The organism is Pseudomonas sp. P1_A1, assembly GCF_056406935.1.
In genome coordinates this window covers 1-112,182 of sequence record NZ_JBFTZE010000020.1, presented here as the reverse complement: position 1 = coordinate 112,182, position 112,182 = coordinate 1, and the positions used below count along the sequence as shown (strand labels likewise).

Annotated in this window: 109 protein-coding genes, 2 tRNA genes and 2 pseudogenes (1 of these 113 only partly in view); 54 read left to right on the top strand and 59 right to left on the bottom strand. The window is 58.7% G+C overall.

What is annotated here, in order from left to right; all coding sequences use genetic code 11:
* On the bottom strand, positions 1 to 198 hold the 5' portion of the coding sequence (locus tag AC1D2Q_RS24620) for a hypothetical protein (RefSeq protein ID WP_477814846.1). The gene continues 147 nt to the left of window position 1, outside the view; only the first 198 of its 345 coding nucleotides appear in the window; the start codon lies at positions 196 to 198; the stop codon falls past the left edge of the window.
* 258 nt (positions 199 to 456) lie between these two features.
* Here AC1D2Q_RS24620 and AC1D2Q_RS24615 point away from each other — a divergent pair, with 258 nt between their 5' ends.
* The 7 genes from AC1D2Q_RS24615 to AC1D2Q_RS24585 all read left to right on the top strand — a co-directional run bounded on the left by AC1D2Q_RS24615 (position 457) and on the right by AC1D2Q_RS24585 (position 4,403).
* Entirely contained in the window at positions 457 to 867 is a 411-nt protein-coding gene (locus AC1D2Q_RS24615; RefSeq protein WP_477814845.1) for an MbcA/ParS/Xre antitoxin family protein, read from the top strand.
* Positions 867 to 1,544, top strand: coding sequence for an RES family NAD+ phosphorylase (locus AC1D2Q_RS24610; protein WP_305410810.1), 678 nt, complete (start codon positions 867 to 869; stop codon positions 1,542 to 1,544). Before AC1D2Q_RS24615 ends, AC1D2Q_RS24610 begins: the two co-directional genes overlap by 1 nt.
* A 208-nt stretch (positions 1,545 to 1,752) precedes the next feature.
* Positions 1,753 to 1,974 (top strand): tautomerase family protein, encoded by a 222-nt coding sequence (locus AC1D2Q_RS24605; RefSeq protein WP_007939483.1) that lies wholly within the window; start codon positions 1,753 to 1,755, stop codon positions 1,972 to 1,974.
* Positions 1,971 to 2,627: a DsbA family oxidoreductase gene (locus tag AC1D2Q_RS24600; protein ID WP_477814844.1), complete on the top strand. Its 657-nt coding sequence runs from the start codon at positions 1,971 to 1,973 to the stop codon at positions 2,625 to 2,627. Before AC1D2Q_RS24605 ends, AC1D2Q_RS24600 begins: the two co-directional genes overlap by 4 nt.
* 43 nt (positions 2,628 to 2,670) lie before the next feature.
* Positions 2,671 to 3,381 carry an SDR family NAD(P)-dependent oxidoreductase gene (locus AC1D2Q_RS24595; protein WP_477814843.1) on the top strand — a complete coding sequence of 237 codons (711 nt, stop codon included), beginning with the start codon at positions 2,671 to 2,673 and terminating at the stop codon, positions 3,379 to 3,381.
* Between the two features lie 313 nt (positions 3,382 to 3,694).
* Entirely contained in the window at positions 3,695 to 4,093 is a 399-nt protein-coding gene (locus AC1D2Q_RS24590) for a carboxymuconolactone decarboxylase family protein (protein WP_007939479.1), read from the top strand.
* Complete coding sequence (locus AC1D2Q_RS24585; RefSeq protein ID WP_477814842.1) at positions 4,059 to 4,403, top strand: hypothetical protein; 345 nt, start codon at positions 4,059 to 4,061, stop codon at positions 4,401 to 4,403. The genes AC1D2Q_RS24590 and AC1D2Q_RS24585 overlap by 35 nt, the downstream gene beginning before the upstream one ends.
* A 444-nt stretch (positions 4,404 to 4,847) precedes the next feature.
* Here the strand turns inward: AC1D2Q_RS24585 and AC1D2Q_RS24580 are convergent, their stop codons facing one another.
* The 13 genes from AC1D2Q_RS24580 to AC1D2Q_RS24520 all read right to left on the bottom strand — a co-directional run bounded on the left by AC1D2Q_RS24580 (position 4,848) and on the right by AC1D2Q_RS24520 (position 17,349).
* Entirely contained in the window at positions 4,848 to 5,372 is a 525-nt protein-coding gene (locus AC1D2Q_RS24580; protein ID WP_477814841.1) for a hypothetical protein, read from the bottom strand.
* 21 nt (positions 5,373 to 5,393) lie between these two features.
* Positions 5,394 to 6,365: a caspase family protein gene (locus AC1D2Q_RS24575; protein ID WP_477814840.1), complete on the bottom strand. Its 972-nt coding sequence runs from the start codon at positions 6,363 to 6,365 to the stop codon at positions 5,394 to 5,396.
* The gene (locus AC1D2Q_RS24570; RefSeq protein WP_477814839.1) at positions 6,362 to 6,784 is read right to left on the bottom strand and encodes a TIR domain-containing protein; all 423 of its coding nucleotides are present in this window, start codon (positions 6,782 to 6,784) and stop codon (positions 6,362 to 6,364) included. Before AC1D2Q_RS24570 ends, AC1D2Q_RS24575 begins: the two co-directional genes overlap by 4 nt.
* 454 nt (positions 6,785 to 7,238) lie before the next feature.
* Entirely contained in the window at positions 7,239 to 8,675 is a 1,437-nt protein-coding gene (locus AC1D2Q_RS24565; RefSeq protein WP_477814838.1) for a hypothetical protein, read from the bottom strand.
* Between the two features lie 246 nt (positions 8,676 to 8,921).
* Positions 8,922 to 9,197, bottom strand: coding sequence for a hypothetical protein (locus AC1D2Q_RS24560; RefSeq protein WP_477814837.1), 276 nt, complete (start codon positions 9,195 to 9,197; stop codon positions 8,922 to 8,924).
* Positions 9,194 to 10,174, bottom strand: a complete 981-nt coding sequence (locus tag AC1D2Q_RS24555) for an integrase domain-containing protein (protein WP_477814836.1) — start codon at positions 10,172 to 10,174, stop codon at positions 9,194 to 9,196. Before AC1D2Q_RS24555 ends, AC1D2Q_RS24560 begins: the two co-directional genes overlap by 4 nt.
* A gap of 906 nt (positions 10,175 to 11,080) precedes the next feature.
* On the bottom strand, positions 11,081 to 12,409 hold the full coding sequence (locus AC1D2Q_RS24550; RefSeq protein WP_477814835.1) for a tyrosine-type recombinase/integrase: 1,329 nt from the start codon (positions 12,407 to 12,409) through the stop codon (positions 11,081 to 11,083).
* 163 nt (positions 12,410 to 12,572) lie between these two features.
* Positions 12,573 to 12,648, bottom strand: a tRNA-Thr gene (locus AC1D2Q_RS24545).
* Between the two features lie 497 nt (positions 12,649 to 13,145).
* Entirely contained in the window at positions 13,146 to 14,375 is a 1,230-nt protein-coding gene (locus AC1D2Q_RS24540; RefSeq protein WP_477814834.1) for a methyltransferase, read from the bottom strand.
* Positions 14,356 to 15,045 carry an ABC transporter permease gene (locus AC1D2Q_RS24535; RefSeq protein ID WP_305410816.1) on the bottom strand — a complete coding sequence of 230 codons (690 nt, stop codon included), beginning with the start codon at positions 15,043 to 15,045 and terminating at the stop codon, positions 14,356 to 14,358. Before AC1D2Q_RS24535 ends, AC1D2Q_RS24540 begins: the two co-directional genes overlap by 20 nt.
* Entirely contained in the window at positions 15,042 to 15,737 is a 696-nt protein-coding gene (locus AC1D2Q_RS24530; protein WP_018929228.1) for an ABC transporter permease, read from the bottom strand. The genes AC1D2Q_RS24535 and AC1D2Q_RS24530 overlap by 4 nt, the downstream gene beginning before the upstream one ends.
* A 78-nt stretch (positions 15,738 to 15,815) precedes the next feature.
* Positions 15,816 to 16,562 carry an ABC transporter substrate-binding protein gene (locus AC1D2Q_RS24525; protein WP_477814833.1) on the bottom strand — a complete coding sequence of 249 codons (747 nt, stop codon included), beginning with the start codon at positions 16,560 to 16,562 and terminating at the stop codon, positions 15,816 to 15,818.
* A gap of 13 nt (positions 16,563 to 16,575) precedes the next feature.
* On the bottom strand, positions 16,576 to 17,349 hold the full coding sequence (locus AC1D2Q_RS24520; protein WP_018929226.1) for an ABC transporter ATP-binding protein: 774 nt from the start codon (positions 17,347 to 17,349) through the stop codon (positions 16,576 to 16,578).
* 116 nt (positions 17,350 to 17,465) lie between these two features.
* Between AC1D2Q_RS24520 and AC1D2Q_RS24515 the strand changes: the two genes are divergently transcribed.
* Together AC1D2Q_RS24515 and gabP are read left to right on the top strand one after the other, a co-directional pair.
* On the top strand, positions 17,466 to 17,687 hold the full coding sequence (locus AC1D2Q_RS24515; protein WP_156043987.1) for a hypothetical protein: 222 nt from the start codon (positions 17,466 to 17,468) through the stop codon (positions 17,685 to 17,687).
* 215 nt (positions 17,688 to 17,902) lie between these two features.
* Positions 17,903 to 19,294: a GABA permease gene (gene gabP, locus AC1D2Q_RS24510; RefSeq protein WP_018929225.1), complete on the top strand. Its 1,392-nt coding sequence runs from the start codon at positions 17,903 to 17,905 to the stop codon at positions 19,292 to 19,294.
* 76 nt (positions 19,295 to 19,370) lie between these two features.
* Here gabP and vapC read toward each other — a convergent pair whose 3' ends face one another.
* The 6 genes from vapC to AC1D2Q_RS24480 all read right to left on the bottom strand — a co-directional run bounded on the left by vapC (position 19,371) and on the right by AC1D2Q_RS24480 (position 23,199).
* Positions 19,371 to 19,778 (bottom strand): type II toxin-antitoxin system tRNA(fMet)-specific endonuclease VapC, encoded by a 408-nt coding sequence (gene vapC, locus AC1D2Q_RS24505; RefSeq protein ID WP_477814832.1) that lies wholly within the window; start codon positions 19,776 to 19,778, stop codon positions 19,371 to 19,373.
* Complete coding sequence (vapB, locus tag AC1D2Q_RS24500; RefSeq protein ID WP_305410820.1) at positions 19,778 to 20,008, bottom strand: type II toxin-antitoxin system VapB family antitoxin; 231 nt, start codon at positions 20,006 to 20,008, stop codon at positions 19,778 to 19,780. The genes vapC and vapB overlap by 1 nt, the downstream gene beginning before the upstream one ends.
* A 177-nt stretch (positions 20,009 to 20,185) precedes the next feature.
* Complete coding sequence (locus tag AC1D2Q_RS24495) at positions 20,186 to 20,638, bottom strand: hypothetical protein (RefSeq protein ID WP_305410821.1); 453 nt, start codon at positions 20,636 to 20,638, stop codon at positions 20,186 to 20,188.
* A gap of 6 nt (positions 20,639 to 20,644) precedes the next feature.
* Complete coding sequence (locus tag AC1D2Q_RS24490) at positions 20,645 to 21,061, bottom strand: hypothetical protein (protein WP_477814831.1); 417 nt, start codon at positions 21,059 to 21,061, stop codon at positions 20,645 to 20,647.
* A gap of 38 nt (positions 21,062 to 21,099) precedes the next feature.
* The gene (locus AC1D2Q_RS24485) at positions 21,100 to 22,074 is read right to left on the bottom strand and encodes an alpha/beta hydrolase family protein (RefSeq protein WP_477814830.1); all 975 of its coding nucleotides are present in this window, start codon (positions 22,072 to 22,074) and stop codon (positions 21,100 to 21,102) included.
* Between the two features lie 69 nt (positions 22,075 to 22,143).
* Positions 22,144 to 23,199 carry a PDDEXK nuclease domain-containing protein gene (locus tag AC1D2Q_RS24480; protein WP_477814829.1) on the bottom strand — a complete coding sequence of 352 codons (1,056 nt, stop codon included), beginning with the start codon at positions 23,197 to 23,199 and terminating at the stop codon, positions 22,144 to 22,146.
* 262 nt (positions 23,200 to 23,461) lie between these two features.
* Here AC1D2Q_RS24480 and AC1D2Q_RS24475 point away from each other — a divergent pair, with 262 nt between their 5' ends.
* Positions 23,462 to 23,911: a carboxypeptidase regulatory-like domain-containing protein gene (locus AC1D2Q_RS24475; RefSeq protein WP_428632602.1), complete on the top strand. Its 450-nt coding sequence runs from the start codon at positions 23,462 to 23,464 to the stop codon at positions 23,909 to 23,911.
* A gap of 84 nt (positions 23,912 to 23,995) precedes the next feature.
* Here the strand turns inward: AC1D2Q_RS24475 and AC1D2Q_RS24470 are convergent.
* The 5 genes from AC1D2Q_RS24470 to AC1D2Q_RS24450 form a co-directional block, all read right to left on the bottom strand.
* A tRNA-Phe gene (locus AC1D2Q_RS24470) sits at positions 23,996 to 24,071 on the bottom strand.
* Between the two features lie 103 nt (positions 24,072 to 24,174).
* Positions 24,175 to 24,447, bottom strand: a complete 273-nt coding sequence (locus AC1D2Q_RS24465) for an oxidative damage protection protein (protein ID WP_428632600.1) — start codon at positions 24,445 to 24,447, stop codon at positions 24,175 to 24,177.
* Positions 24,444 to 25,511 carry an A/G-specific adenine glycosylase gene (mutY, locus tag AC1D2Q_RS24460; protein ID WP_477814828.1) on the bottom strand — a complete coding sequence of 356 codons (1,068 nt, stop codon included), beginning with the start codon at positions 25,509 to 25,511 and terminating at the stop codon, positions 24,444 to 24,446. Before mutY ends, AC1D2Q_RS24465 begins: the two co-directional genes overlap by 4 nt.
* Positions 25,508 to 27,742 carry an AsmA family protein gene (locus AC1D2Q_RS24455; protein WP_477814827.1) on the bottom strand — a complete coding sequence of 745 codons (2,235 nt, stop codon included), beginning with the start codon at positions 27,740 to 27,742 and terminating at the stop codon, positions 25,508 to 25,510. Before AC1D2Q_RS24455 ends, mutY begins: the two co-directional genes overlap by 4 nt.
* A 78-nt stretch (positions 27,743 to 27,820) precedes the next feature.
* Positions 27,821 to 28,225, bottom strand: coding sequence for an acetyl-CoA sensor PanZ family protein (locus AC1D2Q_RS24450; RefSeq protein ID WP_477814826.1), 405 nt, complete (start codon positions 28,223 to 28,225; stop codon positions 27,821 to 27,823).
* Between the two features lie 264 nt (positions 28,226 to 28,489).
* On the opposite strand from AC1D2Q_RS24450, the gene AC1D2Q_RS24445 reads away from it, so the two are divergent.
* The 6 genes from AC1D2Q_RS24445 (at position 28,490) to hisF (ending at position 33,482) form a co-directional block, all read left to right on the top strand.
* On the top strand, positions 28,490 to 30,151 hold the full coding sequence (locus AC1D2Q_RS24445; protein WP_477814825.1) for an OFA family MFS transporter: 1,662 nt from the start codon (positions 28,490 to 28,492) through the stop codon (positions 30,149 to 30,151).
* Positions 30,152 to 30,432: 281 nt separating this feature from the next.
* Positions 30,433 to 31,026: an imidazoleglycerol-phosphate dehydratase HisB gene (hisB, locus tag AC1D2Q_RS24440; protein ID WP_007939452.1), complete on the top strand. Its 594-nt coding sequence runs from the start codon at positions 30,433 to 30,435 to the stop codon at positions 31,024 to 31,026.
* On the top strand, positions 31,026 to 31,664 hold the full coding sequence (hisH, locus tag AC1D2Q_RS24435; protein ID WP_018929214.1) for an imidazole glycerol phosphate synthase subunit HisH: 639 nt from the start codon (positions 31,026 to 31,028) through the stop codon (positions 31,662 to 31,664). Before hisB ends, hisH begins: the two co-directional genes overlap by 1 nt.
* Complete coding sequence (locus AC1D2Q_RS24430) at positions 31,665 to 31,922, top strand: DUF2164 domain-containing protein (protein ID WP_050682512.1); 258 nt, start codon at positions 31,665 to 31,667, stop codon at positions 31,920 to 31,922. It abuts the gene before it with no gap.
* Between the two features lie 42 nt (positions 31,923 to 31,964).
* The gene (gene hisA, locus AC1D2Q_RS24425) at positions 31,965 to 32,702 is read left to right on the top strand and encodes a 1-(5-phosphoribosyl)-5-[(5-phosphoribosylamino)methylideneamino]imidazole-4-carboxamide isomerase (RefSeq protein ID WP_305410829.1); all 738 of its coding nucleotides are present in this window, start codon (positions 31,965 to 31,967) and stop codon (positions 32,700 to 32,702) included.
* A gap of 9 nt (positions 32,703 to 32,711) precedes the next feature.
* Complete coding sequence (gene hisF, locus AC1D2Q_RS24420) at positions 32,712 to 33,482, top strand: imidazole glycerol phosphate synthase subunit HisF (protein WP_018929212.1); 771 nt, start codon at positions 32,712 to 32,714, stop codon at positions 33,480 to 33,482.
* A 29-nt stretch (positions 33,483 to 33,511) separates the two neighbouring features.
* Here the strand turns inward: hisF and AC1D2Q_RS24415 are convergent, their stop codons facing one another.
* A complete protein-coding gene (locus tag AC1D2Q_RS24415; RefSeq protein WP_477814824.1) occupies positions 33,512 to 35,038 on the bottom strand; it encodes a trypsin-like serine peptidase in 1,527 nt (508 codons plus the stop codon).
* A 217-nt stretch (positions 35,039 to 35,255) separates the two neighbouring features.
* Between AC1D2Q_RS24415 and AC1D2Q_RS24410 the strand changes: the two genes are divergently transcribed.
* Positions 35,256 to 36,011, top strand: a complete 756-nt coding sequence (locus AC1D2Q_RS24410) for a substrate-binding periplasmic protein (RefSeq protein ID WP_477814823.1) — start codon at positions 35,256 to 35,258, stop codon at positions 36,009 to 36,011.
* Here the strand turns inward: AC1D2Q_RS24410 and AC1D2Q_RS24405 are convergent.
* From AC1D2Q_RS24405 to gpmI, 5 genes are all read right to left on the bottom strand, one after another.
* Positions 36,002 to 37,252: a trypsin-like serine peptidase gene (locus tag AC1D2Q_RS24405; protein ID WP_477814822.1), complete on the bottom strand. Its 1,251-nt coding sequence runs from the start codon at positions 37,250 to 37,252 to the stop codon at positions 36,002 to 36,004. The genes AC1D2Q_RS24410 and AC1D2Q_RS24405 overlap by 10 nt on opposite strands.
* Before the next feature lie 104 nt (positions 37,253 to 37,356).
* Entirely contained in the window at positions 37,357 to 38,154 is a 798-nt protein-coding gene (locus AC1D2Q_RS24400) for a divergent polysaccharide deacetylase family protein (protein WP_477814821.1), read from the bottom strand.
* 1 nt (position 38,155) lies between these two features.
* Complete coding sequence (locus AC1D2Q_RS24395) at positions 38,156 to 39,475, bottom strand: S41 family peptidase (RefSeq protein ID WP_477814820.1); 1,320 nt, start codon at positions 39,473 to 39,475, stop codon at positions 38,156 to 38,158.
* 34 nt (positions 39,476 to 39,509) lie between these two features.
* Positions 39,510 to 40,802, bottom strand: a complete 1,293-nt coding sequence (locus AC1D2Q_RS24390) for a murein hydrolase activator EnvC family protein (RefSeq protein ID WP_477814819.1) — start codon at positions 40,800 to 40,802, stop codon at positions 39,510 to 39,512.
* A 169-nt stretch (positions 40,803 to 40,971) separates the two neighbouring features.
* Positions 40,972 to 42,501 carry a 2,3-bisphosphoglycerate-independent phosphoglycerate mutase gene (gpmI, locus tag AC1D2Q_RS24385; protein ID WP_477814818.1) on the bottom strand — a complete coding sequence of 510 codons (1,530 nt, stop codon included), beginning with the start codon at positions 42,499 to 42,501 and terminating at the stop codon, positions 40,972 to 40,974.
* A gap of 153 nt (positions 42,502 to 42,654) precedes the next feature.
* On the opposite strand from gpmI, the gene AC1D2Q_RS24380 reads away from it, so the two are divergent.
* From AC1D2Q_RS24380 to secB, 3 genes are read left to right on the top strand one after another with little or no spacing between them, the layout of a single operon-like run.
* Positions 42,655 to 43,068, top strand: coding sequence for a rhodanese-like domain-containing protein (locus AC1D2Q_RS24380; protein ID WP_477814817.1), 414 nt, complete (start codon positions 42,655 to 42,657; stop codon positions 43,066 to 43,068).
* A 1-nt stretch (position 43,069) separates the two neighbouring features.
* Entirely contained in the window at positions 43,070 to 43,324 is a 255-nt protein-coding gene (gene grxC, locus AC1D2Q_RS24375; RefSeq protein ID WP_007939440.1) for a glutaredoxin 3, read from the top strand.
* A 54-nt stretch (positions 43,325 to 43,378) separates the two neighbouring features.
* Positions 43,379 to 43,864, top strand: coding sequence for a protein-export chaperone SecB (gene secB, locus AC1D2Q_RS24370; RefSeq protein ID WP_305410835.1), 486 nt, complete (start codon positions 43,379 to 43,381; stop codon positions 43,862 to 43,864).
* Between the two features lie 137 nt (positions 43,865 to 44,001).
* On the opposite strand, the gene trmL is transcribed toward secB, so the two are convergent.
* Positions 44,002 to 44,457 (bottom strand): tRNA (uridine(34)/cytosine(34)/5-carboxymethylaminomethyluridine(34)-2'-O)-methyltransferase TrmL, encoded by a 456-nt coding sequence (gene trmL, locus AC1D2Q_RS24365; RefSeq protein WP_007939438.1) that lies wholly within the window; start codon positions 44,455 to 44,457, stop codon positions 44,002 to 44,004.
* Here trmL and AC1D2Q_RS24360 point away from each other — a divergent pair.
* Positions 44,456 to 44,896: a hypothetical protein gene (locus AC1D2Q_RS24360; protein WP_477814816.1), complete on the top strand. Its 441-nt coding sequence runs from the start codon at positions 44,456 to 44,458 to the stop codon at positions 44,894 to 44,896. The genes trmL and AC1D2Q_RS24360 overlap by 2 nt on opposite strands.
* Positions 44,897 to 45,428: 532 nt before the next feature.
* Here the strand turns inward: AC1D2Q_RS24360 and ntrC are convergent.
* The 6 genes from ntrC to glnA form a co-directional block, all read right to left on the bottom strand.
* Entirely contained in the window at positions 45,429 to 46,865 is a 1,437-nt protein-coding gene (gene ntrC, locus AC1D2Q_RS24355) for a nitrogen regulation protein NR(I) (protein ID WP_477814815.1), read from the bottom strand.
* A complete protein-coding gene (glnL, locus tag AC1D2Q_RS24350; RefSeq protein WP_018929201.1) occupies positions 46,862 to 47,947 on the bottom strand; it encodes a nitrogen regulation protein NR(II) in 1,086 nt (361 codons plus the stop codon). The genes ntrC and glnL overlap by 4 nt, the downstream gene beginning before the upstream one ends.
* Before the next feature lie 230 nt (positions 47,948 to 48,177).
* Complete coding sequence (locus AC1D2Q_RS24345) at positions 48,178 to 48,798, bottom strand: DUF4124 domain-containing protein (RefSeq protein WP_477814814.1); 621 nt, start codon at positions 48,796 to 48,798, stop codon at positions 48,178 to 48,180.
* Complete coding sequence (locus AC1D2Q_RS24340) at positions 48,795 to 49,310, bottom strand: DUF4124 domain-containing protein (RefSeq protein ID WP_477814813.1); 516 nt, start codon at positions 49,308 to 49,310, stop codon at positions 48,795 to 48,797. The genes AC1D2Q_RS24345 and AC1D2Q_RS24340 overlap by 4 nt, the downstream gene beginning before the upstream one ends.
* Positions 49,311 to 49,411: 101 nt before the next feature.
* A complete protein-coding gene (locus AC1D2Q_RS24335; protein ID WP_477814812.1) occupies positions 49,412 to 49,960 on the bottom strand; it encodes a chorismate mutase in 549 nt (182 codons plus the stop codon).
* A 134-nt stretch (positions 49,961 to 50,094) separates the two neighbouring features.
* Positions 50,095 to 51,501, bottom strand: coding sequence for a glutamate--ammonia ligase (glnA, locus tag AC1D2Q_RS24330; protein WP_310659496.1), 1,407 nt, complete (start codon positions 51,499 to 51,501; stop codon positions 50,095 to 50,097).
* A gap of 329 nt (positions 51,502 to 51,830) precedes the next feature.
* Between glnA and thiI the strand changes: the two genes are divergently transcribed.
* Together thiI and typA are read left to right on the top strand one after the other, a co-directional pair.
* The gene (gene thiI, locus AC1D2Q_RS24325) at positions 51,831 to 53,285 is read left to right on the top strand and encodes a tRNA uracil 4-sulfurtransferase ThiI (protein ID WP_477814811.1); all 1,455 of its coding nucleotides are present in this window, start codon (positions 51,831 to 51,833) and stop codon (positions 53,283 to 53,285) included.
* Positions 53,286 to 53,424: 139 nt separating this feature from the next.
* A complete protein-coding gene (gene typA / locus AC1D2Q_RS24320) occupies positions 53,425 to 55,245 on the top strand; it encodes a translational GTPase TypA (protein WP_476216246.1) in 1,821 nt (606 codons plus the stop codon).
* 151 nt (positions 55,246 to 55,396) lie between these two features.
* On the opposite strand, the gene AC1D2Q_RS24315 is transcribed toward typA, so the two are convergent.
* On the bottom strand, positions 55,397 to 55,834 hold the full coding sequence (locus AC1D2Q_RS24315) for a YkgJ family cysteine cluster protein (protein WP_138866653.1): 438 nt from the start codon (positions 55,832 to 55,834) through the stop codon (positions 55,397 to 55,399).
* A 256-nt stretch (positions 55,835 to 56,090) separates the two neighbouring features.
* Here AC1D2Q_RS24315 and AC1D2Q_RS24310 point away from each other — a divergent pair, with 256 nt between their 5' ends.
* From AC1D2Q_RS24310 to AC1D2Q_RS24290, 5 genes are all read left to right on the top strand, one after another.
* A complete protein-coding gene (locus AC1D2Q_RS24310; RefSeq protein ID WP_477814810.1) occupies positions 56,091 to 58,541 on the top strand; it encodes a glycogen/starch/alpha-glucan phosphorylase in 2,451 nt (816 codons plus the stop codon).
* A 193-nt stretch (positions 58,542 to 58,734) separates the two neighbouring features.
* Positions 58,735 to 62,322 (top strand): DUF2339 domain-containing protein, encoded by a 3,588-nt coding sequence (locus tag AC1D2Q_RS24305; RefSeq protein ID WP_477814809.1) that lies wholly within the window; start codon positions 58,735 to 58,737, stop codon positions 62,320 to 62,322.
* Positions 62,319 to 63,686: a DUF3999 domain-containing protein gene (locus AC1D2Q_RS24300; RefSeq protein WP_477814808.1), complete on the top strand. Its 1,368-nt coding sequence runs from the start codon at positions 62,319 to 62,321 to the stop codon at positions 63,684 to 63,686. The genes AC1D2Q_RS24305 and AC1D2Q_RS24300 overlap by 4 nt, the downstream gene beginning before the upstream one ends.
* A gap of 247 nt (positions 63,687 to 63,933) precedes the next feature.
* Positions 63,934 to 64,944 carry a class 1 fructose-bisphosphatase gene (locus AC1D2Q_RS24295; protein WP_105340627.1) on the top strand — a complete coding sequence of 337 codons (1,011 nt, stop codon included), beginning with the start codon at positions 63,934 to 63,936 and terminating at the stop codon, positions 64,942 to 64,944.
* Positions 64,945 to 64,947: 3 nt separating this feature from the next.
* A complete protein-coding gene (locus AC1D2Q_RS24290) occupies positions 64,948 to 65,550 on the top strand; it encodes a DUF924 family protein (protein WP_477814807.1) in 603 nt (200 codons plus the stop codon).
* A 1-nt stretch (position 65,551) separates the two neighbouring features.
* Here the strand turns inward: AC1D2Q_RS24290 and AC1D2Q_RS24285 are convergent, their stop codons facing one another.
* From AC1D2Q_RS24285 to AC1D2Q_RS24270, 4 genes and pseudogenes are all read right to left on the bottom strand, one after another.
* Positions 65,552 to 65,884 carry a type II toxin-antitoxin system RelE/ParE family toxin gene (locus tag AC1D2Q_RS24285; RefSeq protein ID WP_477814806.1) on the bottom strand — a complete coding sequence of 111 codons (333 nt, stop codon included), beginning with the start codon at positions 65,882 to 65,884 and terminating at the stop codon, positions 65,552 to 65,554.
* Entirely contained in the window at positions 65,881 to 66,153 is a 273-nt protein-coding gene (locus AC1D2Q_RS24280) for a type II toxin-antitoxin system Phd/YefM family antitoxin (RefSeq protein ID WP_477814805.1), read from the bottom strand. The genes AC1D2Q_RS24285 and AC1D2Q_RS24280 overlap by 4 nt, the downstream gene beginning before the upstream one ends.
* Before the next feature lie 226 nt (positions 66,154 to 66,379).
* On the bottom strand, positions 66,380 to 67,144 hold the full coding sequence (locus tag AC1D2Q_RS24275; protein ID WP_477814881.1) for a methyl-accepting chemotaxis protein: 765 nt from the start codon (positions 67,142 to 67,144) through the stop codon (positions 66,380 to 66,382).
* A 93-nt stretch (positions 67,145 to 67,237) separates the two neighbouring features.
* A pseudogene (locus tag AC1D2Q_RS24270) lies at positions 67,238 to 68,260 on the bottom strand (HAMP domain-containing protein); the annotation flags it as partial.
* 296 nt (positions 68,261 to 68,556) lie between these two features.
* On the opposite strand from AC1D2Q_RS24270, the gene AC1D2Q_RS24265 reads away from it, so the two are divergent.
* Positions 68,557 to 68,811, top strand: coding sequence for a hypothetical protein (locus AC1D2Q_RS24265; RefSeq protein ID WP_019581819.1), 255 nt, complete (start codon positions 68,557 to 68,559; stop codon positions 68,809 to 68,811).
* 33 nt (positions 68,812 to 68,844) lie between these two features.
* Complete coding sequence (locus AC1D2Q_RS24260) at positions 68,845 to 69,414, top strand: lipocalin family protein (RefSeq protein WP_019650810.1); 570 nt, start codon at positions 68,845 to 68,847, stop codon at positions 69,412 to 69,414.
* A gap of 60 nt (positions 69,415 to 69,474) precedes the next feature.
* On the opposite strand, the gene AC1D2Q_RS24255 is transcribed toward AC1D2Q_RS24260, so the two are convergent.
* A complete protein-coding gene (locus tag AC1D2Q_RS24255; protein WP_477814804.1) occupies positions 69,475 to 70,839 on the bottom strand; it encodes a formimidoylglutamate deiminase in 1,365 nt (454 codons plus the stop codon).
* Between the two features lie 146 nt (positions 70,840 to 70,985).
* On the opposite strand from AC1D2Q_RS24255, the gene hutC reads away from it, so the two are divergent.
* The 21 genes and pseudogenes from hutC to AC1D2Q_RS24150 all read left to right on the top strand — a co-directional run bounded on the left by hutC (position 70,986) and on the right by AC1D2Q_RS24150 (position 96,085).
* Positions 70,986 to 71,696, top strand: a complete 711-nt coding sequence (gene hutC / locus AC1D2Q_RS24250) for a histidine utilization repressor (RefSeq protein WP_162135916.1) — start codon at positions 70,986 to 70,988, stop codon at positions 71,694 to 71,696.
* 12 nt (positions 71,697 to 71,708) lie between these two features.
* Positions 71,709 to 72,278: a HutD/Ves family protein gene (locus tag AC1D2Q_RS24245; RefSeq protein ID WP_477814803.1), complete on the top strand. Its 570-nt coding sequence runs from the start codon at positions 71,709 to 71,711 to the stop codon at positions 72,276 to 72,278.
* Positions 72,279 to 72,745: 467 nt separating this feature from the next.
* Positions 72,746 to 74,443 (top strand): urocanate hydratase, encoded by a 1,698-nt coding sequence (hutU, locus tag AC1D2Q_RS24240; protein WP_477814802.1) that lies wholly within the window; start codon positions 72,746 to 72,748, stop codon positions 74,441 to 74,443.
* Between the two features lie 170 nt (positions 74,444 to 74,613).
* Complete coding sequence (locus AC1D2Q_RS24235; protein ID WP_477814801.1) at positions 74,614 to 75,582, top strand: ABC transporter substrate-binding protein; 969 nt, start codon at positions 74,614 to 74,616, stop codon at positions 75,580 to 75,582.
* A 70-nt stretch (positions 75,583 to 75,652) separates the two neighbouring features.
* Positions 75,653 to 76,504 carry an ABC transporter permease gene (locus AC1D2Q_RS24230; protein WP_018929182.1) on the top strand — a complete coding sequence of 284 codons (852 nt, stop codon included), beginning with the start codon at positions 75,653 to 75,655 and terminating at the stop codon, positions 76,502 to 76,504.
* On the top strand, positions 76,501 to 77,331 hold the full coding sequence (locus AC1D2Q_RS24225) for a quaternary amine ABC transporter ATP-binding protein (protein WP_096481383.1): 831 nt from the start codon (positions 76,501 to 76,503) through the stop codon (positions 77,329 to 77,331). Before AC1D2Q_RS24230 ends, AC1D2Q_RS24225 begins: the two co-directional genes overlap by 4 nt.
* Positions 77,332 to 77,439: 108 nt before the next feature.
* Entirely contained in the window at positions 77,440 to 78,978 is a 1,539-nt protein-coding gene (gene hutH / locus AC1D2Q_RS24220; protein ID WP_477814800.1) for a histidine ammonia-lyase, read from the top strand.
* A 113-nt stretch (positions 78,979 to 79,091) separates the two neighbouring features.
* The gene (gene hutH, locus AC1D2Q_RS24215; protein WP_305410852.1) at positions 79,092 to 80,630 is read left to right on the top strand and encodes a histidine ammonia-lyase; all 1,539 of its coding nucleotides are present in this window, start codon (positions 79,092 to 79,094) and stop codon (positions 80,628 to 80,630) included.
* A gap of 83 nt (positions 80,631 to 80,713) precedes the next feature.
* Complete coding sequence (locus AC1D2Q_RS24210; RefSeq protein WP_477814799.1) at positions 80,714 to 82,123, top strand: amino acid permease; 1,410 nt, start codon at positions 80,714 to 80,716, stop codon at positions 82,121 to 82,123.
* 17 nt (positions 82,124 to 82,140) lie between these two features.
* Positions 82,141 to 83,346, top strand: a complete 1,206-nt coding sequence (hutI, locus tag AC1D2Q_RS24205; protein WP_477814798.1) for an imidazolonepropionase — start codon at positions 82,141 to 82,143, stop codon at positions 83,344 to 83,346.
* A 10-nt stretch (positions 83,347 to 83,356) separates the two neighbouring features.
* Positions 83,357 to 84,160, top strand: a complete 804-nt coding sequence (gene hutG, locus AC1D2Q_RS24200) for an N-formylglutamate deformylase (protein ID WP_477814797.1) — start codon at positions 83,357 to 83,359, stop codon at positions 84,158 to 84,160.
* 585 nt (positions 84,161 to 84,745) lie between these two features.
* Positions 84,746 to 84,906, top strand: a pseudogene (locus AC1D2Q_RS24195) (N-formylglutamate deformylase); the annotation flags it as partial.
* A gap of 236 nt (positions 84,907 to 85,142) precedes the next feature.
* Positions 85,143 to 86,090, top strand: coding sequence for a choline ABC transporter substrate-binding protein (locus tag AC1D2Q_RS24190; protein WP_477814796.1), 948 nt, complete (start codon positions 85,143 to 85,145; stop codon positions 86,088 to 86,090).
* On the top strand, positions 86,090 to 87,010 hold the full coding sequence (locus AC1D2Q_RS24185) for an alpha/beta hydrolase (protein ID WP_477814795.1): 921 nt from the start codon (positions 86,090 to 86,092) through the stop codon (positions 87,008 to 87,010). The genes AC1D2Q_RS24190 and AC1D2Q_RS24185 overlap by 1 nt, the downstream gene beginning before the upstream one ends.
* 115 nt (positions 87,011 to 87,125) lie before the next feature.
* The gene (gene pip, locus AC1D2Q_RS24180; protein ID WP_018929173.1) at positions 87,126 to 88,097 is read left to right on the top strand and encodes a prolyl aminopeptidase; all 972 of its coding nucleotides are present in this window, start codon (positions 87,126 to 87,128) and stop codon (positions 88,095 to 88,097) included.
* The gene (gene dtd, locus AC1D2Q_RS24175; RefSeq protein ID WP_477814794.1) at positions 88,094 to 88,531 is read left to right on the top strand and encodes a D-aminoacyl-tRNA deacylase; all 438 of its coding nucleotides are present in this window, start codon (positions 88,094 to 88,096) and stop codon (positions 88,529 to 88,531) included. The genes pip and dtd overlap by 4 nt, the downstream gene beginning before the upstream one ends.
* Before the next feature lie 321 nt (positions 88,532 to 88,852).
* A complete protein-coding gene (locus tag AC1D2Q_RS24170) occupies positions 88,853 to 90,667 on the top strand; it encodes a glucan biosynthesis protein G (RefSeq protein WP_305410860.1) in 1,815 nt (604 codons plus the stop codon).
* Positions 90,660 to 93,230 carry a glucans biosynthesis glucosyltransferase MdoH gene (gene mdoH, locus AC1D2Q_RS24165; protein WP_477814793.1) on the top strand — a complete coding sequence of 857 codons (2,571 nt, stop codon included), beginning with the start codon at positions 90,660 to 90,662 and terminating at the stop codon, positions 93,228 to 93,230. Before AC1D2Q_RS24170 ends, mdoH begins: the two co-directional genes overlap by 8 nt.
* Positions 93,231 to 93,460: 230 nt before the next feature.
* A complete protein-coding gene (locus tag AC1D2Q_RS24160; protein WP_477759675.1) occupies positions 93,461 to 94,258 on the top strand; it encodes a transporter substrate-binding domain-containing protein in 798 nt (265 codons plus the stop codon).
* A gap of 140 nt (positions 94,259 to 94,398) precedes the next feature.
* Positions 94,399 to 95,358, top strand: a complete 960-nt coding sequence (locus AC1D2Q_RS24155; protein ID WP_477814792.1) for an amino acid ABC transporter permease — start codon at positions 94,399 to 94,401, stop codon at positions 95,356 to 95,358.
* Complete coding sequence (locus AC1D2Q_RS24150; RefSeq protein ID WP_007936789.1) at positions 95,351 to 96,085, top strand: amino acid ABC transporter ATP-binding protein; 735 nt, start codon at positions 95,351 to 95,353, stop codon at positions 96,083 to 96,085. Before AC1D2Q_RS24155 ends, AC1D2Q_RS24150 begins: the two co-directional genes overlap by 8 nt.
* Positions 96,086 to 96,166: 81 nt before the next feature.
* Here the strand turns inward: AC1D2Q_RS24150 and AC1D2Q_RS24145 are convergent, their stop codons facing one another.
* From AC1D2Q_RS24145 to ubiE, 10 genes are all read right to left on the bottom strand, one after another.
* Complete coding sequence (locus AC1D2Q_RS24145; protein WP_477814791.1) at positions 96,167 to 98,083, bottom strand: methyl-accepting chemotaxis protein; 1,917 nt, start codon at positions 98,081 to 98,083, stop codon at positions 96,167 to 96,169.
* A gap of 190 nt (positions 98,084 to 98,273) precedes the next feature.
* Entirely contained in the window at positions 98,274 to 98,981 is a 708-nt protein-coding gene (locus AC1D2Q_RS24140; RefSeq protein WP_477814790.1) for a 16S rRNA (uracil(1498)-N(3))-methyltransferase, read from the bottom strand.
* Positions 98,978 to 99,772 carry a twin-arginine translocase subunit TatC gene (gene tatC, locus AC1D2Q_RS24135; RefSeq protein WP_301293323.1) on the bottom strand — a complete coding sequence of 265 codons (795 nt, stop codon included), beginning with the start codon at positions 99,770 to 99,772 and terminating at the stop codon, positions 98,978 to 98,980. Before tatC ends, AC1D2Q_RS24140 begins: the two co-directional genes overlap by 4 nt.
* On the bottom strand, positions 99,769 to 100,200 hold the full coding sequence (gene tatB / locus AC1D2Q_RS24130) for a Sec-independent protein translocase protein TatB (protein WP_477814789.1): 432 nt from the start codon (positions 100,198 to 100,200) through the stop codon (positions 99,769 to 99,771). The genes tatC and tatB overlap by 4 nt, the downstream gene beginning before the upstream one ends.
* Positions 100,201 to 100,210: 10 nt before the next feature.
* Positions 100,211 to 100,489: a twin-arginine translocase TatA/TatE family subunit gene (locus tag AC1D2Q_RS24125; RefSeq protein WP_018929163.1), complete on the bottom strand. Its 279-nt coding sequence runs from the start codon at positions 100,487 to 100,489 to the stop codon at positions 100,211 to 100,213.
* A 22-nt stretch (positions 100,490 to 100,511) separates the two neighbouring features.
* The gene (locus AC1D2Q_RS24120; protein ID WP_007899279.1) at positions 100,512 to 100,844 is read right to left on the bottom strand and encodes a phosphoribosyl-ATP diphosphatase; all 333 of its coding nucleotides are present in this window, start codon (positions 100,842 to 100,844) and stop codon (positions 100,512 to 100,514) included.
* Positions 100,837 to 101,238, bottom strand: a complete 402-nt coding sequence (hisI, locus tag AC1D2Q_RS24115; protein ID WP_371051742.1) for a phosphoribosyl-AMP cyclohydrolase — start codon at positions 101,236 to 101,238, stop codon at positions 100,837 to 100,839. The genes AC1D2Q_RS24120 and hisI overlap by 8 nt, the downstream gene beginning before the upstream one ends.
* 91 nt (positions 101,239 to 101,329) lie before the next feature.
* Entirely contained in the window at positions 101,330 to 102,934 is a 1,605-nt protein-coding gene (gene ubiB, locus AC1D2Q_RS24110) for a ubiquinone biosynthesis regulatory protein kinase UbiB (RefSeq protein WP_477814788.1), read from the bottom strand.
* Entirely contained in the window at positions 102,931 to 103,554 is a 624-nt protein-coding gene (locus AC1D2Q_RS24105) for a ubiquinone biosynthesis accessory factor UbiJ (protein ID WP_477814787.1), read from the bottom strand. Before AC1D2Q_RS24105 ends, ubiB begins: the two co-directional genes overlap by 4 nt.
* A complete protein-coding gene (ubiE, locus tag AC1D2Q_RS24100) occupies positions 103,554 to 104,324 on the bottom strand; it encodes a bifunctional demethylmenaquinone methyltransferase/2-methoxy-6-polyprenyl-1,4-benzoquinol methylase UbiE (protein ID WP_007936800.1) in 771 nt (256 codons plus the stop codon). Before ubiE ends, AC1D2Q_RS24105 begins: the two co-directional genes overlap by 1 nt.
* A 154-nt stretch (positions 104,325 to 104,478) precedes the next feature.
* Here ubiE and AC1D2Q_RS24095 point away from each other — a divergent pair, with 154 nt between their 5' ends.
* The 3 genes from AC1D2Q_RS24095 to AC1D2Q_RS24085 all read left to right on the top strand — a co-directional run bounded on the left by AC1D2Q_RS24095 (position 104,479) and on the right by AC1D2Q_RS24085 (position 106,202).
* Positions 104,479 to 104,754: a polyhydroxyalkanoic acid system family protein gene (locus tag AC1D2Q_RS24095; protein WP_477814786.1), complete on the top strand. Its 276-nt coding sequence runs from the start codon at positions 104,479 to 104,481 to the stop codon at positions 104,752 to 104,754.
* 205 nt (positions 104,755 to 104,959) lie between these two features.
* Positions 104,960 to 105,382: a phasin family protein gene (locus tag AC1D2Q_RS24090; protein ID WP_477814785.1), complete on the top strand. Its 423-nt coding sequence runs from the start codon at positions 104,960 to 104,962 to the stop codon at positions 105,380 to 105,382.
* Positions 105,383 to 105,392: 10 nt separating this feature from the next.
* Positions 105,393 to 106,202, top strand: coding sequence for a phasin family protein (locus AC1D2Q_RS24085; protein ID WP_477814784.1), 810 nt, complete (start codon positions 105,393 to 105,395; stop codon positions 106,200 to 106,202).
* A gap of 114 nt (positions 106,203 to 106,316) precedes the next feature.
* Here AC1D2Q_RS24085 and AC1D2Q_RS24080 read toward each other — a convergent pair whose 3' ends face one another.
* From AC1D2Q_RS24080 to AC1D2Q_RS24060, 5 genes are all read right to left on the bottom strand, one after another.
* Complete coding sequence (locus tag AC1D2Q_RS24080; RefSeq protein WP_007936804.1) at positions 106,317 to 106,934, bottom strand: TetR/AcrR family transcriptional regulator; 618 nt, start codon at positions 106,932 to 106,934, stop codon at positions 106,317 to 106,319.
* A 59-nt stretch (positions 106,935 to 106,993) separates the two neighbouring features.
* The gene (gene phaC, locus AC1D2Q_RS24075; protein WP_477814783.1) at positions 106,994 to 108,676 is read right to left on the bottom strand and encodes a class II poly(R)-hydroxyalkanoic acid synthase; all 1,683 of its coding nucleotides are present in this window, start codon (positions 108,674 to 108,676) and stop codon (positions 106,994 to 106,996) included.
* A 129-nt stretch (positions 108,677 to 108,805) separates the two neighbouring features.
* Positions 108,806 to 109,660 (bottom strand): poly(3-hydroxyalkanoate) depolymerase, encoded by an 855-nt coding sequence (gene phaZ, locus AC1D2Q_RS24070; protein WP_477814782.1) that lies wholly within the window; start codon positions 109,658 to 109,660, stop codon positions 108,806 to 108,808.
* A 134-nt stretch (positions 109,661 to 109,794) separates the two neighbouring features.
* Positions 109,795 to 111,474 carry a class II poly(R)-hydroxyalkanoic acid synthase gene (phaC, locus tag AC1D2Q_RS24065; RefSeq protein ID WP_477814781.1) on the bottom strand — a complete coding sequence of 560 codons (1,680 nt, stop codon included), beginning with the start codon at positions 111,472 to 111,474 and terminating at the stop codon, positions 109,795 to 109,797.
* A 253-nt stretch (positions 111,475 to 111,727) separates the two neighbouring features.
* Positions 111,728 to 112,105, bottom strand: coding sequence for a gamma-butyrobetaine hydroxylase family protein (locus tag AC1D2Q_RS24060; RefSeq protein ID WP_019581848.1), 378 nt, complete (start codon positions 112,103 to 112,105; stop codon positions 111,728 to 111,730).
* Positions 112,106 to 112,182 lie beyond the last annotated feature (77 nt).

The window sequence follows — 112,182 nt, the reverse complement described above, 5'->3', positions numbered from 1 at the left end:
GGGGAGGTGATCGGGGTCAAGAAAGTGGCCCGGATGGGGAGGTGTGGGCGTTTTTTGGCTGCTTGTTTTATCAACGAAACCTTTTCCCAAGGCAAAAAAAAGCAGCCTGATCAGGCTGCTTTCATGAAAAGGTGCTTGATATTGTGCTCCCTCAAGCAGGGGAGAAGAGGTCTCACCAGGCGTCGATTTCCAAGTCATCAACGAGGTTCCTACGCCGACTATTACCACTTGGAGGTAGTCGGTTTCGCGCTCTCGATTTAATTCTCTGCCCCTATAGTGTGGGTGTCAACGTGTGTGTCGGACCGTATGTCGGCGTCTTTTCAGGCTGCGGAAAAGCGGGTGTGAATGCTCTTTCCGAAGGGGAATAGATCAATACATTTGCGAATTAAAAATTCATTTTTGTTCGTATCTGTACTAGCCTGAAATCAAGACATCATACCCAAGGAGGCTATTCCCATGCCTGCCTCATCCACTGTCCTCAGCCCACAGCAACAACTCGACTCCCCCGAAGCCGGTCGAGTCGCGCTGAAATTTTTCTTCAACCTCATGGAACGCTGGGGCTGTAGCGCCGAGCAACAACGCACACTCCTGGGCAAAGTCGGTAATACGACTTTCTACAAATACAAACACCTGCCACCCAACGTGCGCCTGCCCCACGACACCCTGGAGCGCATCTCGTATTTGATGGGTATCCACAAAGCGCTGAGCATCATCTTCAGCAACAGTCGCGAACGTGCCTATACATGGGTCAGCAGCCCCAACACCGCCGCACCGTTCAATGGCCAATCGGCATTGAGCTACATGCTGGCCGGTCGCGTGGTCGACATCGCTGATGTGCGCCGCTACCTCGACGGGGTGCGCGGTTGATGGCGCCGGAACTGGCCGACCCGCAGTGGCCGCGGGCCTATCGGATCGTCAACAGTTGCTTCCCGCCGATCTCGTTGTTCGAAGACGTCCTCGACCCCGAAGACCTGCCCACTGCCTACGCGTTGGAAGCCTTGACCAACGATCGGTTGATGGAGGAAGCCGGCGTGCTCACCCGCGTGCGCCCCGAAGACCGCATCTCCGGCCCCGGCTCCACACCGGTGATGGCCGCGTTCACCCACATCGGCAAAACCAGCCGCTTCACCGACGGCACCTTCGGCGTCTACTACGCCGCCAGCAGCCAGGCAGCGGCCATTGCCGAGACGAGCTATCACCAGGAACGCTTCCTCGCCGCGACCAACGAACCGGATCTTGAGTTGACCATGCGTACCTACGTCAACCGGGTGGTCAAACCTCTGCACGACATCCGCGCCGACTACCCACACCTGCACGACCCAGATCCCAACGCCTACGGGCCGGCCCAGGCCTTTGCCCGGCAACTGCGCGAAACGTTGTCCTGGGGATTGCTCTACAACAGCGTTCGATTGCCTGGGCATGAATGTGTGGCTGCGTTTCGACCTCCGGCTGTTTCTATTCCCAAGCAAGGGAAGCACATTCGGTATGTGTGGAGTGCGAGCAGTCGCAGGATTTCGTTTGTGTTTGAAGTCAGTGAGATGTGAAGCACGGCGAAACGCAAAAAGCCTCGATTGATTCGGGGCTTTTTTATGCGCGATATTTCAGAAAATAGCGATACGTTCCACCTGAACTCATTACACCATGTCACTAATGATGTTCCCGCCCCCACCTTTATCCCCCCAAGCCAACCTCCTAAATTGAGCTCCACCCACCTACCCCTCATCCCGAAGGGCAGGTCACTGGAGACTCATCATGCCTTTTGTCAGCGTACGCATTACCCGCGATGGCGTTACCTCAGAGCAGAAAGCTCAGGTGATCGCCGAAATCACTGAAACCCTGGAACGCGTCCTCAACAAACGCCCGGACCTGACCCACATCGTGATCGAGGAAGTCGACACCGATAACTGGGGCTATGCCGGTATCACCACCACCCAGTACCGCAAGCAGCTGGCTGAGGCGGAGGGGCAGTCATGACCGCCTCCGTCACCATCGATTTCATTTCCGATGTGGTGTGCCCGTGGTGCGCCTTGGGTGCGACGGCGCTGGAGCAAGCGATCGAGAACGTGGCGGGTGAGGTCTCGGTCGATCTGACTTTCAAGCCTTTCGAGCTGAATCCGGACATGCCGGCGGAAGGCGAGAACGCAGTTGCGCACTTGATGCGTAAGTACGGACGCAGCGCCGAGGACGTCGCCGCCGGTAAAGCGATGCAGATCGCTCGTGGTGAAGCCATCGGGTTCAAGTTCGATCTGGAGAAGCGCACCCACTTCTACAACACGTTTGATGCTCATCGGCTGTTGCTCTGGGCATTGCAGGAAGGGCGGCAGGTCGCATTCAAGAAAACCTTGCTGCGCGCTTATTTCACCGACGGCCAGAACCCGAACGATCGCGAGACGCTGGTTCGACTGGCGGCGCAAGTGGGATTGAATGCGGCGAGCGCGCGTGAGGTGTTGGTGTCCGGAGCGTTTGCCCCGGAAGTGCGTGAGCTTGAGGCGTTTTACCGCGAGCGCGGCATCAATTCGGTACCGGCCATGATTCTCAACGGTCGTCACCTGGTGTCCGGTTCGCAATCGGTCGAGTACTACGAACAGATGTTGAGACAAATGGCACAGGCGCCTGTTGAAGCCTGATTAATCACCTTTTCAAACCATCATTTATCAGTTGAGGTTCATCATGAGCAATTCTAAAAAAGTCATCGTTATTACTGGCGCATCCCAAGGGCTCGGCGCAGGCATGGTCAAGGCTTTCCGTGATCTTGATTACAAGGTTGTCGCCACCTCGCGTTCGATCAAACCGTCCACCGACCCGGACATCCTCACCGTGGCGGGCGACATCGGCGACCCGGCGGTTGCTCGGCAAGTCATTCGTGAAGCGATCACACGTTTTGGCCGCATCGACACCCTGGTCAACAACGCCGGGATCTTCGTTGCCAAGCCGTTCACTGCCTACACCCCTGAAGACTATGCCGCGGTGCTGTCGGTGAACCTGAATGGTTTCTTCTACATCACCCAACTCGCGATCGCAGAGATGGAAAAACAGGGTAAAGGCCACGTTGTTAACATCACCACCAGCCTGGTGGACCACGCCATTGACGGTGTGCCATCGGTACTGGCTTCGTTGACCAAAGGTGGCTTGAACGCGGCGACCAAGTCCCTGGCAATCGAGTACGCCAAGCGCGGGATTCGGGTAAACGCGGTTAGCCCCGGCATCATCAAAACGCCGATGCATGGTGAGGAAACTCATGCAGCGCTGGGGAATTTGCACCCGGTTGGGCATATGGGCGAGATCAGTGATATTGCTCAGGCTGTTGTGTATCTGGACAGCGCCAACTTTGTCACCGGGGAAATTCTGCATGTTGACGGCGGGCAGAGTGCGGGTCACTAAGACCTGTTTTCTAAACATCAGAAGCAACAAAGCCCTCGCGTTTTTGCGAGGGCTTTGTTTTGTATGGCGCCCGTATTACCAGCACTTGCATCATCCGGAGATCGTCTCTTAGCCAGCCCGCCAAATCTGATAACTCCAGGTACTGAGCGGTACGTCATTGCGCCCGAAAAGTCTAAATCCATCCTGTTGTTTCTACGATGTTTAAGAATTCATTGCTGGAGTCGTGCTGCTGCCGGCTCTGGCATGGCCACCAGCGAACTAAACTATTTGTATCTCTGTAGAAGATCTCTCTACAGAGGCAAGGAGGTGTCAAATGGCCATTCGTGATACCTATCAGGAAATTGAACAGACCCTGGGTCTGGTACCGGAGTGGATCAAGCAGATGCCGGAAGGCGGAGCGATAGGATTCTGGGGCGTAGCCCGGGATTTTTGGCTGGCAGATACCAAGATTCCTAATAAGTACAAGGAGTTGATAGGTCTGGCGGTGTCCGGGGCGACCCGTTGCAAGTATTGCGCCCTGTTCCATACCGAAGCCGCGCGCTTGTTTGGCGCGAGCGACGAGGAAATTTCCGAAGCCAGCTTTATGGGCTCGCTGACCATGATGGGCAGCACCTTTATTAACGCCCAGCAGATCGACTACGAGCAGTTCCGGCAGGAAACGCTGAGTATCGTCCGGTATGTCAAAGATCACTCGCAACCCAAAGCCGCTTAAGCCGTTGCGAGAACCTGCCCTTCGCCAGCTGACGAAGGATAAGTTGATTGCAATCACCAGCGATGGTCCCAGGACCACCGCTCGGTGGCAAGCGGCTGTGCTGCGAGCCATCAGCGAACTCATGCAATACAGCGATACCGCCCGCGAAGAAAACCAAGACCTGCGCATCCCCTTCGCCAAAGCACTCCATGACCTCTATGCGGGACAGAAGTCCGACGCCGAATTGACGGAAATGGTGTTGCTGATGCTGGAAGTGGAAACCGCCCCCTTGCTTGGCAAAGGGGCAGCAAAAAAGACCCGCACGATTTGAGCATGCTGACTACGTCAACCTAGGCTTGGCGGGTGTATTGGCGTGCGTTTCAGGTTGGGGCTATCAAGGTCGGGTGGAAGCGATTCTCCAACCCCGGAAACAACAAAGCCCTCGTATTTCTACGAGGGCTTTGTTTTGTATGGTGCCGGCACCAGACGAACGGTAGTCTTGAACGAGGCTAGGTTTTCTGCGGGTCTGGAATTCGGTGGAAAATTTGGCGTACCTCTACTGATAACTATAAATAAATCAGCTAGTTATGGCTTTCAGTGGAATCGAATTCGGGATTGAAAAACCGGCCAAGGCCGGTTTTTTTCATTTTTGATTAATAGGGCGAGGAGCTGGGCGAGGTGGTGAAGATGGAGATGGGGGGCGAACATCCCCTCTCACATTTCGAGTTGGCGGCGGCGGTGGCGGAGGCGGTTTTTGCGTCATGTTTATGTCTCTTTATAATTTAGGGATTGTTATAACGGCGTACGCTACGACGGCTACCATAGCCGCGCTGATTAGTGCAATATTACAGAAGTATAGGCTGGAGCTTTTTCTGTCATTATTTATAGTGCAGATAGTTGCGCAGTCCATATATTTTTCATAGTAGTATCTTCTAATTTCTTGTGCGACTATAGCTTCGGTGTCATCTTCTTCGCTATAATAATTTAGTAAGTCTAGCCTATATTTTTCAATGATGTTCGGCTCCGGCATGTTTTTGTCTACCTTACCTAATAGGGCATCTATGAAAAAATAAACGCCGATGGCAAGGGACACAACCGATATAGCAAGTATTGTTAGAAACCATATTTTGGCGCCGAGTGTCAATACTGTTCTATCGCCGCTAATAATTATTGAGTAGAAGCCGGCAATCGCAATTATAGTTGCAAGTGGAATGCTCAATCGAGAAAAAATCTGCTCTTTCCTAGCTAGCTCATAGAAGTAGATTTTTTCGTAATATTCAAATAATTTATCGGCTGTCAAATTGCGATCCTTTAATTGTCTTTAGATTCGCTTATTGGTAACTAGATTCCAGTAATGCTCGCCAAGAACTGTAAGTTTGCATGTTTTTGAATTCATTGCGGCGAAATACATATGGTCTTCACCAACTGGTTTAACTAGATTTAAGCGATTTAGTTTTTGTAGTATTGCGAATTTTCGGGTATTTTCAGGGTCGGGTTCCATGCCGTGGTTGGGTGCGGGAGGTTGTGGCTCAAAGCTTGGATCTAGTGCGAACTCGGTATTAGCCGTTTCGAAGAAGTCGGTGAGTTGGCGAAGTTCAGAAAGCTGAATTGGAGGTGACACCTTTCTTAGGGAGGTAAATGCTTTAACATTTGTCTTGAAAACTGGCCGCTGCTCCCAGAGGCTCAACGACTGATCTATGTGCGCGTAAATGCTACCAGGGGTAATGTCCCCAAGCAGGTTGGCAGCTCCTCCATTTAGCGCATCAACGAATAAAGATGTGAAAATGCCAGATCCATCAGCCTCTTCAGCATACTGATCTTTGGTCGATGCCGTGAGAATTGTCATTCCCTCAGTCAGTATTGCTTTGTCTCCCAATGATTTTAACGTGCCAGCTATCCCAGAATGACAGCTGTCTAATACAATTATTTTATTTTTTGCCTTCGAAGAATTTGCCATGTCAAGGATGTCTTGAAGAGGTAGCCCATCATCGCCTTCGAGACACTCTGAAGTCAAAAGATACCCGGCAGAGTCTTCGATGTATCCATGGCCTGCGAAATAAAATAGAGCAATCTGGGAGTCGTCCTCGAAAAGCTTTCTGATGTCTTCTTTTAATTGTTTTCGTGTGACGGCACTTTCTGCATCAACAGCGGTGACATGTTTTACGTCGAAATTTAGCTCTCCGTTCATATGTCGTTCAAGTACTTGATTTACTTTGTATGCATCATTTACGCATCCGTGAAGTTTTTTTATTTTTTCGTAATAATTTATTCCAACCACTAGTGCTTTTTTCATGATGGCTTTACTGCGTTTTTGCCTTCTCCCATCATCTGGGTAACTGCGCTTGCAATGCCATCCCAAGTCCACGTAATTACTCGGTTTCTACTTAGCCCGGTCGGAAGTGTACTGGTGCTATTCGCGCCATCGACATAAACTCCAAAAAAAGGAATATTTTGGGAGCGGGCCATTTCTATTTCTTTTACAACCCCTGTTGCTGTAGCCATATGCCGGCCTACTAGAACTATAAGGAGGTGTGTTTTGTTTATTTTTTCTCGGATTATTGCTTCCCACTGCGACTGAGGCATTGGGCTTTTTGCAGACCAGTCTTCGTGTGCGAATGGCGTTTTAGAGTGCCATGCTTGGCCTGCAAACATTACTTTGTCTGTGCTGTTGTTATCCACGTCAAAACTGATAAAAGCGCGAGGCTCAGCCATTTTAATCCCTTAAAGCAATGAGTGAGCCAAGAGTGTGGATGCATAAAAAAATTTTGCCAACCAAAGAATTTAATTTAAGATTAACTATATGTTTTATAAGGTTAATTTTTTGATGTTCTTTGACTGCTTCCCGTTAGCTTTCTCCGTTAACGCTTCACTGCGCGTTTTGAATAGAGCCGAATTTTCTACTCAGTAATGAGTCTTCAACAGCGACCCATTGACGGTCGGTTTTCGCTAATTTCCGCCAGTCGCGATCAACGGTGATCGGCAGAAACCTTCCAGTGCGGACGTTCATAGCTAGAAAATAAATCTGTCCCCTTCCCCCAGAAGGAGGGCAGCAAAATCAAGTAAACGCTAAATCGTTTTCGCGCATTTCTCCTGAGTTTTGTCGTGGCTGCCGGTCGCAAGGGGAGGAAGTGGGAGCACTGGATTAGGGTTGCTGGGGTTTAAATATTTAACGTCTCCTGAAATGAGGTGCTAGTGGCGGTTGCCAAGCTGTTACTGGGCCAACATGTATATCGAGTCCATAAGCAAATTGATCTTGCTTGTAGGGTGCTCCGCGATAAAGAATCACGCTGGATGTCTTCGCAAGCTCCCGATATATCGTATTCTCGGTCGCACAGCTATAAAGAAGGGCTACGCCAAACTGCTCTTCCTCGCTGCTCGCAACAACAGTCACGTAAAGGGCTTGCTCATCTGGCTCGCTCACATCGACGTTCCATCCTGCATCGCGCAGGGGACGAACCAAATCGTTTATGCACTCCTCAGATAATAGGGCAGCCCTCAGCAGTATGCCGTCATCAGTCGGAAGTTCAGGAACAAGTCGTCCGTTCTCTTGGTATCGCTTCTCTTCAAGTAGTTTCAGAATTGCTTGCGCGCTTGCTTGAAATTTCCCTTGTTCCCAAAGAAGCGTGCTGTTCTCATCCATCTCCGGAAAGAACAGTTTTACGGCGTTTGACTCGTCATGCCATGACTCCACTACACCTAAAGTCGCTAGCGCGATAATTAATCTTGTGAAGTTCGCAGACTGTTGCCACTCGGGCGAAGACCCATGGGCGAAGAGATGGCGATTGAGCCAAGTTGCCCCATCATATTCACCTGTGTTTCTGAAGAATGACCTGTGCAACCAGCGACGGAAAGTCTCAAACACAAAGACACGCTCGTCCTGTGCAAATAGAAACTCTAGGCTTTGGTATTCGCCGGGCACCCACATACGGTCAAAATGCAATCGTGCAGCGGTTTGGATGGCGCGGTTAATTGCACGATCAACTTTGGTGGCTATTGCTAGATCGCCTCCAGAGTCAGAAACTATTCTTGTTAGTGAACCCTCAATAACCGGAATTAATGCGGAGATACTTGATGCTCTGTACCCGCTATAGAAAGCGAGGTAGGCCTCGCGTGCAAGAGGGCAAAATTCTTTTAAGCTATGCGCGCGCGGCATCAACTGCGCAATGCAGACTGCCTGAAAGGCGAGAGTATAAATGGTTGATGTGTGATAACCGAAAAGTTCTACGGCTCTCTCTTTGGTGCAGTGTGCTGCATCTCTAAGCAGTTGCGTCACCTGTATGCGAGATACCCAAAGCGGAGAAAACCACTCCATTTTCTCCCATATAGCAGCCTCCTGCTCTGCTGCTTCTGATGCACGGACCCAAATCGGGTCATCTTTTGGCACTACTTTAGGGAAACAGGCTTTTCCCCCTTCTGCGGTCAAAACAACACACTTTATACCTCTGAAGGCCCCCACATTATGCTCATCAACACCCTCTACCTTGAGACCTCTTTCAGCAGCCCAGCACCTAATTAAGTCTGGCGTAATATTATTCAGTGATTGCTGATTCTGCGCCCGGCGCCAAATAGCTTGAAAATGCATATCAATATTCGAAGTGGTCATATTTTTAAGTGGGCCATTTTGATGGTTTCTGAGTTTTTGAGTTAATGTAAAATATCCCAGAATTTCTAGATGATTCTATAGTGTCAGCTTCAGGTCTGAATTAGATATCGGTACATATTCTTCCTATTATTACTACATAGTCAGTGAGCTCCCTTGACTGATCCCGAAGTCAAAGAGAATAACCGGTCTGCTAGTCCTGTACTTGATAATCACACATCTAGCTTTTGGCTGGTTGTTGACCTGCGGCTAGCGGTTGAACTGCCAGGATTTTTCTAAGCGAAGAGTGAGCAAATGCATGGTCAGCAGATAGTAATAGCGGGTCGATTTCGCGTGCTGGTTCACGCGGTGGTTTAGAAACCATACGAGATGCTTTCGCTGCCAGGTCCATGGATTATCTAGGTGCCAGCGATTAGAGATCGCTGCTTGAATGGCCTTCGCTTGGCGAAGGTGACGCAGGTGCGTGGCATGCGACCCGGTCAGAGCGCTCGCCAGGAACAGTTCCATATCGAATGGCTTGCTCATGCTCGACCACCAATGTAAGCCGATACCACGTCGATACGGCCGTGCCCCAGCTCATAGCTGATTTGGTCTCGGGCCTCCCGATCGAGGCGTTGGTCGAGCTGATAGCAGCGACCACCGTTGATGGGCGCGAGATGATGGGTGATTTGCTCGTAGCGTTCGCACGCATAGGCCGCCCGCAATTCGTGGAAGCCTTTGAGGTTGTGCGTATGGAGTATGTCCCGAGCAGCCCGAACGACGCACTGCCTGAAATCGCGGTAGCTTTCGTGCGGAGCTAACAGGTTGCGGCTACCGTCAGGCGAGACCTGTTCGGCAAACCTCAGAGCGTCACGAATATGCTCATCTACCGTAATCCAGCGAGGTGCCGAGGCACCTGAGCGGCCCCCTTTGGTGCCATCTTGGATGTTGATCTTGCCGTATTGTTCAGCCTCACGTTTTAGACGCGGTAGGTCGGCCAAAATGGCCTCACGCAAGCGCATGCCGGTGGCTCGCGCCAACTGAGCGATGGCCGCGGCGCGCGGCATTTGGTGTTCGCAGAGGACGTCGACGATCCGCTTCACGTGTTCGCGGTCTTGGCCTTGCGGCACCGAGCGACGAACACTGGTGCGCCGCATGCCTAGTGCCTTGCTCGGACTCGGCACTTTCACATACTGATCACCGCGAAGCGCGGCCATGGTCCGGTTCACGCTGGATAACCGGTTTTGCGCGGTGGCGATGCAGATAGCCCCTTGTTCAACTTGCTGCCGCAGATGCCCGGCATAGTCCAACAAGGTCTGCCGATCAATTTTTCGCGAATCGTTAAACCCTGGCCCATCCTCCGACCGACACCAGCGCACAAACGCCTGCCACCGATCACTGTGTGCTTTGACCGTGGCGTAATGCCCACCGCCAAACATATCGCGCAATGCCTGCGGCCCGGCATAGCTCAGCTGCCGACCCCATCCAAAATTTCGCCCGTCGCGTCTACCGACCAATGCCATGATCAAACTCCTCTCAATGCCAAAGCCCTTGAAACTTTCCCCACGTCATCCCGCCATGGATGTTGAGTGCTATCAGGGATCAAGGCCCCTGCGACCTGTGAGGGTTGTCCACTGACGCGGGACAGGCGGCTCCTTACGGCCAAGAGCTTGGGCATCTCATGATCTGGCCTCCTGAGCACTTCCGAGGAAGTGGGCGGGTGGAGGCTGCGCTGGCTAACGAGACCAGCGCCGCGAGATCCTGAGTTGGGTGAAGGCAGTAATGCGATGACCGGGGCATGCCTGACTGTCAGTCAGGTGCAGTCCATTCCGTGGGCTGCGGCACCATCATCTGCATCGCTGTTGCTGGTGATTTTTCGGTGTTTGTCACGCCGATTGTCACGAGGGGGAATGCCGCAAAGCCTTGTACGAGTTGGGCTGCAGCAGCGGTAGGAGCGTTCGTCTCTTCCTGGAAGTAAGAGACGAACGCAGGTTGGCGCAGTGAAATGGCCAAGCGGATAGGTTGCTGCAGGGCAGCCGGGTAGGGTGGGTTTTGCCGCAGTAGGCAAAGTTGAGAAGTAGGCATCCATCACATTGCTGTGACCGTGCGAGCCGCCGGACGCTAATCGCACTTGGGGGTGAACCACCACGTTCGTGGCGTAGCCTCAAAGGTTCTGGCTACCTGGGTTGCTGTCAACGACAGCACTTGCACGATCTTTTTTACGCCTGTGGATAATTTCGGTCAAGGCTCGATTTTTCGGGGATTTTGCGGCTGTGGATGAAATTATCCACCGGTGGAAATCAGTGGTTTTCCACAGACAGTTGCGCAGGCTTTAGATTTTTTAAGTGAGGTCCATCCAAGCAGGGCGGCTTTGCTGCCCTGCTTGGATGGACCCGCGTGGAAGGGCGGACTGCGGTGATCTCACAAGCTTACCCACGATGGAATGTGCCACGACTGTTTGGCAGGGCGGTGATATTGTCGCCGACAGGGTGGGCGAATTCGTGAGGCGTTACATGCCCATGGCGGTTGGCATCGAGGTAGTTGCTCCACCACGCCATGATTAGCCTGCGCTGTTCAAGGAATTCGGCTTTGTGGATATACGCGGCGCGCACGCGGTTGCGTTCCTTGTGGCTCATCTGCCGTTCGATGGCAGCATCTGTCCACAGCCCTGACTCTAGCAAGGCGCTACAGGCCATGGTTCTGAAGCCATGGCCGCACACATCCTTGGCCGTGTCATATCCGACATTGCGCAGCACTTGATTCACGGTGTTTTCGGACATGGGTTTCCAGTATTTGTGATCACCGGGCAGCACCAGCTCTGAAAAGCGGCTCAGGCTGCGCAGCCGCTGCAGAATCTCGATAACTTGTGGTGAAAGCGGGACGATTTGAATGTCGCCGTTCATCTTGGTCCCACGTGTGGAGTTACGTACCCCGTCAATCGGTGCACGCACGTCGGGGATTTCCCACATGGCCCGTTGAAAGTCGAACTCACTCCATCTCGCGAAGCGCAGTTCGCTGGACCGGACGAACACATGGAGCGTTAGCAGGACGGCGAGGCGCGTCATCTCGCGGCCGTTGTAGTTGTCGATGCGGTGTAGCAGTTCGGGCAGGCGATTGAGCGAGAGTGCAGGACGATGGACTGTGCGCGGCGCGTGGATCGAGCCTGCAAGATCCAGCGCGGGGTTCTCGCTGATCTGCCGAGCTCTTTTGGCCCCACGCATGATGGTGGATAAGTAGTTTTGCACCCTGAGCGCCACATCCATGGTGCCGCGCTCCTTGATGCGCTGGGTGATTTCCAGCAGGTCGTGGGTATCGAGCTCGGCGATGGGCCGTTGGCCTATGAGCGGGAATACGTGGGTGCGCAGTCGGCTCATCACCGTTTTTGCATGGCCTTCGGTCCAGCGGCGGGACATGTCGGCGTGCCACTCAAGGGCAACGGTTTCGAAAAGCAGAGCCGCTCGCTGAGCTGCTATCTTGGCCTTTCTCTTCTCTTCCATTGGATCTAGGTTGTCGAGCAGCAGCGCTTTGGCCTCGTCGCGCTTACGCCTTGCGACGGCCAAGGACACGATGGGGTAATTGCCGATGATCAGCGTGGCTTCCTTGCCGCTGGGCTTGAAATACCTCAGGCGCCAGGTCTTGACGCCGTTGGGTTTGACGAAGAGGTACATGCTGCCGCCGTCGAAAAGCTTGTAGGCGCGTTCGCGGGGTTTAGCCGTGCGGCATTGCAGGTCGCTGAGGGGGATCGCTAGACGTGGCATAGGGTACGGTCTCCAGATAACAAAGACGCTGTACCCCAAAGATAGCTGCTGGGAAGGGGGATTTTCTTGGAACCCGACGGAGGGTTCTGGAACGAAAAAACCCGCCAAAGGGCGGGTTTTCGGGGCTTCCAGAGCATTCAGTGGAATGCAATGGAGCCTAAAGTGGTGCCGGCACCAGGAATCGAACCCGGGACCTACTGATTACAAGTCAGTTGCTCTACCATCTGAGCTATACCGGCGTGTCAGGGCGACGATTATAGCGATTGGGTTGGTCCTGTAAACCCCTGAATTCAGACTATTTTTGCGCTGGCTTTCGGTCAGGCGTGGGCCAGTACTCTTTTGAGTTTCTGCAGGGCTCGCCGCAGGCGGATGTCTTCGAAATTCTGTGGGTAAGAAATGAACGTCACGACCGCCTCCAGGCGGTTAGACTTTTCTTGTTCATGGCCGCACTGTCGGCCCCGGCATGCTGGAATAGCAAGGCGCAATTTTCAGCCGTGGGTGTCCGGTATTCAGCGGTTATGTCGTTTTGATGAAATGCTTATGCACAATCGACTAGAGGACCTGCCTTGTTCATTCCGCTTTTGTAGACCCGTTCTCATTTGCCCGCAAATACCTGTTTTACAGGTTTTTTATTTTTGTGAACAAAAAATAACCAACAGTGTTTTAGGCGTGAGACAGCGTGGATATTGGATCCACGAAAATTCCATCAACAGAGTTATCCACAGGCTGCGGCTGTTTAAGGACGTTCTGCCAGGAGCAGGAAATTGCGCGGTGTGAGTGGGGATTCGCAGAAGGTGCCGAGACGAACGACATAACCCTGCTCAATGAGGAAAAGTGCCCGATCGAGTACCAGCCACAGCTCCAGAGGCCGGCGGAAAAGACCTCGCAGCAGCTCCAGGTTGCGCACTTCGGCCAATCGCTTCCAGCCGGCGGCTTCCAGTGCGGCCCAATCTGGCGTGCCGACTGTGGATAAGTCTTTGAGTGCGGCCAGATCGCGGCAGTAATCGGAGAAGGGTTTGTCCAGCCAGGCGCTGGGCAGGGAAGGGGTGGGCAGGTATTCGTCGATACCGCGCAGCTGCCGTTGCAGCAGGTCGAACCCCAGGCGCCGGGCCATGGAGGTGTCGCGCTGGCGTCGGACGCGAGCGCCGGCGGTGACGGTTTCGCTCATCGGCAGCGCAAGATCATCGAGGGAAAGCTGTAGGTCGGAGCGCTCTGCCGCACAGGAAAGTGGCCGATAGGTGTTCAGACTGATCCGGTTGTAGCAGCACGGTGCGATGGCCAGTTGTTTGCACCCGGCGGCGCTGGCGAGCTGGATCAGTCGCACATGCAGATCCCCGCAGGCGTGCAGCGCTACGGGCGTGTGATCGGCATTCAATAAAGAGGCTGCGCCAGGTGCGAGTACATCCTGTTCGACATGTAGCGCATGCATTTGATGGCGCTGGCTGAGTGCCTGGCCGCTGGCGACCAGCGCCGGGTCGTATTCCAGGCAGGTCAATTGTTGACCGATTTGCAGCAGGCGTCGCCCCAAATGGCCCTTGCCCGAACACCAGTCCAGCCAATGCGTCGGTGCGCGGGCAAACTGTAAGCAACCGGCGAATGCTTCAATCTGCTGCCACTTGCGTCCCGGCACATCCACATTCAACCGATGGCCCGCCGCTTCGAGTGCACGAGCGGGCAATTCGCCTATCGCACTCAGCTCAAGAGACATCGCCGCCAATGAAACAAACGGCTCCGGCGCATCGAGCCAGCCAGGCTGGTTATGACTGTTTTCTGCATCTTCCAGCGACCGCCCGCGTAGCCACAACGCCAACTCCGGGTAGGATGCTTCCCAGGGTAGTTGCAGATGGGTAAACGGTCGGGGCTTCCACAGCGCTTGATGCTCGATCAGAAAAGCATCCAGCGCAGCGAAGCGGGCGAGCAGAGTCTCGCCCGTCAGCACGCAGGCATCAACGCCCTTGGCAGGCATCGACGCGCAGCCAGCGCTCCAGCAGCTTGAAGCCGCGCACCAGCACGTAAGCCATCAGCAGATAGAACATGCCCGCGGCGAAGAAGATCTCCACCGGCAGGTAGGTGCGAGCAATGATGGTGCGGGCCATGCCGGTCAGTTCCAGCAGGGTCACGGTACTGGCCAGGGCACTGGCCTTGAGCATCAGGATCACTTCGTTGCTGTACGCCGGCAGGCCGATACGCGCAGCACGTGGCAGCATGATGTAGAACAACGCCTTGGCCCGGGACATGCCCAGCGCCCGCGCCGCTTCGATCTCGCCCGGTGGAATCGCCTGGATCGCGCCGCGCAGGATCTCAGCGATGTAGGCGGCAGTGTGCAAGGTCATGGTCGCGGTGGCGCACCAGAACGGATCGCGCAGGTACGGCCACATCGAGCTGTTACGCACCACGTCGAACTGCGCCAGGCCGTAGTAGACCAGGAACAGTTGAACCAGCAACGGAGTGCCACGGAAAAAGAAGATGTAGCCGTAGGGGAATGCCCGCACATACCAGAGTCGCGATGAGCGAGCGATGCCCAGCGGAATTGCCAGCAGCAACCCGGCAATCACGGCGATGGCCACCAGCTCCAGGGTCAGCGTCGCGCCCTGAGCCAGTTTTGGCAGCCACTTGATGATGACTTCCCAATTCATTGGGTGCTCCTCGCAAAGCCGCGAGCGGCGCGTCGTTCCATTAAGTGCATGCCGGTCATGGCCAGAATGGTCAGGCCCAGGTACATGAAGGCAGCCACCATATAGAAGGTGAACGGTTGCTTGGACACGGTCACGCCGATTTGTGCGTGACGCATGATTTCTTCAAGGCCGATGACCGATACCAGCGCAGTGTCTTTCATCAGAATCATGAACAGATTGCCCAGGCCCGGCAGGGCGATGCGCCACATCTGCGGCATGATCAACTTGGTAAAGATGCGGAATTTCGACAGACCCAAGGCTACACCGGCTTCACGGTGGCCTTTGGGAATCGCCAGAATCGCCCCGCGAAACACTTCCGTGGCATAGGCGCCGAAACACAGCCCCAGCGCAATCACGCCGGCGGCAAAGGCGTTGAGTTCGAGCTCGGGATTGCCGAAGAACTCACCCAGCGCACGCATCAGATTGACCGTGCCGAAGTAGATCAACAGCACCCAGAGCAATTCCGGGATGCCGCGAACCAGCGTTGAATAAGTGCCGCCAAGCCATTGCAGCGGCTTGTACGGGGAAGTCTTGGCCAAGGCGCCGAGCAGACCGAGCACCAGCCCCAGGCACAAGGCCGAGAGTGCCAGTTTTACAGTCATCAGTGCGCCAGCGGCGAGCGCCGGGCCGAATCCGTAGAGGTCGATAATCATGGATTTCTTTTCAAATCGCGGCAGGCAATGCCAAGGACTGGCGCCGTCAGCGAACGGCGCCGGTCAGGCAGGTCAGAATCAATAGATGCTGAACGGGAAGTACTTGTCGTTGATCTTCTTATAGGTGCCGTCAGCGACGATTTCTTTCAGAGCTGCGTTCAGCTTTTCGCGGATCGGGTCGTTCTTGCGAACGGCGATACCGATCTTGTCGCTTTCTTCCACCGGGTCGCCCTTGAATTCGTAAGCACGGCCGGCGTCGCTTTTCAGCCACTCATAATTGACGTACTTGTCGGCCAGGATGCCGTCCAGACGACCGGAAGTCAGGTCCAGGTAGGCGTTTTCCTGGGTGTCGTAGAGTTTGACTTCGACGCCTTCCATATTGTCTTCCAGCCAGGTACCGGCCAGGGTCGCGCGTTGGGCGCCGATCACCTTGCCCTGCAGCGAAGCCTTGTCGGTCTTGAAGTCGACGTCTTTCTTGGCGATGAACTGCAGCTTGTTGGAGTAGTACGGTTCGGTGAAGTCCACCGCTTGCTTGCGCTCGTCGGTGATCGACATCGAGGAGATCAGGAAGTCGAACTTCTTGGCGTTCAGGGCCGGGATGATGCCGTCCCAGTCGGAGGTGACCACGCTGCACTCGACTTTCATCTTGGCGCACAAGGCGTCGCCGATGTCTTTGTCGAAGCCGACGACATTGCCACTGGCATCTTTGTTGTTGAACGGCGGGTAGGCCGCTTCGATGCCCATCTTCAAGGTCTCGGCGACGGCACCGGCGCTGAAGGCCAGGGTGACGGCCGCAGCCAGGAAGATCTTTTTGTAGTTCTGCATGCGGGTAGCTCCGTTAGCGGTTGCTGGACATGAATTGTTTGCAGCGCGCCGAAAGCGGGTTTTCGAATACCTGCTGCGGCGATCCTTGTTCTTCTACCAAGCCTTGGTGGAGGAACACCACTTCGCTGGAAACCTGGCGGGCGAAACCCATTTCATGGGTCACGAGCAGCATGGTACGGCCTTCTTCGGCCAGTGCGCGGATGACATTAAGTACTTCCTGGACCATTTCCGGGTCAAGGGCGGAGGTGGGTTCGTCGAACAGGATCACCTTGGGTTGCATTGCCAAAGTGCGGGCGATGGCTGCACGTTGCTGCTGGCCGCCGGAGAGTTGTGCGGGGTAGGCGTGGCGCTTGTCAGCGATGCCGACCTTGGCCAGCAGGGCTTCGGCGACTTCGATGGCCTCGGCCTTGCTCTGACCGAGTACGCGGCGCGGGGCCTCGATGATGTTGTCGAGCACGGTCATGTGCGGCCAGAGATTAAAGTTTTGAAATACAAAACCGATCTCGCTGCGCAGGCGATTGATCTGTTTGCCGTCGGCAGCGACCAGTTCGCCGTTCTTGGCGGACTTGAGCTTGAGTTCTTCGCCGGCCACCAGGATCTGGCCCTGGTGCGGGTTTTCCAGCAGGTTGATGCAACGCAGGAACGTGGACTTGCCGGAACCGGAGGAGCCCAGGATCGAGATCACGTCGCCGTCGCGGGCGGTCAGCGAGATGCCTTTGAGCACCTCAAGCTGTCCGTAGCGTTTGTGCAAGTTGCGGATTTCAAGCGCGGGCGTGGCCTCAGCCATGTGCGTTCCTCATAGTGTGTTGCGCTCCTGCTGTTGGTCGCCTTCCTGGCGAGGCGGCCAAGCTAGCATAGCGTTCGAATGGCAGCCAACAGCGCTCGGGACGGTAAACGGATGGCATGTGGCAGGTTGTCGCATCGGTACAGCAGACTGTCGCGCTGCTATCAACCGAACAGCCGTTTGAACCCGATGTGGTCCGGCTGTCCCGTAAAAAAAGGCGCGATGTTGCCAGCTTTGGCGGGGTGTTGGAAGCGCTAACCGGCCAAACGTTCCTGATCTGCACTTTTATTGTGCGCGCCTGCCTTTTTGGGTGTGTTTCCGGTGCATGGATTCGTTCCTGAAGTGGGTGGCAAGGTAACGCTCTGGCTAAATGCCATTAATCTCAATGACTTGCGATAAGCGCTCCATCGGCGCACAGGCCGCGTATACCGGGGGCGTGAAACATTTTGGCGCAATTATTGCGTGCAGAATAAGGAACACTCTGTTGGATTCTTTTTACGAGAAGGGATTTTCAGGCGGGGTGGACTGAATCGATTTCCAGGCAAAGGTAGTTTCAATGAGCAGTACGCAAAGCTCCAATGGCCTCGAACAGGGGCTCAAACCGCGTCATGTGACCATGCTGTCGATCGCCGGGGTTATCGGTGCCGGCCTGTTCGTCGGCTCCGGCCACGCCATCGCCGCTGCAGGCCCGGCCGTGCTGTTGGCCTACGCTGCCGCCGGTGCGCTGGTGGTTCTGGTCATGCGCATGCTCGGCGAGATGGCCGTTGCATCGCCAGATACAGGCTCCTTCTCGACGTATGCCGATCGTGCGATCGGTCACTGGGCCGGTTTCACCATCGGCTGGCTCTACTGGTGGTTCTGGGTTTTGGTCATCCCGCTGGAAGCTAACGCTGCGGCGACCATTCTGCATGCCTGGTTCCCGAACGTGGCGATCTGGGCCTTCACCTTGGTCATCACGTTACTGCTGACGGTGACCAACCTGTTCAGCGTGAAGAACTACGGCGAGTTCGAGTTCTGGTTCGCCCTGGTCAAAGTCGTGGCGATCATCGGCTTTATCGGTCTGGGCATTCTGGCGATCTTCGGCCTCCTGCCCACCAGCCAGGTCAGCGGCGTGTCGCACTTGTTTGACACTCAAGGCTTCCTGCCAAACGGCATGGGCGCGGTGCTCGGCGCCATTCTGACCACCATGTTTTCCTTCATGGGCACCGAGATCGTGACCATCGCGGCCGCGGAATCGAAGAACCCTGGCCAGCAGATCTCCAAGGCCACCAACTCGGTCATCTGGCGGATTGGCTTGTTCTACCTCGTCTCCATTTTCATCGTTGTGGCCTTGGTGCCGTGGAACGACCCGATTCTGGCCAGCGTTGGTTCCTACCAGACCGTGCTGGAGCGCATGGGGATCCCGAATGCCAAGCTGATCGTTGATATCGTGGTTCTGGTTGCGGTCACCAGCTGCCTGAACTCCGCGCTCTACACCGCTTCGCGGATGATGTTCTCGTTGGGTAAACGCGGCGACGCGCCGGCCGTTTCCCAGCGCACCAATAGCAGCGGCACACCTTACTGGGCCGTGATGCTGTCGACCGCTGCGGCATTCCTTGCAGTCTTCGCCAACTACGTGGCCCCGGCTGCCGTGTTCGAATTCCTGCTGGCCAGCTCTGGCGCCATCGCGTTGCTGGTGTACCTGGTGATTGCATTTTCGCAATTGCGTATGCGCAAACAGCGCATGGCTCGCGGTGAAAAAATCGCCTTCAGCATGTGGCTGTTCCCGGGTCTGACCTACGCGGTGATCGTATTCATCATCGCCGCCCTGACCATCATGCTGTTCCAGGAAGCGCATCGCGTGGAGATCCTCGCGACGGGTCTGCTGAGCGTGTTGGTGGTGGCTGCCGGTCTGTTTGTGGCGCGTCGTCGCAAGCTGCAGAAACTGGGCGCTGTGGTGCTGAGCTGATCCGTACCGCGTAACGCAAAACGGCCGCTGTCAGTGATGACACGCGGCCGTTTTTGTTTTGTCTGTTGTGCCTGGTTCAATCGGGGTGAACCCAGTCTTCAACCCGTAAACCGGATACACGCTCAAATTCCCGAAGGTTATTCGTCACGATGGTGAATCCTCGTGAGCGTGCGTGGCCGGCAATCATGTGGTCATAAGGGCCTATTGGCGTCCCTGCTTTAGCCAGTTCCGAGCGAATCATTCCGGTGTGCGCGGCTGCTTCATAGTCAAAAGGCAAGATCTCAAGACGGGCAGCAAAACCTTCGATGACAGCGAGGTTTTTTTCCGGTGAGRCAGATTTTTCGGCGCCGTAGATCAGCTCCATCAAGGTGATGGCGCTGATGCACAGCTGGCCGTGATGACGATTGAAGGCTTCGCGAACAGCCAGCGGTTTGTTCTTGATGGTGAAGATGCAAATATTGGTATCAAGCATGTATTTGATCATCAGAACGACTCACGCTCCTGATCGGCTGGCTGTTCACGGTCGGCCATGAAGTCTGCGCTCACGCCTTCACCATCGAACCAGCTGTCCCAGGCTTCTCCTGCCGGGGTGATGAGGCGAGCCCTGCCGATAGCGATCACATCGACTCGTTTCACATCACTGGGCATTGCGACGGCTTTGGGCAGGCGGACGGCCTGGCTTCGATTGCTCATAAAAAGGGTGGTTTGTTCCATGGTGGCCTCCTGCGCTTTGCTGGTGCTTGAAGTCAAAGAATAGAATTTCGGCGGGATATGTCAATGGGATATACGTCGCGACTGACGAAGGGTGGGTAGTCACGACAGATTTATGGTTACAAAAAAACGGCCGCTGTCAGTGATGACTCGCGGCCGTTTTTTTCTTGCGGGGTAGCGTTACTTGGTCTTTTCGACCGGCAGGTCCAGCGACTGACGATAACTGTCCAGCGCATCACCAAAGTCGGTGATGAATTGCGGATCGGTCAGCCAGGCCTGGGCGGTATCGCGGTCCATGCCATCGGCCCACATGCGGTAGTCGATCAGCATGTCGGCGGCCAGGTGCGTGGCGGCCATGGCTTCGTTGTCGGCGTTTTCCATATCCAGCAGTTCTGGATGGTCGCTGATGATGCCGGCAAGGTTCGACAGCAGGGTCAGCAGCATGTCGTTGCGGCTGGTGGCTTCGGCGTCACGCATTTTGCTGAACATCGCCAGGGTGTATTCCGGGATCGGCTCGCCGATCTCACCCAGGTCATCGTTCAGATCGGCAGGCTTTCTGCCGACCATGCGGATCTGTTTGGCTTTGGCCTTTGCGCGTTTGGCGCGTTTCTGTTGCTTATTCAGGGATGCCATGGGAACTCAGTGGGTTTTCTGTTGGGTTTGGGCCGCGATGGCGTCGGACGCCGCCACGTAATCAGCCTGGAAGGCCGGGGATTCGATCCACGCCAGGGCGCCGGCTTCGTCGGTCTCGGTGGACCATTGGCGGTACTCGATCAGCGCCGCAAGGATGAAGTCCGTTGCACCTTCTTCGCCTTCCTGCTCGTACACCAGTTCCAGCAGCGGGTCTTCAAGGAAGGCCGTGCACATCGCTTGCTGGCTGGTTTTTTCGGCGTCGATCATTTTTTTGAACAGTTCGGTCAGGTCCACCGATTCGAAGTCGATGCGATCGTCGTTCGGGTCCAGCTCGACTGGCGCGGCGGCCCGCTGGGTGCGGTTCTGCTTGGCCTTGGCTTTGGCGCGGGAGGCGCGTTTGTTCTGCTTGTTGGCGGAGGCCATGGGCGTCATTCCGTAATTCGTTGAGAGGGTGCATCAAATCAGTTGCGGGGCACTCGCCGCCCGGGTGTATTGGGGGCCAGCTCGCCGGTCTGCAGCCAGGACAATGCAATGGGCCATAGTGTGGCTTGGTATGCGCTGCGAAAAAAGGCGAAATGTCCGACTTCTTCTTCGCCGATGTCCTCAGGCGTGATTCTCAGGTGGGTATTTGTACTGTTGGTGAAGTAGCCGAGCAGGCGCTCGATAGCGGGTGTCGTGCCGTAGGGATCGTCGCTGAGGCTGATGGCCAGTGTTTGTGCGCTGACGTTGGCGAAGGGGAGCTGACCGGTTCTAGCGTGGATGAGGCGACCGCTGGGGCGCTTCTCATATCGGTTGCTGGGCGTGCTCCAGTCGCGAACCACGCCGGTGGGGGTGTCTTCGAGCCAACCCAGGCGTTTGCCGGGGAAGTAGCCGCAAAGCATCGTCATCAACGGCATCACCACGTGCCACTTGACGAGCATCCGCCAACGATGAGCGGGGGCGTAGTCGCGCCAGTAAGCGAATTGCGCGCCCACCGTCACCAGGCGTCGGATCACATGGCCGGAAGCGCCCAGTCCCGCAGCACAGCCGCCGAAGCTGTGGCCGACGACATTGATGGGTTGTCCCGCAAATTCGCGTTGCGCTCTTTGCAGCATCGCCTCGAAATCCAGCGCGCCCCAGTCAGACCATGAGGCCTCAAGCCCTTTCAGCGAAGCGGGGCGCGACTCGCCGATGCCACGGTAGTCATAAGTGATCACGTCAAAGCCGTTGGCGAACAGGTAATCGGCGAAGCGCGAATAGTGTCGGCAACGGACTGAGGTGGCGGCGTTGATGATCACCACCGGGCGAGTTGGGTCTTGATGGGTGTGCCGCCAGGTGAAGCCGCCAAGGAGGAAGCCATCGGCGGCGGGTTCCTTGAAGGATTCGCCAGGTGTGCGGGTGGGCAACGGCAACTCGAATTGAGTCGGGGCCAGTGAGGGCATGTCCTGTAAGTTCATCGGCTTTGAACCTTGGCGGCGAGCTACTCACCATAGTCGTCATGCCGTTTATGAACAATCTGCCCGCGCTTATCGGGGGCGTTTGAGTAACCGTTCCTCAAGCACCGCCCATTCCCGATCCAGTTCTGTGCGAAGTTCCTCCTCACTCGGCAGCACCAGTCTGTAGGTACTTGCGAACAGTTGTTCATTGCCTTGCAGCACTGAATAGCGCACCACCGATTCATCTTTTTGCGCGCAGAGAATGAGGCCAACGGTGGGGCCGTCCTCCGGTCCGCGCTTGAGGTCGTCGTACATGCGTACATACATGTCCATCTGGCCGACATCCTGGTGGGTCAGTACGCCACGCTTGAGGTCGAAGATGACGAAGCACTTGAGCAGGTAGTTGTAGAACACCAGATCGATGTAGAAGTCTTTGCTCTCGGTACTGATGCGTTGCTGGCGAGCGATGAAGGCGAAGCCTTTGCCCAGTTCGAGCAGAAAACCCTGAAGTTGATCGATCAGTGCTTGTTCAAGTTCGCTTTCCTGAACCAGGCCCGCATTGGGCAGGCCGAGAAACTCCAGTAGCACGGGGTCCCGGATGAAATCCCGAGGGCTGGCGTTCATTTGCTGGATGTTGGTGGCGGCTTCCTGCTTGACGGCAACCCGGTCGCGGCTCGCCAGCAGGCGTTCGTAGTAGAGGGTGTTGATCTGGCGCTCAAGGGCGCGACTTGACCAGTTCTGGAGTGCTGATTCGTTCATGTACCAGTGGCGAGCGTTGTCGTTATCGACTCGTAGCAGTCTGCGGTAGTGGGTCCAGCTCAATTCGGAACGCACTGCGTTCCAAATTGGAAAGGTCTGATAAAAGTCCCGCATGTATGGCAGATTGCGTTCGTCAAAACCTTTTCCAAACTCGGAAGTCAGGACTTTGGCCAGCGTCGATAGCAGCTGCTTGCCATAAGCCGCCCGCCGAGCGCCTTCCTGTTCGAATTCCACAATATGCCGGCCGATCTGCCAACAGGTTTGCACCTGAACGGTATCGACCGCTCGCAGCACCTTCTGACGCGCTTCCCGGATCAGTTCGCCAAGACTGCCGAGCAGTGAAGCCATTTGTGGATCTTGAGTGTTATCGGGTTTGAGGTGGCTCATGACATCTTCCGCAGCTGGAGGGAACAGGCGCAAGAGGATGGCAAGAGAGCGATAGTCGGCGATGCCGGGCGCTGCTGGTAAACCGGAAGGAAATACCGGATTCGTCTTGCAGGACGCCACCGACTACAGCTCGTACTTGAGGAGCAAATCGTGTAGTCCGATTCGCAGTAGCCCAATTCCGAATCGATCTAAAACTTGAGTATTCAGCGATAAATCTAAAAGGAGTAACGAATGGGTTCTGTGTAACCCGGGAGTCGCCATCATGAAGTACGTCCATTCATTCATGCTGTCCATCGCCGCTGTCGGCGTACTGCTGTTGCCAGTCGTGCTTAACGCCGCCAGCCTTGAGCCGATCGACAGCTCAGCCGTGCAAGTCCAGCAGCAACAGCAAAACGGGATTACCTACCTGTCCGGGGGGATTGGAGAGGACGAGGCTAAAGCCATTCAACAAACCAAGGGCTACAACCTGCACATGACCTTCTCCACCGGGCCTCAGGACGAATACATTCCAGATGTGGAAGTGGTCATCCAGAAAGCCGCAGGGCAGACCGTGCTGACACTGAGTGGGGCTGGGCCGCTGGTATACGTTCAGCTGCCTGCCGGCAAGTACACCGTTATCGCCACGCATAAAGGTGAGGTGCGGCGTGATACAGCGGATGTAGGCAGTGGTGCCGCTCGCAATCTGGTTTTCCACTGGGGCGGTCAAAACTAGTCAGGAGAGGTGGCTTGCGTGATGTCCGATTAAATCGCAGGCATAAAAAAACCCTGAATCTTGCGATTCAGGGTTTTCGGTATTTGGTGCCCAGAGACGGAATCGAACCGCCGACACGGGGATTTTCAATCCCCTGCTCTACCGACTGAGCTATCTGGGCAACGGGGCGCATTAAACGGGTTTTTCAGGGGGTCGTCAAGCAAGTTTTCAAAAAATATTTAATTATTACCGTCGCTTACGTGCCGACCCCGGATTTTGATCAATTATTGAGCAGGTGGAACGTAGCCTTCAGCCTTGGCGTAATCCTCGCCGGAAAAGAACTTGTCCATCTCACCCTGAAGGTATTTGCGGTCTTCGGCGTTCATCATGTTCAGGCGTTTTTCGTTGATCAGCAGGGTCTGGTGTTTCTGCCAGTCGGCCCAGGCCTTGGCCGAGACGTGGTCAAAAATGTCCTGACCTTTTGCACCCGGGAATGGAGCGCGCTCCAGGGCGGGCAGTTCTTCTTTGTACTTGCGGCACATGATGGTGCGGGTCATGACGACTCTCCTGCGTTCAATACGGCGGCCGCGCGCTCGAGCAAGGTTTTGACCGGGGCAGCAAGGCCCAGGCGCGGCGGGGTGGCGAGGTTATACCAGAGCCAGTCGGCCTCGGCCACGTGATGGCCGGCCTCCTGGACCTGCACCAGCCAGGGTTCGATGGATAATTGAAAGTGGCTGAAGGTGTGCACCAGGCTCGGCAGTGCCTGCTGGCTGCCCAGTTCCAGCGAGTGCTGCGAAGCCAGATGTTGCAGGTCGTCGAGGTCATCGAGTTCCGGCAGGCTCCAGAGACCGCCCCACAGGCCCGTGGAAGGGCGTCGGTAAAGCAGAATCGCGCCGTCGCCGTTGGCGAGCATCGGCATCAGCGTGCGCTTCTGTGGCACGGCTTTGCGTGGCTTGGGGATCGGGTAGCGGGTTTCCAGGCCGAGCATGTGTGCTTCGCAGTCCTTTTTCAGTGGGCAGAGCAGGCAGCTCGGCTTGCTGCGGGTGCAGAGCGTGGCGCCCAGATCCATCATCCCCTGGGTGTAGGCGTTGACCCGATCATGCGGCGTGAAGCGCTCAGCGTTCGCCCACAGCTGTTTGGCGACCTTCGGCTCGCCGGGATAACCCTCTTGCGCGGTAAAGCGCGCCAGCACCCGTTTGACGTTGCCGTCGAGGATCGGCGCGCGGATGCCCATGCTCAGGCTGGCAATCGCCCCGGCGGTGGACAGGCCGATACCTGGCAGCCCGGTGAGTTTTTCCACATCACGGGGAAACTCGCCGTCATATTCGGCGACCACAATCTTCGCGGTCTTTTGCAGGTTGCGCGCGCGGGTGTAGTAACCGAGGCCGGTCCACAGGTGCAGTACTTCGTCTTCCGGTGCTGCGGCCAGGGCTTCGACGGTTGGCAGCGAGGCCATGAACCGGTCGAAGTAGTTCAGCACCGTGCTGACCTGGGTCTGCTGCAACATGATTTCCGAGACCCACACCCGGTAAGGGGTGATGCCCTGTTGCCAAGGCAAATCGTGGCGGCCATGGCGGTCGTACCAATCCAGCACGGCCGTTGAAAACTGCTCGGCTCTCATCGCTTGAACAGCCCCTTGAGCGCGTTTTTCAGTTCCGGGCTGACTTTATCGCCAAGTTTCTCGTCGATTTTTTCGCTGATGCGCTCGCCGGCCAGTTTGCTGGCGACCTGGCCCATGCGTTCATTATCGAGACGGCAAGCCTTGGCGCCCAGCTCCAGCGGGCCACGGCAGCGCAGCGGCCATTCAATGCCGACGAATTTTTCGCCGACCTGACAAGCCGGGTCTGGCATGTCGCTCTTGTCGCCTTCGACGATGATGCCCAGGCGGTAATCCATGCCCAGCACCCGCAGGTCGATGTCGCCGTTACCGTTGACGGTCATGCCCGGGACGCGCACTTTCAGGTCCGGGTTATTGGCCACGCCGTTGCGCAAAGTCAGGTTGCCCTTGAGCTCCTCGAAGGGAGTGTCCTTGCCCCGTGGCTCACCGCTGAGGGTTTTGCGATTCAGGGTGGCGATGCCTTTGCACAGTTGTTGCTCAAGGTTGGCATTGAGCAGCATGCCGTTATTGATGACGAAGCTGGCGTTGCCGTTGAGGCTGTCGATCAGCGCGCTCTCGCTATTGCCACTGCCGGTCAGGGTGCTGTTGAGGGTGACCTGGCCTTTGACCGGTGGATTCTTCCCCTGGCTTTCGAGGATTTTCTCCACCGGCACGTTGTTGATGCGCGTCTGCATGTTCAGTGCCGGCACTTGCTGGCGCACATCCAGGGTGCCCTTGGCTTCGAAGTTACCGTCGTACAGATCGCCGCGCAGGTTCTCCAGGGTCAGCAAGCCGCCCTGGCCGTTAGCCTTGAGCGTCGCGTTCTGAATGGGCAGTTTGTCGAGGATCAGTTGGCCGAAGGTCAGGTCGGCGTCCACGTCGAGTTTGCTCAGGCGCTCCACCGGGAACAGACGGTCGCTGCTCCACGGGCCTTTGGTCGGTGATGGCGGCAGCGGTGTGCTGCCAGGGCCGGCCAGGGCATCGGCCTCGGTGCTGGCCACTTCAGCCTTGCGCACCTGAGTTGCGCTGTTGGCTTCGGCGGATTTCGGCGGCAGGTAACGGTCGACGTTGAAGGTGTCAGCCTTGAGGGTTGCCCGCAGCGATTGCTTGGCGAAGTCTTCGATGGCGATGCGGCCGCTGAAGTTGCTGTCGTCAAGTTTCAGGTTGATGTTATCGAGCAACAGGCTGGTCGGCGTGCCGGCAACCTGGCTGACCAGTTCAACTTTGCTCAGGCTGCCTTCGGCCATCGCCGGGAGTTTCTGGCCGATGCTGTCGACGAATTTCGCCAGATCGAATTGGGCAATCGACAGGCCACCGCTGATTTGCGGGGTCTTGTCGAGGTCGTTGGCTTTCAGTTCACCCAAGGCGCGCAACTGGTTGGCGGAGATCTTGATGCCGGTCCATTCGGCGACGTTGGCGGCCTTGTCCAGCAGCAACTGACCTTGAGCGGCGAAGGTCATGGTCTTGCCTTGCAGCGGATCGCCAGAGACTTCGCCGGAGAGTTTCATGTCTTCGAACTTGTAGCGTTGCAGCGCCCGCTCGAAGCGCAGCTCGCCGGCCAGCTCGGTCCGCACCCGCAGAACCGGTTGGTTGGTACCCAGGAACGCCGTGAGTTTGACCGGGATGTTGGTCGAGTCATGGACCGGGCCGGTACTCAGCTGGATGCTCTCGGCGCTGAACTGCTTGCCGGTTTTCTCATCGCTGTACTCAACGCGGGCGTTGTTGACGGTCAGGCTGTCGATGTCCAGGCGGACCGGCTGAGCCGGTTTTTCGGCCTGGGCGGTGGTCGTTGGCGCGGGTTCGCCGGGGGTGGCGGGCGTTGTGGTCGAGGTCGTCGCAGCAGCAGGTGCTGGCACCTTGCCGATGTCTTCCCAGTTGCCGTGGCCGTCCTTGTCACGGTTCAGGCGCAGGTTCAGGCCTTCGACGCGCACATCGCTCATCTGCACTTCGCGGCGCAGCAGCGGAATTACACGGACCGACAGACCGAGCATCTGCAGATCAGCAAACGGCTCGGTGGGCTTGGCCAGGGTTGCCACACTGGCTTCATGCAATTCCAGGCCCAGCCAGGGGAACAGGCTCCAGCCGATATCGCCATTGAGCGTCAGCTCGATGTGGGCCTTGTCGCGGGCAATCTGGCGAATCTCGTCTTTATAGTCGTTGGGATCGAAGAGGTGGGTCAGGGCAAAGCCCAGCGCCACAATGATCAGCAACAGCCCGAGAAGTACCAGACCCAGGATTTTGCCGAACGCTTTCATGGGCGAGTCCTTGTATTAGTCGAATTCGAAATTTAGCCGGGGAGTATAGCGCTCCGAAGTGGCAGACCGGTCAGACGATCACGTCGGAAGCACATCCAGCGGCACCTTCAGCTTAGCCGCCAGCGCCTGGACTTCGAGGTGCCCGGCAGGCGCCAGCAGGCGCAATGTCGCGCCCGATTGCGCCGCCATTTTCTGCGCTTCGCTCACCAGGCGCTCGGCAACACCACGACGACGGGTGATTTTTCGTACGCACAGATGGGACAAATGCCAGGTGTCATGGTGCCGTTGCAACCGTGCTGCGCCCAGCAATCGATCGTTGAAGCGTCCGGCGATCAGCGAACTGTCCAGCAGGCACGCTTCGATCAGCCCGCTATCCCCTGCAAATGGCGCAAACAGCCAGTTCGGGGCGTCGCGGTAGATCTTCTGTAGATCTTGCTGATCCTGATAAGTGGCCTGGTTCAGCAGCTCGACAATGATCGGCATGGAAATTCCTGTGAAGTTAAACGGAGCCATTCCCCGTGAAAACAATGCTCATCCAGTGGTACGAGATCGGATGACATACAAAAGGTGATATCAGTTTGGTTTTTCTGTCACGTGCAAATGGTAACCTCTGCCCGTTCGTCCGTCCTTCTGCGACGTGATGTCGCACCAAAATGAAGCTTCACCTAAAAACAGTCATGTCTGCGTGCATAAAGGCTGGGGGTGAGGGGCGGCTGGCGAACCCTACTAATAATTGGGGGAAACACCATGACTACGAGCATCACGGCGGACGGCTTTGCCGACCGGCCCGCGTTCCTGTCCAAGGAGCGCATCATCGCCAAGCCCGGTTTTAACCGTTGGCTTGTACCACCGGCCGCTCTGGCCATCCACCTGTGCATCGGCATGGCCTATGGCTTTTCGGTGTTCTGGCTGCCGCTGTCCAAAGCCCTGGGCGTCACCAAAGCCGTGGCTTGTGCGCCGGACATGAGCTTCATCGCTCAGGTCTTTTCGTCGCAATGCGACTGGCCGATCTCGATGCTCGGCTGGATCTACACCCTGTTCTTCATCTTCCTGGGTTGCTCGGCAGCGATCTGGGGCGGTTGGCTCGAACACGCAGGCCCACGCAAGGCAGGTGTTGTATCGGCACTGTGCTGGTGTGGCGGTCTGCTGATTTCGGCGCTGGGGGTCTATACCCACCAGATCTGGCTGATGTGGATCGGCTCCGGGGTCATTGGCGGTATCGGCCTGGGCCTGGGCTACATCTCGCCGGTCTCGACCCTGATCAAGTGGTTCCCGGACAAGCGCGGCATGGCGACCGGCATGGCAATCATGGGGTTCGGTGGCGGCGCGATGGTCGGCGCTCCACTGGCTGCGGCCCTGATGGGCCACTTTGCTTCGCCAACCAGCGTCGGTGTATGGCAGAGCTTCCTGGTGATGGCTGCGATCTACTTCGTGTTCATGATCGGTGGCGCACTGTCCTACCGCGTTCCGCCAACCGGCTGGAAGCCTGAAGGCTGGACGGCTCCGGCGAAAAAAGCTTCGAACGCGATGATCACTCACCGGCACGTCCACGTAAATGTGGCGTGGAAAACCCCACAATTCCGTCTTGTATGGCTGGTGCTGTGCCTGAACGTTTCGGCGGGTATCGGCATCCTCGGCATGGCTTCGCCGCTGTTGCAGGAAGTGTTCGCCGGTAAATTGCTTGGCAACGACCTGACGTTCGGTCAACTGGACGCTACGCAACTGGCCTCGATCGCCGCCATTGCTGCCGGTTTCACCGGTTTGCTGAGCCTGTTCAACATCGGTGGCCGGTTTTTCTGGGCTTCGTTCTCGGACTACCTGGGCCGCAAAAACACCTATTTTGTGTTCTTCGCCCTGGGTTTCGCCCTGTACGCGCTGATCCCGAACCTCGGTCACCTGGGCAGCGTTGCGCTGTTCGTGGCGGCGTTCTGCATCATCCTGTCGATGTACGGCGGTGGTTTTGCGACTGTTCCTGCCTATCTCGCAGACTTGTTCGGTACGCAAATGGTCGGCGCGATCCATGGTCGTCTGCTGACAGCCTGGGCGGCGGCGGGTGTGTTGGGGCCGGTGTTGGTGAACTACCTGCGTGAATATCAGCTGAGCATCGGCGTTGAACGTGCCGCGGCGTACGACATCACCTTGTACATCCTCGCGGGCCTGCTGGTGCTGGGTTTCATCTGCAACCTGCTGGTGCGCCCGGTGGCCGACAAGTACTTCATGACCGACGCCGAACTGGCCGCCGAACAGGCGCTGGGCCACGACAAGGGTGCTGACGCCAGCACTGTGCTGGAGTGGAAAGCGGATGCGGGCACCAAGCCTTTGGCGGTGGCTGCGTGGTTGGTGGTGGGGATTCCGTTGGCGTGGGGTGTTTGGGTGACCCTGCAGAAAACAGCGGTGCTGTTCCATTAAGAGATGCATTGTGCCTGGCATGTGTTGTGTCAGGCACATCGGGTTTATGCCTGAAAAGATCGCAGCCTTCGGCAGCTCCTACAGTCAGCGTTCACATGACATAGTGTGGACTCGGTCAGGAGCTGCCGAAGGCTGCGATCTTTTTGCTTGTACGGACATGTCTATCCCCGACAACACGGGGTTCACTCCGTCAGTGATATCACCTCCCGTGTTTCTGTTTAGCGCCCGCGACCCTATAATGGCTGCCTTTTTCGCCCCAATGATTTTTTGCGGAGCTGGTGATGGCCGAACGTATGGCGTCTGTCGAGCGCGACACTCTGGAAACCCAGATCAAAGCCTCGATCAACCTGGATGGCACCGGAAAGGCCCGATTTGATATCGGTGTGCCTTTTCTTGAGCACATGCTGGACCAGATCGCCCGTCACGGGCTGATCGACCTGGATATTGTCAGCAAGGGCGACCTGCATATCGACGACCACCACACGGTGGAAGACGTCGGTATCACCCTGGGTCAGGCCTTCACCAAAGCCATCGGCGACAAGAAAGGCATCCGTCGCTACGGCCACGCCTACGTGCCGCTCGATGAAGCGCTGTCGCGTGTGGTGATCGACTTCTCCGGCCGTCCTGGCCTGCAGATGCATGTTCCGTATACCCGCGCTACCGTCGGCGGCTTCGACGTTGACCTGTTCCAGGAGTTTTTCCAGGGTTTCGTCAACCACGCCAACGTCACCCTGCACATCGACAATCTGCGTGGGCACAACACCCACCACCAGATCGAGACCGTGTTCAAGGCTTTCGGCCGCGCGCTGCGCATGGCCGTGGAGCTGGATGACCGCATGGCCGGGCAAATGCCTTCGACCAAAGGCGTTCTGTAATGCAGACGGTCGCGGTTATCGATTACGGTATGGGCAACCTGCACTCGGTGGCCAAGGCCCTCGAGCACGTCGGCGCCGGCAAGGTCTTGATCACCAGCGATGCCGACGTGATTCGCGAAGCCGACCGGGTGGTATTCCCCGGCGTTGGCGCGATTCGCGATTGCATGGCGGAGATCCGTCGCCTGGGCTTTGATTCGCTAGTGCGTGAAGTCAGCCAGGACCGTCCGTTCCTTGGCATTTGCGTGGGCATGCAAGCCTTGCTCGACAGCAGCGAAGAGAACGATGGCGTCGACTGCATCGGTCTGTTTCCAGGCCAGGTGAAGTTCTTCGGCAAGGATCTGCACGAAGATGGCGAGCACCTGAAAGTGCCGCACATGGGCTGGAACGAAGTGAAGCAGACGGTGATTCACCCGCTGTGGCACAACATTCCGGACCTGGCGCGCTTCTACTTCGTGCACAGCTACTACATCGCTGCCGGCAATGCGCGGCAGGTGGTCGGTAGCGGCCATTACGGGGTTGATTTCGCCGCCGCGCTGGCCGATGGCTCGCGTTTCGCCGTGCAGTTCCACCCGGAGAAGAGCCATACCCATGGCCTGCAATTGCTGCAGAACTTCGCCGCGTGGGATGGTCGCTGGTAAATGGCCGTCAAGAAGAAGCCGCCGATCCTGACCCTCACTCCTGAACAGGAGAACGAGGCGAACCAGAAGATCAAACGCTTCATGGAAGATCGCTTCGAACTGGACCTGGGTTCGTTCGAAGCGGCTGAAATCCTTGAGCTGTTTACCCGCGAAATTGCTCCGCACTATTACAACAGGGCGATTTTCGATGTGCAGACGCACCTCAAAGAGAGGTTCGAAAGCATCGAAAGCGACCTGTGGGCGCTCGAGAAAAACTGATTTCCGAGCGAAGCTGAACACTCGAATTTGAAGGTTTGCCAGATGCTGATTATTCCCGCTATCGATCTCAAAGACGGTGCCTGTGTTCGTCTGCGCCAGGGCCGCATGGAAGATTCCACAGTGTTCTCCGATGACCCGGTGAGCATGGCTGCCAAGTGGGTGGAGGGCGGTTGCCGTCGTCTGCATCTGGTCGACCTGAACGGCGCGTTCGAAGGCCAGCCGGTCAACGGCGAAGTGGTCACCGCCATCGCCAAGCGCTACCCGAACCTGCCGATTCAGATCGGCGGCGGTATCCGTTCCCTGGAAACCATCGAACACTACGTGAAAGCGGGTGTGAGCTACGTGATCATCGGCACCAAGGCCGTGAAAGATCCGGCTTTCGTTGCTGAAGCCTGCCGCGCGTTCCCGGGTAAAGTGATCGTCGGTCTGGATGCCAAAGACGGTTTTGTCGCCACCGATGGTTGGGCCGAAGTCAGCACCGTGCAGGTCATTGACCTGGCCAAGCGTTTCGAAGCCGACGGCGTGTCCGCGATCGTTTATACCGACATCGCCAAAGACGGCATGATGCAGGGCTGCAACGTCTCTTACACCGCTGCTTTGGCTGCTGCGACGAAGATCCCGGTCATTGCATCCGGCGGTATCCACAATCTGGGTGACATCAAGTCGCTGCTCGACGCCAAGGCGCCAGGCATCATCGGCGCCATCACCGGCCGGGCGATTTACGAAGGCACCCTCGATGTTGCTGAAGCGCAAGCTTTCTGCGATTCGTACAAAGGCTGAGGACTGACCATGGCGCTGGCCAAACGCATCATCCCTTGCCTGGACGTGGATAACGGCCGGGTGGTCAAGGGCGTCAAGTTCGAGAATATTCGCGACGCCGGTGACCCGGTGGAAATCGCCCGTCGCTACGACGAGCAGGGTGCCGACGAGATTACCTTTCTCGACATCACCGCCAGCGTCGACGGCCGCGACACCACGCTGCACACCGTCGAGCGCATGGCCAGCCAGGTGTTCATCCCGCTGACCGTGGGCGGTGGTGTGCGCACCGTGCAGGACATTCGCAACCTGCTCAATGCTGGCGCGGACAAGGTCTCGATCAACACCGCCGCGGTGTTCAATCCGGAATTTGTCGGTGAAGCAGCGCAGCATTTCGGCTCGCAGTGCATCGTTGTCGCCATTGACGCCAAGAAAGTTTCCGGCCCGGGCGAACCCCCGCGCTGGGAAATCTTCACCCACGGTGGTCGCAAGCCAACCGGCCTCGACGCCGTTGAGTGGGCGAAGAAGATGGAAGGCCTCGGTGCCGGCGAAATCCTGCTGACCAGCATGGACCAGGACGGCATGAAAAACGGTTTCGACCTGGGTGTCACCCGCGCCATCAGCGATGCGCTGGGGATTCCGGTGATCGCCTCTGGTGGTGTCGGAAACCTGCAGCACCTGGCAGATGGCATTCTCGAAGGCCACGCGAGTGCGGTGTTGGCGGCGAGTATTTTCCACTTCGGCGAATACACCGTTCAGGAAGCCAAGGCCTACATGGCGCATCGCGGGATCGTGATGCGATAACGCGTCCGGAAAAAACTACCGGGCCGATGTCAGTTGGCAATTTCAGCCTTGGGGGTCGCCGCCTCGTGAGTGTCTGTCGCGAGGCCCAACAAGTCGACCCTCGGTTCTGACGCCTGCCCCGACTTGTCGTAGGCAATAGAGCAGAGCTTGCCCGGAAGCTTGTCGCCTGGAACGAAGAAATCCATCTCCACGTCGTTCCTGTATTTGTCAGGTTGATTGCAGTCTGTCGTTGCGGCGGGACCATATTTTATCGAATAGGTCCTGTGCGGCTCCTCTGCTTTGGCCAGGGTCACAAAAACTTCGGTGATGATCGACAGATCAGGCGGGGTGGTTGGCTTGTTATCCAGTATCTCGACTGGCAGGGACAATGCATTTTTCAGAAGCCCCGATTCGGGTTTTTGCGTCGCAGAATCCAATCCGAGAATGCACAGAAAATAGTGACCGGGTTCACTCCCTATTTCGGAATTGATGAAGGCATTCGCTGAGCCCTCAACATCGCTGTAGTGATGAGGGCTCTCGCACTCCATTGCCTTGCGCACTGTTTTATAGCGATAAAAGTCGGTGCTGATCGAGAATCGATARTTCCAGGTCGGGATGGCAATTGAACCGTCATCCTGCTGTTTGACCCGTCGGTAACTTTCCAGCGTGGTAGCGCCAGTGTCGACGGTGAACGCCGGGAAGAGTTGGCAAGACGACGGCGGGTTTTTAGCAATCCGACCTTGCAAGAAACATCCATTGAGAAATGCCGTGGGGTTGCCATACACATTTCCCGGAATTGCCTGATAAACGTCTCCAACGGGTGTGCAGGGTGCATGAGTGCGACATGGAACAATACTCTCATCAAAATTGCCTGTTCCAATAACACCCACGATTTCATTGGAATAGCGATCCAGTAATGGACTTCCGGAGCTGCCTCCCCGGATATCCTGACAGCGGGTCATAAACGTGTTACGCCACACCCAAGGGTCTTCAACAATGTCCTTGGCAGGTTGCAGCGTACAGCCCGCCATGCGCAATGTCGTTTGGTCAAAGCCTTTTGGCGCCCCCACGATCAATACATCGGTACCGTTCGCTGGTGTTTCGCGCGCCAATTTTAACGGTTGTACGCCGTCCTCGATGAGCTTCTGAAGGCTGACATCAAGTTCGACTATGGCCATATCAACACCTTGCATGCTTCGCCATATCGTCGTCTTTAGTGGATAGGTCTTGAATCCGGAGGCGTCGGTAAAGTAATTGAATGTGATGGTTCCTTTGACTGGCTTGTCGGTCACGATGTTGCCATTGGTCAATTCAATGCAGTGTCCCGCAGTGAGTACGTAAGCGGGGGTGTCAGGCTCGATATCATCGCGCGTGTCCAAAAGGGCTGCGGTACAGGAGCCGCTGTTGATAGCAAGGCGGCCGATACCTTGCCAGTGGTCTCGAGCACCATCGGTATTTTCAAGGACTTTGGAAGGCGCCAGGTTCTGCAGGCCTTCGCCATAATCGTTGCTGTTCGCAAAACACGGTGCGCACATTGAGCACAATGCGCTGGTAAGAAGTACGTGGAACGGGTTCATTGATAGAGCTCTCTGATTCATGTGATTGAAATCCGGGCTGTTACCGGTCATCACTAATTAATCAGTCAGGCAAGAGGAGGAGGTGGTAACTATTTACCTCAATGGCTGCAATGCGCATGATTCTGAAGATATCGGCGCATTGTTATCAAAAGGCCAGTAGACACCATGCCCGGGCTCAGGGCACTCTTTGTCATGCCATGGATTTTGGTAACCCGACATGACCAAACGCTTTCTGCTTGCCCTCGCCAGCGCTTTTCTATTGCTTATCAATGGAGCTCGCGCCGAAGAAAGCCCCGCCACCGACCTGGTGTTGCTGACGGAAAACTTCCCGCCATACAACATGGCCAAGAACGGCAAGAACTTCGCTCAGGACGAGAACATCAACGGTATTGCCGTCGATATCGTCCGCGAGATGTTCAAACGCGCCGACATCACTTACAGCCTGACGCTGCGTTTCCCTTGGGAGCGAATCTACAAGCTCGCCCTGGAAAAACCCGGTTATGGCGTGTTCGTGATGGCGCGCTTGCCGGACCGCGAGAAACTCTTCAAGTGGGTCGGTCCTATCGGCCCGGACGACTGGATCATGCTGGCCAAGGCCGATAGCAAGATCACCCTCGAGTCGCTGGAGCAGGCGCGCAAATACAAGATTGGCGCCTACAAGGGTGATGCGATTGCCGAGACACTGGCCAAGCAAGGATTGAAACCGATTGTTGTGCTGCGGGATCAGGACGACGCCAAAAAACTGATCAATGGCCAGATCGACCTGTGGGCCACCGGTGACCCGGCAGGCCGCTATCTGGCGCGCCAGGAAGGCGTGAACGGGCTCAAGACCGTGCTGCGCTTCAACAGCGCCGAGTTGTACCTGGCGCTGAATAAAGATGTGCCGGATGACGTCGTGGCCAAGCTTCAGGCAGCGCTGGATCAGCTGCGCAAAGAAGGCGTGGTGGACGACATCATGGGGCGCTATCTGTAGCAATTATCTCGATGTGTCTGAAGCGTAGTGTCCGGCGTCGGGCTCAAGTACACGGCACTTGTAAACACGTTATTCAACGTCGCCCTTGTCAACTGCTGTTCCCCAGAGGCGACACCGATAATACAGAGCGCATGTGCGCCGTTTTGTGGCCCGATTTCAGTATTGATGTAAGCATCTTCAGCGCTGGTGGCGGCGCTGTAATTGTCGGGAGCCTTGCAGTCCCTGGCGTTACTGACCGTTTTATAGCGATAGAAGGGCGCCTCGAGGGAGAACCTGAAATCCCACGTAGGCAATACGATCTGACCCTGCGCGTTTTGCGTTTTATGAACGTATGACTTGAGCTTCCAAGGCTCCGAGACAGTCAGCTCGACCGGTTCCAGCGAACAGTCCGCTCCATCGCGGGTGAAGACACCGTCAATAAAACACTTGTGCAGAAAGTTGGCCGAGTAGCTGTAGTTGAAGCGGGCGGCCTTGCAAGACGTCGAGTGCTCACAGTCGGGCGGCGCTGGTGTATTGCGCGAGGCCACGACTTTACTGACGATGCCGGTGATTTCGTTGGTGCGGCGGTTCAGCATCGGGCTGCCGGAGCTGCCAGCATGAAGATCGCAGCTGTTTTTCATGGACAAAGGGAACACCCCGGGGTGATCGATGAATGTTCCGGCGGTTTGTTCGGCGCAGGCACTCAATCGAAGCCCCTGTTCTTTAAAGCCGCTCGGCGCGCCAACGTTAAGCGCATCCTGACTCTCGTAGGTTTGATGGGACGCCAGTTTGAGCGGCTTGACCCCGGCCTGTATCAGCGACGCCAATGTCGCGTCGACCTCGAGTACTGCAAGATCGGTCCCGACCAGACTGCTCCATCGCGCAGTCCGGATGGCGTATTGGCGCTTCCGCTGTGGCACGTCATGAAAGTAGTGGAAGGTGACGCTGGCTTTCAAAGACAGATTGGTCCGCGCCGAACCGTACTCAAAGAACACGCAATGACCGCTGGTGAGCAGGTAAGCTGGGCCTGTGGCTTGGCCTTGTCTGTTTCGCGTATCCAGTAGAACGGCGCTGCAGGTCTCGCCCGATTGGAGACTGAGTCGTCCCACGCCGCTCCAGAGTTCATAAAAGTGCTCACTGTTTTGCAGGGCTCTTGAAGGGGAATCGTTGACGGCGCCTTCGCCCAAATCGCGAGCCTGCACGGCGGAAATAGCCAGCAGGCTAATCAAGCCTGTGAAGTAAAAGAAGCTGATGTATTTCATGTCCATTCCTTGGTGATGAAATTCAGGGTGAGCGCTATCGTGGCACGGGTCGGTGTACCGGCAGGTATAAATAGTTATCGCGAAATGGAGTGGGCTGCGAGTAATTACCGGGCGGTCGGGAGGCGGTACTGGCCATCCTTGCCGTGCGCTGCCGTGGCACGATTGCTGCGCACGCTGATCATCAATTTGATGTCGATCCAGTCAATTCCCTGTGCCTTGAGCTTGGGCAACTCACGCTCCAGCACCGCCAGCGTCTGCGGATACGGATGCCCGATCATCACCGCCGAACCCTGCTTGCGCGCCAGGCTGATCGCCGTCTGTAGTTGAGTAAAGATCGCGGCTTCCGTGCGCTCATCATCCAGAAACACATCCCGCGAAACACTCGCCAACCCGATCTTCTGCGCCTCGGCCGCCGCCACGGTTTGCGCGCTGGTGCGACTGTCGACGAAGAACTTGTGCCGGCGCTGCAAATCCGCCATCAGCCAGGCCATGGCCGGTTGCTGAGCGGTCATGCGGCTGCCCATGTGGTTATTGATGCCGGCGGTATAGGGCACCATGTTGAACGCGGCGTTCAGGCGCTTTTCGAGTTCTTCGATGGGCAACTCGGGATGCCAGGCGAATGGTCCGGTGGCCGGGTCCATGGGCATATGCAGAATGACAGTCTTGCCGGCGCGATGGGCTTCGCGGGCGAATTCGGTGGCGTGGGGTGTATCGGGCATGATTGCCGTGGTGACCGGGCCGGGCAGGGCCAGCACGCGACGATCCCGGGGCAGGTTCTGCCCCAGGTCATCGATGATCAGGCTCAGATAAGCCTTGTGAGGTGTGGTCGCTGTCGTGGCAGGTGCTGCGTGAGCAACTCCCGCCAGACTGCACAGCAGACCGAGTAGTAACCGCAGGCGCATCTCAGTGGCCGCGGGTGATGCTCAGTCCTTTGAGCAGGCTCAGGGCCTGGGCCAACTGGTAATCGTCATCCTGCGGCATGGCCTTGGCTTTGCCGCCCGAACCTGTCGGTTTGTCGGCGCCGCCATTGCCATTGCCCAAGTGACCTTGCAGATCGGCTTCCTTGAAGTACTCGCCGTCCTGCTCGTTGGTGATCTTGGCCTTGCGCACTTCGATGTCCGGGACGATGCCCTGAGCCTGAATCGAGCGGCCGTTCGGCGTGTAGTACAGCGCCGTGGTGATTTTCAGTGCGCGGTCGTTGTTCAGCGGCAACACGGTTTGTACCGAGCCTTTGCCGAAACTGGTGGTGCCCATGACCACCGCACGTTTCTGATCCTGCAGGGCGCCGGCGACAATTTCCGAGGCCGAGGCGCTGCCGCCGTTGATCAGCACGACCATTGGCACGGCTTCGCTTTCGTCCTTGCCGGTGGCGGAGAAGCGCAGTTCAGAGTTGGCGATGCGGCCCTTCGTGTAGACGATCAGGCCCTTGGTGATGAAATGGTCGACTACTTCCACCGCCGATTGCAGCACGCCGCCCGGGTTGTTACGCAGGTCGAGGACGATGCCGCTGAGCTTCTTGCCGTTGTCCTTGCGCAGCTTGGCCAAGGCCTTGGAGACCTCTTCGCCGGTCTTGACCTGGAACTGGGTGATGCGGATGTAGCCGTAGCCGGATTCCAGCAGCTGGCTCTTGACGCTTTTCACCTGGATGGTGGCGCGGACCAGGGTCACGTCGAACGGAGTGCCGCCGTCGCGGACCAGGGTCAGGGTAATCTTCTGGCCGATCTTGCCGCGCATCTTGTCCACGGCTTCGGTCATGCTTTGGCCGCGAGTCGGCTGGCCGTTGATCTTGACGATGAAGTCGCCAGCCTGGATGCCAGCCTTGGAGGCCGGGGTGTCATCGATGGGCGAAACCACTTTGATGAAACCGTCTTCCGCGCCGACTTCGATGCCCAGGCCGCCGAATTCGCCGCTGGTGCTTTCCTGCAATTCAGTGAAGTCTTCCGGGCCCAGGTAGGCGGAGTGCGGGTCAAGGTTGCTGAGCATGCCTTTGATGGCGTTTTCCAGCAGGGTCTTGTCATCCACCGGTTCTACATAGGCTGCCTTGATCCGGTCCATGACTTCGGCAAAGGTGCGCAACTCGTCCAGCGGCAATGGCGCCTTGGTGGTCGCAGCGGTGCCGGCAGGCGCAACCGCCGGGGCCGGTTGAGCGGCGAACGCCAGAGGCGCGCCGATCACCAGGGCGATCGTCAGAGCCAGCGAGGTAAGGCGGGACAAATGCAGCATGTCGAACGAACTCCTAATGTAGGTGACTCAACGCCTATCCTTGCGCGCGGCACCATTGCGCCGGGTCACTCGGGTGACCCTGCTGACGAATAGCGAAATACAGCGCTGGTGTGTCCTGCCCGCCACTGTTACCGACAGTGGAGATGGACTCACCGGCTTTTACCACGTCACCCGCAGACTTGAGCAGCGTCTGGTTGTGACCGTAAAGACTCAAAAAACCGTTGCCGTGGTCGAGAATCACCAGCAGCCCGGCTCCGCGCAGCCAGTCGGCAAACACCACGCGTCCGCCGTGAACGGCATGCACCTGGCTGCCGGCGGAGGCGCTGATCATCACGCCGTCCCACTTGGTGCGGGCGTCGTCGCCACGGGTTTCACCGAAGCGTGCCAGCAGTCGACCATCAACCGGCCATGGAAGTTTGCCGCGAGTCGAGGCAAAAGGACCGCCGAAGGTCTCGCCTGAACTTGAAACCAGGGCACCGGGCGTCGATTTGGCGGGTTTGCGTGGGGCGTCGCTGGCGTCTGCTTCAGCCTGAGCCTCACGTAACCGCTTTTTTTCGGCTTCCTGCTGGGCGATCAGCGCTTTTTGCCGCGCTTCTTCTGCCTCTCGGGCCTGACGGGCCAGGGTTTCTTCAATGGTTTTAAGGACTTTAGACAGATCCGCCTGATCCTGCTCGCGGGCGGCCAGTTTCTGATCGCGAGCCTTCACGTCGTCATTGAGCTTGGTCAGGACTTGCTGGCGCTCCTTGCGGACCTTGTCGAGCTCGTCGCGCTGGCTGTCGAGGCTGCTTTTCTGCACCAGCAATTGCGCTTGCTGCATGGAGATGTCTTTTTCGACATTGGCCAGTTGGCGCAGGGTTTCGTTGAAATTCTTCAGCTGCTGCAGGCGGGCCTGGCTCAGGTAGTCGTAATAGGTGAGGGTGCGGGCGAATTTTTCCGGGTTCTGCTGGTTGAGCAGCAGTTTCAGATACTCCTGGCGGCCATTCTGATAGGCCGCGCGGGCCTGGATGGCGATCAGCCGTTGCTGTTCAACGCGCGCGCTCTGGAGTTTTTTTTTCTCGGCATCGAGTCGCTGCAGCTCGGATTCGCTTTTCTTCAGCTCTTTTTGCAGCGCCTCGACCTGCTTCTCGAGCTTGCCCATCTCGGTTTCGGTGCCTTTGAGGTCTTTCTGTACCCCGGATTTTTCTTCCTGGAGTTTACCCAGCAGTTTTTTCAGCTCAGCGATGTCCTGACGCGTGGCGTCCAACTGTTGTTGGGTTTGCGTGCGCTCGTCGGCAAAGGCCGGTTGGAGCAGGCATGTCAGAGCGAGGGCTATCAGGACGCGAAGCATAGAGGCGGGCGACACCAGGGAAAGGGACGGGCCTAGTATGCCCGCCAAGCGCAGCAAAAAAAATGCCCAATTGGGGCTGTGTGATAACTGGACAGAAAAACACCGCAAAACCAATGTGGGGGCGAGCAAGCCCACTCCCACAGGGTTTAGCGGCGTTTGAGCAGCGGGATTACACCAGAATCGAAGTTCCGGTCATTTCCACAGGCTTCTCAAGCCCCAGCAACTTCAGCATGGTCGGCGCCACGTCGGCCAGCACGCCGCCTTCGCGAACCTTCAAGTCACGCTTGCCGACATAGATGAACGGCACCGGCTCGGTGGTGTGGGCAGTGTGGGCCTGGCCGGTGGAGGCGTCGGACATTTGCTCGACGTTGCCGTGGTCGGCGGTAATCAGGGCTTCGCCGCCGACTTTTTCCAGCGCCGTGACGATACGGCCGACGCAGGTGTCCAGGCATTCCACAGCTTTCACCGCCGCCTCGAATACACCACTGTGGCCGACCATGTCGCCGTTGGCGTAGTTGACCACGATCACGTCGTAACGCTGGTTTTCAATGGCATCGACGATGCGGTCGGTGACTTCCGGGGCACTCATCTCGGGTTGCAAGTCGTAGGTGGCGACTTTCGGCGACGGGATCAGGATGCGCTCTTCGCCCGGGAACGGTTCTTCGCGACCGCCGGAGAAGAAGAAGGTCACGTGGGCGTACTTCTCGGTTTCGGCGATGCGCAGCTGTGTCTTGCCGTTTTTCGCCAGGTAATCACCCAACACATTTTCCAGGCTGCCCGCAGCGAAAGCCGACGGCGCGGGGATGCTGGCGGCGTATTGGGTCAGCATGACGAAACCGGCCAGTTTTGGCTGGCGAGCACGTTCGAATTCCTTGAAATCGTCTTCGACGAACACGCGGGTCAGTTCGCGGGCACGGTCGGCACGGAAGTTCATGAAGACCACGGCATCGCCGTCTTCGACCTTCACCGGCTCACCGATACTGGTGGCTTTAACGAATTCGTCGCTCTCGCCACGCTCGTATGCGGCTTGCAGGCCTTCCTGGGCGGTGGCGGCATTGAATTGGCTGGCGCCATCGACGATCAGGTTGTAGGCCTGGGACACGCGATCCCAACGGTTGTCGCGGTCCATGGCGTAATAACGGCCAATGATGCTGGCGATCCGGCCTTTGCCGAGGGCTTCGAAGGTTGCATCCAGCAATTCGATCGACGACTGAGCGCTTTTCGGCGGCGTATCGCGGCCGTCGAGGAAGGCGTGCAGGTAAATTTTCTCGGCGCCGCGCTTGAAGGCCAGTTCAGCCATGGCGACCAGGTGGTCCTGGTGGCTGTGAACGCCGCCATCGGACAGCAGCCCCATGAAATGCACGGCTTTGCCGGCAGCGACGGCTTTATCCACCGCGGCGCAGATGGTCGGGTTCTCGAAGAACTCGCCATCGCGGATCGCTTTGGTCACGCGTGTGAAGTCCTGATACACCACCCGGCCGGCGCCGAGGTTCATGTGGCCGACTTCGGAGTTGCCCATCTGGCCGTCGGGCAAGCCGACGTCCATGCCGCTGCCCGAGATCAGGCCGTTCGGCACGGTGGCCCACAGACGGTCCAGTACGGGCTTCTTCGCCGCAAAGATGGCGTTGGATTCAGGGCTCTCACTGTGACCGAAGCCGTCGAGAATAATCAGGACCAAAGGTTTAGGCGTGGTAGTCATGGATTCCACTCGTGGCTGAATTAAAAGAGGGCGATGGAAAAGGGAGTAGGAGTTTAAAGCTAAGTTCCGGCGCCGTCACCGCCGGACGGGGTTTGGCCCACCATAGTGGCTGTGTATACTGGCCGACATTTTAACGCCCTGGAACCTCCTTCGATGGTTGATCACCTGATTCAATTCGCCACCAACCACTACATTCTCGTGGGTACCTTCGTTGTACTGGCGGCCCTGCTATTGGCCTATCAGATGCAAGGCGGCGGCCGCAGCCTGAGCACCGGTGAACTGACCGGGCTGGTCAACAAGGACGCAGGCGTGGTGGTCGACATTCGTCCGACCAAGGATTTCGCCGCCGGTCACATCGTTGGCGCGTTGAACATTCCTCAGGACAAACTGACCGCTCGCGTCGGCGAACTGGAAAAACACAAGGCCAAGACCATTATCCTGGTCGACGCCATGGGCCAGACCGCCGGTACTCATGCCCGTGAACTGGTGAAAGCCGGTTTCACCGCTGCCAAGCTGTCTGGCGGTATTTCCAGCTGGAAAGCCGACAATCTGCCATTGGTGAAGTGATATGAACAACGTCGTCGTCTATTCCAGCGATTACTGCCCTTATTGCTCGCGAGCCAAGTACCTGCTCGAGAACAAAGGCGTGGCCTTCGAAGAGATCAAGGTCGATGGCAAGCCGCAGGTGCGTGCCGCGATGGCTCAGAAAGCCGGGCGCACGTCCGTGCCGCAGATCTGGATCGGCAGCACCCACGTTGGCGGCTGTGATGATTTGTTTGCCCTGGAGCGCGCCGGCAAGCTCGACGCCATGCTCAAGGCCTGACTGCTTTTAAGAAATAGCCAACCCTACAAGACCCGAGATCAGAAAGGATCTGAGATGACTGACCAACAGAACACTGCAGCTAGCGAAGAAGAAAACGCACCGCAATTCTCCTTGCAGCGCATCTACGTACGTGACTTGTCCTTCGAAGCCCCGAAAAGCCCGGCAATCTTCCGCCAGCAGTGGGAACCGAGCGTCGGTCTGGATCTGAACACCCGTCAGAAGGCGCTGGAAGGCGACTTCCACGAAGTCGTGCTGACCCTGTCGGTCACCGTGAAAAACGGTGAAGAAGTGGCGTTCATTGCTGAAGTACAACAGGCCGGGATCTTCCTGATCAAGAATCTGGACGACGCTTCGATGAGCCACACCCTGGGCGCGTTCTGCCCGAACATCCTGTTCCCGTACGCCCGCGAAACCCTGGACAGCCTGGTGACCCGCGGTTCGTTCCCGGCCCTGATGCTGGCCCCGGTGAACTTCGACGCGCTGTACGCACAAGAGCTGCAACGCATGCAGGCGGCTGGCGAGACTCCGACCGTTCAATAAGCGTTCGATGCCGTAACGAAAAAAGCGCCGTAACGGGCGCTTTTTTCATGGGGCAAACGAACTCGCAGGGGGCCATGATCGTTCCCACGCTCTGCGTGGGAATGCAGCCCGTGACGCTCCGCGTCACACCGGTGGTCCTACTTGAACCCGAGCTGGCGCCAGGCCTCGTACACCGCGATGGCCACGGTGTTGGATAGGTTCAGGCTGCGACAGCCTTCGCGCATGGGCAGGCGCAGGCGTTGTTCGCCGGGCAGGGCGTCGAGCACTTCGGCTGGCAAGCCACGGCTTTCCGGGCCGAACAGGAAGGCATCGCCCTCGGCGAAGCTGGCATCATGGAACGGTCGCGAACCCTTGGTGGTAAAGGCGAACAGCCGAGGGTGGCCGAGGCTTTCCAGACAGCTGGCGAGGTCTGCGTGGCGTTGCAGGGTGGCATACTCATGGTAATCGAGGCCCGCCCGGCGCAGGCGCTTGTCGTCCATCTCGAAGCCCAGCGGTTCGATCAAATGCAGGTGGCAGCCACTGTTGGCGCACAGCCTGATAACGTTGCCGGTATTCGGCGGAATTTCTGGTTGGAAAAGGATGACGTGAAACATGCACGGCTCCGAAGGTAAAGATGAGCAGCATTCTACGCCGCAAGCGGATCCCCGTTCGAAACTATTCCCGCGGGTGATGGGTTCGCTGGCGATTGTCGGGGTGATGGTGGGCCTGATGATCGGTCGTCTGACTGCGCCCGACCCCAGCGTTTTGCAGCAGATCGAGGTGACCAATGATGGGCTGGTGGTGTGGTTCAACAACGAACCCAAAACCCACGGCGAGTTGGTCGACGGCAGTGTTGCGCTGTTGTTCGAGGCTGAAGGCCGTGCACAGAAAGGTCAGCTCAAGCTCAACGGCAAGGACGTGAACTGGCGAACACGTTTGAGTGATGGGGGATTGTTGTTGACGGTGGTGGCGGCCCGGCCCCTGCAGGGCGACTGGGCCGGTAGCGAGGTCGATGATCGCTGGCGGCTGGAGATCCATCTCCGAGAGCAATAAAAGAGGGAATCCCCGGCCTGCCTGTACCAAGGTTCCCAAAACGGGAGGGCTCGCGCATTGCGTCGTGAGCCCGGTGTAAAGAGGGAATCCCCGGCCTGCCTGTACCAAGGACCCCAAAACGGGGTGGGCTCGTCGCTGTTGCGGTATGAGCCCGGTGTAAAGAGGGGAATCCCCGGCCTGCCTGTACCAAGGTCCCCGAAACTGGGTAGTGAATCGAATCACTGATTGGACTATTGCAGGGGGCGTGCCAGTTTTTAATATGTTGAAACGAAAATTCGCTGAGTAGCGCTGAAAGCCCCGTATTCCGGGGCTTTTGTGTTTTTGCGGTATGGTTTTTTCTGCAGATGAGCGCGGGATTTGGGGCGGGGGTTTGTGCGCGATTGCGGTTCACGGTGCATTGCCGCGGTGCATAACCCTAGTTTGTCTACCAAAAAAGATCGCAGCCTTCGGCAGCTCCTACAGGGTTTTGGGTACACCTGTAGCTGCCGAAGGCTGCGATCTTCTCGCTGACGACTAGGTTCTAAAGCCGAATCTAGCCCTCATCCCCCTCATCATCATCCCCACCGTCTACCTTCATCCCCAATTCCTTGATCTTGCGCGTCAAGGTATTACGCCCCCAGCCCAGCAGCACGGCGGCGTCGCGGCGGCGGCCGGCGGTGTGTTTGAGGGCGGTTTCGATCATGATCCGCTCGAAGGCCGGCACGGCGCTGTCGAGCAGGCTCGACTGACCGCGTGCCAAAGCCTGGTCGGCCCACTGGCGCAGCGCCTGCTCCCAGTTGGTCACCGGTGCCGAGTCCTGCGGCAGGCTCAGCAGTTCTGGCGGCAGGTCGCTGATGTGCACTTCGCGACCTGAAGCCATTACGGTGATCCAGCGGCAGGTGTTCTCCAGCTGACGCACGTTGCCTGGCCATGGCAGGTTTTTCAGGTATTCCTCGGTTTCGCTTTTCAGCAGTTTCGGTTCCACCGCCAGTTCTTGCGCGGCGCGGCTGAGGAAGTGCTTGGCCAGGGTCGGGATGTCTTCGCGACGGTCCGACAGCCGTGGAATGTGGATGCGGATCACGTTGAGGCGGTGGAACAAGTCCTCACGGAATTTCCCGGCATGCACCAGGGTTTCCAGATTCTGGTGAGTCGCAGCGATGATGCGTACATCGACCTTCACCGGTGTATGGCCGCCAACACGGTAGAACTCACCGTCCGCCAGTACCCGCAGCAAGCGAGTCTGAGTGTCTGCCGGCATGTCGCCGATTTCATCGAGGAACAGCGTGCCGCCGTCGGCCTGTTCGAAGCGCCCGCGACGCAGGTTGGCCGCGCCGGTGAACGCGCCTTTTTCGTGGCCGAACAGTTCGGACTCCATCAGATCCTTGGGGATCGCCGCCATGTTCAGCGCAATGAACGGCGAGGCCGCCCGTGGGCTGTGACGGTGCAGGGCGTGGGCCACCAGTTCTTTACCGGTCCCGGATTCGCCATTGATCAGCACGGTGATGTTGGAGTGGCTCAAGCGCCCGATGGCGCGAAACACTTCCTGCATCGCCGGCGCTTCGCCGATGATTTCCGGGGTGCGGGTCAGCGTCGGGACGACTTCCAGGCCTTGTTGTTCCTGAGCGTGTTGATTGGCGCGCTTGACCAGGGAAACGGCTTCGTCGACATCGAACGGCTTGGGCAAGTATTCGAACGCACCGCCCTGATAGGACGCGACAGCGCTATCCAGGTCGGAGTGGGCAGTCATGATGATGACTGGCAGCCGTGGGTGTTGTTCGCGAATCCGCGCCAGAAGGTCCAGGCCGCTGGCACCCGGCATGCGAATGTCGGAGATGATCACGTCCGGCTGCTGGCGCGCCAGGCGGCTCATCACGCCATCGGCGCTGTCGAAGCTTTGCGTGGTCATGCCTTCCTGTTGCAAGGCTTTTTCCAGGACCCAACGGATAGAACGGTCGTCATCGACGATCCACACGGTTTCACTACGGCTCATGTCGATGTGGCTCCTTGTTCCAGTGGCAGAAAGATCGAGAACGTGGTGTGGCCTGGATGGCTGTCACATTCGATCAGGCCCTGGTGCTGGCTGATGATGTTCTGGGTAATGGCCAGGCCCAACCCGGTACCGTCCGGGCGGCCGCTGACCATGGGGAAGAAGATGGTTTCCTGCAGCTCGGCGGGGATGCCTGGGCCGTTGTCGATGATTTCGATCTTGGTCACCAGGCGATGGCGCACGTGGCCGATGGTGAACTGGCGCATGGCGCGGGTACGCAAGCTGATGCGGCCAAGGCGCAGCTCGTTCTGGCTGCTGATGGCCTGCATCGCGTTGCGCACGATGTTGAGTACGGCCTGAATCATCTGTTCGCGATCAATCAAGACATCCGGAATGCTTGGGTCGTAGTCGCGCACCAAAGTGATGCAGCCCTGACTTTCGGCTTCCACCAACTGACACACACGCTCCAGCACTTCGTGGACGTTGCACATGGCCAGCGACGGCAGCTTGTTAGAGCCGAGCATGCGATCCACCAGATTGCGCAGGCGATCGGCCTCTTCAATGATGACGTTGGTGTAATCGCGCAGGCTTTCTTCCGGCAACTCACGGGCGAGCAACTGAGCCGCGCCACGAATGCCGCCGAGAGGGTTCTTGATCTCGTGGGCGAGACCGCGCACCAGCATTTTGCTGGTTTCCTGCTTCGACAGTTGTGCCTCTTCCTTGGTGATCCGCAGGAGGCGGTCGCGAGGATGAACCTCAAGCAGCAGCATTGTGTCGCCATTGCTCAGGATTGGCGTCACGGCGTAGTCGACGGTCAAGGTCTGGCCGGTGAGGGCGGTGAGCATCGCTTCGCGCTTGGTGAACGGGTGTGCCTGCTCGACCGCCTGGCGCAGGGAGTTCAATGCTTCGGTGGATTCGGTGAACAACTCACTGATGAACTGCCCATGGCTACGCTGGCCACTGATGGCCAGGAGCATTTCCGCCGCCGGGTTCATGTACTCAAGGCGCAGTTCGGCGTCGAGCAGGATGGTGGCGGTGGTCAGGTTGTCGAGTAGCAAGCGGTGTAGTGCGTCGCTAATGGTCATCAGGACCTCTTTTGGAGCAGGGCATGCGCATGAATAACGCGCCGGTATGAGGAAAATGCAAAAACCAAACCAAGGCTCCGAAAAGAAGCGTTTAGAGCCTGAAACGGGCGTTTTACGCTCGTTTGCATGGCGTTCTGCCAGTTTTTTCGGGTACTTTCGAACCAAAATGGGTTGAAATGTGGATATGGTGCAGATGTTTGCACCAATATAGTGCGCAAACCTGAACGAAGTTAGAAGAAGGGCAAGAAGGCGCTTTTTTCTTCTTCAGGCTTGTCTTTAAGGGGGCATTCCGGCCGTTGGCCGTAGTCGGTGAGGGTGCAGGGTTTGACCTGGCGCTTCTGCGCCAGGGAAATGCGCAGCATGTGGAACGGCTGATTGGCCGTGCGTTCGACGGTGTGGCCCTGTTCGTCGAGGATCTCCACCGACAGGTTGTGACTGCCACGGTCGATATTGCTCAGGGCGAACACCGGGCTGGGGCCGGGTTCGGCAGTGGGGTGGCCGTCCAGCAGCAAACGGTAACGATGACCCCGTTGCAGGCCGGGTTCGCTGGTAACGCTGACGATCAATTCACCGGCACTGCTACGGATCGTGGCATCCGGTTCCGGCACCAGCACCCGAAGCATGTCGTAATGAAACAGGGGGTTGGCCGGGTTTGTTTTCGCAGCGGTCATGGGCGCTGCGCCACTCGGGTTGGCTGACATTCGATTGCTTGTCGCCAACGGCACACGCTTGGCGTTGCGGGTGCCCGGCTGATCGGTGAAAACCCGATTGCCCTGGGCATCGACATAGGTGAAAACTTCGGCCATTGCCGGCAGGCAGACCAGGCACGCGATCAACAGCCAGGCCCTCAAGGTTTATGCACCCGTTGCACGGTGAGCGTCACGGTGGGGCTCTGTTGCACGACGTTTTGCCCGTCGATCACCTGAACCGCGAGGTTATGTTCGCCGCGGTCGATGTTCACCAGTTGCAGGATCGGCACGTTGCTCGGCTGGCCGTAGGGTTGACCGTCCAGTAACAGCCGCAATCGATGAGTGCCTTGCAGGCGTGGATTGATCAATACGCTGACGGTGAACGTGCCGTTGTTGGCGCGCAAGGCTTCTTCGGTGGGCAGGCCGCTCAGCTCCAGCACCTGATAGGCGCTGTGCGGTTGGTCACGGCTACTGGCTTGCGCAGGTGCTACGGGTTCGCTGGGCGACTGACGCTCGACGCTGTTGAGCGGTGGCAATTCGACCGGCCGGGCTTTGACGCCGTCGGGCGGCTGATTGCTGTAGGCGGTATTGCCATTGGCGTCGGTGTACTTATAGATCTGCGCGGCGGCGGGCAGGGCGATCAGTACGAGCAGGCATAACAACAATGAGCGCATTGCAGGCTTCCATTGGCCGTTGGGCAAGTGTCCGGCCCTGTTCCGTTCGTGGCGACTAAGCGCTGAGCATAGAGCACATCAGCGCATGTCGGCAGGCCGGCTCAGCGGCTGGCGCTGCACAACTCGGCGGTGGCGCGTACTTTGGCGAGCTTGCGCAGTGGTGCTTGAGCGCCGGTTTTATTGGCCTTGGCCAGCCAGGACGGGCACTGCGGGTCATTGCGATAAGGGCTGAAATCGGCCAGTTGTTGCAGCAGGCGTTTTTGTAACCGATCAAGTTGCGGGCGGATCTGCCCCACCAGATCCGGGCGAGGATCAGCGGGCGCCTTGCCCTGTGCATGCCAATCAGACAGGTGGGCGTATTGCACCAGTTTGTTGGCCTCGATCTGGGCCGAGAAAAACTGTTCGACGGCTTCATTGCTCAATTTATAGTCAGGAGCCACGGCGGCAGCACCCGCAATTACCTCACGCTCGCGCTGACGATCTTCGACAGGTTTGCCGCTGTCCCATTTGCTCAGTGCGACCTGATCGGCAATCGCCAGGCGCTCCTCGATGGTGCCCAGCAACGGAGCGAGAGCGGCAGGGGCCGGGCTGGCGAAAGCGTTGTTGGCCAGCAGGGCAGTGAGCAAGGCAAGGGATGAGCGTAGGCGCATGGAGGATCTCGACTTTATCGGGTGAAGGCCATGATGCACGCAACCGGGCATCCGATGACAGACGTTCGCCCACAAAAAAGGCCTCCCGAAGGAGGCCTCTCTTTTGTCACGCTGCGTAGTGCAGCGCTACCGGATCAGCAGCTGTAGTACAGCTCATATTCCAGTGGGTGTACGAAGGTACGAACCTTGATTTCTTCTTCGCTTTTCAGAGCGATGTAAGCGTCGATGAAGTCGTCGCTGAAAACGCCGCCTTTGGTCAGGAACGCACGACCTTTGTCCAGCTCTTCCAGGGCTTCTTTCAGGCTGCCGCAAACTTGTGGGATCTCTTTCGCCTCTTCAGGCGGCAGGTCGTACAGGTTTTTGTCAGCTGCATCGCCAGGGTGGATCTTGTTCTGGATGCCGTCCAGGCCAGCCATCAACAGTGCAGCGAAGCCCAGGTACGGGTTGGCTGCCGGATCCGGGAAGCGGGCTTCGATACGGCGAGCGCGAGGGCTGGACACGTAAGGAATACGGATCGAAGCGGAACGGTTGCGAGCCGAGTAGGCCAGCATCACTGGAGCTTCGAAACCTGGGACCAGACGCTTGTAGGAGTTGGTCGACGGGTTGGTGAAGCCGTTCAGAGCCTTACCGTGCTTGATGATGCCGCCGATGAAGTACAGGGCGGTGTCGGACAGGCCGGCATAGCCTTCGCCAGCGAAGGTGTTCTTGCCATCTTTGGCGATGGACAGGTGAACGTGCATACCCGAACCGTTGTCGCCGTACAGAGGCTTCGGCATGAAGGTCGCGGTGCGGCCGTATGCGTCAGCTACGTTGTGTACGCAGTATTTCAGGGTCTGAACTTCGTCAGCCTTGGCAACCAGGGTGTTGAACTTCACGCCGATTTCGTTCTGACCGGCAGTCGCCACTTCGTGGTGGTGAACTTCGATGACCAGGCCCATTTCTTCCATGGCGTTGCACATGGAGGTACGGATTTCGTGGTCGTGGTCGAACGGCGGAACAGGGAAGTAGCCGCCTTTGATGCCTGGACGGTGGCCTTTGTTGCCGCCTTCTACGTCCTGGTCGGACATCCACGAACCTTGTTCGGAGTGGATTTTGAACATCGAGCCGGAGATGTCGGACTTGAACTTCACTTCGTCGAAGATGAAGAACTCAGGCTCTGGACCCACAAATACGGTGTCGCCGATACCGGTCGACTTCAGGTATTCCTCAGCACGCTTGGCGATCGCCCGTGGGTCACGGTCGTAGCCTTGCATGGTCGAAGGCTCGATCACGTCGCAAACCAGGATCAGGGTCGGCTCTTCGGTGAACGGGTCGAGAACGGCAGTGCTGTCGTCCGGCATCAGGATCATGTCGGAAGCTTCGATGCCTTTCCAGCCAGCGATGGAGGAACCGTCGAACATTTTGCCTTCTTCGAAGAAAGCTTCATCCAGCGCATCGCGAGCCGGCATGGTCACGTGGTGCTGAGTGCCTTTGGTGTCCGTGAAGCGCAGATCAATCCACTTGACGTCATGATCTTTGATGAGTTGAACCGACTTCGACATAGTGTCCTCCGGGTGGCTTCGGGCTTAGTAATGGATGCCCTTAAATGTGGGTGATGCCGGCGCGAATACTCTGCCATGGCAACCTGCCTCACAAGGGAGCAAATTGCATGCCAGTGCCTCATCATGGGTTTTTTGCCCCAATATCACGCTTGCAAGAGAGCGGCGCACCATAAAGCGCAAAATATCGCCCTGTAATGTAGCGTCGAATTCCATGAATGACCTGTTTTGGTGCGCGCAAAACCTTCTGCACATTAACTGGTTAAACCTTGAGCAATTTCCGCTATAATCCGCGCCCCCCTTTTTCGGCTGGCCCTGCGCGCGCTGTTTTCATGAAACTAATCGTAAAAGTCTTCCCCGAGATCACCATCAAGAGCCGCCCGGTACGGATGCGTTTCATCCGCCAGTTGGCCAAAAACATCCGTACCGTGCTCCGCGATCTGGACCCGGCCGTGGTGGTGAACGGTGTGTGGGACAATCTCGAGCTGGAAACCCGCGTCAGCGACCCCAAGGTCCTGAAAGAGATGGGCGAGCGCCTGACTTGCACGCCAGGCATCGCGCACTTTTTGCAGATCGACGAGTACCCGCTGGGCGATTTCGACGACATCGTCGAGAAGTGCAAGCAGCACTACGGCGATGCGCTGGCCGGAAAGATTTTTTCGGTGCGCTGCAAGCGTGCGGGCAAGCACCCATTCAGTTCGATAGACATCGAGAAATATGTCGGCAGCCAGTTGCGCCGCCAGTGCGGTGCCGCCGGGATCGATCTGAAAAAGCCCGAAATCGAAGTCCGTATCGAAGTTCGCGACCAACGGTTGTTCGTGATCCATAGCCAGCACAACGGCATCGGCGGTTATCCGCTCGGCGCCCTGGAACAGACGCTTGTATTGATGTCCGGCGGCTTCGATTCCACCGTGGCAGCCTACCAGATCATGCGCCGAGGGCTGATGAGCCACTTCTGCTTCTTCAACCTGGGCGGACGTGCCCACGAATTGGGCGTCATGGAAGTCGCGCATTTCATCTGGAAGAAGTACGGCAGCTCCCAACGCGTGTTATTTGTCAGTGTGCCGTTCGAGGAAGTGCTGGGCGAGATTCTCGGCAAAGTTGATAACAGTCATATGGGCGTCGTATTGAAGCGTATGATGTTGCGCGCCGCATCCAGTATCGCTGACCGGCTGCACATCGATGCGCTGGTCACCGGCGAAGCGATCTCCCAGGTATCGAGCCAGACCCTGCCGAACCTGTCGGTGATCGACTGTGTGACCGATAAACTGGTGCTGCGCCCGCTGATCGCCAGCCACAAGCAGGACATCATCGACACGGCCAACGAGATCGGCACCGCCGATTTCGCCCGGCACATGCCGGAGTACTGTGGGGTCATCTCGGTCAATCCGAAAACCGCGGCCAAGCGCTACCGCGTTGAACATGAAGAGAAAGAATTCGACATGGCGGTGCTCGAGCGTGCGCTCGAAAACGCCAAACTGGTGCCGATCGATCGGGTGATCGACGAATTGGGCCAGGACTTGCAGATTGAAGAAGTCAGCGAAGCGCTGGCGGGCCAGATCATCATCGATATCCGTCACCCGGATGCCGCCGAAGACGACCCGCTGGAGCTTTCTGGCATTGAGGTACAAACGATGCCGTTTTATGCACTGAACGCTCGTTTCAAGGAACTGGACCCTACTCGCCAGTACCTGCTGTATTGCGACAAAGGCGTGATGAGTCGCCTGCATGCCCACCATTTGCTCAGTGAGGGGCATGCCAATGTGCGCGTTTATCGACCGAGCTAAGTGCCCGGGGCTGTTTGCCTGTGGCCTGCGTCACCGGCCCCCCGACACTGCCGTCAAGCTGTAACGGCCATGCCGGACACTACTGTCAATCGCTGCCAAGACTTGTCAGCACACCGAATCCTCTGATCGAGATACACAAGTGATCGAAAATCTACGCAACATCGCCATCATTGCCCACGTTGACCATGGTAAAACCACCCTGGTAGACAAACTCTTGCGTCAATCCGGCACCCTGGAGCGCAACGAGCTCAACGACGAGCGCGTGATGGACTCCAACGACCAGGAGAAAGAGCGCGGTATTACCATTCTGGCGAAAAACACCGCCATCAACTGGAACGGCTACCACATCAACATCGTGGACACCCCGGGCCACGCCGACTTCGGCGGCGAAGTTGAACGCGTAATGTCGATGGTCGACTCCGTTCTGCTGCTGGTTGACGCTCAAGACGGCCCTATGCCGCAAACCCGTTTCGTGACCAAGAAGGCGTTCGAAGCCGGCCTGCGTCCAATCGTGTGCATCAACAAGATTGACCGTCCAGGCGCGCGTCCGGACTGGGTTCTGGACCAGATTTTCGACCTGTTCGACAACCTGGGCGCTACCGAAGAACAGCTGGACTTCAAAGTCGTCTACGCCTCGGCCCTGAACGGTATTGCCGGTCTGGACCACACCGACATGGCTGAAGACATGACCCCGCTGTACCAGTCGATCGTCGACAACGTACCCGCGCCGGCTGTTGACCGTGACGGTCCGTTCCAGATGCAGATCTCCGCTCTGGACTACAACAGCTTCCTGGGTGTTATCGGTGTTGGCCGTATCGCTCGTGGTCGCGTCAAGCCGAACACTCCGGTCGTGGCTATCGGTGCCGACGGCAAGAAGCGTAACGGTCGTATCCTGAAGCTGATGGGTCACCACGGTCTGCACCGTATCGACGTTGAAGAAGCTGCTGCAGGCGACATCGTGTGCATCAGCGGCATGGACTCGCTGTTCATCTCCGACACCCTGTGCCACCCGGACACGGTCGAAGCGATGAAGCCTCTGACCGTCGACGAGCCAACCGTTTCCATGACCTTCCAGGTAAACGACTCGCCTTTCTGCGGTAAAGAAGGCAAGTTCGTGACTTCCCGTAACATCAAGGAACGTCTGGACAAAGAGCTGCTGTACAACGTTGCACTGCGCGTTGAAGAAGGCGACTCGGCTGACAAGTTCAAGGTTTCCGGCCGTGGTGAGCTGCACCTCTCGGTACTGATCGAAACCATGCGTCGCGAAGGCTTCGAAATGGGCGTTGGTCGTCCGGAAGTGATCATCCGTCAAGTTGACGGCGTGAAGCAGGAACCGTTCGAAAACGTAACCATCGACACCCCTGAAGAATCCCAGGGCAAGGTCATGGAAGAGATGGGCCTGCGTAAAGGCGACCTGACCAACATGGTGCCGGATGGCAAAGGCCGTGTTCGTCTGGAATACAACATCCCTGCTCGCGGTCTGATCGGTTTCCGTAACCAGTTCCTGACCCTGACCAACGGTGCTGGCATCCTGACCTCGATCTTCGATCGCTACGACACCATGAAGTCCGGCGACATGTCCGGTCGTCAGAATGGTGTTCTGGTATCGGTAGAAACCGGCAAGGCGCTGACCTACTCCCTGGAAACCCTGCAGGCGCGTGGCAAGCTGTTCGTTGAGCACGGTCAAGAGATCTACAACGGTCAGATCGTTGGTCTGAACAGCCGTGACAACGACATGGGCGTCAACCCAACCAAAGGCAAGAAGCTCGACAACATGCGTGCTTCGGGTAAAGACGAAACCATCGCTCTGGTTCCACCTGTTCGCTTCACTCTGGAACAGGCCCTGGAATTCATCCAGGATGACGAGCTGTGCGAAGTGACACCTAAGTCGATCCGCCTGCGTAAGAAGATCCTGGACGAAGGCGAGCGTACCCGCGCTGCCAAGAAAGCCAAGAACTGAGTTAACTCAGGCTGAATGAAAACGCCCCCGGTCGAAAGGCCGGGGGCGTTTTTGTTTGTCTGGAGCGAAAATCAAAAGATCGCAGCCTTCGGCTCCTACATTGGATCGACGTACAGCCTGTAGGAGCTGCCGAAGGCTGCGATCTTTCAGGTCAGAACTTGTCGAGGGTCCGCGGATTGTTCTCGCGCACCACTTCTTTGGGTTTGTACGCGCAATACCCCGGCCGCGGTCCGATCTTCGGGTGGTTGCGGCAGGTGTCCGGGCGCTTATCATAAATAGTGCATAAACGGCTTTTACGATCCAGGTACAGGCAATCGTTGTTGCTCATGCGCTGGAGGGTGAAGATCTCGGACTTCTGGTTGTAGCGCTCGACAATCCCTTCCTTCTGCAAGCGCTTGGCGATGTTCTTGGGGGGATCGCCCAGTTCGAATTCGTCGACGATGCCGATACGGATCAGATCCTTGATCTTGACCTCGACCGGCAGCGTGCAGCAGCTGGACATGCACGAGCCGCACATTGGGGCAGAGTACTTGGCCCAGGTATCGAGGCGATCGATTTCCGCGGCGGCGATCAGGTTGGGCTTCATCATCGGTTGTTACCAGCGTGTGCATCAGGGCGCGCGATCATACCGGGACTGGTGGATTTTTGAACAACCTTTCGCCAGATTTTTTTTGCTGGTCGCAAAATAGTCCTGTGTCCGGCACGACCCCTGCATCGTTTCAGGCACGCGATAACCTAATGCCGATCTATCTCGTACTAACAGGAAAAACTGCCGAACCAGAGTCCCTATGGTCTGTCAGACCGACTAGGCTCAGACAACTTCACGCTCGCTCGAGGTCCTATCGATGACTCAAGAACCACTTGTTCGCGAAGCAGAGGTGGCCGCATTCCGCGACGCCGTCTTGACCAAGCTCACTTACGCGGTGGGTAAAGACCCGGATCACGCCTTCGACCACGACTGGTTCGAAGCCATTGCCCTGGCGGCGCGTGATCACATGGTCGAGCACTGGATGGACCACACCCGGCAGATCTACCGCAAAGGCCAGAAACGCGTTTATTACCTTTCCCTTGAATTTCTTATCGGTCGCTTGCTCTACGACAGCCTGAGCAACCTCGGCCTGCTCGATGTGGCCCGCGAGGCCATGACCGAACTGGGCGTCGATATCGAACGCATCCGTCTGCTGGAGCCCGATGCGGCACTGGGCAACGGTGGCCTCGGGCGTCTGGCGGCATGCTTCATGGAAAGCATGTCGACCCTCGGCATCGCCGGCCATGGTTATGGCATTCGTTACGAACACGGTTTGTTCCGCCAGGCCATCGTCGACGGCTGGCAGCAGGAGCAGACCGAACACTGGCTGGACTTCGGCAACCCGTGGGAGTTCGAACGACCCGAGGTGGCCTACCCGATCGGTTTCGGCGGCAGTGTCGAAACCGTGACCGATGAAGCCGGCAAGTCCAGGCAAGTCTGGTCCCCGTCGGAAACCGTGAGGGCCATCGCCTACGACACCCCGGTGGTCGGTTGGCGTGGTGCAAGCGTCAACACCCTGCGGCTGTGGCGCGCCCGGGCCATGGAGGAGCTGCATCTGGAGCGCTTCAACGCGGGCGACCACTTGGGCGCGGTCGCGGAAGTGGCCTGGGCAGAAAGTATCTCCCGCGTGCTTTACCCGGCGGACAGCAACGAGGCCGGCCAGGAGTTGCGCCTGCGCCAGGAATATTTCTTCGTCTCCGCGTCCTTGCAGGATTTGTTGCGTCGCCATCGCAACATGCACACCTCGGTGCTGACCCTGGGCGATCACGCGGCCATTCAACTCAACGACACTCACCCCTCGATCGCCGTGGCCGAACTGATGCGACAGTTGGTCGACGTCTATGACGTAGCGTGGGATGCGGCCTGGCAGATCACGGTCGACACGCTGTCGTACACCAACCACACGCTGTTGCCGGAAGCGCTGGAAACCTGGCCGGTCAGTCTGATGGAGCGGATGCTGCCCCGGCACATGCAGATCATTTACTTGATCAACGCCCAGCACATCGACTCGTTGCGAGCCAAAGGTGTTCACGATTTCGACGTGCTGCGGGCGATTTCGCTGATCGAGGAAGACAACGGTCGCCGCGTGCGCATGGGTAACCTGGCATTCCTGGGCTCTCACAGCGTCAATGGCGTGTCCGGCCTGCACACGCAGCTGATGCGCAGCACGGTGTTCTCCGAGCTGCACAAGCTTTACCCGGACCGGATCAACAACAAGACCAACGGCATTACCTTCCGCCGCTGGCTCTATCAGGCCAACCCCGAACTCACCTCCATGCTGGTCGACGCCCTCGGCCCGAGCCTGCTGGACAACCCCGAGGAGCGCTTGCTCGCGCTGGAGCCGTTTGCCGAGAAGACTGCATTTCGCAAGCAGTTCGCCGAACAGCGGCTGCACAACAAGAAAGCCCTGGCGTACCTGATTCATGAGCGGCTGGGGATCGCGATTAACCCGGCGGCGATGTTCGATGTGCAGGTCAAGCGAATCCACGAATACAAGCGTCAGTTGCTTAACCTGATGCATACCGTTGCGCTGTATCAGGCGATTCGTGCCGAGCCGGAAACCGACTGGGTACCGCGAGTAAAAATCTTCGCCGGCAAGGCGGCGGCCAGTTATCACCAGGCCAAGCTGATCATCAAACTGACCAACGACATCGCGCGGGTGGTCAACAACGACCCGACGGTGCGCGGCTTGCTCAAAGTGGTGTTTCTGCCCAACTACAACGTCAGCCTGGCCGAGAGCATCATTCCGGCGGCGGACTTGTCGGAGCAGATTTCCACTGCCGGCTTCGAAGCCTCGGGCACCAGCAACATGAAGTTCGGCCTCAATGGGGCGCTGACTATCGGCACCCTGGACGGGGCCAATGTGGAGATGTGCGAACGCATCGGTGCCGAGCACATGTTCATTTTCGGTCTCAGTGCCCAGCAAGTGGAGGCGCGCAAGCGCAACCATGAATTCAACGCGGCGCCGGACATTGCCGCCTCCCATCGACTCAGTGACGTGCTGCAGGCGATTCGCAGTGGGGTGTTTTCGCCAGACGATCCGTCCCGTTACACCGCGCTGATCGATTCACTGGTGGACTACGACCGCTTCCTGGTCTGCGCCGATTTCGACTCTTACTGGAACGCGCAGATGCGGGTCGAAGCTCACTGGCACGACTCGAAAGAGTGGTGGCGTTCGGCGGTATTGAACACCGCGCGGATGGGCTGGTTCTCGTCCGACCGGACCATTCGCGAGTACGCAACGGATATCTGGAAGGCTTTGGAGTAATTTTTAGCAACAAATGTGCGCAAGGCCCAACGTCCGTTGGGCCTGATCGATATACTAAGCACCAACTTGACCCAGTGTGGGAGCGGCGCACCGCCGCTCCCACACTGGATTCCGGGTGTCTGCTCACTAGACTGAGCCAGAGGCTGTATCGCACGGATCAGCCCCGCCACGGGGCCGCTTAGGGATATCGACCATGCAATGGATGTTCATGCTGATTGGGCTGCTGTTGGGCTGGATACTTGACGAGTCGTTCAGCGAGGCGCTGTTGGGCGCTTTGCTCGGGCTGGGTCTCGGCCAGGCCATGCGTATCGGCCGCTTGAGCACTCAAACGGCCGAGCAGCGACGCTTGCTTGATCAGGCTCAGGTTGCGCTGCATGCAGTCGAGCAGCGACTGGCATTGCTGGAGGTGTCGGGTGCCAAGGCACCTGAACCAGGCGAACCGGTTGTCAGCGAACCTGCTGAGCCGCCTGAAATCATTCTTGAGCAAGCCCCTGTCGCACCCCCGGAGCTGGTCTGGGAGTTACCCCCCGAATTCGAACCCATCACCGTGGCCGCTGCCGAAACCAGTCGTCCGTTGCCCGCCGATGTCTGGCAACCCGAGCCGGTCGCCCGCGAACCGCAGCAACCGGCCGAGCCGCGCGGCCCGAACTTCATCGAGCGCGCCATCAGCGGCGCACGCAACTGGCTGTTTGGCGGCAATACTGTGTTGCGGGTCGGTGTGGTGCTGTTGTTCCTCGGCCTGGCCTTCCTGTTGCGCTATGCAACCGAAGGCATGGTGGTGCCGATCGAGTTGCGTTACGCCGGTGTCGCGGCGGCGGCCTTGGGCCTGCTCGCCCTGGGCTGGTGGCTGCGACTGCGCAACAGCAACTACGCGCTGATGCTGCAAGGCACCGGGATCGCGGTGTTGTACCTGACGGTATTTGCCGCGATGCGTCTGCATCCGTTGCTTGATCCCAAGGCAGCATTGGGCCTGTTGGTGGTGGTGACGGTGTTCTCGGCGATTCTCGCCATTACCCAAAATGCGTTGGGCCTGGCCGCCGCTGCCGCGTTGGGCGGTTTCGCCGCGCCGATCCTGACCTCCACCGGCGCTGGCAATCACGTCGCGTTGTTCAGCTATTTCGCCCTGCTCAACGCCGGCATCCTCGCCATCGCGTGGTTCAAGGCCTGGCGGCTGCTCAACCTGATCGGGTTTGTCGGCACCTTCGGCATCGGCTTTGCCTGGGGCCTGCGCTCCTATAGACCGGAGCTGCTGTGGAGTACCGAGCCGTTCCTGATTCTGTTCTTCCTGATGTACCTGGCCATCGGTTTGTTGTTTACCCGGCGCAAGTTGCTGGAAATGAGCGACGCGCCCGAGGACGACAGCCGTGAAGCACTGCTGCGCTGGTCGGCGCACAAGGGCGATTACGTCGACGGCATGATGCTGTTCGCGCCACCGTTGGTGGGCTTCGGTCTGCAGTTCGCACTGGTGGAGCACTTTGAATTTGCCGCGGCCTTCAGCGCCTTGGCCCTGGGCATGATTTACATGGGGCTGGCCCGGTTGCTGATGGGGGGCCGAGCACTGTTGTTGGCCGAAACCTGTCTGGCGCTGGGGGTGATCTTCGCCAGTCTGGCGATTCCTCTGGGGCTTGATGCGCGTTGGACTGCCGCAGCCTGGGCGGTGGAAGGCGCGGGGATTTTCTGGCTCGGCCTGCGTCAACGACGGCCGCTGGCGCGGGCCTTTGCCTTGCTGCTGCAATTGGGCTCGGCGTTGGCCTTTATCAGCGAATTGCGCAGCGGCGAGAGCAGCCTGCTCGATGGTGCGCCGCTGGGGGCGTTGATGCTCGGCGTGGCGCTGCTGTTCAGCTTCTACCAATTACGCAAAGCGTTGCCTGAACAGGCGTTGCCATGGGAACGCCAAGGGTTGCCGGTGCTGGCCTGCCTGGGCCTGACGTTCCTCTATCTGCTGGCGCCGCTGTTTTTCTTCACTCACGGCACGGCGATCAGTTGGGCGCTGGCCGGGTTGGCGACGCTGTTCGTCGGCCTGCGCCTGCAATCGCGGGCGTTCCTGTTCAGCGCGTTCGCTGTGCAACTGCTTGGCGGTGCGTTGTTCCTGGTGCGGCTGCGAGGGGCGAGCGGAGACTCGGCTGCGGTCTTCAGCGCCGGCTGGAGCGGATTGCTCAGCGCATCCTTGATCGGGCTGGCACTGATCGCCGGCATGTTGTTGGCGGCCCGGGACGAAATGGTGCGCAGTGACGTGCGTTTGCTGCGCGGCTTGTCGGTGGTGTTATTGGCCGGTCTGGTGCTGATCAACCTGGCGGTGCTGTTCGTGTTGCCGTGGCAAACCGCGAGCGCGGTGTGGGCGGCCAGTGGTTTGTTCATCATCTGGCTGAGTCTGTACCTGAAGCAGCGTGTGAGTTTTGTCTTTGGTCTGCTGTTGCAGGTGATCGGCGGCGTAGCGTTCCTGTTCGCCGGGCCAGACCTGCTCGGGCCGCTGCTCAGCGAAGGGTTGCGACCGTTGGCGCATAGCGGGTTCTGGACACCGCTGGTGCTGGGGCTGGCGGCATTTGTCGGGGCCTGGCGTTTGCAGCTAGGCAACCATGCTTCGGCTTTCGATGTGTTGAGCCTGCAGCGCTTGTCCGAAGTGTTGCTGGTGTGGGGCACCGGTTGGTGGGCACTGGCGTGGATCAGCGAAGTGCTGCGCTTTGCGCCTGTGAACCTGCAAGCGACGTTGTTGCTGGCGGTCGCGGCGGTGAGTGTGGCGCTGTGGGCGGTGCTGGCGCTGCGCCTGAAATGGTCGTCGCTGGGCTTGCTCTGCACCTTGCTGATTCCCGCCGCCGGTCTGGTATTACTCGCGGCCTGGTATTCGCGTTATCACCCGGCAGCCCATTTCGGTTGGCTGGTTTGGGCTGCGGTGTTCGTCGTGCATTTCTCCTCGCTGCGGCGGCTGGCGCCAATGCTGCCCGAAAAAGCCCTGAGCACCGCCCATGTGCTCGGCTGCTGGCTGTTGATCGGCGTGCTGGCCCTGGAGCTGCGTTATGGCTTGCTGCTGTTGTCGGAGCAGTACAACGCCTGGCGCTGGTTGGGCTGGGCGATTCTGCCGAGCCTGTATCTGGTGCTGATGGCCGCACCGCGCGCGTGGCCATGGCCAGTGTCGGCTTACCCCCGCGAGTATCGGATCTATGCCGCCGCGCCGCTGGCGGTGTTGATGCTCGGCTGGTTCTGGCTGGCGAACATTGCCAGCGACGGCACCGCCGAGCCGTTGCCGTATGTGCCACTGATCAACCCGCTGGAGCTGGGCCTGTTGTTCGCCCTGTTCGGCGTCTATGTCTGGTCCCGCAACGCAGTCACGCAACTGGCGATTCGAGAGGATTACGCCGATAACGCCACGCAGGTGATTGCCGGTGTTTCACTGTTTGCCTTCTTCACCGCGCTGGTGATGCGCGCGGCCCACCACTGGGGTGGCGTGTCGTTCGCGCTGGATCTGTTGCTTGAGTCGATGCTGGTGCAGGCCGGGCTGTCCATCGTTTGGACCCTGATGGCCCTGAGTCTGATGATCGGTGGGCATCTGCGTCACCGCCGTGAAGTCTGGCTGATCGGCGCAGGGCTGATCGCGCTGGTGGTTGCCAAGCTGTTCTTCGTTGAATTGAGTAACCGCGGCGGGCTGGCGCGGATCGTGTCGTTTATCGGCGTTGGCGTGTTGCTGTTGGTGGTGGGCTATTTCGCCCCGTTGCCACCCAAGCGTGCCGAAGCCGTGCCGGATGCTGAAAAACCGGCCCCTGAAACCGAAGGAGTGTCATCTTGAGTCAGAAGCTGAACCAGGGCTGGTGGGTTGCTGTTGTGCTGGGAGTGACACTGTCGGCTGGCGCGCAGGAAAAACCTGCGGACTTCGTCACGCAGGTGCCATTGTCTGTGAGCGGTGAGGGCCCTTGGTATCGCCTGGAATTGCCCTTGGGCGTGCAACTGAACGCGCGGCAAACCGATCTCAGCGATGTGCGCGTGTTCAACGCCGCCGGTGAGCCCCAGGCGTACGCTTTGGCCCGAGAGCCTGCGCAGACCCACGAAAACCGCACGCTGACCGACGTAAAGTGGTTCCCGTTGTACAACTCGGCGGATGCCAGCGAGCGCACGCCGAGCGTACGGGTGCAATCGAACACCAACGGCACGTTGATCGAAGTGCAGCCGTCCAGCCAGTTGGAGGCGGGCGAAGAAGAGCTGCGCGGCTGGTTGCTCGATGCCAGCGGCATCAAGGCGCCGTTGCAGCAATTAATCCTCGACTGGACCAGTGAACGCGACGGTTTCCAGCGTTTCAGCATCGAAGCCAGCAACGATTTGCAGCATTGGCAGTCGTGGGGTGAAGGGCAGGTGGCGCGTCTGACGTTTGCCGACGAACGGGTCGAGCAACATGAAGTCGGCCTGCCGGGGCAATCGGCGCGCTATCTGCGTTTGCTTTGGAATTCGCCTCAGTCGGCGCCAGTGCTGACCTCGGCGCAGCTGGAAAGCACCAACCCTCGCACCTTGCCGCTGCCGTTGGTCTGGTCGCAACCCTTGGCCGGCAGCAGCGTGAAGGCCGGTGAGTACATCTGGCAATTGCCGATGGGGTTGAACGTCCAGCGTTTGCAGATCGAGTTGAATCAGCCCAACAGCCTGGCACCGGTGACGTTGTCGGGACGCCGGGAGACCAGTCTGCCGTGGCAACCGCTGACCAACGGTTTGCTCTATCGCCTGACCCAGAATGGCCAGGACGTGGTGCAGAACGAATTGCAGTTGTCGGGCCAGACCGTGCAGCAATTGAAACTGACGGTGGATGAACGCGGCGGCGGCCTGGGCGCCGAAGCACCTACTGTGCGGTATGCCGTGCGCTCCACGCAATTGGTGTTCCTGGCGCGCGGGGCCGGGCCTTATACGCTGGCGCTGGGAAGTGCGACAGTGAAGGCGGCGAGCTTGCCATTGTCGACGCTGATTCCCGATTACAGCGCGGCGAAGCTGGCGACGCTGGGCAAGGCGACGGTGGACGGCGGGGCCGTGGTGACCCCGGCGGCGACAGCGCCAACGGTGCTGGGCACGAACTGGAAAAAGATCGGGCTGTGGGCGGTGTTGCTGCTCAGTGTGCTGTTTCTGGGGGGGATGGCGTTCAGTTTGCTGCGCAAGCCTGCTGCTAAATCCTGAGGGTGGCTGGCGCTGCGCGCCAGATCGCGGGCAAGCCTCGCTCCTATGGGGGCGCAGGTTTGCCTGCGAAGGCGTCCTTCCTGCCACCAAAAATATCGAAACTGCCGCCCAATCGCGGCCCATTTCCAACTACGCTCAACTCCGCGCATGAACTCTATTGGGAGTATCACGTCTGATAGGAGGAAATGCGCCCCGACTCGCGTTAAACTGCGCGGGTTTTTAGCCCCCCATTCCTCCGGAGCCGTCCATGTCCCGCGTTACCCTGAGTCGCTATTTGATTGAGCAGACCCGCAGCAACAACACTCCTGCCGATCTGCGTTTCCTGATCGAAGTGGTGGCGCGTGCCTGTAAGGAAATCAGCCACGCTGTCTCCAAAGGCGCCCTGGGTGGTGTCCTGGGCAGCATGGGCACCGAAAACGTCCAAGGCGAAGTGCAGAAGAAACTCGACGTGCTGTCCAACGAGATCCTGCTTGAAGCCAACGAGTGGGGCGGTCACCTGGCCGGCATGGCGTCCGAAGAAATGGACAATGCCTACCAGATCCCGGGCAAATACCCGAAAGGCGCCTACCTGCTGGTATTCGACCCACTGGACGGTTCGTCGAACATCGATATCAACGCACCGGTCGGTACTATCTTCTCGGTGCTGCGTTGCCCGAACGAATACCTGAGCCAGAACGAACCTCTGAACGAAAAGGCTTTCCTGCAGCCAGGCACTGAGCAGGTAGCCGCCGGTTATGCCATTTACGGCCCGCAGACCATGCTGGTGCTGACCTTGGGCGATGGCGTAAAAGGCTTCACCCTGGACCGTGAAATGGGCAGCTTCGTCCTGACCCATGAAGACATCACCATTCCTGAAGCCACCCAGGAGTTCGCCATCAACGCGTCCAACCAGCGTCACTGGGAAGCTCCGGTACAGCGCTACGTGGGCGAATTACTGGCAGGCGAAGAAGGCCCGCTGAAAAAGAACTACAACATGCGTTGGGTCGCCGCGATGGTGGCCGACGTGCACCGCATCCTGACCCGCGGCGGTCTGTTCATGTACCCACGCGACAGCCGCGAGCCGTCGAAGCCAGGCAAACTGCGCCTGATGTACGAAGCCAACCCGATGTCGTTCCTGGTTGAACAAGCGGGTGGCGCTTCCACTGACGGTCACCAGCGCATCCTCGACATCCAGCCGGAAGGCCTGCACCAGCGTGTTGCGGTGTTCCTTGGTTCGAAAGAAGAAGTTGCCCGCGTCACGGCTTACCACAAGGAATAAAACATGACCGCGCCCTGGCAGCCGTTACTCGACTGGTGGTTCGGATCTTTCGAATCACCCAACGAAATAGCGGCGGCCCAGGGCAAGTTATGGTTCGGCAAGCGTGACAGTCAGGACCTCGAGGCGCGGATGCGTTTCGGGGACCTGGTCGAGCAGGCACTGGCCGGCGGATTGACTGAATGGGCGCAACGTCCCGAAGGTTGGCTGGCCCTGGTGCTGTTGCTCGATCAACTGCCGAGAATGATCTTTCGCGACACCCCCAAATCCTTTTCCGGCGACGTCAGGGCCCAGGCACTGGTGGCGCAAGGCATTGCCGCGGATTTCGATCGGCAACTGCGACCGATCCAGCGGGTTTTTATCTATCTGGTGTTCGAACACTGCGAAAATCTGGCGGTGCAGAACGAAGCGGTTTCGCGGTTTCTCGATCTGGTTGAACAGCAAGCCGAGGCGGATCGCGCGGTGTTTGCCAGCAACCTTGATTACGCCGAACGGCATCAGAAGATCATTGCGCGATTTGGGCGGTTTCCCCATCGCAATGCGGTGTTGGGGCGTGAATCTACGCCTGAGGAGCTGGAGTTTTTGAGTGGGCCGGGGTCGCGGTTCTGACTCACGGTTTCCCTTGCAGCAGTCGTTTCATCAGCAGTGTCGGCAGGTTTTTTCGCGTATCGGCAATGATGTGGACGTAAACCGTTTGCTCCCGCACTTCATAAATGATCCGGTTCATTCCTGAGAGAATTTGTCGATATTGGCTGAGATTGAGCTTCTCGATCTCTTCCGGGACTGGCCCTGCATAGGGCTGACTTCCCAAATGGCGGATGGCTGCCTTTAGATTGGCGTAGGTGTTTTGCCATGTCTGTGCAGCAAACTGATTGGTGAGATAGGTACGAATTTCTTTTAGGTCTGTTTCGGCGGATTGAAGAATGACGACCTTTAAACTCATGGATGGTCGGCCTTGTCCAAATCAGCGAAGACGTCTTCAGCATCCCGAAACTTGCCCTCTTCAATCTCCCGATTACCCATCGCCAAGAGCTTTAAAAGAGCCATTGTGTCTTCTTGCTCTTCAAAGCTTTTCACATCCATGACCACGAGCTTCGCTTCACCATTTTGGGTGATCACCAAGGGTTCACGGCTCTCTGTGATTGTTTTGACGATTTCCGCAGTGTGGCTTTTCAGGTAACTGATCGGCTTTATTTGAGATGAAAGCTTCATGGAGTGAGCCTCGCCAGATTGAATAGGACTGAGTTTAGTCTTAATTCAGTCCTGCGTCAGGTTCTTCCGACCGGCGTTTTTTGTAGAGCATGAGCCAAAGGCTTCAGACAATCATTGCGCCTGATGCCGCCTTCGCGGGTAAGCCTCGCTCAGGATTGGCGCATCATTGGGGACTGCGCACAATCTGTAGGATCGAGGCTTGCCCGCGAAGAGGCCCGCAAAAGCACTAGATCCGGAAACTACCCACCAACTGCTTCAACCGCGCCGCTTGCTGCTCAAGATCAGCACACGCACGCAAAGTCGACTGCAGGTTCTCCACACCTTCCTGGTTCAGCGTGTTGATCTCGGAGATGTCGACATTGATCGATTCCACCACGGCGGTCTGTTCTTCGGTCGCGGTAGCCACCGACTGGTTCATCCCGTCGATTTCACCGATGCGCTGCGTCACGCTGCCCAGGCGTTCGCCGGCCTGGTTGGCGATGCCGACGCTGCTTTCGCTCTGGCGCTGGCTGTCGGTCATGGTGCTGACCGCTTCCCGGGCGCCAACTTGCAGCTCCTCGATCATCTTCTGCACTTGCTGCGCCGAATCCTGAGTGCGGTGGGCGAGGTTGCGTACTTCGTCGGCCACCACGGCAAAACCACGGCCGGCTTCACCGGCACGGGCCGCTTCGATGGCCGCGTTGAGGGCCAGCAGGTTGGTCTGTTGCGAGATGCTGGTGATCACTTCCAGAATCTGCCCGATGTTCACCGTGTTGCTGTTCAGGGTTTCGATATTGCCGCACGAATCGCTGATTTTTGCCGAAAGCTGGTGCATCGCGGCGATGGTTTTATCCACTACCTGCTGACCCTCTTCGGCCAGGCTGCGCGCGTCGCTCGAATGTTGCGAGGCGAGGGCGGCATTCTGGGCGATTTCCTGGGCGGCGGCCCCGAGCTGGTTGATCGCTGCCGCGACGCTGCTGGTGCGCGAGGCCTGTTGATCGGAGTTGAACATCGACGAGTTCGAGGCCGCCACTACGCGCAGGGCAACTTCGTTGACCTGGCCGGTGGCCGAAGATACTTCGCGGATCGAGGTATGGATACGCTCCACGAAACGGTTGAACGAGGTGCCCAGAGCACCGAATTCGTCCTGGCCATGAATGGTCAGGCGTTTGGTCAGGTCGCCTTCGCCCTCGGCGATGTCATGCATGGCACGGCCCATGATCAGCAGAGGCTGCATCAGCACGCGGATCAACATGCTCAGCAGCGCGATGATGATCACCACGGCGATGACCATGGCGATGATCGCCGAGGTGCGGAATTCGCTGAGCATCGAGAACGCGGTTTCCTGATCCAGCACCAGCGCCACATACCAGTCCGCCGACGGCACACCGTTAACGTGGGTGAAGGAGATGAACTGGGTTTTACCGTCCAGTTCGACTTCTTTCAGGCCCGAACTGACTTTCGGCGCGCCGTTGGGGTAGGCGTCGGCCAGGTTCTTGAGTATCAGTTTGCTGTCCGGGTGGATCAGGATCTTGCCATCGGCACTGACAATGAACGCATGGCCATGACCGCCGAAGTTCAGCGAGTTGATGATCGCGCTGACGCTGGACAGGTCGATATCCGCGCCGGCGACGCCAATCATCTGGCTCTGGTACTTCACCGGCGTGGCCACGGTGATCACCAGTTTGCCCGACGACGCCGCGATGTAGGGTTCGGTGACGATGGTCTGTTGCGCGTTGTTGGCTGCCTTGTACCAGCCACGGGCGCGAGGGTCGTAGTCCGCGGCGCGGTTGCCGGCCGGGATCGAGAACATCACGCCATCGGTGCCGCCGAAGTAGCTCAGCTGGAAGTTGCCGGTATAGGCCGGCAGGTCGATGGCGCGTTTGAGATTGGCCGGGGCGCTGCCATCCACGGCGATCTGCTGGGACAGCGATTGCAGCAATTGGATGCGGCTTTCCAGCCAGGTCTGGATGTTGCTGGTGGTCAGGCTGCCGAGTTCATGCATCGAGGACTCGGTACTGCTGCGCAGGGTTTGACGCTGGCGGTAATCGTTGAACAGGATGAAACAGGCGAATGCAACGGCCACCACGAGAGCGGCTGCCAACAAGATCTTGTGGCTGAATTTCATGTTTCTGGTCATTAAATGATCTACCGCGCAGTGGCTGGTCAGCAAAGGGGCGTCAATTTGCCACAGTCGAGGGCTTGGCGCTGCTTTTATGTCGACTGGCCAGCGCCAAAGATTAGGCGGGTATTGACGAAAACCGACGAAATACCGAATGACCTGAGAAAGGGGCTGATTTATCGGTAAAAGGCTGACGAGTGGCCTAATAAATAGGCGGACGGTCGGGGAACCAGATTAGGGTTTTCTCTTCTAAGCTTCTGGTTGGCAACATGCCACCTCTCTTCCGCTCCAGGAGTTACACCATGTCGCTGCGTTCTATCGCCTTGCTCTCGTTCTGCGTGCTGTTGGCCGCGTGCAGCAAGATCAATCAGGAAAATTATTCGAAGCTGTCGACCGGCATGCCCAAGGCCGAGGTTGAAACCTTGCTGGGCAAACCCACCGATTGCTCGGGCGCACTCGGCATGTCCAGCTGCACCTGGGGCGACAAAAACAGCTTTATCAGCGTGCAGTATGCCGGTGACAAAGTGCTGATGTTTTCGGGCCAAGGCCTGAAGTAAACCGGGGCTTTTCGCCCACGGGAGAAAAAAATAATGAAGCGGTTCCTGATCGTTCTTTTTGCCGGCCTGGTATTGGCCGGCTGCGCCTCTTCTGGCGTAGATCCGTTGGCGCCCAAGACCGTCAATAGTGTCAACCTCAAGCGTTACCAGGGAACCTGGTACGAATTGGCGCGTCTGCCGGTGTATTTCCAGCGTAACTGTGCGCAATCCGAAGCCCATTACAGCCTCAAGCCTGACGGTGAGATGGCGGTGCTGAACCGCTGCCTGACCTCGCAATGGCAATGGGAAGAGGCCAAGGGCAGGGCTTATCCACAGGTACCCGGCAAGGCCGACAAGCTGTGGGTCGAGTTCGATACCTGGTTCTCGAGACTGATACCCGGTGTGTCGAAGGGAGAATACTGGGTGTTGTACGTCAGCGATGACTACAAAACCGCGATTGTCGGCGACCCGAGCCGCCATCATCTCTGGCTGCTGTCACGGACCCCGACGGTCAATGGCGTAGTGCGTGAAGAACTGCTGAGCAGGGCGCGTCAGCAGGGCTATGACACGACGCGACTGATCTGGCGTACGTCGGATAGCAAGATGGCCAAGACCTCGAACTAACGGTCACCGAAGAGCAAAAACTGTGGGAGTGAGCAGGCTCGCTCCCACAGTTTTTTTGCGTCAGCCCAAGAGATCGCGCAGGACTTGGGTGAATGCCCGGTTACTCTCTTCCTCGTCGGCATGCCGCCCATCGCGCACGACCCACTGGCCATTGACCAGCACATCCCGGACCTGGCGATCGCCACCGGCAAATAGCCAACGATTGAGAATCCCGTCGCCACTGGCCGTCGCCAGGTACGGATCGTTGCCATCCAGCACCAACCAATCCGCGCGCTTGCCGACTTCCAGGGCGCCGATCGGCTGCCCCAACGCCTGGGCGCCGCCATCCAGCGCTGCGTCGTACAGCGTGCGGCCGACCATCGGCTGATTCGCGCCATACAACCGATTACGCCGCTGATCGCGCAGACGCTGGCCGTATTCCAGCCAGCGCAATTCTTCCACCACGCTCAACGACACATGGCTGTCGGAACCGATACCCATGCGCCCGCCCTGCGCCAGGAAGTCCACCGCCGGGAAAATCCCGTCGCCGAGGTTGGCTTCAGTGGTCAGGCACAGGCCGGCGATGGCGCGGCTCTTGGCCATGAGCGTGACTTCTTCCGGGTTGGCGTGGGTGGCGTGGACCAGGCACCAGCGTTGATCGACTTCGGTGTTTTCGTACAGCCATTGCAGCGGACGGCGACCGCTCCAGCTAAGGCAGTCGTCGACTTCCTTCTGCTGCTCGGCGATGTGAATGTGCACCGGGCACTGCTTGTCGCTGGCCGCCAGCACTTCGCTGATCTGCTGCGGTGTGACCGCGCGTAACGAGTGGAAACACAGGCCGAGCGACTGCGCCGGTTGCTGCGCCAGAATCGGCTGCAAACGCGACTGAAGCTTCAGGTAGTTTTCGGTGCTGTTGATAAAGCGGCGCTGGCCTTCGTTCGGGGTCTGGCCGCCGAAGCCGGAATGGCTGTAGAGCACCGGCAGCAAGGTCAAACCGATACCGGCGGAGCTGGCCGCCTGGCTGATGCGCAGTGCCAGTTCGGCCGGGTCCGCATACGGCTGGCCATTATTGTCGTGATGGACGTAATGAAATTCAGCGACCGATGTGTAACCGGCCTTGAGCATTTCGATGTACAGCTGACGGGCGATGACGCCGAGTTGGTCCGGGCTGATTTTTCCGACGAGCCGATACATCAGATCGCGCCAGGTCCAGAAACTGTCATTCGGATTACCCGCCACTTCCGCCAGGCCGGCCATGGCCCGCTGGAAGGCGTGGGAGTGTAAATTCGGCATTCCCGGCAGCAGCGGACCGCTCAACCGTTCGGCGCCATCTGCGTGGGAATCGGCCAGGATATGGGTCAGCACGCCATCGGCGTTGACTTCAAGACGTACATTGTTGGCCCATCCACTAGGCAGCAGCGCGCGTTCGGCAAAGAAGGCGGACATGGTTCAGCACCCCATCGTGTGTTATTTGTATATACATATACAGACGTTTGCCTGCTCGGTAAACTCCGGCAAGCTAGCAACCTCTACCAAATGAACAAGGATTAACCGTGCCGACTCCGCCTGCAGTCTCCCCGTTGGCCGCGAACATGGGCGACAGTCCGGCGCCCTTGTACGCCCGCGTAAAACAGATGATCACCCAGCAAATCGACAGTGGAAACTGGCCGCCGCACTACCGCGTCCCGTCGGAAAGCGAACTGGTCAGCCAGCTGGGTTTCAGCCGCATGACCATCAACCGCGCCCTGCGCGAGATGACTGCCGACGGCCTGTTGGTGCGTATGCAAGGCGTCGGAACGTTCGTCGCCGAGCCGAAAAGTCAGTCTGCGCTGTTTGAAGTGCACAACATCGCCGACGAGATCGCCTCCCGTGGCCATCGTCACACGTGCAAGGTGATCACCCTCGAAGAAGAGGCCGCCGGTTCCGAGCGGGCCCTGGCCCTGGACATGCGCGAAGGCCAGAAGGTGTTCCACTCGCTGATCGTGCATTTCGAAAACGATATCCCGGTGCAAATCGAAGACCGTTTCGTCAACGCGCTGGTGGCGCCGGACTACCTCAAGCAAGACTTCACCCTGCAAACGCCTTATGCCTATCTGAATCAGGTCGCACCGTTGACCGAAGGCGAGCATGTGGTCGAAGCGATTCTCGCCGAGCCGTCCGAATGCAAGTTGCTACAGATTGAAAAGGGCGAACCGTGCCTGCTGATTCGTCGCCGCACCTGGTCCGGCCGTCAGCCAGTGACCGCCGCCCGTTTGATCCACCCCGGTTCCCGTCATCGTCTGGAAGGACGGTTCCACAAATAAAAAGAGCCATAAATGAGTCAGTTGAAGGTTTTACGCGCGGCCGATTATCCGCGCATGCCGTGGAAGAACGGCGGCGGCAGCACTGAAGAAATTACTCGCGATACGGGTGTAGGCCTTGATGGTTTTGGCTGGCGCCTGTCGATTGCCGACATTGGCGAGTCGGGCGGTTTTTCCACCTTTGCCGGTTATGAGCGGGTGATCACCGTACTGCAAGGCGAGGGTATGACCTTGCGCGTCGATGGCCAGGACACGCGGGCGTTGTTACCGCTGGACCCGTTTGCCTTCAGTGGCGAAAGTCATGTGTCCTGCGCATTGCTCGGTGGACCGATTCGCGACTTCAACCTGATTTATGCGCCGGACCGTTACAGTGCGCGGTTGCAGTGGCTGGAAGGCAAGCAGCGGTTTTTTAGTGAGGCCGGGATTCTTCTGGTGTTCAGTGTCAGTGAAGCGCTTGAAGTGAAGGTCGGTAACAACGCATCGCAACTCGGTCGCCATGATTGCCTGCAACTGGACGGTAACGTCGGTCTGCAGGACGTCGCCATCAATGGCTCGTGCTGTGTGATCGAACTGATCGCACGCTGATTCAAAATCCCCAAAAGATCGCAGCCTTCGGCAGCTCCTACGGGTTCGATGTCCATCCACAATATTTGTGGTGAACACGATCAATGTAGGAGCTGCCGAAGGCTGCGATCTTTTGCTTTTAGGCGTTCCCCATCGCGCACCAATTTGTTACCGAACGCCCCAGCGTGGCGCAAAACCATGCTCAAGTAACAACCGGCACGTCCCCGAATAAATCCCCGCGAAAAATTTCATCTACGCCAGAACCCTCGATCCAGGCGCTTTCCAGCCCTGCCAAAAATTTTCTTCAAGGTTCCTCCAACAAGTTGGCCGCTTGATTGCATATGCTTGTATGTACAAGTAAGGACGTATGTGTATGAGTCACGAAGACTCAACCATCGTCCACTGATTCGCTGATGTGCACTGATGCCCATCGGCTTGCTCGCCCACTACCTGGGTTGGTTTGGATTGATTGCTGAGGAGTTCTTTTCGTGACTGAGAAAAAACCTACTACCGCCTCTTTTACAAAGCACCGTGACGTTGAAATCCGCGCTGCCCGCGGTAACAAGCTGACCGCCAAGAGCTGGCTGACTGAAGCGCCGCTGCGCATGCTGATGAACAACCTCGACCCGGAAGTCGCCGAGAACCCTAAAGAACTGGTGGTTTACGGTGGTATCGGTCGTGCGGCACGTAACTGGGAATGCTACGACAAGATCGTCGAAAGCCTGACCAACCTGAACGACGACGAGACCCTGCTGGTGCAATCCGGCAAGCCGGTCGGCGTGTTCAAGACCCACAGCAACGCACCACGCGTTCTGATTGCCAACTCCAACCTGGTACCACACTGGGCGAACTGGGAACACTTCAACGAACTCGACGCCAAAGGCCTGGCCATGTACGGCCAGATGACCGCCGGCAGCTGGATCTACATCGGCAGCCAGGGCATCGTTCAAGGCACCTACGAAACCTTCGTCGAAGCCGGTCGCCAGCATTACAACGATGATCTGAAAGGTCGTTGGGTCCTGACCGCAGGCCTCGGTGGCATGGGCGGCGCTCAGCCTCTGGCCGCAACCCTGGCTGGCGCTTGCTCGCTGAACATCGAATGCCAACAAGTGAGTATCGATTTCCGTCTGAAAAGCCGTTACGTCGACGAGCAAGCCAAAGACCTCGACGACGCCCTGGCCCGTATCGCCAAATACACTGCCGAAGGTAAGGCGATCTCCATCGCCCTGCTGGGCAACGCTGCAGAAATCCTCCCGGAACTGGTCCGTCGTGGCGTGCGCCCGGACATGGTCACCGACCAGACCAGCGCCCACGACCCGCTCAACGGTTACCTGCCAGCCGGCTGGACCTGGGACGAATACCGCGCTCGCGCCAAGACCGAACCTGCTGCCGTGGTCAAAGCCGCCAAGCAATCGATGGCCGTGCACGTTAAAGCGATGCTGGACTTCCAGAAAATGGGCGTGCCGACCTTCGACTACGGCAACAACATTCGTCAGATGGCGCAAGAAGAAGGCGTGGAAAACGCATTCGACTTCCCGGGTTTCGTACCGGCTTACATCCGTCCGTTGTTCTGCCGTGGCATCGGCCCGTTCCGTTGGGCTGCGCTGTCGGGCGACCCGCAGGACATCTACAAGACCGACGCTAAAGTCAAAGAACTGATCCCGGACGACGCCCACCTGCACAACTGGCTGGACATGGCCCGCGAGCGCATCAGCTTCCAGGGTCTGCCGGCACGTATCTGCTGGGTTGGCCTGGGCCTGCGCGCCAAGCTCGGTCTGGCGTTCAACGAAATGGTCCGTAGCGGTGAGCTGTCGGCGCCAATCGTGATCGGTCGCGACCACCTGGACTCCGGTTCCGTATCCAGCCCGAACCGCGAAACCGAATCGATGCAGGACGGTTCCGACGCCGTGTCCGACTGGCCACTGCTCAACGCTCTGCTGAACACCGCGAGCGGCGCCACCTGGGTTTCCCTGCACCACGGCGGCGGCGTCGGCATGGGCTTCTCCCAGCACTCGGGCATGGTGATTGTCTGCGACGGTACCGACGAAGCGGCCGAGCGTATCGCTCGCGTGCTGCACAACGACCCGGCCACCGGTGTCATGCGTCACGCCGATGCGGGTTACCAGATCGCGATCGACTGCGCCAAGGAACAGGGGCTGAACCTGCCGATGATCACCGGCAAATAAGAGAAAAGACCACTGCAGGAGCTGTCGCGGCAGCTCCTGCAGAGATCACGATGTTGCAGACCCAACAATAAGCGGGGCGGGTCGCGCGTAGCGCAGGCCTGATTGGACGTGGACAGGGCTGGATGCCTCTTGACTGCCGTAAGCCAACTCATGATTAGGAGCGTCACACAATGAAATCGAACAAGACCCTGCTGACCACTTTGCTTTCCATGGGCCTGCTGGCCAGTGCCGGTGCTACCCAGGCGGCTGGCTGGTGCGAATCGGGTAAACCGGTGAAATTCGCCGGCCTGAACTGGGAAAGCGCCATGCTGCTGACCGACGTGCTGCAAGTCGTGTTGGAGAAAGGCTACGGCTGCAAGACCGACAGCCTGCCGGGCAACTCCATCACCATGGAAAACGCCCTGAGCAGCAACGACATCCAAGTGTTCGCCGAAGAGTGGGTCGGCCGCAGCGAAGTCTGGAACAAGGCCGAGAAGGCCGGCAAGGTCGTCGGTGTCGGCGCTCCGGTGGTGGGTGCCGTCGAAGGCTGGTACGTGCCGCGCTACGTGATCGAAGGCGACGCCAAGCGCAAACTGGAAGCCAAGGCTCCGGACCTGAAAAACATTGCCGACCTGGCTAAATATTCCGCGGTGTTCAAGGACGCCGAAGAACCATCCAAAGGGCGTTTCTACAACTGCCCGGCCGGCTGGACCTGCGAGCTGGATAACAGCGAAATGCTGAAAAGCTACGGCCTGGAAAACAGCTACACCAACTTCCGTCCAGGCACCGGCCCGGCGCTGGATGCGGCGGTGCTGTCGAGCTACAAGCGTGGCGAGCCGATCCTGTTCTACTACTGGTCGCCAACCCCGCTGATGGGCCAGATCGACGTGGTCAAACTGGAAGAAAAACCGGGTGTCGACAAGCGCGTGACCATCAAGGTCGGCCTCTCCAAGACTTTCCACGAGCAGGCCCCGGAACTGGTGACCGTGCTGGAAAAGGTCAACCTGCCGATCGACCTGCTGAATCAGAACCTGGGGCGTATGGCCAAAGAGCGGATCGAGTCGCCAAAACTGGCCAAGATCTTCTTGAAGGAACATCCTGAAGTATGGCACGCGTGGGTGAGCGAAGACGCAGCCAAGAAAATCGACGCGGCCTTGTAGGTTGAGCCTCTCCGACTGTCGGCAACGGCAGTCGGATGCTTGATCGCAACCCCTTGATTGAGAGTCTCTTATGTTTCCCGAAAGCTTTACCTTTTCCATCGCCGACTGGGTCAACGGTTGGGTCGATACGCTGGTCACCAACTACGGCGACGTGTTCCGCAGCATCTCTGACACCCTGCTGTGGGCCATCGTCAATCTTGAAGGGCTGCTGCGTGCGGCGCCCTGGTGGCTGATGCTGGCGATCGTGGCGGGCGTAGCCTGGCACGCGACCCGCAAAGTCGTGACCACGGCGGTCATCGTCGGCCTGCTGTTCCTGGTGGGCGCGGTCGGTCTCTGGGACAAGCTGATGCAGACCCTGGCGCTGATGATGGTGGCGACGGTCATCTCGGTGCTGATCGGCATTCCGTTGGGCATTCTTTCTGCGCGCAGCAATCGCCTGCGTTCGGTGTTGATGCCGTTGCTGGACATCATGCAAACCATGCCGAGCTTCGTGTACCTGATCCCGGTGCTGATGCTGTTCGGCCTGGGCAAGGTCCCGGCGATTTTCGCTACCGTTATTTACGCTGCGCCGCCGCTGATCCGCCTGACCGATCTGGGTATTCGCCAGGTTGACGGTGAAGTGATGGAAGCTATCAACGCCTTCGGTGCCAACCGCTGGCAGCAACTGTTCGGCGTGCAACTGCCGCTGGCCCTGCCGAGCATCATGGCCGGGATCAACCAGACCACCATGATGGCCCTGTCGATGGTGGTGATCGCCTCGATGATCGGTGCCCGTGGCTTGGGTGAAGACGTATTGGTGGGGATTCAGACCCTCAACGTCGGACGTGGTCTTGAGGCCGGTCTGGCGATCGTGATTCTGGCAGTGGTGATCGACCGCATTACACAGGCGTACGGTCGTGCACGGCATGAGGTGAGCAAATGAGCAACGCAGCCATCAGCAAGATTGAAGTCAAAAACGTCTTCAAGATTTTCGGCAACCGTTCCAAGGATGCGCTGGCCATGATTAGCCAGGGCAAAACCAAAGACCAGGTGCTGGCCGAAACCGGTTGCGTGGTCGGCGTGAATGACCTGTCGCTGAGCATCGGCACCGGCGAGATCTTCGTGATCATGGGCCTGTCGGGTTCCGGCAAATCGACCCTGGTGCGTCACTTCAACCGCCTGATCGACCCGACCAGCGGCGCGATCCTGGTGGATGGCGTGGACATCCTGCAATACGACATGGAAGCCCTGCGCGAATTTCGCCGGCACAAGATCAGCATGGTGTTCCAGAGCTTCGGCCTGCTGCCGCACAAAAGCGTGCTGGATAACGTCGCCTATGGCCTGAAAGTGCGTGGCGAGAGCAAGCAGGTATGCTCCGAGCGCGCGCTGCACTGGATCAACACCGTGGGCCTGAAGGGCTACGAAAACAAATACCCGCATCAGCTTTCCGGCGGTATGCGCCAGCGTGTGGGCCTGGCTCGCGCCCTGGCGGCGGACACCGACATCATCCTGATGGACGAAGCCTTCAGCGCCCTCGACCCGCTGATCCGCGCCGAAATGCAGGACCAGTTGCTGGAACTGCAAAAGACCCTGCACAAGACCATCGTCTTCATCACCCACGACCTCGACGAGGCCGTGCGCATCGGCAACCGCATCGCGATCCTCAAGGATGGCCGACTGATTCAGGTCGGCACGCCACGAGAGATCCTGCATTCGCCGGCGGATGAGTATGTAGACCGGTTCGTACAGCGGCGGGCGGCGGTGGTTTGAGACCCTGAAAGATCGCAGCCTTCGGCAGCTCCTACGCCGGGCACGGTTGGCTTCTGTAGGAGCTGCCGCAGGCTGCGATCTTTTGATTTTATTTGAATGAGGTTGAAGATGTCCCAGGCTGAAAGAATCGTTATCGCCGACGCCCCGTTGCGTTGGCAGGATGTGGTCGCGGTCGCCCGCCATGGCGCGCAGCTCGAGCTGTCGGCCCAAACCTGGGCGCGGATCGAAAATGCCCAGGCGATCGTCCAGCGCATCGTCGCCAGCGGCGAGCGCGCCTATGGCGTCAACACCGGCCTGGGCGCGTTGTGCAACGTTTCGCTCAAGGACGAACAACTCAGCCAGTTGTCGCGCAACACCTTGCTCAGCCATGCCTGTGGCGTCGGCGCACCGCTGGCCGACGAGCAGACCCGCGCGATCATTTGCGCCGCGATCCACAACTATAGCCATGGTAAATCCGGCATTCACCGCCGGGTGGTCGAAGCGTTGTTGGCGCTGCTCAATCGCGGCATCACTCCGCAAGTGCCATCCCAGGGGTCGGTCGGTTACCTGACCCACATGGCCCACATCGGCATCGCGCTGCTGGGCGTCGGCAATGTCAGCTATCGCGGGCAGATCGTTTCTGCACAACAAGCCTTGGCCGAAGAAGGGCTGCAACCGGTTCAACTGGGTGCCAAAGATGGTTTGTGCCTGGTCAACGGCACACCGTGCATGACCGGCCTCAGCTGCCTGGCCCTGGCCGATGCAACGAACCTGGTGCAGTGGGCCGATGTGATCGGCGCCATGAGCTTCGAAGCCCTGCGTGGTCAGATTGCCGCGTTCGATGCCGAGATCATCGCGCTCAAACCGCACCCGGGCATGCAGCAGGTGGGTATCAATCTGCGAGCGTTGCTCGACGGCAGTGAAGTGATCGCCAACAGCAAAGGCATTCGCACTCAGGATGCGCTGAGCATTCGCTCGATTCCGCAAGTGCACGGCGCTGCCCGCGATCAGCTTGAACACGCCAGAAAGCAGATCGAAACTGAACTCAACTCTGTCACTGACAACCCGATGCTGCTGGGCACGCCGGACAACTTCCGCGTCATGTCCCAGGCCAACCCCCACGGCCAATCGGTTGCTATGGCGGCTGACTTGCTGGCGATCGCCATGGCCGAAATCGGCTCCATCGCCGAGCGTCGCCTGGACCGCTTGGTCAACCCGCACGTCAGTGGTTTGCCGGCCTTTCTGGTGGCCAATCCGGGCGTGAACTCCGGGATGATGATCGTGCAATACGTCGCCGCGTCGCTGTGTGCGGAAAACCGCCAGTTGGCGCAACCGGCGGTGCTCGATAACTACGTCACTTCGGGCTTGCAGGAAGACCACCTGAGCATGGGCACCAACGCCGCGCTGAAGCTGCATCGCGCGTTGGAAAACTGCACGCAGATCCTCGCCATCGAGTACCTGTTGGCAGCTCAGGCTTTTGAATTCTTGAAGGCTGACTTTTCCAAGGGCTCGGGTTTTGGCGCCGGCACCGATGCCGCGTGGCGCCTGCTGCGCGAACGTATTCCAGCCTACGACCAGGACCGCTGGCTGGCGCCGGACATCGCCAGCGCCGCGGCTGTTTTGAAAGACCCGATTTTGTTGCACAAGGCTGTACCGAACCTCAACTGATTTCCACAACCACCAGCGTGCCAAGGCGCGGCCCCTCCAAAAGGCGGGAAGCGACGGACAACGGATATCTCCGGAGCGTCTGGTTAGTTAATAAAAATGCTCTCAAAAGGAGAATGAATGTGACTGCGCTTAATTTGATTCCCGGCCAACTGAGCCTTGCCCAACTGCGTGATGTGTATCAGCAACCGGTCAAAGTCACCCTCGACGAAAGCGCTTCGGCGCAAATCGAAGCCAGCGTTGCCTGCGTGGAACAGATCCTCGCCGAGAACCGCACCGCGTATGGCATCAACACCGGTTTCGGCCTGCTGGCCTCGACCCGCATCGCCAGTGAAGACCTGGAAAACCTCCAGCGCTCGCTGGTGCTGTCCCATGCCGCCGGTGTCGGCGAGCCGATCAGCGACGCCCTGGTGCGGCTGGTCATGGTGCTCAAGGTCAACAGTCTGAGCCGTGGTTTCTCCGGTATTCGTCGTCAGGTGATCGACGCACTGATCGCGCTGATCAATGCCGAGGTTTACCCGCATATTCCTCTGAAAGGTTCGGTCGGTGCATCCGGCGATTTGGCGCCGTTGGCGCACATGTCGCTGGTGCTGCTGGGCGAAGGCAAGGCGCGTTACAAAGGTGAATGGCTGCCGGCCACCGAAGCGCTGAAAGTCGCCGGTCTGACACCGCTGACCCTGGCAGCGAAAGAAGGCCTGGCGTTGCTTAACGGCACTCAGGTATCCACCGCCTACGCCCTGCGTGGTTTGTTCGAAGGCGAAGATCTGTTCGCCGGCGCCCTGGCCCTTGGCGGCCTGACGGTCGAAGCGGTACTGGGCTCGCGCTCGCCATTCGACGCGCGTATTCATGCCGCTCGCGGCCAGAAAGGCCAGATCGACGCCGCTGCCGCTTACCGCGATTTGCTGGGCGAGCGCAGTGAAGTGTCTGATTCGCACCAGAACTGCGAAAAGGTCCAGGATCCGTACTCCCTGCGCTGCCAGCCGCAAGTCATGGGCGCCTGCCTGACCCAGTTCCGTCAGGCCGCCGAAGTGCTTGCCATCGAAGCCAACGCCGTATCGGACAACCCGTTGGTGTTCGCCGCTGAAGGCGACGTGATTTCCGGCGGTAACTTCCACGCCGAGCCGGTGGCCATGGCTGCCGACAACATGGCCCTGGCCATCGCCGAAATCGGCTCCCTGAGCGAGCGCCGTATCTCGCTGATGATGGACAAGCACATGTCGCAACTGCCGCCGTTCCTGGTGGCCAATGGCGGTGTGAACTCCGGTTTCATGATCGCCCAGGTGACTGCTGCGGCACTGGCCAGCGAGAACAAGGCGCTGTCCCATCCGCATTCGGTGGACAGCCTGCCGACTTCCGCCAACCAGGAAGACCATGTATCCATGGCGCCGGCTGCCGGCAAGCGTTTGTGGGAAATGGCCGAGAACACTCGCGGGATTCTCGCGGTGGAATGGTTGGCGGCGGCCCAGGGTCTGGATCTGCGCGACGGCCTGAAAACCTCGCCAAAACTGGAAAAAGCCCGCGCCATCCTGCGTGCTGAAGTGCCGTTCTATGAGAAGGATCGCTTCTTTGCACCGGACATCAATGCGGCCAGTGAGTTGTTGGCCACGCGTTGCCTGAATGACCTGGTGACGGCGAAGTTGCTGCCTAGCCTGTAATAGCTCCTTCTCTGATGATCGTTCCCACGCGGAGCGTGGGAACGATCAATTTAGCGTCGAATAAGAATAATTAAGGACGAGAGATGCAACAGCCAGCAAAAGGTTTGAAACGCGGGCTCTCTGCCCGACATATTCGCTTCATGGCACTGGGGTCGGCGATCGGCACCGGGCTGTTTTACGGTTCTGCCTCGGCCATTCAAATGGCCGGCCCCGCGGTCCTGCTCGCTTACCTGATCGGTGGCGCGGCGGTGTTCATGGTCATGCGCGCCCTTGGCGAGATGGCGGTGCATAACCCGGTGGCCGGTTCATTCGGCCAGTACGCCAGCACCTATCTGGGGCCAATGGCGGGCTTTATCCTCGGTTGGACCTACGCATTTGAAATGGTCATCGTCGGTATGGCCGACGTGACCGCGTTCGGCATTTACATGGGTTTCTGGTTTCCGGAAGTCTCCCGCTGGATCTGGGTGCTGGGCATCGTTTCGGTGGTCGGCGGCTTGAACCTGTGCAACGTCAAAGTCTTCGGCGAAATGGAGTTCTGGTTGTCACTGCTCAAGGTCGCGGCCATCGTCGCGATGATCCTTGGCGGTTTCGGCATCATGCTGTTCGGCATCAGCAATGCGCCCGGTGCCCAGGCGACCGATTTCAGCAACCTCTGGACCCAGGGCGGCTTCATGCCCAATGGCGTGGGCGGCTTGATCGCCTCATTTGCGGTGGTGATGTTTGCCTTTGGCGGTATTGAAATCATCGGCGTTACCGCCGGTGAAGCCAAAGACCCGCAGCATGTGCTGCCTCGCGCGATCAATGCCGTACCGTTGCGCATCCTGCTGTTCTACGTGCTGACGATGCTGGTGCTGATGTCGATCTTCCCGTGGCAGCAGATCGGCAGCCAAGGCAGCCCGTTCGTGCAGATTTTCGACAACCTGGGGATCAGCTCGGCGGCGACCATCCTCAATATCGTGGTGATCTCGGCGGCGGTGTCGGCCATCAACAGTGACATCTTCGGCGCGGGCCGCATGATGTATGGCCTGGCTCAGCAAGGGCACGCACCTAAAGGCTTCGCCCGCTTGTCGCGCAATGGCGTGCCGTGGTTGACGGTGATGGTGATGAGCTGCGCGCTGCTGCTGGGTGTGTTGCTGAACTACCTGATCCCGGAAAACGTGTTTCTGCTGATCGCCTCCATCGCGACCTTTGCCACGGTGTGGGTCTGGCTGATGATTCTGTTCACCCAAGTGGCCATGCGTCGCTCCATGAGTGCCGAGCAGGTCGCACAATTGAAATTCCCGGTGCCGTTCTGGCCCTATGCGCCAATGGCGGCGATTGCCTTCATGCTGTTCGTCTTCGGCGTGCTGGGCTATTTCCCGGACACCCAGGCGGCGTTGATCGTTGGCGTGGTCTGGATTGCATTGCTGGTGCTGGCCTACCTGACGTGGGTCAAGCCGGCGGCAGGCAAGGCGGTACCGGTGGAACAGGAACCCACTTTTTCTCATCGATAACCTAACGGAGGCCAAGGATGAAAACGCTCTGGCAACACTGTCACGTCGCGACCATGGCGCAAGGCGTCTACTCGATCATCGAGGATGCGGCCATCGTGACGTCCGGTGCGCACATTCAGTGGATTGGTCCGCGCGGTGAACTGCCGGCCGGTGAGTACCCGGCGGTCAATGACCTCAAGGGGGCCTGGGTCACTCCGGGCCTGATCGACTGCCACACCCACACGGTGTTCGGCGGCAATCGCAGCGGCGAATTCGAGCAGCGCCTGCAAGGCGTCAGCTACGCGGAAATCGCCGCTGCCGGCGGCGGCATTGCCAGCACCGTGCGCGCTACCCGCGCCGCCAGTGAAGACGAACTGTTCGCCAGCGCCGCCAAGCGTCTGAAAAGCCTGATGCGTGATGGCGTGACCACCGTCGAAATGAAATCCGGCTACGGCCTGGACCTGGCCAGCGAACGCAAGATCCTGCGGGTGATCCGTCGTCTCGGCGCTGAGCTACCCGTCAGCGTGCGCAGCACGTGCCTGGCGGCCCACGCCTTGCCGCCGGAATACACCGACCGCGCCGACGCGTACATCGATCACATTTGCAGCGAAATGCTCCCGGCCCTGGCGGCCGAAGGGCTAGTGGATGCGGTGGACGCTTTCTGCGAATACCTGGCGTTTTCGCCGCAGCAGGTCGAGCGGGTATTCGTCGCCGCGCAGAACCTCGGCTTGCCGGTGAAGCTGCACGCCGAGCAATTGTCGTCGCTGCACGGTTCGAGCCTGGCGGCGCGTTATCACGCACTGTCCGCCGATCATCTGGAGTTCATGACCGAAGACGACGCCATCGCCATGGCCCAGTCCGGCACCGTCGCGGTATTGCTGCCCGGCGCGTTTTACTTTCTGCGGGAAACCCAATTGCCGCCGATGGAAGCCCTGCGCAAACACGGGGTGAAAATCGCCATCGCCAGCGACCTAAACCCGGGCACCTCGCCGGCGTTGTCGTTGCGCTTGATGCTGAACATGGCCTGCACCTGTTTGCGCATGACTCCGGAAGAGGCGCTGGCGGGCGCGACTATTCATGCCGCCACCGCGTTGGGCATGGGCCAAACCCACGGTTCGCTGGAAGCCGGCAAGGTCGCAGACTTCGTCGCCTGGCAAATCGATCGTCCGGCCGACCTGTCGTACTGGCTGGGCGGCGACCTGGAAAAACGCGTCGTGCGTCACGGCGTTGAATCAAATCTGTAGGAGAGCGGTTGTGGATAAGGTTCTGAACTTCAAACAAGGCCGCGTGCCGCTGCTGATCAGCATGCCCCACGCCGGCCTGCGCCTGACCCCGACGGTGGAAGCGGGGTTGATCCCCGACGCGAAAAGCCTGCCGGACACCGATTGGCATATCCCCAGGCTTTATGAATTCGCCGCCGAACTGGGCGCCAGCACCCTGGCGGCCGAGTACTCGCGGTTTGTCATCGACCTGAACCGGCCGTCCGACGACAAGCCCTTATATGTCGGCGCCACCACCGGTCTGTATCCGGCGACGCTGTTCGATGGCGTGCCGTTGTTCCGCGAAGGGCTGGAGCCGTCGGCTGCAGAACGGGCGACGTATCTGGAGCAGATCTGGACGCCGTACCACCGCACCTTGCAGGAAGAACTGACGCGGCTGAAAGCCGAGTTCGGCTACGCGCTGCTGTTCGACGCGCACTCGATCCGCTCGGTGATCCCGCACCTGTTCGACGGCAAGCTGCCGGACTTCAACCTCGGCACCTTCAACGGCGCCAGTTGCGATCCGCAGCTGGCCACACAGCTGGAAGCGATCTGCGCGAAGCACACCGATTACAGCCATGTGCTGAACGGTCGCTTCAAGGGCGGTCACATCACCCGGCATTACGGTAACCCCGCCGAGAACATTCATGCCGTGCAACTGGAGTTGGGCCAGTGCACGTATATGGAAGAGTTCCAGCCGTTCCGTTATCGCCCGGATCTGGCGGCACCGACTCAGGTGGTGCTCAGGGAGTTGCTGCAAGGGTTGTTGGCGTGGGGGCAGCGGCTGTATTTGAAGTAACAAGGGGACTGTGCAGTCGCTTGTTTTTTCTGCATACAATTGCGTCGCGGTGTAGCTGACTCAAATGTTAAATGGGCTGCCAGAAATAGGCAGCCCATTCAATATGGTGGTTAACGAAGTGCTGGATGATGCTCCCGTCTGGGTCTCCAGTAAAGTCTCGACTTATTGGCCCATTAATGCACAAGAATCTACCTTCGTGACTTGAGCATCTGACTTTGCATATTTTGCTTTGAGTTTACTTTCTGCGTCCTCTGCTGAGGAAGCTTGGATAGGCAGTTTTATATACTGCGGGTTAGTGAGGTCTGTACTCATTGTAAATTTACAAATGTATGTCTGATCTCCAGCAAAGGCGTGGGTGGATAGTGCACAGACCGAGATCAATGCCAGCGACCCGAGGCAGTGCTTGAATGATTTGGTATTGAAGTTCATCGCTATATCCTTATAAGAGTATCGATTTGAAGTTCTATTTATATCTGTTTGTCGATGGTGGTCTACTGTCATATTTGATAGGTCTAATTGATTTCTTATGATTATTTGAAATTGATGGCTTTTTCTTATGCGATTTAATGCTTCTGGTCGCCGGTTATAAATACCCATGCGGTGCAGTTTGAGTTGGGCCAGTGCACGTATATGGAAGAGTTCCAGCCGTTCCGTTATCGCCCGGATCTGGCGGAACCGACTCAGGTGTGCTCCGGGAGTTGCTGCAGGGGTTGTTGGCGTGGGGGCAGCAGCGTTACGGCGCATAAGATCAAAAGATCGCAGCCTGCGGCAGCTCCTACATGGAATTTCGGTTCACTCAAACGTGCGCTGGAATACGTTCCTGTAGGAGCTGCCGCAGGCTGCGATCTTTTCGGGCTGTCGCCACCGTGCAAAACACGGTCGCCACAGGTCACTTTTGCCGACTCGGCGCTGCGTAACGTTGTGGGCACGGTGCACAAAGACACCGGGCCCACAACAATCTGCTGCCGAACGAGCCTTCCCGATGAAACGACTGTTCAACCGCTGTCTGTTAATCCTCACCGGCACTGCTCTTCTGAGCACCAGCGTTTTCGCCAACGACCCCGCTTCCTGCAAGACCGTGCGCATGGGCGTGGTCAACTGGACCGACGTCATTGCCACCAGCGGCATGGCCGATGTGCTGCTCAATGGCCTTGGCTACGAAAGCAAGCAAACCAGCGCCGTGCAACAAATCATCTTCGCTGGTATTCGCGACAAGCGTCTGGATGTTTTCCTCGGTTACTGGAAACCGGCGATGGACAAGAACATCGCCCCGTTCGTGTCCGCGAATCAGGTGAAGGTCATGGACAAACCGAGCCTGGCCGACGCCCAGGCAACGCTCGCGGTACCTGACTACGTCGCTGCCGCCGGCCTGAAAACCTTCGCCGACATCGCCAGATTCAAGGATCAGCTCGGTGGAAAGATTTACGGTATCGAGCCAGGCAGCGGCGCCAACACCACCATCAAAACCATGATCGAGACCAACCGCTTCGGCTTGAAGGATTTCAAGCTGATCGAGTCCGGTGAGGCCGGGATGCTCGCCGCGGTGCAACGGGCGGTCAATCGCAAGGAGTTCGTGGTGTTCGTCGGCTGGACCCCGCATCCGATGAACATCAACATGAACATCGCCTACCTGACCGGCAGCGAAGACGTCTATGGCCCGAACGAAGGCGCGGCGACCGTCTCCACCGTGACCGCGCCGGACTATGCCGAGCGTTGCCCGAACGTGAACCGTCTATTGGAAAACCTGACCTTCACCGCCGCTCAGGAAAGCCAGTTGATGGTGCCGATCATGGAGCGCAAGACGCCGCAGGATGTCGCCAAACAGTGGTTGCGCGATCATCCCGAAGACCTTCAGCGCTGGCTGGCGGGTGTCAGCAGTTTCGATGGCAAGGATGGCGTGGCAACCGTTCAGGCCAGTTTGAAACCCTGATGGCCGCGTATCCGATCTCTGCGCAGATGTCGGCATTCGTCGAGAAAACCCTCAGCTTCAACAGCACTGACAGCAGCCTCGCCGGTATGCGTCAGGCCTACAGCGGGATGTGCCGGGCGTTTACCCCGCCACATCCCGCGGGGCTTGAGGTGGTCGATTTCGAGTTGGCGGGAGTGGCGGTACGCGCCTGGCAACCACCGGTTCCGCGGCCGACCAACGGTTGGCCCTGCATTGTGTATCTGCATGGCGGCGGTTGGGTGGTGGGGGATCTGGATTCCCATGACTTCATCTGCGCCGAACTGGCATCGGTGCTCGGTGTGTTGGTGATCGCCGTCGATTATCGGCTGGCGCCGGAGCATCCGTTTCCGGCGGCGTTCGATGACTGCCTGAGTGTCTGGCGCGCGTTGCGCGCGGGGCCGTTTCAGCTCGACCCCGCGCGGACGCTGGTGGCCGGCGACAGCGCTGGCGGCAACCTTGCCGCTGCGCTGTGTCTGGCCTTGCGCGATGCCGACGAACCGGCGCCTTGTGCGCAGGTGCTGATCTATCCGGGCCTGGGCGGTGATCACCGGTTGCCATCACGCGGCGAATGCGCCGACGCGCCATTGCTCAGCAGCAGCGACCTGGATTGTTATCACGCGCTGTACCTGGGCGGCATCCGTCAGCCAACGGCCTATGCGATGCCCTTGCTCGCCGACGACTTCAGCGGCCTGCCGCCGGCGCTGATCGCTGTGGCGCAGTTCGACCCGTTGCGCGATGACGGCGTGCTTTACGCCGGGCGACTCAACGCCGCCGGCGTGAGCGCAATGCTTTATTACGGCCAGGGACTGGTTCATGGTTGTTTGCGGGCGCGGGGGCAGGTTGCCGAGGTCGACCGGCTCTATGAAACCCTACTCGGCTATTTGGCTGACAAGACGGGCTGACAAGCGCTGACGCTGCAAGGGGCATGCTCATTGAAGTAATTCGGGTTTATGATGCCGGACGGCAGAATAATAGAAGTCCCTACAGGGATGACCTCGACCCCTTACGGAGCGCGCAATGCAGACTTTGTACCCGCAGATCAAACCCCACGCCCGGCACGATCTGGCCGTCGATAAAACCCATACGCTGTATGTCGACGAAAGCGGTTCACCGGAAGGTTTGCCGGTAGTGTTCATTCACGGCGGCCCTGGCGCCGGGTGTGATGCGCAGAGCCGCCGGTATTTCGATCCGAACCTGTATCGCATCGTCACCTTCGACCAGCGCGGTTGCGGTCGCTCCACGCCTCACGCCAGCCTTGAAAACAACACCACCTGGGATCTGGTCGCCGACCTCGAGCGGATTCGCAAGCACCTGGGCATCGACAAATGGGTGCTGTTCGGCGGTTCCTGGGGTTCGACCCTGGCCCTGGCTTATGCACAAACCCACCCGGAGCGCGTGCACGGTCTGATTCTGCGCGGGATTTTTCTCTGCCGTCCCCAGGAAATCGAGTGGTTCTACCAGTGTGGCGCCAGTCGCCTGTTCCCCGATTACTGGCAGGACTACATCGCGCCGATCCCGCTGGACGAGCGCGACGACTTGCTCACGGCATTCCACAAACGCCTGGTCGGCAACGACCAGATCGCCCAGATGCACGCGGCCAAGGCCTGGTCCATCTGGGAAGGCCGCACCGCGACCTTGCGTCCGAACCCGCTGGTGGTCGATCGTTTCTCCGAACCCCAGCGTGCGTTGTCCATCGCCCGCATCGAATGCCACTACTTCACCAACAACGCTTTCCTTGAGCCGAACCAACTGATCCGCGACATGGGCAAGATCGCCCATCTGCCCGGCGTCATTGTCCATGGTCGCTATGACGTGATCTGTCCGCTGGACAACGCCTGGGAACTGCATCAAGCCTGGCCGAACAGCGAATTGCAGGTGATCCGCGACGCCGGCCATGCGGCGTCCGAACCGGGGATCACCGATGCATTGGTACGCGCCGCCGATCAGATGGCCCGTCGCTTGCTCGACCTGTCGCCTGACGAAGCATGAAGGCTCTGCTGCAACGCGTGCGCGGCGCGCGAGTCGAGGTCGCGGGAGAGGTGGTGGGTGCGATAGATCAGGGGTTGCTGGTGCTGGTGGCGGTCGAACCCGACGACACGCAGGCCAGCGCCGACAAACTTCTGCATAAACTGCTTAACTATCGAGTATTCAGTGACGCCGAGGACAAGATGAATCTGTCCTTGGCGGACGTGGGCGGCGGGTTGTTGCTGGTCTCGCAGTTCACCCTGGCCGCCGATACCAAAAACGGGTTGCGTCCGAGTTTTTCGACTGCGGCCCCTCCGGCCTTGGGCGAGGCGCTGTTCGACTATTTATTGGGCAAAGCGAAACAGGTGCATGGCACTGTGGCATCAGGTAGATTCGGCGCGGATATGCAGGTGCACCTGGTCAATGATGGCCCGGTAACCTTCCTGTTACAGACGTGAAGGCGCTTGAAACAACTTTTTAAGGGCATTTCGGCTGAAAACAGGCGCTTTTCCCGATAAATACTTGCTTCCCCCTGATGCGTTGTAACGCGGCCTACTAGATAATCGCGCGCTACGGGGATCAGCGTTCGTTGGTCCATTTTGACTTAGGTAGAGACTTGTCCGGAACCTGTTGGGGAATCATTTTGCCCCATGGGAGTCGGAACAATGCTCGCCAACTTGGCAAGAGTGGTCCGCAGGGTCGGTTTTTTCCCACCGTACACCGTGCTGGCACTTTAACTGGCCGTTGGTTTTTTGATCTGTTTTCGGCGAGGGTTGCTCGTGATTGTTAGTCCCTGTAATGCACCAAAATTGTCTGCCAAACGGTTTCGAAATGCTCTGGTAGCGGGCTCTGCACTGCTCTGCCTGTTCAGCGCCGGCCAGCTTTGGGCATTCGATCTGGATGACGTGTCGGTCAAGGCAAAAGAGCTGGCCGGGCAAAAATACGAAGCCCCGCGCAGTAACCTGCCGAACGAATTCCGCGAGATGAAATTCGCGGACTATCAAAAAATTCGCTTCCGCACCGAAAAAGCCGAGTGGGCCGGTCAGAAAACCCCATTCAAGCTGTCGTTCTATCACCAGGGCATGCACTTCGATACGCCGGTGAAAATCAACGAAATCACGGCCAACACCGTCGAAGAGATCAAATACGACCCAAGTCGTTTCGATTTCGGCGACGTCAAGTTCGATCCTAAAGCCACTGAACAGCTGGGTTATGCCGGTTTCCGTGTGCTCTACCCGATCAACAAGGCCGACAAGCAAGACGAAATCATGACCATGCTCGGCGCGAGTTACTTCCGCGTCGTCGGCAAGGGCCACACCTATGGCTTGTCCGCTCGCGGCATGGCCATCGATACCGCCTTGCCATCCGGCGAAGAGTTCCCGCGTTTCACCGAGTTCTGGATTCAACAGCCGAAGCCGGGCGACAAGCACCTGGTGATCTTCGCCCTGCTGGACTCGCCGCGCGCCACCGGTGCCTATCGCCTGACCCTGCGTCCGGGCAGCGACACGGTCGTCGACGTCAAGGCCAAGATGTTCCTGCGTGACAAGGTCACCAAACTCGGCGTTGCGCCGCTGACCAGCATGTTCCTGTTCGGCGCCAACCAGCCGTCGAAAGTGCTGAACTACCGTCGCGAACTGCATGACTCCAGCGGCCTGTCGATCCATGCCGGCAACGGCGAATGGATCTGGCGCCCATTGAACAACCCGAAACACCTGGCCGTGAGCAACTTCTCGATCGAGAACCCGCGCGGTTTCGGCTTGCTGCAGCGTGGTCGTGACTTCAGCCACTACGAAGACCTCGATGACCGCTACGACAAGCGCCCAAGTGCCTGGATCGAGCCGAAAGGCGATTGGGGCAAGGGCTCCGTCGATCTGGTGGAGATTCCTACCGCTGACGAAACCAACGACAATATCGTTGCTTTCTGGAGCCCGGAAAAACTGCCAGAGCCTGGCCAGTCCCTGGACGTCGCTTATCGCATGCACTGGACCATCGACGAAGCCTCCCTGCATTCGGCGGACAGCGCCTGGGTTCAACAGACCCTGCGTTCCACGGGTGACGTGAAGCAGTCGAACCTGATTCGTCAGCCGGACGGCAGCGTGGCCTACCTGGTGGATTTCCAAGGTCCGTCCCTGCAAGACTTGCCGGAAGATGCCGAAGTACGCAGCCAGGTGAGCGTTGGTGACAACGCGGAACTGGTCGAGAACAGCGTCCGTTACAACCCTGAAACCAAGGGCTGGCGCCTGACCCTGCGGATGAAGATCAAGGATCCGGGCAAGTCCACCGAAATGCGTGCAGCCCTGGTCAAGACCATCACGCCTGCCGAGACGATCAAGACCACGGCGCCAGCGTCCAGCTCTTCCGTTGCCAAGGCCGACAAGATCGCCGCCCGCCAGCAGGAGAAGAAGGACAAGGAAGCCAAGGAAGCCAAGCAAGCTGAAGCGCAAGCCCAGCAAGTCAAGGACACCAAGGACAAGGACAACAAAGACGCCAAGCAGCCTGTCGCTGCCGAAGCGGCCCCAGCCACACCGGAATCGGCACCGACTGAACAAGTCCTGACCGAGACCTGGAGCTATCAGTTGCCCGCCGATGAGTAATTCACAAGTACAGCCACAAACGCTTGCCGAGTACCTGGCGCATTTGCCGATGACCGACGAGCAGCGCGCGGAACTCGCGGGCTGCAAGTCTTTCAGTGAACTGCACGAACGTCTGTCGTCCTCTACGTTCGACGCGCCGACCGATGCCGCCCAGGCGTCGGTCGGGCGGCGCCTGACCCTGAACACCGCCGAAGAACTGGCGGATGCGCAAATGTTGGGACTCGACGCCAGTGGTCGGGTTTGCCTCAAGGCAGCCCCGCCGATCCGTCGGACCAAAGTCGTCCCAGAACCATGGCGCACCAATATTCTGGTGCGTGGCTGGCGTCGGCTGACCGGTCGCACCAACCCACCGAAGCCGCCGAAAGACGAGAACGTGCTGCCGGCGGCTCGCTGGCGCACCGTCGGTTCGATCCGTCGTTATATTCTGCTGGTGCTGATGCTCGGTCAGACGATCGTCGCCGGCTGGTACATGAAAGGCATCATGCCGTACCAGGGCTGGTCGTTCGTCGATCTGGAAGAAGTCCTGCACCAACCGCTGCTGCAGACCGCGGCCCAAGTGCTGCCTTACGCATTGCAAACCAGCATCCTGATTCTGTTCGGGATTCTGTTCTGCTGGGTGTCGGCCGGTTTCTGGACCGCGCTGATGGGCTTCCTCGAACTGATCACCGGTCGCGACAAATACCGCATTTCCGGCGCCAGCGCCGGCAACGAGCCGATCGCCAAGGACGCACGCACCGCATTGGTGATGCCGATCTGCAACGAAGACGTGCCGCGGGTATTCGCCGGTTTGCGGGCGACCTTCGAGTCGGTGGCAGCCTCGGGTAACCTGGATCGTTTCGACTTTTTCGTGCTCAGCGACAGTAACGACGCCGATATCTGTGTCGCCGAACAGCAGGCCTGGCTGGACGTCTGCCGTGAAGCCAAGGGCTTCGGCAAGATCTTCTACCGCCGCCGTCGTCGTCGCGTCAAACGTAAAAGCGGCAACCTCGACGACTTCTGCCGTCGTTGGGGCGGTGACTACAAGTACATGGTCGTGCTCGACGCCGACAGCGTAATGAGTGGCGAATGCTTGAGCAGCCTGGTGCGCCTGATGGAAGCCACGCCGGACGCCGGGATCATCCAGACCGCGCCGCGTGCGTCGGGCATGGACACCCTTTATGCGCGTATGCAGCAGTTCGCCACCCGGGTGTACGGTCCGCTGTTCACCGCTGGCCTGCACTTCTGGCAGTTGGGTGAATCCCACTACTGGGGCCACAACGCGATCATCCGCATGAAGCCGTTCATCGAGCACTGCGCCCTGGCGCCGTTGCCCGGTAAAGGCGCGTTCGCCGGTGCGATTCTGTCCCACGACTTCGTTGAAGCTGCGCTGATGCGTCGTGCCGGCTGGGGCGTGTGGATTGCCTATGACTTGCCGGGCAGCTACGAAGAACTGCCGCCGAACCTGCTGGACGAACTCAAGCGTGACCGTCGCTGGTGCCACGGCAACCTGATGAACTTCCGGCTGTTCCTGGTCAAAGGCATGCACCCGGTACACCGTGCGGTGTTCCTGACAGGCGTGATGTCTTACCTGTCGGCGCCGTTGTGGTTCTTCTTTCTCGTGCTGTCGACAGCCCTACTGGCGACCAACACGCTGATGGAGCCGCAGTACTTCCTGGAACCGCGTCAGCTCTATCCGTTGTGGCCGCAATGGCACCCGGACAAGGCGATTGCGCTGTTCTCGACGACCATCGTGCTGCTGTTCCTGCCGAAGCTGCTGAGCATCATCCTGATCTGGGCCAAGGGCGCGAAAGAGTTCGGTGGCAGGTTCAAGGTGACGCTGTCGATGCTGCTGGAGATGTTGTTCTCCATGCTGCTGGCGCCGGTGCGGATGATTTTCCACACCCGTTTCGTACTCGCCGCGTTCCTCGGCTGGGCCGCGACCTGGAACTCGCCGCAACGTGACGACGACTCCACGCCGTGGAGCGAAGCGGTCAAGCGCCACGGTCCGCAAACCTTGCTGGGCTTCTTCTGGGCCCTGCTGGTGATCTGGTTGAACCCGAGCTTCCTCTGGTGGTTGGTGCCGATCGTCGGTTCGCTGATGCTGTCGATTCCGGTGTCGGTGATCTCCAGTCGTGTGGGTCTGGGCCTGAAGTCCCGTGACGAGAGCCTGTTCCTGATCCCTGAGGAATACAATCCGCCGCAGGCATTGCTGGCGACCGATCAGTACACCCACGAAAACCGCTGGCATGCACTGCACGACGGCTTCGTCCGGTCGGTGGTCGATCCACAGCAGAACGCGTTGGCATGTGCGCTGGCGACGTCTCGTCACCGTCAGGCCGAGCCGATCGAGTGGCTGCGCATCGAACGGGTTCGTCATGCGATGAAGGCCGGGCCTGAAGGGTTGACCAACAACGAGCGTGTGGCCCTGCTGAGTGATCCGGTGGCACTGGGTCGCTTGCATGAGCAGGTCTGGAGCGAAGGCCATGCCGAGTGGCTGCAAGCCTGGCGCACCTCGGTGGATGCCGATCCTCATGCGCCGCTGTTGCCGCTCAAGCCGTTAAGCGTGCAGCCTCAGTTGGCATAATAAAAAACCCCGCGAAAGCGGGTTTTTTTTTGTGCTGATGATCGTTCCCGTGTTCTGCGTGGGAACGATCAAACAAATCTCCCTCAACCCCTTGTGCAAACGGCCGAGTGCGTTAGCATCCGTCCCCGAATTGGTGCGCCCGGACAATTTTCTGTTCGTATCTGCCGGTTTCCCAAAGGAAATCTGCGGTTTGCGTGCCTCACAATGCGATGGGTTTTGGGGACTTGAAGATGAAGAAGTATCTGTCGATGCTGCTGGTCGGCGTCACGGCATTGGTTGCAGTCAGCGCGGCGCAGGCTGGTGCCATCGATGACGCGGTCAAGCGCGGCACGCTGAAAGTCGGCATGGACCCGACCTACATGCCGTTCGAAATGACCAACAAGCGCGGCGAGATCATCGGCTTCGAAGTCGACATCCTCAAAGCCATGGCCAAGGCCATGGGCGTCAAGCTGGAAATGGTATCCACCGGCTACGACGGCATCATCCCGGCCCTGCTGACCGACAAGTTCGACATGATCGGCAGTGGCATGACCCTGACCCAGGAACGCAACCTGCGCCTGAACTTCAGCGAGCCCTTCATCGTGGTCGGCCAGACGCTGCTGATCCGCAAGGAGCTGGAAGGCACTATCAAGTCCTATAAAGACCTGAACACCGCCGACTACCGCATCACCTCCAAGCTCGGCACCACTGGCGAGATGGTCTCCAAAAAGCTCATTTCCAAAGCCAAGTACCACGGCTACGACAACGAGCAGGAAGCGGTGCTCGACGTGGTCAACGGCAAGGCCGACGCCTTCATCTACGACGCGCCTTACAACGTCGTGGCGGTGAACAAGGTCGGCAACGGCAAACTGCTGTTCCTCGACAAGCCGTTCACCTATGAGCCTCTGGCTTTCGGCCTGAAGAAAGGCGATTACGACAGCCTCAACTTCATCAACAACTTCCTGCACCAGATTCACGAAGACGGCACCTACGATCGCATCCATGACAAGTGGTTTAAAGACACCGCCTGGCTCAAGGACATGGAGTAACACCTCTACTTGATCGTTCCCACGCTCTGCGTGGGAATGCCGCCCGGGACGCTCCGCGTTCCTTCGCAAGCGTGACGCAGAGCGTCACTGGATGCATTCCCACGCAGAGCGTGGGAACGAGCGAATCAGAGAAACGTTTAATGAAACAGAAAAAAGCCCAATGGCCCTGGCACGTATTAACCGTGCTGGTGCTGATCGGCCTGGCCGGCGCGTTGTACTACGCCACCTCGCTGATGTCCTACGAGTGGCGCTGGAACCGCGTGCCGCAGTACTTCGCCTACCACGCCGAAGAGTCCCAGCGCGCAGCCGACATCTCCAGCGTCAGCGAATTGGTGCGCAAGGGCGGCAAGGCTGAAGTGACCCTGCGCAATGATGCCGGGGATGAGCAGCACCTGACGGTCGACGACAACAGCCTGCAAGTCGCGCAAGGCGATGATGTGGCTGAAGGCGATGTGATCGGCGTGACCCGGCATTGGGCCGCCGGCCCGCTGCTATGGGGACTCTGGACCACGTTGTGGTTGTCCCTGGTGTCTGGCGTGTTAGGCCTGTTGATCGGTCTGGCCACCGGGCTGTGCCGCCTGTCGAACAACCCGACCCTGCGTGACCTCTCGACGATCTACGTCGAGCTGGTGCGCGGTACGCCGCTGCTGGTGCAGATTTTCATTTTCTACTTCTTCATCGGCACCGTGATGAACCTCTCCCGGGAGTTCGCCGGGATCGCCGCACTGTCGCTGTTCACCGGTGCCTACGTGGCGGAGATCATCCGCTCTGGCGTGCAATCGATTGCACGCGGCCAGAACGAAGCGGCGCGCTCCCTCGGTTTGAGCGCTGGCCAGTCGATGCGCCATGTGGTGCTGCCACAAGCGTTCAAGCGCGTGCTGCCGCCGCTGGCCGGGCAGTTCATCAGTCTGGTCAAGGACACCTCGCTGGTGTCGGTGATCGCGATTACCGAACTGCTGAAAAGCGGTCGCGAAGTCATCACCACCTCGTTCTCGCCGTTCGAAATTCTGTTCTGCGTGGCCGGGTTGTACCTGTTGATCAACCTGCCGCTGTCGAAAATCGCCAGTCGGCTTGAGCGGAGGCTCGCGCAAAGTGATTGAAGTCCGCGATCTGATAAAAGTCTTCGACACCCGCGGCCAGGTGGTTCGCGCGGTAGACAACGTCACCACCCAAGTGGCGAAGGGCGAAGTATTGGTGGTGATCGGCCCGTCCGGTTCCGGAAAATCGACCTTTCTGCGCTGCTTGAATGGCCTGGAGGCGTTCGACTCCGGTTCGGTGAGCATCGACGGTTTGCAATTGGCCGACCCGAAAACCGACGTCAACGCCTACCGCCGCGAAGTCGGCATGGTGTTTCAGCATTTCAACCTGTTCCCGCACATGACCGTGCTGGAAAACCTCTGCCTGGCCCAGAAAGTCGTGCGCAAGCGCGGCAAGAAGGAGCGCGAGGCCAAGGCCATGGTGTTGCTGGAAAAGGTCGGTATCGCTCAGAAGGCCCACGAGTTTCCATCGCGCCTGTCCGGTGGTCAGCAGCAGCGCGTGGCCATCGCCCGGGCGTTGGCGATGGAGCCCAAGGTCATGCTGTTTGATGAGCCGACGTCGGCGCTCGACCCGGAAATGGTCGGTGAAGTGCTGGATGTGATGAAGACCCTGGCCGTGGAAGGCATGACCATGGTTTGCGTCACCCACGAAATGGGCTTCGCCCGGGAAGTGGCGGATCGGGTGCTGTTCTTCGATCACGGCAAATTGCTGGAAGACGCCTCCCCGGCCGAGTTCTTCGATGCACCGAAGGATCCGCGGGCACAGGCGTTTTTGCGCCAGGTTTTGTAAGCGCATCGCCGAAAAAAGATCGCAGCCTTCGGCAGCTCCTGCAGGCTGCCGAAGGCTGCGATTTTTTTGCTTTATGTGGTGTTAAACCTTGAACCTGCCCACCAGCATCTGCAAATGCGTCCCCAACCGCGCCAGCTCGACACTGGAGGCCGCGGTCTCTTCACTGGCGGCCGAGGTCTGCTCGGACACGTCACGCACGTTAAGCACGCTGCGGTTGATCTCTTCGGCCACCGAGCTCTGTTGCTCGGCGGCAGCGGCGATCTGCTGGTTCATCGACTGGATCGCCGACACGGTGCGGGTGATGCTCTCCAGCGAGCCGCCAGCGCGGCGGGTCAGTTCGACGCTGCTGTCGGTCAGGCTGCGGCTGTTGTCCATGATGGTCGCGACTTGCTGAGTGCCGGTTTGCAGGCCAACGATCAGCTCTTCGATTTCTTCGGTGGACTTCTGGGTACGCTGGGCCAGGCTGCGGACTTCGTCGGCGACCACCGCAAAGCCACGCCCGGCTTCACCGGCGCGAGCGGCTTCGATGGCGGCGTTGAGCGCCAGCAGGTTGGTTTGCTGGGCCACGGATTTGATCACGTCGAGCACGCTGCCGATCTTGTCGCTTTCGCGCTTCAGATCGCCCATGGCGGCAGTGGAGTTGCCGACTTCGAGGGCCAGGCGCTCGATCTGGGCGATGGCTTCGCCGACTACCCTGTCACCCTCGCGGGCCTGCTGGTCGGCGGCGACGGCGGCTTCGGACGCTTCCTCGGCATTGCGCGCGACTTCCTGCACGGTGGCGGTCATTTCGTGCATGGCGGTGGCCACTTGATCGGTTTCGACCTTCTGACTGTTGACCCCGGCGCTGGTCTGCTCGGTAACGGCAGACAGTTCTTCAGCGGCGCTGGCGATTTGGGTCACGCCGTCGCTGATGCCGCCGATCAGTTCCCGCAGGCTGACGACCATCCGCTGCAGGGTGCTTTGTAATTGACCCAGCTCGTCGCGGCGAGTGACCTCAAGGTTATGGCTCAGGTCACCCGAGGCGACACGTTCGACTGCCACCAACGTCTGTTGCAGTGGAACGACGATCTGCCGCGTGATGACCCAGGCGGCGAGCAAGCCAAATGCTAACGCCAGGACGGTCACGATGATCAGCGTGCTTTTCGCTTGGGCCGTCTCTTGGTCACGCTTGTCGGTTTGCGTGCGGGTCAGTTGTGCACTCAGGTCATTCAAGCGGATCTCTTGATCCACCATCTTCTTGAGGGCGGCGGCGCTGGCCACCTGCGCGTCGCGGAACTGGCTGACTGCGACGCGGTAGCCCTTGAGCGATTCGGTGGCTTGTTGCAGGTTGGCGGTGTGTTGTTCCGGCAGTTTGCCCGGAAGGCTTTCAAGGTTCTTCAGGGCGTTGTCGATGGCATCCAGCGCGGGTTGCTCGGCTTCGGCCTTGCCGCTGTAGGTATAACCGCGCACCTGGAAGCGTGCTTGCTGGAGCAGTTTGCTCAGCTCGACCACGCTGTTGAATTGAGTGACGCTGTCGCCTTGCAGCAAGGACTTTTCGACTTCTGTCACCTTGGCCACAGCGTTGTCGGCGGTGGCGCCGAGCTTGGATCGGGCCGATTCACGGTTCTGTGTCGCCTGATTCATGTCGGCAAAGGCGCGTTTGTACTCACCGAGGGCGGCCAGTTGTTGACTGAGCATTTCCTTGCTCGCGGGGAGCACAAACATTTTGAGAGCAACCTGTATGCCATCATCGAGCTTGCCCACGAGTTCGCTGACGGCTGCTGGACCTTGTTCGCCACGGCGCATTTCGTATTCGAGACGGGCAGTTCGCAAATCCTTGCCCAACTCGTTGAGATTGGAGATGTAACTCTGCTTGTCTGCGCGACTGATCACACTGCCCAGGCTATTCCAGCCAGTGAAGGTGATCAGGAGAGTCATGAGCAGCACGAGGCCAAAGCCGACACCCAGTTTGCGATTGACGCTTACGTTTCCCAGTTTCTCGGCTAGCCAACGGTACATGCTGCGACTCCCTCGGACCATTATTCGGTTTTATGGGGACTGTATCGGCAGGCAGACGGGAATCTGTAGGCGCCAAGGCACGATCCCGTAGGAGCTGCCGAAGGCTGCGATCTTTTGAACTCATTATTCTAAAAATCAAAAGATCGCAGCCTTCGGCAGCTCCTACAGGGGGAGGTTTGATCTGGGGGGGTTAGAACAAGCGCGAGAGCAACGCAGTGACAGCGGTTTCCACCCGCAGGATGCGCTCGCCAAGCTGCACCGGTTGCAGGCCGGCCTTGGCCAGCAGGTCGATTTCGTAAGGAATCCAGCCGCCTTCGGGGCCGATGGCCAGGGTCACGGGTTCGTCCAGGCCACGGGGGCAGGGCGGGTAATTGCCGGGATGACCGACCAGGCCGAGAGTGCCTTCAGTGATTGCTGGCAGGCGATCTTCGACAAAAGGTTTGAAGCGCTTCTCGATGACGACTTCCGGCAGCACGCTGTCCCGGGCCTGTTCAAGCCCCAGGATCAATTGCTCGCGAATCGCTTCAGGTTCGAGGAACGGTGTTTGCCAGAAGCTCTTCTCGACGCGATAGCTGTTCACCAGCACGACTCGTGGCACGCCCATGGCGGCCACGGTCTGGAACACCCTGCGGAGCATTTTCGGGCGTGGCAGGGCCAGCACCAGGGTCAGTGGCAGCTTGGCCGGCGGCGGCTGGTCGAGGGTGACGCGCAACTCGGCTTCGTCAGCGTCCAGACGCAGTACTTCGGCGGCCCCCATCAGCCCGCCGATACGCCCGACGCGCATGCTGTCACCCACTTCACAGCGATGGACTTCCTGCATATGGGTCAAGCGGCGATCGCGCAGGATCGCCCGGTCGGCCGCAATGAAATCGGCCTCCTCGAGGAGCAGCAGGTTCACGCTTGGGTCGCTGGCGGCTGGTCGTTGTGATCGTCAGCCGGTTTTTCGTCCGGGTGCTCACTGCGTTTGCTGATCAGGCTGCCGAACAGGACGCCGATCTCGAACAGCAACCACATTGGTACGGCCAACAGCGTCTGCGAGAAGATGTCCGGCGGCGTCAGGATCATGCCGACCACGAAGCAGCCGATGACCACGTACGGGCGGATTTTCTTCAGGTAGGCGACGTTGACCACGCCGATCCACACCAGCAGCACCACGGCCACCGGGATTTCGAACGCCACACCGAAGGCGAAGAACAGTGTCATGACGAAATCGAGGTAGCTGGTGATGTCGGTCATCATTTCCACGCCGGCCGGGGTGGCGGCGGCGAAGAACTTGAAGATCAGCGGGAACACCAGGAAATAGGCGAAGGCCATGCCGGTATAGAACAGCAGGATGCTGGAGACCAGCAACGGCACGGCGATGCGCTTCTCATGCTTGTACAGGCCTGGCGCGATGAAACCCCAGATCTGATGCAGGATCACCGGGATTGCCAGGAACAGCGAGACCATCATGGTCAGCTTCAGCGGCGTCAGGAACGGCGACGACACGTCGGTGGCGATCATCGTCGCGCCGGCCGGCAGGTACTGGCGCAGCGGCGTGGAGACGAAGGTGTAGATCTGCTGGGTGAAGGCGAACAACCCGGCGAAGATAATGAAAATCGCCGCTACACAGCGCAGCAGACGGGTGCGCAACTCGGTGAGGTGCGAGACCAGTGGCATGTGCTGGTCGTTTTCGGGGAGATCGCTCATGGGGCTCGCGGCGGCAATGTTGGGTCATGAGGGGCTGGCGCAACAGGCGCAGCCGCAGGCGGTACAGGCTCTACTGGAATGGCAGGCGCAGGTTCAGCGGCTGCAACCGCCGGCGTAACTTCAGCTGTCGGCGCATGAATCGTCGGTGTCGCCACAGGTTCCACCGGCGTTGGCTCCTGCTGAGTCGGCGTGAAAATCTTCCGCGCCTCCTGCTCCAGGGACAGAATGTGCTCGTTGTGCAGTTGCCGGCGAATTTCGTCGGCACCGATTTCACGTTCAACTTCCTGTTTGATCGCGTTGAAGCTGCGCTTCAGCCGCCCGACCCACAGGCCAGCGGTGCGCGCAGCGCCCGGCAGGCGCTCGGGGCCCAGCACCAGCAGGGCGACGAGGCCGACGAGCAGCAGTTCAGAGAAGCTGATACCAAACATTAGTCAGTGCTCACGAGTCTTTGCGGATCGGCTCTTCGACTTTTTGCGCCTGCACGTCGATGGTGTGCGGCGGGTTCACAGACGTTGTGGCCTGTGGCTGGGTCGGCGGAACCGGTTGGGCCGGAGTCGCAGTCGGGTCGGCCGGTTTCTCTTCGTCGTTCATGGCCTTGCGAAAGCCCTTGATCGACTCGCCCACGTCAGTGCCGAGGTTTTTCAGTTTCTTGGTGCCGAACACCAGCACTACGACAACGAGGATGACGATCCAGTGTTTCCAGTCAAAAATGCCCATGTTGCGTTCCTCTAATAATTATTCAGGCGGACGGACGCGAGGCTTTCTCGGCGTGTCCGGACAGACCGAAGCGACGGTCCAGTTCATCGAGCACAGCCTGTGGATGTTGCCCCAACTGGGCAAGCATGACCATGCTGTGGAACCACAGGTCGGCAGTCTCGTAGATCACATCGCTGCAGTCACCGCTGATGGCGGCATCCTTGGCGGCAATGATGGTTTCGACCGACTCTTCGCCGACTTTTTCCAGAATCTTGTTCAAGCCCTTGTGGTACAGGCTGGCGACATACGAGCTGTCGGCGGCGGCGCCTTTGCGCTCTTCCAGCACCTGAGCCAGACGGGTCAAAGTGTCACTCATGTTTGTGTCCTGCGGAATAGATAGCGTGCGGGTCTTTGAGAACCGGGTCGACGGTTTTCCAGTCGCCGTTCTCGAAGACGCGGTAGAAGCAGCTCTGACGGCCGGTATGGCAGGCGATGTCGCCGATCTGCTCGACCATCAGGATGATCACGTCAGCGTCGCAGTCCAGGCGCATCTCATGCAGGGTTTGCACGTGGCCGGACTCTTCGCCCTTGCGCCACAGCTTGCCACGGGAACGTGACCAGTAAATGGCACGGTTCTCGGCGGCGGTCAATTGCAGCGCTTCGCGGTTCATCCAGGCCATCATCAGGACGCGTCCGGTCTTGTGATCCTGGGCAATCGCCGGCACCAGTCCATCGGCGTCCCACTTGATCTCGTCCAGCCAGTTTTTCATCTTCGACTCCGACAGCGGGCTCTACTTCAATAGTTGAGGCCAATGTTCAAATTCAGCGTTCAAACAGTGTGCCAGCCGATGATCCAACTGGCTATCGGCGAACGACCAGATACAAGCCGATCGCCACCATGATTCCGGCGGGCCAATGCCCCAGTTCGTGCAACGGGCCACCGACGGCGAGTATCGTGCCACCCGCCAGGTGAGCGGTACCGAGCAGGCGCAGGAACACGTCGTCCTTGCGCCTGTGCCACGGGGGGGCAGGGTCGTTGGCGTGGGGTTGGGATACGCGCTCGAGCAGGTCGCGGGCCATGTTGGCCAGGTGCGGGATCTGCTCGAACTGGCTCTGCACGTTGCCCAGCAAAGCTTTGGGGCTGACGCGCTCGCGCATCCAGCGTTCGAGGAACGGCTGGGCGGTGTTCCACAGATCGAGGTCCGGGTACAACTGACGACCCAGGCCTTCGATGTTCAACAGGGTTTTTTGCAGCAAGACCAACTGCGGTTGCACTTCCATGTTGAAGCGTCGAGCGGTCTGGAACAGGCGCATCAGCACCTGACCGAAGGAAATATCTTTTAACGGTTTTTCGAAGATCGGCTCGCACACCGTGCGGATCGCCGCTTCGAACTCGTTGAGTTTGGTTTCCGCCGGTACCCAGCCCGAGTCGATGTGCAACTGCGCGACGCGCCGGTAATCACGTTTGAAGAACGCGAACAGGTTGCGCGCCAGATAGTCCTGGTCTTCCGGGGTCAGGCTGCCGACGATGCCGCAGTCGATAGCGATGTACTGCGGGCTCCACGGCTGCACGGTGCTGACGAAAATGTTGCCGGGGTGCATGTCGGCGTGGAAGAAGCTGTCGCGGAACACCTGGGTGAAGAAGATCTCCACACCACGCTCGGCGAGCATTTTCATGTCGGTGCGCTGGTCGGCCAGGGTCGCGAGGTCGGTGACCTGAATCCCGTAGATGCGCTCCATCACCAGCACTTTCGGTCGGCACCAGTCCCAATAGACTTGCGGCACATACAGTAGCGGCGAACCGTCGAAGTTGCGCTTCAACTGGCTGGCGTTGGCGGCCTCACGCAGCAGATCGAGTTCGTCGTAGATGGTTTTTTCGTAATCACTGACCACGTCCACCGGGTGCAGCAGACGGGCGTCGGCCGAGAGTTTTTCCGCGGCGCGGGCCAGAATGAACAGCCATGCAAGGTCCTGGGCAATCACCGGCTTGAGGCCCGGGCGGATCACCTTGACCACTACTTCTTCACCGGTTTTCAGCTGCGCGGCATGCACCTGCGCCACCGAGGCGGAGGCCAGCGGTTCGACGTCGAAACGGGAGAAGACTTCACTGATCTTCTTGCCAAGCTGCTCTTCGATCAGTCGGACCGACACTTGCGAGTCGAACGGCGGCACGCGGTCCTGCAACATCATCAGCTCATCGGCGATGTCTTCGGGCAGCAGGTCGCGGCGTGTCGAAAGGATCTGGCCGAACTTGATGAAAATCGGCCCGAGGTCCTGCAGCGCCAGGCGCAATCGTGCGCCACGGCTCAGGTCCAGGGGCTTGCGCGGGAACCAGCGCCACGGCAAGGCATAGCGCAGCGCCAGTAGAAACCAGGGCAATGGCAGGGCGAACAGCAGGTCATCGAGGCGGTAGCGGATCACGACGCGCTGGATGCGCAACAAACGGCGGACGGCAAGCAGCTTCATGCGTTATCGCTTGGGTCGAGGGATCGGGAAAGGCGCTCGAAACGCGCCTCGAGACGTTCCAGATCGAGCTTGATCTGGTCCAGTTCACTGAAACGGGCTTCCGCTTCGCGCTGACCGACGAGGGTGCGCGATTCTTCGGCCAGGTACTCGCCCAGGTTCTGGTTGAGGCTGGCGAACCCTTGCTGATACCAGCGTGCGCGACTGCGCAGGTGACCGCCGACCAGTTGCGTGGCTACAGGTCCCAGCCAGCGCGAGAGTTCGTACTCCCAGTCCAGCTCCAGGTCCTGCAGGACCGCCGCCAGTTCCAGCAGCACGCCGCTGTCGCCGTCGAGTTCGACTTCCGGGGCATGCAGAACCGAAGTCTTGTCCTTGCTCGTCGCCAGTTTCAGCAGGCTTGAGGCCGGTGCGCGCAAGGTGCAGTCGGCACCGGTTTCCCACTGGGAGGCGAGCATCAGGCCTTCGTCGCTGGGCAGGATGAACACTTGCAGCGCCGGGCTGCGGCAGTCGACGGCAATCACCTTGCCACTCAAATGCGCCAGCCGCGGCAGCGCCGTGCTGTCGAGACGCAGCACCCGGTTCAGACCGAGTTCAACGCTGGCGAGCAGGCCGGCCAGCAACATCAGGGTTTGATGCCACGGTGCAGGGCGACGATGCCTGCGGTCATGTTGTGGTAGGTCACGCGGTCGAAACCGGCCTCGACCATCATCGACTTCAGGGTTTCCTGATTCGGGTGCATGCGGATCGATTCGGCCAGGTAGCGATAGCTTTCCGAATCATTGGTGATCAGCTTGCCCATCAACGGCATGAAGGCGAACGAATAGGCATCGTAGGCTTTGGACATCAGTGCGTTGGTGGGTTTGGAGAACTCCAGCACCAGCAGGCGACCGCCGGGCTTGAGCACGCGCAGCATCGAGCGCAGGGCGTCTTCTTTATGCGTCACGTTGCGCAGACCGAAAGCGATGGTCACGCAGTCGAAGTGGTTGTCCGGGAACGGCAGCTTTTCAGCATCGGCCTGGACGAATTCGACGTTGCCGGACACACCCAGATCCAGCAGGCGGTCACGACCGACCTTGAGCATGGATTCGTTGATGTCGGCCAGAACGACCTGGCCAGTCGGGCCGACCAGATGCGAAAACTTTTTGGTCAGGTCGCCAGTGCCGCCGGCGATGTCCAGCACGCGGTTACCGGCACGCACGCCCGACAGTTCGATCGCGAAACGCTTCCACAGACGGTGCATGCCGCCCGACAGGAGGTCGTTCATCAAGTCGTACTTGGCGGCTACCGAGTGGAAAACCTCAGCGACTTTTTCCGCTTTCTGGCTTTCCGGAACGTTTTTGAAGCCGAAGTGAGTGGTGGGTTCGGCATCGCTGCCTTTGCGCTGATCAGTCATATCGCTGTCACCAAAATAGAATGCGGGACATTCTAATCCCGGTGGCCTGCTTTGTCTTGGCAAGGCTGAAGGTAAGATATAGAGAAACCGGGACGTTTTGACGCAGTAACGGTCAAGATGCTTCAGGAAGTGTCCATAAAGCAGGAGTCATTCGATGGCCCATATTAGTGTTGAGCGTGCCCATGGCCTGGGTAAGGAAGCGGCCCGCGAGAAGGCCGACAAGTTGGCGCAGAAACTGTCCGATCAATATGGCCTGGAGCCACAGTGGTCTGGTGACACGCTGAACCTCAAGCGCTCCGGTGTGAAAGGGGCGGTGTATGTGGGCGAGGATTCGATCAGGGTCGATGTCGAACTGGGGCTGTTGATGTCCGCCATGAGCGGCACCATCAAATCGGAAATCGAAAGGGCCCTCGACAAAGCCCTCGCGTGATTCCCCAAAAATCGCAGCCTTCGGCGGCTCCTGCATTGAAATGAGTACATCTGCAGGCGTTGCCGAAGGCTGAGATCTTTTCCCGGAGGCACCACCGATTTGTGTCATTTGTTAGGGTGCCGTTTCTAATTTTTCTCCCTACTTTGTGCCTGAGCCCGACACTTTCGCGGGCAGTTCCTCAACCCTTCTGCGCGTGAGGTGGACCATGGCCAAAGTTATTGTGAAGAAAAAAGTCGACGTTGAGACCAACACTCTGAACGACGTCAAATCGTATGCCCGCAAGATCTGGCTGGCGAGCCTGGGTGCTTACACCAGGGTCGGTCAAGAGGGTGGCGAGTACGTTCAAGAGTTGATCAAGGCTGGTCAAGCTGTTGAAAAGAAAGGCAAAAAAGTAGTTGCTGAGAAACTTGAAGCGGCTAATGCCGAGATCGATGAAGCCAAGAGTGAAGTGAGTACTTTCAAAGGCAAAGTCGAACTTCAACTCGACAAAGTCGAGAAGGCTTTCGATACACGTATCGCAAGTGCCTTGAATCGTATCGGCATTCCGTCTAAACATGACGTGGAGACACTCTCTGCTAAGCTCGATGAGCTGACAGCATTGCTCGAACGTGTCGCGCGTAAATCTTAAGGAGAACGGGATGGCTGGCAAAAAGAATACTGAAAAAGAAGGCAGCTCGTGGATCGGGAAGGTCGAAGACTACTCCCGCAAGATCTGGCTGGCTGGTTTAGGCGTGTACTCGAAGATTGATTCTGACGGCAGCAAACTCTTCGATGCATTGGTTAAGGACGGCGAGAAAGCCGAGAAGCTCACCAAGAGCGCTGTCGGCAAGAAAGTCGATGCTGCCAAGGACTCCGCTTCGTCGGCCAAGTCGCGCATCAGCGGTGTGAAAGATCGCGCACTGGGCAAGTGGGATGAGCTGGAAGGGGCTTTCGACAAGCGCCTGAACAGCGCTATTTCGCGCCTGGGTGTACCGAGTCGCAATGAGGTCAAGGCACTGCACAGCAAGGTCGATACCCTGACCAAGCAAATCGAAAAACTCACCGGTGCCAAGGTTGCGCCTGTTGCGGCGAAAACCGCAGCGGCCAAACCGGCAGCTAAAAGCACTGCCAAACCATTGGCCAAGGCCGCAGCGAAACCTGCCGCCAAAACTGCTGCTGCGAAACCTGCAGCTAAAGCGGCCGCTAAACCCGCTGCAAAAGCTGCTGCTAAACCAGCCGCTAAACCGGCGGCCAAGCCTGCAGCTAAAACCGCAGCGGCCAAACCCGCTGCGGCGAAGAAGCCAGCAGTGAAAAAACCGGCCGCCCCGAAAGCGGCCGCTCCGAAACCAGCAGTGGTTGCCGCCAAACCGGCAACCCCGGTCAGTCCGGCGAACTCCGCCGCTGCGCCGACCCCTGCTGTAACCCCGACTATCGCACCGACTCCATCGGCGCCAACCAGTCAGTCCTGATTTCCAGGACGCAAAAAAACGCCCGGCCTGTAAAGGTCGGGCGTTTTTGTTTGAGCGTTGAAAAGATCGTCCGAACGCGGCCCGAGCCTTCGGACGATCTTTTGATCTTTGATCTTAATGCTCTTCCAGATACTGCAACGCCAACCGCTCGGTCGCGACTTTCACCGGCGGCAACAAGTGCGGCGCCACCAGCATCATGATCTGGTACACCACCAGTCGTACTTCACCTTCACGGTCGAGAATCCGCTGATAGTCCAGCGAGAACAGCAATGTCATGGTGATTTGTTCCACCAGTTGCCCCAGCGCCTGGGTGTCGCTGACCAACTGCCCCTGAGCCTTCAACTGCGCCAGCAATGAAGCCAGTGTGCGCTTCAACGCATTGAGCAGGTTGCGTATCCCCTTGGCCAGTTTCGGCAGGCGACCGGCAAGGTTCGACAAGTCCTGGAACAGAAACCGGTATTGGGCCAGGCGTTCGACGATCAAGTGCAGGAACAGCCAGTAATCTTCGGGTGCCAATTCCACATCGGACGGTGGATCGAGCAAGGGCGTCAGTTCGGTCTGGAAGCGTTCGAACAGCCCCAGGATCAGCGGCTCCTTGCCGTGGAAGTGGTAGTAGAGGTTGCCGGGGCTGATGCCCATTTCGTTGGCCACCTCCATGGTGGACACGTTCGGTTCGCCCTTCTGATTGAACAACTGCAGGGCACATTCGAGAATCCGGTCGCGGGTTTTCATCCAGTCTTCTTAATGGTCGAGTCAGGCCACGGCCATTGGCGGCCGTGGTTCATTGAGCGTCAGCGCACGCGCACGTAAGTACCGGGTGCCGCCTCCATCGGTGGATAGTTCTGGTTGCCGAGGGTCATCTGGGTTTCGCGTAGTGCGCCGGAGCGTTCCTGAATCCAGCTCAGCCATTGCGTCCACCAGCTGCCGTCGACGCGTTTGGCGTCGTAATACCAGGCCCGCGGGTCGCTGCTCAGTTTCGGGTTCTCGACGTAGTTGGCTTTCGAGTTGTGCGGCGGGTTGAGAATGCTCTGCACATGACCGCTGCTCGACAGCACGAAGCGCCGCTCGCCACCCAGCAGTAAGGTCGAGCGATACACCGCATCCCACGGGGTGATGTGATCGTTCATGCCGGCCACGCTGAAACTGTCGACGGTGACTTTCTGCAGGTCGATCGGAGTGCCGCACACTTCCAGCCCGCCCGGATGATTCAGCGGGTTGTGCTTGAAGAAATCCAGCAGGTCGCCATGAAACGCTGCCGGCAGGCGCGTGTTGTCATTGTTCCAGTAGAGGATGTCGAACGCCGCCGGCTCTTTGCCCAACAGGTAGTTATTGACGAAGTAATTCCAGATCAAATCGTTGGGGCGCATCCAGGCAAAAACCCTGGCCATGTCGCGACCTTCCAGAACGCCCTTCTGATACGAGCGGCGCTTGGCCGCTTCCAGGGTCTGTTCATCGACGAAGAGGGTTGCCGGGCTTTCAATCTGACTGTCGAGCAGGCTCACCAGATAGGTCGCGCTGGACACCCGCCGTAGTTGTCGCTTGGCCTGCAAGTGCCCTTGCAGCGCGGCGATGGTCAGCCCGCCGGCGCAGGCGCCCATCAGGTTGACCTCGCGCGCACCGGTGATCGCCCGGCATACATTCATCGCTTCTTCGGCGGCTTCGACGTAAGACGACAGCCCCCATTCGCGGTGACGTACATCGGGATTGCGCCAGCTGATCATGAAGGTCTGCAAGCCGTTTTTAAGGGCGAACTGGACGAAGCTGTTGTTGGGGCTCAAGTCGAAAATGTAGAACTTGTTGATCTGTGGCGGCACGATCAGCAACGGCTTGGAATACTGTTTTTCGCTCATCGGCTTGTACTGGATCAGTTCCAGCAGCTCATTGCGAAACACCACGGAGCCGGTCGTGGTGGCGACTGTCTTGCCTACCTCGAATGCTTGTTTGGTGACCTGTCTGGGCAAGCCGTCGTTGTGCAGCAGGTCGTCGAGCAGATGGCCGATACCCCGCACCAGACTGTGACCGCCGGAGTTGAAGAACTCCTTGATCGCCAGAGGATTGAGCAGGGTGTTGGACGGCGCCACGGCGTCGTTGATCAAGGTAAATGCAAAGTGGGCGCGGGCGCGGTCGTCCGGGCTCAGGTTGCTCTCGTCGATCCAGTTCTTGACCTCTATCTGCCAGCTCAGATAAGCCTGCAGGCTGCGGCGATAAAAAGGATTGAGGCTCCATGTCGGGTCGGCAAAGCGACTGTCCTGCGGATTGATCGGGTGCAGGGTTTCACCCAACAGCACGCGACCCAGCTGGCCGCCCAACTTCAAGGCATGCCGGGCCGTGTACACCGGATTGCGCAGGCCGTGGGCGGCCAGGCTGCGCAAGGTTGAAAGCAAGTCCCGGCCGCGCAGACCGGTAACCGCACTCTGTGCGTTGATGAATGCAGCGGGAGTGGGCAAAGAGCCCTTCGCTGGTTTGTCGCGCATGAGTCAACACTCCTTCGTCATCAGGCCAAAAACAAACTCACCGAACAAATCACCATAGACGTTGTTGCGGATTGTTGCGCGGTACGACGTCCTGTCGACGCTCTTTTCCTGAACCAAAGCCGGGGCCGGTCAACTGCCCGATGGCGCCGGATGCGGATGCATCACTGCGCGCTGACGTTCCTCTTCGAGAAACTTCATGATGATCGGTGCCACCGCTTCGGCCCGGGTAATCAAGAACAGATGCCCGTCGTCGATGATGTGCAGTTGGGCATTGGGAATTCGCCAGGCCAGCATGCGCATATTGATCAGCGGGATCAGAGGGTCGTCGTCGCCGGCCAGCACCAGGGTCGGCTGTTGGATCTTGTGCAGCCAGTGAATGCTGGTCCAGCCGAAGCCGGCGAACAGTTGCCAGTAATAGCCCAGTTTGCCGGCCGAACGGACTCTGGCGGCGTGACTGGCAGCCAGGGTTGGATCGCGACGGAACGAGCCGCCATAGATCATCGGCGCGATACGAATCACATGGGACGGTTGGATGTAGCGTCGTGGGCTGGCCATCATCCACAGCACTTTCGGCTTGCCCGGCACCATCACTGTGCCGGCCGCCGTGGCTGCCAGCACCAGCTTCTTGCAGCGCTCGGGATAGTCATGGGCGAACTGCTGCGCCAGGGCGCCACCCCATGACACGCCGATCACATTGACCTGCCCGTAATCGAGATAATCGAGCATTCGCGCCGTCAGTTTCGCCAGGCCCGGAAAGCGATACGGCCGGCTGGGCGTCGATGAGCCGCCGACACCGGGTACGTCGAAGGCGATGACTTCCAGGTCCGGATCCAGCGCCTGGACGAACGGAAATATCAGCTCCAGGTTGGCGCCGATGCCGTTGAAAATCAGCAAGGGCGTCAAGTGAGGCTTGCCGGGGCGTACCGCGGTGCGGAGGGTCTGCCCATCCAGGTTGACGGTACGGAATACGAACGGTTGCGGCATGCACGAAGCCCTGTAGGTTTTAAACGCTGATCGGGCCATCCCGGGCCGTCGCAGAATGTTCGAGGCTGGCCTCGAGGCTGATTAATGACAATCGCGGCACCTCCCAGTGCCGCGGACTGTGAGTTGTTTGAAGCTCAACGTTCGTGCACATACGTGCCTGGCGACGCCTCACCCGCGGGATAGGCCTTGTTGCCAAGGTTGGCGGGGGACTTCTTCAGTTTGCCGGAACGCTCGGCCTGCCACGCCTGCCAATGCAGCCACCAGGAATCGGTGTGCTTGGTGGAGTTTTCTATCCAGTCCTCGGCCTTGACCGGCATGTCAGTGCTGGTCATGTAGCGTGCTTTCGGATTGCCGGGCGGGTTCAGAATGCTCTGGATATGTCCGCTGCTGGACAGCACGAACTCGACCTTGCCGCCGAACAGCTGTGCCGACTTGTAGCAGGACTTCCACGGAGTGATGTGATCGTTGGTGCCAGCCAGGGAAAAGATGTCGGCGTCGACCTGTTTGAGGTCGATCGGTGTGCCGCACACTTCCAGTGCGTTGGGACGGATCAGTGGGTTGTTTTTGAACATCTCGATCAGGTCGCCGTGGAAAGCGGCCGGCAGGCGAGTGGTGTCGTTGTTCCAGAACAGAATGTCGAACACCGGTGGCTCGTTGCCCAACAGGTAGTTGTTGACCCAGTAGTTCCAGATCAGGTCGTTGGGGCGCATCCAGGCGAAGACTTTCGCCATGTCGCGACCTTCCAGCACACCGGCCTGGTAGGAATGGCGCTTGGCGGCTTCGAGGGTCTGCTCGTCGACGAACAGGGCCACGTCGCTGTCGAGGGTGGTGTCGAGCACGCTGACCAGCAGTGTGAGAGCGTTGACTTTCTTTTCGCCGATCGCTGCGTAATGACCCAGCAGGGCAGTGCAGGTGATACCGCCGGAGCAGGCGCCGAGCATGTTCACGTCTTTGCTGCCGGTGATTGCGGTGACTACATCGACCGCTTCCTTGAGCGCTTCGATGTAGGTCGACAGGCCCCACTCGCGCTGCTCCTTGGTCGGGTTGCGCCAGCTGACGATGAAGGTCTGCACGTTGTTGCGCAGGCAGAAGCGCGCCAGGCTCTTGTCCGGGCTGAGGTCGAAAACGTAGAACTTGTTGATCTGCGGCGGCACCACCAGCAGTGGGCGTTCATGCACTTGCTCGGTGATCGGCTTGTACTGGATCAGCTCCAGCACGTCGTTGCGAAAAACCACTGCGCCTTCGGTCACACCCAGGCTCTTGCCGACTTCGAACGCGCCCATGTTGACCTGGCTCGGCATGCCACCGTTGTGGATCAGATCCTTGGCCAGATGGGAGAGACCGTCGAGCAGGCTTTTGCCGCCGGTTTCGAAGAAGCGTTTGACCGCCGCCGGGTTGGCTGCCGTGTTGGTCGGGGCCATGGCTTCGGTCATGAGGTTGATCACGAAATGCCCGCGAGCGACGTCCTTGGGCGAGAGATTGCTCTTATCGATCCAGGTGTGGAGCTCCTTGCGCCACGCCAGATAAGTTTGCAAATAACGTTTATAGAGAGGGTTTTGACTCCAGGCCGGGTCGAGGAAACGGCGGTCGTCGCTTTGCGGTTGAAGCTCGGATTTTCCGAACAACACGTTCTTGAGTTCGATGCCGAAATGGGCGACGTGTCTGGCACTGTGGATGGGTTGCCTGATGGCCTGGGTCAGCACCATTCGAGCGGAACCCAGTAGATCCTTTCTACGCAGCCCAACAACAGGATTCAGTCCCAAGGTATTTTCTGAAGCCTGGAATTTCAGGTCATCGTTTTGCTTGTTACTCATCTACGACGCTCCATTGTCCTGAGGCGAGTACCTGAGCCCAGCTGTGTAGTCACACAATGCGCCAGGTACTTCTGCTCGGGTGACCGTTGATTGCATAGCTGCTTTTCAGTTCAGAGAGCCTGCACGGAACTTGCCAGCTCCATTGGTTACCCGAGTTTAATTTTTTTCGCAAGCGGGCCAATCGTTGACCCGGCAGCCAAGCATTCAAACAGATGGAATTAGAAAATGCCCTCTAAATACCCAGAGGCCTGACTTAGAGCATCAGCTTGACGACCGACTCGTTCGGATCACGGGTCTTTCCAGCCGCTTTGAGTTCRGCAAGATAATCGTTCCACAGATCCTCTTGGCGCACCGCCAACTGGTACAGATATTCCCAGGTGAACAGTCCGCTGTCATGGCCGTCGTCGAAGGTCAATTTCAGTGCGTACTGACCGGCTGGTTCGACCTTGCTCAGGCCTACGCCGATCTTGCCAAATTGCAGGATAGGTTTGCCGTGGCCCTGGACCTCGGCGGAAGGAGAGTGCACGCGAAGGAATTCTGCGGGCAGGTGATACTCCTCGCCGGACGCGTATTTGAGCGTCAGGGTTTTCGAGGCTTTGTGCAGTTTGATGTCGGTGGGGAGTTGGGTCATGGCAAGTCGTCCGTCTATGTGGAACGTTGTGCAGGAGCTGCCGCAGTCTGCGATCTTTTGATCTGGTTTTTAATTAA

Bases quoted from the DNA above. Each gene is read 5' to 3' on its own strand.
- AC1D2Q_RS24615 (WP_477814845.1), top strand. From the start codon at position 457: ATGCCTGCCTCATCCACTGTCCTCAGCCCACAGCAACAACTCGACTCC.
- AC1D2Q_RS24610 (WP_305410810.1), top strand. From the start codon at position 867: ATGGCGCCGGAACTGGCCGACCCGCAGTGGCCGCGGGCCTATCGGATC.
- AC1D2Q_RS24605 (WP_007939483.1), top strand. From the start codon at position 1,753: ATGCCTTTTGTCAGCGTACGCATTACCCGCGATGGCGTTACCTCAGAG.
- AC1D2Q_RS24600 (WP_477814844.1), top strand. From the start codon at position 1,971: ATGACCGCCTCCGTCACCATCGATTTCATTTCCGATGTGGTGTGCCCG.
- AC1D2Q_RS24595 (WP_477814843.1), top strand. From the start codon at position 2,671: ATGAGCAATTCTAAAAAAGTCATCGTTATTACTGGCGCATCCCAAGGG.
- AC1D2Q_RS24590 (WP_007939479.1), top strand. From the start codon at position 3,695: ATGGCCATTCGTGATACCTATCAGGAAATTGAACAGACCCTGGGTCTG.
- AC1D2Q_RS24585 (WP_477814842.1), top strand. From the start codon at position 4,059: ATGTCAAAGATCACTCGCAACCCAAAGCCGCTTAAGCCGTTGCGAGAA.
- AC1D2Q_RS24575 (WP_477814840.1), bottom strand. From the start codon at position 6,365: ATGAAAAAAGCACTAGTGGTTGGAATAAATTATTACGAAAAAATAAAA.
- AC1D2Q_RS24570 (WP_477814839.1), bottom strand. From the start codon at position 6,784: ATGGCTGAGCCTCGCGCTTTTATCAGTTTTGACGTGGATAACAACAGC.
- AC1D2Q_RS24565 (WP_477814838.1), bottom strand. From the start codon at position 8,675: ATGACCACTTCGAATATTGATATGCATTTTCAAGCTATTTGGCGCCGG.
- AC1D2Q_RS24560 (WP_477814837.1), bottom strand. From the start codon at position 9,197: ATGAGCAAGCCATTCGATATGGAACTGTTCCTGGCGAGCGCTCTGACC.
- AC1D2Q_RS24555 (WP_477814836.1), bottom strand. From the start codon at position 10,174: ATGGCATTGGTCGGTAGACGCGACGGGCGAAATTTTGGATGGGGTCGG.
- AC1D2Q_RS24550 (WP_477814835.1), bottom strand. From the start codon at position 12,409: ATGCCACGTCTAGCGATCCCCCTCAGCGACCTGCAATGCCGCACGGCT.
- AC1D2Q_RS24540 (WP_477814834.1), bottom strand. From the start codon at position 14,375: ATGCCTGCCAAGGGCGTTGATGCCTGCGTGCTGACGGGCGAGACTCTG.
- AC1D2Q_RS24535 (WP_305410816.1), bottom strand. From the start codon at position 15,045: ATGAATTGGGAAGTCATCATCAAGTGGCTGCCAAAACTGGCTCAGGGC.
- AC1D2Q_RS24530 (WP_018929228.1), bottom strand. From the start codon at position 15,737: ATGATTATCGACCTCTACGGATTCGGCCCGGCGCTCGCCGCTGGCGCA.
- AC1D2Q_RS24525 (WP_477814833.1), bottom strand. From the start codon at position 16,562: ATGCAGAACTACAAAAAGATCTTCCTGGCTGCGGCCGTCACCCTGGCC.
- AC1D2Q_RS24520 (WP_018929226.1), bottom strand. From the start codon at position 17,349: ATGGCTGAGGCCACGCCCGCGCTTGAAATCCGCAACTTGCACAAACGC.
- AC1D2Q_RS24515 (WP_156043987.1), top strand. From the start codon at position 17,466: ATGTGGCAGGTTGTCGCATCGGTACAGCAGACTGTCGCGCTGCTATCA.
- gabP (WP_018929225.1), top strand. From the start codon at position 17,903: ATGAGCAGTACGCAAAGCTCCAATGGCCTCGAACAGGGGCTCAAACCG.
- vapB (WP_305410820.1), bottom strand. From the start codon at position 20,008: ATGGAACAAACCACCCTTTTTATGAGCAATCGAAGCCAGGCCGTCCGC.
- AC1D2Q_RS24495 (WP_305410821.1), bottom strand. From the start codon at position 20,638: ATGGCATCCCTGAATAAGCAACAGAAACGCGCCAAACGCGCAAAGGCC.
- AC1D2Q_RS24490 (WP_477814831.1), bottom strand. From the start codon at position 21,061: ATGGCCTCCGCCAACAAGCAGAACAAACGCGCCTCCCGCGCCAAAGCC.
- AC1D2Q_RS24485 (WP_477814830.1), bottom strand. From the start codon at position 22,074: ATGAACTTACAGGACATGCCCTCACTGGCCCCGACTCAATTCGAGTTG.
- AC1D2Q_RS24480 (WP_477814829.1), bottom strand. From the start codon at position 23,199: ATGAGCCACCTCAAACCCGATAACACTCAAGATCCACAAATGGCTTCA.
- AC1D2Q_RS24475 (WP_428632602.1), top strand. From the start codon at position 23,462: ATGAAGTACGTCCATTCATTCATGCTGTCCATCGCCGCTGTCGGCGTA.
- AC1D2Q_RS24465 (WP_428632600.1), bottom strand. From the start codon at position 24,447: ATGACCCGCACCATCATGTGCCGCAAGTACAAAGAAGAACTGCCCGCC.
- mutY (WP_477814828.1), bottom strand. From the start codon at position 25,511: ATGAGAGCCGAGCAGTTTTCAACGGCCGTGCTGGATTGGTACGACCGC.
- AC1D2Q_RS24455 (WP_477814827.1), bottom strand. From the start codon at position 27,742: ATGAAAGCGTTCGGCAAAATCCTGGGTCTGGTACTTCTCGGGCTGTTG.
- AC1D2Q_RS24450 (WP_477814826.1), bottom strand. From the start codon at position 28,225: ATGCCGATCATTGTCGAGCTGCTGAACCAGGCCACTTATCAGGATCAG.
- AC1D2Q_RS24445 (WP_477814825.1), top strand. From the start codon at position 28,490: ATGACTACGAGCATCACGGCGGACGGCTTTGCCGACCGGCCCGCGTTC.
- hisB (WP_007939452.1), top strand. From the start codon at position 30,433: ATGGCCGAACGTATGGCGTCTGTCGAGCGCGACACTCTGGAAACCCAG.
- hisH (WP_018929214.1), top strand. From the start codon at position 31,026: ATGCAGACGGTCGCGGTTATCGATTACGGTATGGGCAACCTGCACTCG.
- AC1D2Q_RS24430 (WP_050682512.1), top strand. From the start codon at position 31,665: ATGGCCGTCAAGAAGAAGCCGCCGATCCTGACCCTCACTCCTGAACAG.
- hisA (WP_305410829.1), top strand. From the start codon at position 31,965: ATGCTGATTATTCCCGCTATCGATCTCAAAGACGGTGCCTGTGTTCGT.
- hisF (WP_018929212.1), top strand. From the start codon at position 32,712: ATGGCGCTGGCCAAACGCATCATCCCTTGCCTGGACGTGGATAACGGC.
- AC1D2Q_RS24410 (WP_477814823.1), top strand. From the start codon at position 35,256: ATGACCAAACGCTTTCTGCTTGCCCTCGCCAGCGCTTTTCTATTGCTT.
- AC1D2Q_RS24405 (WP_477814822.1), bottom strand. From the start codon at position 37,252: ATGAAATACATCAGCTTCTTTTACTTCACAGGCTTGATTAGCCTGCTG.
- AC1D2Q_RS24400 (WP_477814821.1), bottom strand. From the start codon at position 38,154: ATGCGCCTGCGGTTACTACTCGGTCTGCTGTGCAGTCTGGCGGGAGTT.
- AC1D2Q_RS24395 (WP_477814820.1), bottom strand. From the start codon at position 39,475: ATGCTGCATTTGTCCCGCCTTACCTCGCTGGCTCTGACGATCGCCCTG.
- AC1D2Q_RS24390 (WP_477814819.1), bottom strand. From the start codon at position 40,802: ATGCTTCGCGTCCTGATAGCCCTCGCTCTGACATGCCTGCTCCAACCG.
- gpmI (WP_477814818.1), bottom strand. From the start codon at position 42,501: ATGACTACCACGCCTAAACCTTTGGTCCTGATTATTCTCGACGGCTTC.
- AC1D2Q_RS24380 (WP_477814817.1), top strand. From the start codon at position 42,655: ATGGTTGATCACCTGATTCAATTCGCCACCAACCACTACATTCTCGTG.
- grxC (WP_007939440.1), top strand. From the start codon at position 43,070: ATGAACAACGTCGTCGTCTATTCCAGCGATTACTGCCCTTATTGCTCG.
- secB (WP_305410835.1), top strand. From the start codon at position 43,379: ATGACTGACCAACAGAACACTGCAGCTAGCGAAGAAGAAAACGCACCG.
- AC1D2Q_RS24360 (WP_477814816.1), top strand. From the start codon at position 44,456: ATGCACGGCTCCGAAGGTAAAGATGAGCAGCATTCTACGCCGCAAGCG.
- trmL (WP_007939438.1), bottom strand. From the start codon at position 44,457: ATGTTTCACGTCATCCTTTTCCAACCAGAAATTCCGCCGAATACCGGC.
- ntrC (WP_477814815.1), bottom strand. From the start codon at position 46,865: ATGAGCCGTAGTGAAACCGTGTGGATCGTCGATGACGACCGTTCTATC.
- glnL (WP_018929201.1), bottom strand. From the start codon at position 47,947: ATGACCATTAGCGACGCACTACACCGCTTGCTACTCGACAACCTGACC.
- AC1D2Q_RS24340 (WP_477814813.1), bottom strand. From the start codon at position 49,310: ATGCGCTCATTGTTGTTATGCCTGCTCGTACTGATCGCCCTGCCCGCC.
- AC1D2Q_RS24335 (WP_477814812.1), bottom strand. From the start codon at position 49,960: ATGCGCCTACGCTCATCCCTTGCCTTGCTCACTGCCCTGCTGGCCAAC.
- glnA (WP_310659496.1), bottom strand. From the start codon at position 51,501: ATGTCGAAGTCGGTTCAACTCATCAAAGATCATGACGTCAAGTGGATT.
- thiI (WP_477814811.1), top strand. From the start codon at position 51,831: ATGAAACTAATCGTAAAAGTCTTCCCCGAGATCACCATCAAGAGCCGC.
- AC1D2Q_RS24315 (WP_138866653.1), bottom strand. From the start codon at position 55,834: ATGATGAAGCCCAACCTGATCGCCGCCGCGGAAATCGATCGCCTCGAT.
- AC1D2Q_RS24310 (WP_477814810.1), top strand. From the start codon at position 56,091: ATGACTCAAGAACCACTTGTTCGCGAAGCAGAGGTGGCCGCATTCCGC.
- AC1D2Q_RS24305 (WP_477814809.1), top strand. From the start codon at position 58,735: ATGCAATGGATGTTCATGCTGATTGGGCTGCTGTTGGGCTGGATACTT.
- AC1D2Q_RS24295 (WP_105340627.1), top strand. From the start codon at position 63,934: ATGTCCCGCGTTACCCTGAGTCGCTATTTGATTGAGCAGACCCGCAGC.
- AC1D2Q_RS24290 (WP_477814807.1), top strand. From the start codon at position 64,948: ATGACCGCGCCCTGGCAGCCGTTACTCGACTGGTGGTTCGGATCTTTC.
- AC1D2Q_RS24285 (WP_477814806.1), bottom strand. From the start codon at position 65,884: ATGAGTTTAAAGGTCGTCATTCTTCAATCCGCCGAAACAGACCTAAAA.
- AC1D2Q_RS24280 (WP_477814805.1), bottom strand. From the start codon at position 66,153: ATGAAGCTTTCATCTCAAATAAAGCCGATCAGTTACCTGAAAAGCCAC.
- AC1D2Q_RS24275 (WP_477814881.1), bottom strand. From the start codon at position 67,144: ATGTTCAACTCCGATCAACAGGCCTCGCGCACCAGCAGCGTCGCGGCA.
- AC1D2Q_RS24265 (WP_019581819.1), top strand. From the start codon at position 68,557: ATGTCGCTGCGTTCTATCGCCTTGCTCTCGTTCTGCGTGCTGTTGGCC.
- AC1D2Q_RS24260 (WP_019650810.1), top strand. From the start codon at position 68,845: ATGAAGCGGTTCCTGATCGTTCTTTTTGCCGGCCTGGTATTGGCCGGC.
- AC1D2Q_RS24255 (WP_477814804.1), bottom strand. From the start codon at position 70,839: ATGTCCGCCTTCTTTGCCGAACGCGCGCTGCTGCCTAGTGGATGGGCC.
- hutC (WP_162135916.1), top strand. From the start codon at position 70,986: ATGGGCGACAGTCCGGCGCCCTTGTACGCCCGCGTAAAACAGATGATC.
- AC1D2Q_RS24245 (WP_477814803.1), top strand. From the start codon at position 71,709: ATGAGTCAGTTGAAGGTTTTACGCGCGGCCGATTATCCGCGCATGCCG.
- AC1D2Q_RS24235 (WP_477814801.1), top strand. From the start codon at position 74,614: ATGAAATCGAACAAGACCCTGCTGACCACTTTGCTTTCCATGGGCCTG.
- AC1D2Q_RS24230 (WP_018929182.1), top strand. From the start codon at position 75,653: ATGTTTCCCGAAAGCTTTACCTTTTCCATCGCCGACTGGGTCAACGGT.
- AC1D2Q_RS24225 (WP_096481383.1), top strand. From the start codon at position 76,501: ATGAGCAACGCAGCCATCAGCAAGATTGAAGTCAAAAACGTCTTCAAG.
- hutH (WP_477814800.1), top strand. From the start codon at position 77,440: ATGTCCCAGGCTGAAAGAATCGTTATCGCCGACGCCCCGTTGCGTTGG.
- hutH (WP_305410852.1), top strand. From the start codon at position 79,092: ATGAATGTGACTGCGCTTAATTTGATTCCCGGCCAACTGAGCCTTGCC.
- AC1D2Q_RS24210 (WP_477814799.1), top strand. From the start codon at position 80,714: ATGCAACAGCCAGCAAAAGGTTTGAAACGCGGGCTCTCTGCCCGACAT.
- hutI (WP_477814798.1), top strand. From the start codon at position 82,141: ATGAAAACGCTCTGGCAACACTGTCACGTCGCGACCATGGCGCAAGGC.
- AC1D2Q_RS24190 (WP_477814796.1), top strand. From the start codon at position 85,143: ATGAAACGACTGTTCAACCGCTGTCTGTTAATCCTCACCGGCACTGCT.
- AC1D2Q_RS24185 (WP_477814795.1), top strand. From the start codon at position 86,090: ATGGCCGCGTATCCGATCTCTGCGCAGATGTCGGCATTCGTCGAGAAA.
- pip (WP_018929173.1), top strand. From the start codon at position 87,126: ATGCAGACTTTGTACCCGCAGATCAAACCCCACGCCCGGCACGATCTG.
- dtd (WP_477814794.1), top strand. From the start codon at position 88,094: ATGAAGGCTCTGCTGCAACGCGTGCGCGGCGCGCGAGTCGAGGTCGCG.
- mdoH (WP_477814793.1), top strand. From the start codon at position 90,660: ATGAGTAATTCACAAGTACAGCCACAAACGCTTGCCGAGTACCTGGCG.
- AC1D2Q_RS24160 (WP_477759675.1), top strand. From the start codon at position 93,461: ATGAAGAAGTATCTGTCGATGCTGCTGGTCGGCGTCACGGCATTGGTT.
- AC1D2Q_RS24155 (WP_477814792.1), top strand. From the start codon at position 94,399: ATGAAACAGAAAAAAGCCCAATGGCCCTGGCACGTATTAACCGTGCTG.
- AC1D2Q_RS24145 (WP_477814791.1), bottom strand. From the start codon at position 98,083: ATGTACCGTTGGCTAGCCGAGAAACTGGGAAACGTAAGCGTCAATCGC.
- tatC (WP_301293323.1), bottom strand. From the start codon at position 99,772: ATGAGCGATCTCCCCGAAAACGACCAGCACATGCCACTGGTCTCGCAC.
- tatB (WP_477814789.1), bottom strand. From the start codon at position 100,200: ATGTTTGGTATCAGCTTCTCTGAACTGCTGCTCGTCGGCCTCGTCGCC.
- AC1D2Q_RS24125 (WP_018929163.1), bottom strand. From the start codon at position 100,489: ATGGGCATTTTTGACTGGAAACACTGGATCGTCATCCTCGTTGTCGTA.
- AC1D2Q_RS24120 (WP_007899279.1), bottom strand. From the start codon at position 100,844: ATGAGTGACACTTTGACCCGTCTGGCTCAGGTGCTGGAAGAGCGCAAA.
- hisI (WP_371051742.1), bottom strand. From the start codon at position 101,238: ATGAAAAACTGGCTGGACGAGATCAAGTGGGACGCCGATGGACTGGTG.
- ubiB (WP_477814788.1), bottom strand. From the start codon at position 102,934: ATGAAGCTGCTTGCCGTCCGCCGTTTGTTGCGCATCCAGCGCGTCGTG.
- AC1D2Q_RS24105 (WP_477814787.1), bottom strand. From the start codon at position 103,554: ATGTTGCTGGCCGGCCTGCTCGCCAGCGTTGAACTCGGTCTGAACCGG.
- ubiE (WP_007936800.1), bottom strand. From the start codon at position 104,324: ATGACTGATCAGCGCAAAGGCAGCGATGCCGAACCCACCACTCACTTC.
- AC1D2Q_RS24095 (WP_477814786.1), top strand. From the start codon at position 104,479: ATGGCCCATATTAGTGTTGAGCGTGCCCATGGCCTGGGTAAGGAAGCG.
- AC1D2Q_RS24090 (WP_477814785.1), top strand. From the start codon at position 104,960: ATGGCCAAAGTTATTGTGAAGAAAAAAGTCGACGTTGAGACCAACACT.
- AC1D2Q_RS24085 (WP_477814784.1), top strand. From the start codon at position 105,393: ATGGCTGGCAAAAAGAATACTGAAAAAGAAGGCAGCTCGTGGATCGGG.
- AC1D2Q_RS24080 (WP_007936804.1), bottom strand. From the start codon at position 106,934: ATGAAAACCCGCGACCGGATTCTCGAATGTGCCCTGCAGTTGTTCAAT.
- phaC (WP_477814783.1), bottom strand. From the start codon at position 108,676: ATGCGCGACAAACCAGCGAAGGGCTCTTTGCCCACTCCCGCTGCATTC.
- phaZ (WP_477814782.1), bottom strand. From the start codon at position 109,660: ATGCCGCAACCGTTCGTATTCCGTACCGTCAACCTGGATGGGCAGACC.
- phaC (WP_477814781.1), bottom strand. From the start codon at position 111,474: ATGAGTAACAAGCAAAACGATGACCTGAAATTCCAGGCTTCAGAAAAT.